Here is an 82,263-nt window from a genome sequence, read left to right as displayed (position 1 = left end):
TGGGCACACAGAGACCTCCGCTGCAGGTCCAGAGGGCCCCAAAACGAGACGTAATCGATTAAAACTGGAGTCTTGCGGTTAGCTCAGCCCGTTCGGCAACGTATAAGCCGGGTTTTTCGAGGTGCCCTGATGGTTTAACTGAAACACCTTATTGGACCTCTACCGAAGCGCTGTTTGCTCAGGAATTGCCGCAGCACCTGGTCGTGATTGGTTCGTCGGTTGTAGCGCTGGAAATTGCCCAGGCTTATCGCCGTTTAGGCAGTGAAGTCACCATATTAGCAAGACATACATTGCTTTATCGGGAAGATCCCTTGCTCGGTGAAAAACTCACCGGATGTTTTGAAAAAGAAGGCATTCGAGTATTAAACAGTACGCAAGCTACCAAGGTGACCCACGATGGAAGCCAATTTACATTGGAAACTAACGCGGGCGATCTACGCTGCGATCGTTTGCTGGTAAGCACCGGGCGACACGCCAATACTTGCCAACTCAATCTGGGCGCGGTGGGTGTTACGACCAACAAAAAGGGCGAAATCGTTGTTAACGAACGCATGGAAACGAATGTTCCCGGTATTTACGCCGCCGGAGACTGCTGCAACATGCCGCAATTCGTCTATGTCGCCGCGGCCGCCGGTAGCCGTTCCGGCATCAACATGACGGGCGGATACGCCAAACTGGATCTATCCACCATGCCAGCAGTGATTTTTACCGATCCCCAGGTGGCAACTGTTGGGCTCACGGAAGAGCAAGCCAACGCACAAGACATTGAAACCGACAGTCGTGTATTGGAGATGGAGAACGTGCCGCGCGCACTGGCGAATTTCGAGACCGATGGTTTTATCAAATTGGTGACGGAAAAAGCCACTGGCCGCCTGATCGGGGCGCAGATTCTGGCGCATGAAGGTGGAGAACTGATCCAGAGTGCGGCGCTGGCGATCCGCAACCGTATGACGGTGACGGAATTAGCCGACCAGCTTTTCCCTTACCTGACTATGGTGGAGGGTTTGAAGCTCTGCGCCCAAACCTTTAACAAGGATGTCAAAGAACTGTCCTGTTGTGCTGGGTAACGAACTTGAGTTGATCCGTATTCATTGATGGAAATGGCATTTTTCATTCGTAGTACGAAAGTGCCAATCAATTTTTTGAGTATAAGTAAAAAAGCAGTCAATTTACTATGACCTTGTTTTTTTAGGGAGGATAGATGAGCGACCATCTGCAAATTCGTTTACCCAGTACCAATATTTTTTTTCGCTCAGGCTTAGTTCTCGACCGGTATCTTTCAGTTGTCTTTGAAATAAATGGATTAGTCCGCTTAAGCCTAAGAAGGCTAAACCGACACATAAAATTGTCCAACTCGCTTGCCAATATGCGATTGCTACAAGCATAGTGATGATGGCTATAAGTCCGATGGGATTACAGGTCGCTTTGAATCCCAAGTAGCTGAAAAAAACGACGGTGCAAATCAGAAATGGCAAAGCCGCTAACTTGGCAGATGCCGTTAATATTTCTGAGGGAAAAAAATGAGCCGCAGCCAAAGTCGCCAGAAAAAGCCCCAGTGATATAAACCAGCAGCGTGCTGGTAAAGATTTAAGTAATTTTATCATCTTAGTACTCTCAAAGTGCACGGGCGGTGCACAATCAAATCATGCATCAGCATGTTAGTTCTCAAAAAGTGCTCTAGTGGTTTGCTCGGCCATAATCTCACACACAGGACATTTAAGCTGAATGCGCTGTTGAGATACCGTCAAATACAGACTGCCGCATCGACACCGGTGTAAGGATGCAAGCTGTGATCTTAAATCACGAGCTAGAACCCAACCTTCATTGATGGTCAGTTTTTTCCAGGGGATCTCAGCTGGAAGATCTGCCTCTTCTCTTGCAACCAAGTACGCATCGTAAGCCTTCATCAAAGCATCGATATTTAATTTCTTGTAGACATTATCACCACCAATATTGACATAAAGCGCCATCAGCAGGGAGCCTTCAACTAGGGCTCTTCTGCTTTTAACGATGGCATCAGATTCTGGCAATTGACCAGGACAAGGTGACTTGCCAGTCACTTCTTTGTGCAGCCTTCTGATAATGTGGATTGGCAAACCTGTATCGAGCGCGATAATGGTCGTTCGAAATCCGTACTTAATAAGCAGCGAGGCTCGGGTAAACAGCTCACTTTTGGACAGGTTATCAATCATGCATCCCCCTTGTTGTTTAGGGTTGATAATAAATAAGCGATTCTTGGGATACCTGTACCTTTGCTCTTCACCATCTCAATCAGTTGGCTTTGGTTACCCCTTGGTTGAAACAGCATGAATGATGAGGTCGCCACTCGTTGCAGGTCGTCAACACCGGCATTAATAAGTGCATCCACCACGTCGCGTGTAAGTCCAAAGCGCAAGACCGCCTCTTGCGGATCAATGCGCGCCAATTCACGTGCTGCGTGTAGGTACGCCAAATTTAATTGATAGAAGTCTTGTTGATTGGTTGTCATTGACGGACCTCCAGTTCATGTAAAATATTGCGATAGATAGAAAGCACTCTTTGCCCATACCAGCGTGCACGCTCTTCGTTCCAACTGTGATAGCGGCCTATGCCAAGCTCTAAATCGTTTGGTGAAGACTTGATTGCTTCGGCCAAAATACTGGAGCCGACAGTAAGGTTGGTGATGGGGTCTAGCAGTTCAGCTGCTGAGCTCACTCGATGCCCATGCCAATGCAAATTGATTTGCATAAGGCCAATATCGAGCTGGTATTTTTCACTCTCTTGAAGTGCCTGGTTTAACAGTTGCTCCGCTTCTGTCTTAGATTTGGCGTAGGTTGCGTTTGAACCATTGCGAATTGCGTATGGCCATGGACTGGTCATGTTAAGACCTCGATGTGAGGCTGACTCAGCCAAGGCAACGGCGTAGAGCATGACTGGATCAATACCAACACTTTGTGCTGCTTTTTCCCACTGATAGCCCGGAAACGCATAGACTGAAGTGCTTGCGGACATGGCTATCACTAGGGCAACGGTTTTTGCTTTAATCGTTTTCATTTTTGTCCTCTAATTGATTTCCGAGAAGCGCCTGAATGGCTTTCGGGCTTATTCTTTTCAAAGGCACTGCGCTAAAATTGGCGATGCCTCTCGTATAAACTTGTGCCGCTTTTGACCAGTCGCCTACGGCAACAGGCGCTTGCATATCAAATCCTTTTTGCTGGTTCTGATGGTCTGCAATACCCTGTAATAGCCTTGGGTATTCACCCACTTCGTCCCGTAGCAAGTAAGCCTGGTAGCGTGTTAAAAACTCTTTTTGCTTAAAGGGGTATTCCCTGTCATCAACCTTGCAGAGTTCAACCCATCCACCCATGTCTGAAATCACGCGGTGGATAAGCGCATCGTCAAACATCACGGATGTCCAAGCGCCAACCTGACGAACAGCCTTGTCAACTTTGTTCCAAGCAACCATGGCTCTTGAACCTGAGTTGCCGTCGATATGCTTGATGACGTCAGCGGGCTTTGGAAAAAATTGCCCAGTATCCGGTGATTGAATATGCCGAGTCAGACCGATTCGCACTTCTTCAATGCTATAAGCACGAAGGGCTTCAAATGCGATGGATAGCAATTGTGGTGATACGCTTTTGCCATACATGGCCCAAGCTGCTCCCCAAACTTCAGCAAACTCGCGTTTATCAACCTCCTGCACTTGAACGAACCTCCCGAATACCTGGTCCGGCCCAGCTTTCAGCAATGCGGCGATTGCTTTCTTCAATATTCAATTGGTGATTGCTGCCCTTTAGGCTCGTCGATGATTGCTGTACTTCATCAATGCGAACGTACTCGTCTTCCCATTGCCGGTTTAAAAGCCAGTTATGTGGCATAGGGGTCTTAGTCCGATCTTGATACTGTAATCGGTTGTCTCGTTGCTCTTTCCAGCGTGTTAGCACTTCCAAGGCGAGTTCATGGTCTTCATTGAGGCCCATGCGTAGCCATTCTTCTTTGGCTTTCGCTTTTTTTTCTTTGCGTATTTGTACATCCCAGAAGTCTTCAAACTGTATGTGGTCAACAGTTTTAACTGTTGGTTTATTGCTTCTCTCAGAGTCATCCGACCGTTGAGAGTCCCTTACCGGGTTGCCATCAGGCATAAACAATGATGAAAATTCTTCTGGTAGCCGAGCTTGAAAAGCGGCAAGAGATTTCAAAAGCGATGCCATACCAATGAAGTCGGCAGGTACATCTTTAAGCAACCGAAAGGCTGCCTTACCTTGGTTTGGGTTTTCGATTGGGTTGTGCTTCAGAAAGCTTCGAATCAAAGTCCAACCAGATCCCTCGCAACGAATCAGGAACTGATCTTGTTCTAACTCACTTAACGTCTTGGCAACCTGTTGCTCATCCCAGTTCAAGTCAGAAGCAACGTAACCAATCGGCAGTCGAAAGCAGCCAAGCAAATTACAATGTGGGCATGTAAGCAAATACAGTCCTAGCAACTTCGCTGAGTCACTCCAGGACAAAACATTTTGCTTTAGCCAAAAGCGGGTATAGACCTTGCCATAATCACGCATGGAGGAACTCGCTTTTGTGTTTACGTAAAATGCTGACCATTATTTGCCCTTAATCCTACTGGTTACTGGCTTTCAGCTCGCTTGGGCATTCGGGATAGATGTCCGGTCTTAACTGAGATCGGGTTACCTGTCCTTGCGTAGCTTGTTCGATGGGTAAAACGAATTCAGCGGGAACACGCCCTGATTTATTCAACCAAAACCAGACGTTTTGCTGTTTTGAGTTGATGGCTCTTGCTAATGCTGATTGCCCGCCGACCAAGTCAATGGCACGGCGGAGATGTTTTTGTGTCGTTTTGAACACTTCCATACCGTCTCCTGTTACAATAATAACTGTTACAAGATTGAATGTTACAGTTTAAACTGTAGATAAGTCAACAGTTAAAATTGTTGAAAGACTACAGTTTTATTTGTAGAATGCGGGCTTATGAAAACTTTATCCGAACGACTAAACCATGCCTTGCAGCTTACTGGGGTAACTCAGTCTGAGTTGGCTCGTCGCATTGGTATCAAACAGCAGTCGATCAGCCAGATTTGCTCTGGTAAATCGGCTAGGTCTCGTTACACCATGCAGATCGCGGAGGCGCTTCGCGTGAATGCTCATTGGCTCGCCACAGGTGATGGCGAGATTGGCTTGGGGGTCGGTAATGTAGAAGTCGGGCCTGATATTAAGGGAAGAATTCCTCTCATTAACTGGGTTCAGGCCGGTGATTGGACTGGAATAGCGGAGGGATTTGCCCATGAAGATGCTGAGGAGTGGCGTGAAGTCACTGGGAAAGCACATGAGGGTTGTTTCGCACTTCGCGTAAAAGGCGACAGTATGGAAAATCCAAGCGGAAAAAAATCCATACCTGAGGGGGCAGTGATCGTTGTTGATCCTGAGTTACCTTACTCTTCAGGTTCATTGGTTGTTGCGCGTTTGGATGATTCGAAAGAAGCAACCTTTAAGCAGTTGGTTATTGATGGTGAACAGAAGTATCTAAAACCTTTGAACCCGCAATACCCTGCAATACCGATCAACGGCAACTGCACCATCATCGGTGTAGTACGACAAGCTATCATCGATTTCTGGTAGCGAAGGAATTTGTGGTTTAGCCACAGTTGTTCATTAGCTGAAGAAGCAACGATTGCAAACAGCTACAACTGAGCATTGGCGCACGCTGAGAGTAAATGGTAACCGATTAGATAACCATTGATTGTTTATAAAGTCAAGATCAGCGAAAATAGCGGCCAATTACGATTAACACGACGGATTTGACAAGCGAAGAACTGAAAAGAGAGTACTTCCAAAAGTGTGTACAAATCCGTGTACAAACTAAAAGAATTTATACATGGCAAACCAAGATTTTCTCAATGAAATCAATAAGCGAAGGACCTTTGCTATCATCTCCCACCCTGATGCGGGTAAAACCACTATGACCGAAAAGCTATTGCTATTAGGTCAGTTGATTCAGGTTGCTGGTACCGTAAAAGGCCGAGGCAGTGATCGTCACGCGACCTCTGACTGGATGTCGATGGAGCAGGAGCGTGGCATCTCGATCACCTCGTCTGTGATGCAATTCCCATTCCGTGACCGTATCGTTAACCTACTGGATACACCGGGGCACGAGGACTTCTCGGAAGATACCTATCGCACATTGACCGCGGTGGATTCTGCTTTGATGGTGGTTGACGGCGCAAAGGGTGTCGAGGACCGTACCATTAAACTGATGGATGTCTGTCGTCTTCGCGATACTCCTATTTTCTCATTTGTGAATAAGTTAGACCGTGAGATACGTGACCCTATTGAGCTCTTGGATGAGATTGAATCGGTACTAAAAATTGAAGCCGCACCGATTAACTGGCCTATCGGTGCCGGTCAGCGTTTTAAAGGGGTCTACAATCTTTACACGGATCAAATTCACCTGTTCACCAAGGGGCAGGGGCATCTGCTTGCTGAACAGAATATCATTCAAGGCTTGGATAGCGACGAAGCTCGTGAGCTGTTGGGTGCCGATTATGAAGAGTTCTGTGACGAGATCGAACTGGTACAAGGGGCTACCCACCAGTGGGACAAGGAGTCCTACCTAGCGGGTACCATGACTCCGGTATTCTTTGGTACGGCATTAGGTAACTTTGGTGTTCGAGAGATGATGCATGATTTTGTTGATTGGGCTCCTGCCCCTTCTCATCGTGCAACAGAGACACGTGAGGTTCAGGCGGATGAAGATAAATTCACAGGCTTTGTCTTTAAGATCCAAGCGAATATGGATCCAAAGCACCGTGACCGGATTGCCTTCATGCGTATCTGTTCTGGCAAATACACTAAAGGGCTCAAGATGAAACATACGCGCATCGGCAAAGATGTTCGTATCGCAGACGCGGTTACCTTTGTTGCGGGTGATCGCGAGGCGGTGGAAGAGGCTTGGTCTGGTGACATCATCGGATTGCACAACCACGGTACCATTCAAATCGGCGACACCTTTACAGAAGGTGAAGAGCTTAAATTTACCGGCATTCCACACTTTGCTCCTGAACTGTTTAAGCGTGTGCGTCCTACTGATCCACTGAAGATGAAGCAGCTTCAGAAAGGGTTGCAGCAGCTGTCCGAAGAGGGTGCGGTGCAGTTGTTTATGCCACTTCGCAACAACGATCTGATTCTCGGCGCGGTCGGTCAGCTTCAGTTTGACGTGGTCATGTATCGCCTTAAAGATGAGTATAAAGTGGACTGTGTCTATGAGGCGATCAGTGTTGCGACGGCTCGTTGGGTTGAGTGTGCTGACGATAAGATGCTCAATGACTTCCGCAAAAAAGGGTATGACAACCTGGCCGAAGATGGTGCAGGTCTAATGACCTACTTGGCACCGACACGAGTGAACTTAAACCTCACCGAAGAGCGTTGGCCGGATATTCAGTTCCGCGCTACTCGCGAGCACTAACATGCTTTTTGATTCCCATTGCCATCTCGACTTTCCCGAGTTTGCAGTGGGAATCAGCTCTCATCTCGATCAAGCACAGGCAAAGGGTGTAACGGATATTCTGGTACCCGGAGTCACGGCTAGCGATTGGCCTAGAGTGATCCATACCTGTCAGCTTAACCATCCCATTCGGCGTCATCTGGCGCTTGGCTTGCACCCCTGTTTTCTAAAACAGCACGATATTGATCAAGATCTTTTGACCCTAGAGACGCTCCTTAAGCAGAGAGATGACGTTGTTGCGATTGGTGAGTGTGGATTAGACCTTTTTATTGAAGATCCACAATTAGATAGGCAGCAGAAACTCTTTGATGCTCAGTTAGAGTTAGCGGCTGCATTTGAATTGCCGGTTGTGCTTCATGTTCGCCGCTCCGTCGATCTGATTACGCAGCGCTTAAAACGCCACCGTTTACGTAGAGGTGGCGTTGCCCATGCATTCTCGGGTAGCCAGCAGCAAGCGGATAATCTTGTTGCCTTGGGATTTTTGATTGGTGTTGGTGGGGCAGTGACCTATGATCGAGCTAATCGACTCAGAAGGGTCGTCTGTTCACTGCCAGTGACAAGCTTGGCGCTTGAGACGGATGCGCCCGATATGCCGTTAAGCGGTCATCAGGGTAAGCCAAATCACCCGTATCGGGTTGCAGAAGTGGCTGATGCCGTCGCCGAGTTACGTGGTGAGTCTACTGAATCTATTGCTCAGCAAACTCATCACAATGTGACTGCTCTTTTGGGGCTTTAGGTTAGATCTTCGTAGGCGTTTGAAACGTCGAAGCTGACTGGCAAAGAACGACCTGGAACCTTAATTCCAGAATGAGTGATCTCTAAATCTTCACCAGCAAGCACCGCATAGTCATAACGGTAGGTCGGTCGAGTCGTGCCTTTGAGTGCGGCTTGGTTATACTCTTGAGCCTGAGCGACTGTCGCTTCTGAGCGTTTCTGCCACTCAAGCATCTCTGCAGCGCCATAACGTTTTTGAAGCAGGTTAATCGTCTCGGTCGGCGAGATGAGTACCGCAGTCGCGTTGTTGCCACCAAAGCCTTTAGAGTTGATCAACGCGTTAGAAATGAATTGATTACCCACTTCTTTATGCTGAAGAGGTAGCTCAAGATGGCTCTGATGAACGTCGCTAGCTACTGCCTGAGTAGTAACTATGCCGGGGATGACTCCCTGTTCCCAAACACCCAGTGTTGAAACCAGTTGGTCACCACCCGCAGTGCCCTGAGAGTGTCCGAGGTAAGTCTTAACCGCAGTGACCGTCCAATCATTGATGTTGAACGCTTTGCCGACCTCGTTTAATACATGTGATTCAGTCACTCGGTTCTGTGGTGTGCTGGTGCCATGCGCTTGAATCATTGAGTGCTGCTGTAGCGCTTCAGAACCGAGTAGCTTCTCAACCAAAGAGGCCGCTTTGCCCAGGGTTAAGTAGTTACCGACACCGGGTGCTGAGATCGATTTTTTATAACCGTCGGCATGAACATAGACATCAGGCACCGAAGCATAGATCTGAGCGCCGGTCTCGATCGCTAGGCGATCACTCATCAGAACAATAAATTGACTCGATTCACCAATGGTGAAACCGCAGTTGTCCCCAAATGGACGGCAGGCTGAACGGTGGTCTACATCAGCAAGTGAAGCGAGCTTATCCAGTGCCTGAAGCTGTTTGTCTTCAGCCAATGCGCCCATGGCGCGGAACCCTTCAATAACCTCTGGAGTGACCGGGGCGTCAGACCCGCCAACCAGAACAAACTCAGCCTTATTGGTGCGAATCGCTTCAACGGCATTACGCAGGTTGTACAGGAAAGTCGCACAGGCACCGAGCGCGCCGCCGGTCGTGCCAAGGTTGCCAAGCATGTAGGCGTTAACGAAATCAGCCGGCATTTGCGCATAACCCAACGGCATCTGCTTAGAGGTTGTGCGCTTACCAATCGCAGGGTATTTATTGAGACCGCCAAAGCCTAAGTCGTCGAGTTGGCCAATTGAGTTAGAGGCAAATACCGCAATTTGATCAGGAGCCAGAGTATCGAGCAGTTTATCGATATCCAGACCTGTGGAGGCCAGTGCATCAGAGGCTGCATAGATCGCCATTTGCAGTGCGCGCGGATGGTTGCGTGATTGGTATAGAGAACCCGGTTCAAACCCTTCAGGCAACATACCGGCGCTCTGAACAGGCAGTACGCGTGTATCGTTGAAGATTAGGTCGAGCGCACCGGTTAGGGTGACTTCGACCTGGCCTGCCTCTGTATCTGCCAATGTCCAGTTGTCGGGGATGTTGGTCGGAAGATCACGTTTGCGCAGAGTGAATTTAATGGATTCACCTGCCGGATGGATCTTTGATGCCTTGTTCATCAGGACACGATTTGCGTCAAAGAATGAAGTTGGAATTTTACGGATCAGGGTGGCATCAAGCAGTGCCTGTCGCTCATCTGCATGACTGTTGGTGAGAACGGCGAGATCCTGTAACACATCCTGCTGATCTTTATCAGACAAGGTGTCAAAGATGAGGCGTTTGTAGCCTTGGTTGAATGAGGAGCGACCGGCGGGGCTGATGCCACCAAAACCAACGATGACCGGTAAATGAGACACTGCCTTGCTCCCCATAAATGACACAAAAAATATCAGGAAATTGTAACTTGCAGGTCAGGTTCTGGCTAGACGCTGAGGCGGCAAATGTAAAAAAATGTTAACCCACATGCTCGGTTCGACTTTTGAGGCTACACTGAGCCTAGAAAAGGATGAATTTAAGAGATGTAGGAGGAATTTGATGAAAGGTTCAATACTCTCTATAGCGGTATGTTGTGCTCTGGTTGGGTGTCAAACCATCGATCCCTATACACAGCAAACTAAAACAGCCAATGCGACCAGCGGTGCAGGTATTGGCGCAGCAGCGGGTGCTGTGCTGGGTGCCATTGTATCTAAAGGTAATCGTGCCGAGGGTGCACTGATTGGTGCAGCCCTAGGTGGTGCTGTCGGTTCGGGTGTCGGTTACTACATGGATCAGCAAGAGATGCTGCTTCGTCAAGAGCTTGAAGGAACGGGTGTCCGCGTCGAACGAGTGGGTGATGAAATTCGCCTGGTCATGCCGAGTAATATCACCTTTGCTGTGAACAGTGAGCGTTTTGATAACGCCTTTTATCCGGTTTTGGATTCAGTCGCTAAAGTGTTGGCGAAGTTTGAAAAGACCAGCATTAATGTGGATGGTTACACCGACTCGACTGGGTCATTTGAATACAACCAGATGCTCTCTGAAAGACGTGCAGCTGCTGTGTCGAACTATTTAAGACAGGTGGGTGTGGATGCTCTTCGTATCGCGACTCGCGGTTTTGGTGAGCGCTATCCGCTGGCTTCTAATGAGACAGAAGAGGGGCGTGCACAGAATCGCCGAGTAGAGATCTGGATTCGTGGTACGGAAATGTAAAAAAGAAGGTGGTGCTCGGTAGAGCACCTGGATATAAAAAGATTACTTAGCGCCGGTGACTTCGTTGAACTTGTTCAACTGATCTGCGCTAGCCTCTTTTTGGTACTTCACTTTCCAATCAGCATAGGGTTCGCCGTAGACAAGCTCTCGCGCTTGCTCATAATCAACGCTCTCGCCGCGCTCTTCAGCCGCTGCAACATACCACTTCGAGAGACAGTTTCGGCAGAAAGAGGCTAGGTTCATCAGGTCGATGTTCTGAACCTCTTTGTGGCTGTCTAAATGCTCCACTAGACGGCGAAATACCGCCGCTTCGATTTCTGTTTTAGTCTGTTGTTCCATCTCGGTTCCTTACTGCATATGCTGATCAAGCTCTTTACAGATCTCACTGGTGAGTTGCTCACAGATTTCTGGATCAGTAATCGGCTGATTGTTGGCATTGGTTAAATAGAAAAAATCCTCAACGCGCTCGGCGATGTTGGCGATCTTGGCGTTGTGAACATTGATCTCAAACTGCGCAAAGATACGTCCGATTCGAGAGAGTAGACCAGGGCGGTCCGCTGTGAATACCTCAAGTACGGTCTGTTTCAGATTGGGATCGGTGTGTACTGAAGCACTGGTTTTGATCGGAAACAGTTTAAGCTGCCTCGGTACTCTTCGATGAATGATGTCAGGGAAGTCTGCGGGATCATCCAGTTCATCGACCAACTGCTGTTGAATCTCTTTTTGGTAGTCTGGATTGTCATTCAATGGCTGATTGTTCTCATCCAGCACCATGTAGATGCTGAGCGTGTAGCCGTTATTGGTTGCCATGATGCGGGCATCTTGAACACTGAGATTTTGCTGGTCTAATGAGGCAACCGTTGCGGCGAAGAGGTTGGTCGTATCTTCAGTAAAGATGAAAATCTCCGTCGCACCCTCATGAGAGCGATAGCTGTGTTGGTGCAGCGTCACAACCGGCAATGGCTGGTTGCCATGTTCAAGTATGGCCTGTGTGTGCCGGGCAACGGCTTGACTGTCGATGCGTAAAAAGTAGTCATCCCCAAAGTGTTGCCACAGATTTTTAACGCGCTCCTCTTTGGCTCCCAATCGCTTAAGGGATTGCAGTGCTTCAAACTGAGTCTGTTCAATCAACTCCTCTTTACCCAGAGGGTTCTCTAGTCCGCGTCGAAGAGCACGCCTGGTTTCGGCATAGAGTTGACGAAGCAGGGTTGCCCGCCAGCTGTTCCAAAGTTCATTATTGGTCGCATTGATGTCAGCGACGGTCATCACATAGAGATAGTCCAGGTGTGTCACATCGCCCACGATGCTAGCAAATTCATGAATGACTTCAGGGTCTGAAAGGTCGCGTCGTTGTGCCGTCATCGACATGATCAGGTGTTTATCCACTAGCCAGGCGACCAGTGCGCTGTCCCATTTTCCTAGGTGGTGTCGTTTACAGAACTCCAGTGCATCGACTGCGCCGAGTTCTGAGTGATCACCTCCGCGACCTTTGGCGATGTCGTGGTAGAGGCCGGCCGCGTAAAGTAGCTCAATTTTCGGTAGATTGTTCACTACGCGATGAGCCACAGGGAAGGTTTCACGAAACTCTGTGTGCCGGAACTGACGCATCATCTGAATCACTTTGAGCGTGTGTGCATCAACCGTGTAGATATGGAAAAGATCGTGTTGCATCTGGCCAACAATATTACCGAACTCAGGTAGATAGAGGCCTAAAATGCCGTAACGATTCATTCGCTTCAACTCTGTTGAGACACGTTCAGGTGAGCGCAGTAGCTCCATAAAGAGGCTGGTATTTCGTAGGTCAGACCTGAAATCATCATCGATCAGGTGTTTGTGATCTCGAAGTAATCGAATCGTCGAGGCACGAACACCTTTAATTTCAGGATTCTGTGCCATCAGAACAAACAACTCCATGATGGCAAAAGGGTTCTGCTCAAATACCTTGTTGTGTGCGACGGCCAGAAAATTGTCGCGAACGATAAAGCGTGAGTTTAGCTTCTGTATCTGTTGCTCTACATCGGCTCTAAGAATAACTTCGTCAAAGTATTGCAGTAGCATGCCGTTGAATTCTGACATCGCTTTAACAACACGGTAGTAGCGGCTCATGAACTGTTCAACCGCTAACGAACCTTTGTCATCCGAGTATCCAAAGTACTCAGCCAGAGTGCGCTGGTGATCAAACAGCAGTCTATCTTCACGGCGCTTTGAGTGCATATGCAGGGCATAACGAACTGTCCAGAGGTAGAGTTCACCTTTGTTGAGTGTTTCAAGCTCTGACTCCGTTAAAAAGCCGTGATTGACTAAGTCTCTAATATAGGTGGCACCAAAGTGTCTCTTGGCAACCCAGCCGATGGTTTGAAGATCGCGCAGTCCACCTGGGGAGTTTTTGATGTTTGGTTCAAGATTGTATTCGGTGTTGTTGGTGCCTTGATGCCGTGCTGTCTGCTCCTTCATTTTCGCTTTGAAAAATTCAGAGTCTGTCCAGGCGTCATCCTGAGTGACGCGCTCAAACATTTTTAGTTGCAGGGATGGGTCCCCTGTCAGCGGGCGTGACTCGATCAAGTTGGTGGCGATGGTAATGTCATTACGGCACTCTTGATAGCACTCTTCAATGGTGCGCACACTAGAGCCAATATCCAGGTTGATATCCCAAAGAAGTGTCAAAAAGCCGCTAATGGTCTCCTCGAAACTTTCAGCCTCAACACCATCGATCAAAATCAGAATGTCGACATCGGAGTGGGGGTGTAGCTCCCCTCGGCCATAGCCCCCGACTGCGATCAGCGAGACTTTGGATTCGTCTGGCCAATCGAAATGTTGCCAGGCAACTCGTAAGATTTGGTCAATCACCCAGGCACGACCGTAGATCAACTTGCGAATATCCTCTTTCGCTTTGAAGCTCTCATGCATCGTTTCCGTAGCATGTCTAACTGCGCTTTTCAGGGCAGTGGTCAAGTTGCCATCATTGATCTCTTGTTCGAGCCGTTTGATATCTAAAAACTTCTCGATGCCATTGATGGGGACGGGTGTCAGCTTGATAGCTTGGCTCATCAAATTTAGCCTTTCTCTTCACTACGCAGGGTGAGAATTTCATGGCCATCAGCCGTCACTAAAATCGTGTGTTCATACTGAGCAGAGAGACGACGGTCTGCTGTCTCTACAGTCCAGCCGTCACGCTTGTTTAACTTAACCTGGCGTTTGCCGGCGTTAATCATCGGTTCGATGGTTAGGCACATACCCTCTTCAAGGGTTTCACCAGTTCCTGCTTTGCCGTAGTGGAGGACTTGAGGCTCTTCGTGGAACTCTGCACCGATGCCGTGGCCGCAATACTCGCGAACCACCGAGTAGTGGTTTGCTTCGGCATGTTTCTGAATCACAGCGCCGATATCACCGAGTTTCACACCCGGTTTGACCAGCTCAATACCCATGTTCATACACTCTTGAGTGATCTCGCAGAGGCGTTTTGCATGTGGTGCAACATCACCTACAAAGAACATTTTGCTGGTGTCGCCATGGTACCCATCTTTGATCACGGTAATGTCGATGTTGACAATGTCGCCGTTCTTTAAGGCTTTGTCATTGGGGATGCCGTGACAAACGATTGAATTGACTGATGTACAGATGGATTTAGGAAAACCGTGGTAGTTCAAAGGTGCTGGAATCGCTTGCTGCACATCAATAATGTAGTTGTGACAAATTTGGTCAATCTCATTGGTTGTGATGCCAGGCTTTACATGCTCTTCGATCATCTCAAGAACCTCGGCGGCTAAGCGTCCAGCCACTCGCATCTTTTCGATTTCGTCAGCGGTTTTGATCTTGATGGTCATCGGTGAATCCTTTTTAAATCGGTGATTTGCGCTTCGGAAAATTGAAGGCGTTTTTGATACTGCTTATTGTACAGGAGGTAGTGTTTTGGTCTACCGGAGTTTGCTATGTAATTTTGAAAGCGGATGTCAGGCTGAAAGCCAGACGCCCTAGATCTTTAAGTGGTTTTTAATTGGGTGTCTGGCCTTCAGCCTGACATCCGCTTTAAAAGGTAGGTAGGGAGTAAAATTACTTCTCAAACGTTAGTCTTTATGGTATAAACTGCGCTCCCAAAAATCGTGCTTCGGCACTAAAACTAAAACACACACACTTCGTCACGTTTGTCTGGGTGCCCTAAGGGGTTGATAAATGGGGGGTGTGGAGGTTTAAACCCATAGAGGAAATACCAAATGGCACAAGTAAATATGCGCGATCTGCTTAAAGCAGGTGTTCACTTCGGTCACCAGACTCGTTACTGGAACCCAAAAATGTCGAAGTTCATCTTCGGTGCGCGTAACAAAATTCATATCATCAACCTTGAGCACACTCTGCCAGCTATGAACAACGCACTAGACGTTGTTAAAAACATGGCTTCTAACAAAAACAAAATTCTTTTTGTTGGTACTAAACGTGCAGCAGCTAAGGTTGTTAAAGAAGAAGCATCACGTGCGGGCATGCCTTACGTAAACCACCGTTGGTTGGGTGGCATGCTAACTAACTACAAGACAATCCGTCAGTCGATCCGTCGTCTACGTGATCTTGAAGCTCAAGCACAAGATGGTACTTTCGAGAAATTGACTAAGAAAGAAGCGCTAATGCGTAGCCGTGAAATGGCTAAGCTTGAGCTATCTATCGGCGGTATCAAGGATATGGGCGGTCTTCCAGATGCTCTATTCGTTATCGACGTAGATCACGAGCGCATCGCAATCAACGAAGCTAACAAGCTTGGTATCCCTGTCATCGGTGTTGTTGATACTAACAGCAACCCAGACGGTGTTGACTACGTTATCCCAGGTAACGATGACGCACTACGTGCCATTCAGATCTACGCTCAGTCTGTTGCAGACGCGTGCCTAGAAGGTTCTGATGCAACGGGTGGCGCTGCAAGCGAATTCGTTGAAGTTGAAGAGCAAGCGGCTGAGTAATTCAGTCTTAGGTTTGTAACCTTTAACTTACATACTTTCAAAAGGGGGAGCCAGGCTCCCCTTTTTTAGATTTACCTAACTAATTTCTTAAATGAGGATTGCAAAATGGCAAATATCTCTGCGGCAATGGTAAAAGAGCTGCGTGATCGTACTGGCCTAGGCATGATGGAGTGTAAAAAAGCACTTGCTGAGTCTGGTGGTGATGTTGATAAGGCGATTGAAGATCTACGTAAGTCTTCAGGTCTAAAAGCTGCTAAAAAAGCTGGCCGTACTGCTGCTGACGGTGTTGTTGTGGTTCGTGTTGCTGACGACAACAGCTACGGTGTAATCGTTGAAGTTAACTCTGAAACAGACTTTGTTGCTCGTGACGAAGGTTTCCTTGGTTTTGTTAGCCAGGTAGCTGACAAAGCGTTTGCTGATAAGCAGACAGATGTTGCAGCTCTAATGGCTGGTGACCTTGAGTCGGCTCGTGAAGCGCTAGTTCAAAAGATTGGCGAGAACATTACTGTTCGTCGTATCGCTCTTGTTGAAGGTGCAGTCGTTGCTGGATACGTACACAGCAACAACCGTATCGCTTGTCTTGTCTCTCTTGCAGGTGGTGACACTGAAGTGGCTCGTGACGTTGCTATGCACGTTTCTGCAGCTAACCCTCGTGTGTGTAAGCCTGAAGATATGCCACAGGAAGAGCTTGATCGCGAGAAAGAGATCATCATGGCTCAGCCTGACATGGAAGGTAAGCCACAAGAGATCAAAGAGAAAATGGCAATCGGCCGTGTTAAGAAGTTCCTTTCTGAAAACAGCCTTGTTGAACAGGCGTTCGTTAAGAACCCAGAGACAACTGTCGGCAAACTTATCAAAGATGCTGGTACTGACATCAACGGTTTCACCCGCCTAGAAGTTGGTGAAGGCATTGAAGTTGAGAAGAAAGACTTCGCTCAAGAGGTAGCAGAGCAGCTGCAAGGCTAATTCTGTACTAAACTAGCCCTGCCGACTTGCGGGGCTAGTTGTTTTCGATATACCTTTATCACACTTCTTTTAATCGCCTGCCGGGGGTGCCCATGCCTGTAAACAAGCCTAACTCCAAATATAAGCGAATTCTTCTGAAATTAAGCGGTGAAGCTTTAATGGGAGAAGAGAACTTTGGTATCGATCCAAAAGTTCTTCATCGAATGGCTCTGGAGATCGGTCAGTTAGTGGGTATCGGCGTTCAGGTCGGTCTAGTGATTGGTGGTGGTAACCTGTTTCGCGGCGCTGCGCTAAGTGAAGCAGGATTGGATCGAGTGACTGGCGACCATATGGGTATGCTAGCCACTGTGATGAACGCACTTGCAATGCGTGATGCACTCGAACGCTGTAATATTGCGACGCGAGTGATGTCGGCAATTCCGATGAGCGGCGTTGTGGATCACTATGATCGTCGAAATGCGATGCGTTACCTGTCACAAGGTGATGTGGTGATCTTCTCTGCTGGTACCGGTAACCCTTTCTTTACAACCGACTCTGCTGCCTGTCTGCGCGGCATTGAGATCGAAGCCGATGTGGTACTTAAGGCAACTAAGGTTGACGGCGTCTACACTGCGGATCCTATGAAAGATCCAACGGCTGAGCGCTACGACCGTCTAAGTTTTGATGAGGTGCTTGAGCGTCAGCTGGGTGTGATGGATATGACAGCAATCTGTCTGACCCGTGACCACGATATGCCCGTGCGCGTTTTCAATATGAACAAGCATGGTGCTCTTGTTAACCTAGTTGTAGGTGGCGACGAGGGTACATTGATCGATAGCGGCAGCGCTAACGGAGATAAATAATGATTACTGAGATTGTTCAAGACGCTGATCAGCGTATGTCAAAAAGCGTTGATTCTCTTGTAGAGCAGTTTAAAAAAATTCGAACAGGTCGTGCGACCCCTGCCATTCTTGATTCTGTGATGGTCCACTACTACGGTTCTGATATGCCGATTCAGCAGGTTGCTAACGTGACGGTTGAAGATGCGCGTACACTGTCGATCATCCCATGGGAAAAGAACATGGTTCCTGAGATCGAAAAAGCGATCATGAAATCAGATCTTGGTCTTAACCCAGCGACAGCCGGTGATGTTATTCGCGTGCCAATGCCAGCGCTGACCGAGGAGACTCGTAAGGGCTATATTCGTCAGGCACGTGGCGAAGCTGAGAATGCTCGAGTGGCTGTGCGCAATGTGCGTCGTGATGCTAACGGTGATATTAAAGATCTTTTGAAAGAGAAAGAGATAACAGAGGACGATGCGCGTCGTGGCGAAGATCAGGTTCAAAAAGAGACTGATAAGCACGTTGCTGAGATCGACAAGCTGTTGGCTCAAAAAGAGAAGGATTTGATGGAGATTTAATCCATCAAATTCGCGCACAGCGCATTAGGATACGACCTTTAATGGCCGATAATAACGATAACACCGTCAATACACGTCCTGCTCCACGCCATATTGCCGTCATTATGGATGGCAATAACCGTTGGGCCAAAGAGCGTCGCTTGCCGTCTCTCGCCGGTCATAAAGCGGGCGTCGATAGTGTCCGTGATGTCATTCAAGGCTGTATGGAGTCAGGGGTTGAATCTCTGACTCTTTTTGCCTTCAGTTCTGAGAACTGGCGCCGTCCTGAAAAAGAGGTCCGTGGTCTGATGGATCTCTTCAAGTTTGCCCTCGATCGTGAGGTTAAAAAACTCGTCAAAAATAATATTCGTCTTCGTGTCATTGGTGATAAGTCTGGTTTTTCCGAATCACTACAGCAGCGCATCGAAAAAGGCGAACAAGCGACTGCCCACTGTACTGCGCTTAATCTGAATATTGCAGCTAACTACGGTGGTCAGTGGGATATTGCTCATGCGGTTCAGCAGATTGCTGAGCAGGTCAAGCAGGGCGAGTTAGAACCTACCGATATCAATGCAGATCTTATTTCAAAGCATGTCTCACTGGCCGATCAGCCTCTGCCAGATCTCTGCATCAGAACGGCCGGTGAACAGCGAATCTCTAACTTTTTAATCTGGCAATTCGCTTACACAGAGTTCTACTACAGCGATCTCTACTGGCCAGACTTTAACCGCGAAGAGCTTCTCAAAGCGGTTGATAACTTCCAAACGCGTGAGCGTCGATTTGGCCGAACCAGTGAGCAACTGGAGGCCGAAAGTCATGTTTAAACAGCGCGTCATTACCGCTTCAATTTTGGCGCCATTGGCGCTAGGTTCGGTTTTCCTTCTACCTTTGTCTGGGTTTGCTATCGTTATGGCGCTTGTGATGATGATTGGGGCCTGGGAGTGGGGTAATTTCGCGCTCTATTCACGTCGCATGCGAGCGCTCTTTGTGGCGTTAGTGGGAGTGGTAATCGCAGCGATCTACCCATTTGTTACTGCTTTGACGCTCCCTATATTAGTTGTCGCAGCGCTATTTTGGGTGTTTGCGATTACTCGGGTGGTTCGCTACCCAAAGACCCTAGGTATCGATGGGGCTGTGACTAAGTTGATTACCGGTCTGTTGGTGCTAGTCCCTGCTTGGGTGGCGATGGTGGGTCTGAAAACCCATGAGAGCGCGCATCTATTACTACTGCTGCTGTTTTTGTTGGTTTGGGGTGCTGATATAGGCGCCTACTTTGCCGGTAAGCGCTTTGGTCGAGTTAAGCTTTTACCTAAAGTTAGTCCTGGCAAAACGCGTGAAGGGGTTTATGGTGGTTTGTTAGCAGCCATGATGATCGCTCTTGGATTCTCGATTGTCTTAGGTCTCTCTTCTACTTCTATTATTCTGCTGATGGCGCTCTCTGCTTTGGTGGTGGTTGTCTCTGTATTTGGCGATCTGTTTGAGAGCATGTTTAAGCGTGAACGTGGTATCAAAGACAGTGGTGTGATCCTGCCAGGTCATGGTGGCGTACTGGATCGTGTCGACAGTCTTACGGCTGCTGCACCGCTGTTTTTGTTAGGAATTCAACTGCTTCCGATTCTTTAAGGGTAAGTGATGGATTTTATCCAAACGGTTCTCTCTCTTCTTGTAACACTTGGCATACTGGTCACCATTCACGAGTGGGGTCACTACTGGGTAGCTCGTCGTTGTGGCGTTAAGGTACTGCGCTTCTCTGTCGGCTTTGGTAAACCTATCTGGATGCGTAAGGGCAAAGATGGCACTGAGTATGCTGTCGCCTCCATCCCTTTAGGTGGCTATGTTCGAATGCTCGATGAGCGTGAAGGACCGGTTCCAGATGATCTAAAGTCCCAAGCGTTCAACAACAAAAGCGTCTATCAGCGAATCGCGATCGTTGCAGCAGGCCCGTTTGTTAATTTGATCTTTGCCCTCTTTGCGTATTGGTTCCTATTCATATGGGGGGTGACGGTTGTAAAACCTGTCGTTGGCGCCGTTGCACCTGACTCGCTTGCAGAGCAAGCTGGTCTTCAGCCCAATTATGAGATCGCTGAGATTGACGGGCGAGAAGTGCTCTCATGGGAGGAGATCAATTTAGCGTTGGCAGCACGAGTGGGTGAGACAGGTGTATTAACTCTTCGTGCAGGTGAACCTAATTCTGGTTGGTTAAGAAACTACTCGGCTGATCTGCAAACTTGGGATGTTGATCTAGAGACCACTTCGCCACTTCGAGCCTTTGGCTTGTCACCCTGGCAGCCAGAAGTGCCTGCCGTTATAGGTCAAATCTCTCCTGATGGCCCAGCTTATAAAGCAGGTCTGCAAGAGGGCGATAGGGTCGTCAGCATTGACGATACGCCTATCGATAACTGGATGGCTTTGGTTGGCAAAGTGCAAGCTTCTTACGATACCGATCTTCGATTTGAAATTGTTCGTGATGAACAGTCCGAAGAGGTGATTGTAAGACCCGGCCTAAGACCCGGCAGTGATGCCTTAGTTGGCTATATCGGTGCCGGCGTTGTCGTCCCCCAGTGGCCAGACGATATGTTAAGGGATCTCTCTCAGGGGCCGGTGGATGCTCTCGTGAGTGCCTACGAAAAGACCGTTCAGATGATTGGACTGACGCTGGACTCGATCAAAAAGATGATCGTTGGTGTCATTTCAGTGAAAAACCTGAGTGGCCCAATTACGATCGCTAAGGTGGCCGGCGATTCGGCATCATCAGGGTTGGAATCCTTTATCAGTTTTTTGGCCTATCTCAGCATCAGCTTGGGTGTGCTAAATCTTTTACCAATTCCGATGCTAGATGGCGGTCATTTAGTGTACTATTTTGTAGAACTGATTCGAGGTCGTCCTGTCAGCGAGCGAACCCAAGCTTTCGGAATGAGGTTGGGTATGGCGCTGTTGTTTAGTTTGATGGCCATTGCATTTTTTAACGATTTAGCGCGTCTTTAAGCGTACTAGAGGAATCACTGGATGAAACGCTTCACACTCTTATCACTGTTAGGACTTATCTTCTCGGTCCATGCTATTGCCAGTGATTTTGCCGTCGATGACATTCGTATCGAAGGTTTGCAGCAGGTTGATCCAGCCATTGTATTCCGAAATTTTCCGATTAATCGTGGTGATCTTGTCGATCAACGAGCTCTCAATGATGCGACAAAAGAACTGTTCGAATCCGGTTATTTTGATGATGTAGAGCTACTCAAAGATCAAGGTGTGTTGATTGTTCGAGTTAAAGAGCGCCCGTCCGTTGCGCTGATTCGTCTTGAAGGTAACGACATGCTTAAAGATGAGCAGCTTATGGGTGCTCTAGAACAAGCTGGCGTTCAAGAGGGAGATATTTTTCGACGGGCTGCATTGGATAAAATCCGCTTAGAACTTCTTCGTGTCTACAATGAGGCCGGTCGCTACACCGCTGAGGTGACTACCGAGGTTGAACAGTTAGAGTCCAATCGTGTGGCGATTAATGTTGAGATTACAGAGGGTCAAACGGCCGTTATTCAGAAGATCAACATTATAGGAAATACCGTATTCAGCGATGAAGAGTTGCTTGACCTGTTTGATTCAGGCTTAACCAACTACCTCTCTTGGTGGACCGATAACGATAAATACGCAAAAGAGCGCTTAAGTGCTGATATTGAGCGTATGACCAGTTTTTATCTGGATCGTGGCTATTTGAAATTCAATGTTGACTCTACCGATGTCTCAATTAGCCCAGATCAGAAACAGATTTTTATCACGATAGCGATCAACGAGGGTGAGTTATTCACTCTTAGTGACGTAAAAGTGGCCGGTGATATCGCAGAATATGCTGAAGAGTTAAATGCAGCACTGCTTGTCTCTACAGGTGATACCTTCTCTAGAAAATTGGTGACTGAGACTCAGTCAGAACTCAATGAGATCATCTCAGGTTACGGTTTCCTTAATGCACGCGTATCCGTTGTTCCTGAAGAGAAGGGTGAGGGTAAGGTTGACTTAACATTCTTCGTTGCTCCAGGAAAGTTAACCTACGTTCGTCGCATAGAGATTCGTGGTAACTCGACCACTGCAGATGAAGTGATCCGTCGTACCCTGCCGCAAATGGAGGGAACGGTTGCGGTCGGCAAAGATATTAAACGCTCCAAAGAGTTGTTGGATAAAACAGGCTACTTTACGAAGGTTTCGATCAATACCAAGCCCGTTGTTGGGGTTGAGGACCAAGTCGATGTGGTCATCCATGTTGAAGAGGGGCTGCTAGGTCAAATCAGTGCCGGTGTTGGTTACTCGAGCTCAGAGGGATTGGGTTATCAAGCTGCGTTCCAGCAGGATAATTTCTTAGGATCAGGTACCAGTTTTAACGCCTCCTTCAATATGTCGGACGTCGTTACATCGGTAGCCTTCTCTTACGATGACCCATATTACACACTCGATGGTGTTGGCCGAGGTTTTGGCTTCTATGTAAGCCAAAAAGATTATGCAGAAGCTGATATTTCAGACTATGACGTCAACTCTATTGGCGGTGATGTGAACTTCTCCTACCCAATCGACGAGTACCAGCGCCTTCGTTTTGGTCTAGGTATCGATAACACAGATATTGTTCTGGGTGCCGCGCCACCTTCATTTATTACTGACTTTACCAATGTTGAAGGTAAGGATTACCTGACCTATAAATTGACAGGGTCATGGACCAGTAACCGACTCAATAGTGCTATGTTCGCGACTCGCGGTACTTACCAATCTTTAAGTACTGAAATAGCGGTGCCTGGCGGTGATTTGAGTTTCGCCAAGGCAACCTACACCGGTAAGTACTACTACCCATTTGACCGACAAGAGACCTTTGTTGGTGCTTTGCGCACTCGCGTTGGCTACGCTGACTCCATTGATGGTGGTAACTACCCCTTCTTCGAAAACTATTTTGTCGGTGGCTTGACCAGTGTACGTGGTTATGCAGCTAATACGATTGGGCCTAAAGAGGGGACTAGTGTGATTGGCGGTAATGGACTATTTTCAGGTTCTGCTGAGTTCATCTTCCCAATGCCCTTTGTCGAAGATAAAGACTCTTGGCGCACTCTATTCTTTGTAGATGGTGGCTCTGTCTATCAGGACGATCCTAGTTTTGATGATATGAGATACTCAGCGGGTATAGGCATATCATGGATCACGCCGATCGGTCCTCTCTCTATTTCAAGTGCTAAAGCCCTGAATGCATCGTCAGATGATACCGAAGAGCAGGTTCAGTTTGCGATTGGGCGTATGTTCTGATGTTGAAAAATCTCCTAGTTTCTCTGGCAATCTTTATTACCTCTGCAGCGCATGCGGGTCAGGCTGTTGTATTGGATGTCCAAGCGGCGCTTCAGTCGAGTAATGCTGCAGAAGCCTTTCGCGCTGATTTAGTCAAAAGCACTTCCCAGCAAGAGTCTCAGGTTCGTGATCTAGAGACACAGGCTAAGAAGATGCAGTCTGATTTTGAGTTGAACAAGGGGCTGCTGACTCAAGAACAGATTCAGCAAAAAGATCTCCAATTCAAGAAAGTCTATGGCGAGTATCAGCGACAGCTGCAAGCGCTTCAGCAGCAGCGAGCGGCTATGGAGAAAGAGTTTTTAGAGAGTATGCGTCCTAAGTTGGATCAGGTCATCAAAGCGCTTATTGATGAAGGCGATATTTCGCTGATTATCAATCGTCAGTCGGCTATCTATGTTGATCCTAGAATCGATATTACAGGTGAGATTATTAAACGCCTGAATGCCCAAGAGTGACTGGGGTTTGACTGATTTTTCCGAAAAAGCGTCCGATTTAGCTCTTCGCGTTGGTGGAGAGCTGGTTGGTAGTGATTGTCTAATCTCTGGGATGTCTACCCTTGATAAGGCCGGTGCTGGTCAGCTCTCTTTTTTATCCAACGCCAAATACCAAAAACAGCTTCCTGACACTCAGGCTGAAGCCGTTTTAGTCAGTGAGGAGTTCGTTGACCTAGTCCCCAATAGCGCCATTGTAGTTGCCAATCCCTATCTAGCCTTTGCAAAATTATCCCAGCTGTTTGATTGGCGTGGTCCATTAGTCTCTGGAATTGCGCCGACTGCTAAGGTTGACCCTTCAGCAGAGATCGACCCCTCTGCTCAGATTGCGGAGGGTGCCATTATTGGTGCTCAAGTTAAGGTGGCTGCCCATGCTTATGTAGGTCCCAACGTGGTCATAGGTGAAGGTGTCTTGGTCGGTGAGTCAACACGGCTTGAAGCGAATGTAACCCTCTACCCAGGAGTATCCATCGGTAAGCGATGCATCATTCATTCTGGTGCTGTGATTGGAGCCGATGGGTTCGGTTTTGCTCATGACGGTCAGGGCTGGGTAAAAATCGCCCAAGCCGGTGGTGTGATTTTAGGTGATGATGTTGAGGTCGGTGCAAACACAACGATCGATCGCGGTGCTCTGTCGGATACTTTGATTGCTAATGGTGTGAAATTGGATAATCAAATTCAGATTGCACACAATGTTGAGATCGGAGAGTCAACGGCCATAGCAGGTTGTACTGCAATTGCGGGTAGCACTCGCATCGGCTCTCATTGTACTATTGCAGGTATGAGCGGTGTCACGGGGCATTTAGAGATTGCCGACCGAACCCACATCACGGCGATGACTTTGGTCAGTAAATCAATCAAAGAGTCGGGTGCTTATTCATCGGGTACTGGGGTTGAACCTCACGCTCAATGGAAGCGAAATGTGGTACGGTTTAAGCAACTTGATGAGTTGTCCCAGCGCGTTAAAAATCTAGAAAAGCTTGTAAAAAAGCTTGCTGAATAAGGCTAAAAACTGAATATGATGGATGTAAACGAGATCCGTAAATACCTTCCGCACCGCTACCCTTTTCTATTGGTTGATCGCGTTGTAGAACTAACACCAGGTGAATCCATTGTCGCTTATAAGAATGTGACCGTTAATGAGCCTTTCTTTAACGGCCACTTCCCAGATCATCCCGTCATGCCCGGTGTTTTGGTTGTTGAGGCGATGGCTCAAGCGGCCGGTATTCTTGGTTTTAAAACCATGGATAAAACACCTCAGGATGGTTCGATCTACTACTTCGTTGGTGCTGATAATCTCCGTTTTAAGCGCCCAGTTGTGCCTGGCGATCGTCTTCAACTTGAAGCGTCGATATTGTCTGAAAAACGCGGTATTTGGAAGTTCCAGGTTAAAGCGACGGTTGAAGGTGAAACAGTTAGCTCGGCAACCATTCTGTGTGCTGATAGGAAGGTCTGATTTTGATTCACCCGCAAGCGATTATCGATCCCTCTGCTAAGTTGGCAGAGGGTGTTGAGGTTGGACCTTGGAGTTACATTGGACCTGATGTTGAGATCGGTGCTAATACTCGCATTGAATCTCACGTTGTTGTCAAAGGCCCGACCAAAATCGGTAGCGGAAATCATATATTTCAGTTCGCATCAGTGGGCGAAGATTGCCAAGATAAAAAGTATGCTGGTGAACCCACAGAGTTGATTATCGGTGATAACAACGTTATTCGAGAAGGCGTAACGATTCACCGCGGAACGGTTCAGGATAAAAGCCTGACGCAGATTGGCAGTCATAACCTTCTGATGGCTTATGTCCATGTGGCGCATGATTGTGTAGTCGGTGATCATACGATTTTGGCCAATAATGCAGCGTTAGCTGGGCATGTTCATGTGGGTGATCATGCGATTTTGGGCGGTTTTACAGCCGTTCATCAGTTCTGTCACATTGGTGCACATGTCATGTGCGGTGCTGGTACTGTTGTGCTTCAGGATATCCCCTCTTACACCCTTGCAACCGGTAATCCAGCGTCACCACACGGCATCAATGCAGAAGGTCTAAAACGTCGAGGCTTCTCATCTGAGTCGATCCGTGCGCTTAAGAATGCCTATAAAACGATCTACCGTAAAAACCTCACTCTTGCGGATGCGATCGCTCAACTAGAGTCCCTTGAAGCTGGCGAGTCAGCTCTGACCCCATTGATTGAGTCGCTACGTCACTCCTCTCGTGGAATCATCCGTTAATTCAACTAGACCCATTAAGGTTGCTATTGTTGCTGGAGAAGAGTCCGGTGACATTCTTGGCGCTGGGTTGATCAGTTCGTTAAAGAAACGCTATCCCAATGCCACATTTGAGGGGGTAGGGGGCCGTCGAATGATTGCCAAGGACCTTGATTCAGAGTTTCCTATGGAGCGTCTGTCGGTTATGGGTCTGGTGGAGGTCTTAAAACGGCTTCGCGAACTTTTAAAACGGCGCAAGAAGTTAATAGAAAAGTGGTTGCAAACACCCCCCGATCTTTTTATTGGCATTGATGCTCCCGACTTTAATTTAGGTCTTGAGAGAGTCCTAAAAGAGCGTGCCATCCCAACGGTTCACTATGTCAGCCCCTCGGTTTGGGCCTGGCGAGAGAAACGTCTAAAAAAGATTGAACAGTCGGTTGATTTGATGCTCTGCTTTCTCCCTTTTGAAGCGAAGTATTACAAAGATACTCAGGTTAAGGCTCAGTTTATTGGCCATCCATTAGCCACTCAGCTGCCACTCTCTATTAGTCAAAGCCAAGCCAAAACGGCTCTTGGTCTGAGTGATGCGAGTCCCGTATTGGCTCTGATGCCAGGAAGTCGCAGTTCTGAAGTGGGTAAGTTGGCACCCCCGTTCATTGAAACGGCACTCGCGCTTTGCAGTAAGATTCCCAATCTTCAGGTCATCCTTCCAGCCGCTAACGAAGCCCGTTATCAGCAGATAGCCCTGTTAATTCGAGAGGCTCAGGCAGAGAGTAAGATTAAACTTGTTCAAGGCTCCTCGCAGGAGTGTTTGATGGCGGCAGACTCAGTTTTGATTTCGTCCGGTACGGCAACACTGGAAGCGATGCTCTGTTCAACGCCTATGGTGGTGGCCTACAAAATGGCCCCGCTGAGTTATGCGATTATTTCTCGAATGCTAAAAACTCCCTATGTATCCCTGCCTAACCTATTGGCAGGCAGAGCATTGGTTCCCGAGATTTTTCAGTCTGATGTGAGGGTCGAGGTATTAGAGCCTCTGGTTTTACAAAGTCTGACGGATAGCCATTACATTCAATCGCTGCAGCAGGAATTTTCTGATCTGTCTGGGCTAATTCGCCAAGATGCCGATGAGCAAGCGGCAGAAGCTGTATCCACACTATTGGAGTTTAGAAGCTGATGCAGCCTCAAGAATTTAACTTTGCTGAGCACTCTCTCTTTGCCGGTGTGGACGAAGTAGGGCGAGGACCGCTTGTTGGCGATGTGGTTGCAGCAGCAGTGATTCTCGATCCTAACAATCCTATTGAGGGGTTGATGGATTCGAAAAAGCTGTCTGAAAAGCGTCGTGAAGCTTTGTCCATTGAAATTAAAGAGCGAGCGTTGTGCTGGTCAATAGCGGTTGCAACGCCGCAAGAGATTGATGAACTGAATATTTTGCACGCGACAATGCTGGCGATGAAGCGAGCGGTGTTGGGATTATCCCAAGTGCCTGATCATGTCTATGTGGACGGTAATCGCTGCCCTGAGATTCCTTACTCTGTTGAAGCGGTGGTTAAAGGTGACTCAAAAGTTGCAGAGATCAGTGCGGCCTCAATCATTGCTAAGGTACATCGTGATCATCAAATGCTAGAATTGGATGCACAATTTCCGCAATATCAATTTGCTAAACATAAAGGCTACCCGACGCCGGCTCATCTTCAACTGATACAAGAGCATGGGGTATTACCGGAATATCGTCGTTCATTTGCACCAGTAAGGCGCCTAATAGAGGAGAATCAGTAGAATGACTGACGCATCGTTCGTCCATCTTCGTGCGCACTCTGAGTTCTCTCTCTATGATGGTCTGGTTCGTGTTAAAGAGTTGGTAAAGCATGCTGCACAGGCGCAGATGCCCGCTGTTGCGTTAACCGATCAGACCAATTTTTATGCTTTAGTTAAGTTCTTCAAAGCGGCAACTGCGGCGGGTGTTAAGCCTATCTGTGGGGTCGATTTTTGGGTGGTAGATGATGCCGATCCAGAGTCGCCACCGACCCAGTTGACGCTGCTTGTTAAAAACGGCTTGGGTTATCGTAATCTCACCGAACTGGTCTCTAGAGCCTATGCCGAAGGTCAGTCACTCGACCCTGAACGGGCGATTATTTATAAAAGCTGGATTGCTGAAAAGTCTGAGGGTGTGATTGCTCTCTCGGGCGGTCGCCGTGGGGAGATAGGTCAGGCGATCCTATCTGGTCAGGGGGATTTAGAGGCTCGTCTGCAATTTTGGATGGACCTTTTCCCAGATGCGTTCTATCTGGAATTGGTTAGAACAGGGCGTTCTGATGAAGAGACGGTCATCCATAAAAGTATCGAGCTTGCCCAGTCGCTGGGTTGTCCTGTCGTTGCAACCAATGAAGTGATGTTTGTCCGCGAGGATGACTTTGATGCTCATGAAGCGCGAGTCTGCATTAACCAGGGGCGCACGCTGGATGATCCTACGCGCCCAAGAGATTACTCTGATCAGCAATATTTCAAATCCTCTGAGGAGATGATTGAGCTCTTCTCTGATATTCCCTCAGCTATTGAAAACAGTGTTGAAATCGCAAAACGATGCAACATCGAGATTGAACTCGGAACTTACTACCTGCCAAGATTCCCAATACCTGAAGGGGTATTGATGGATGACTACTTCAGGAGAGTGTCTGAAGTCGGTTTAGAAGAGCGCCTCGATTTTCTTTTTGATCGAAACTCCGAAGAGTTTGCTGAGATTCGTAAGGCCTATGATGAGCGGTTGAAGTTTGAGCTGGATATCATCATCCAGATGGGTTTCCCAGGTTACTTCCTGATCGTCATGGACTTCATTAAATGGGCTAAAGAGAATGGTATTCCTGTAGGGCCGGGACGTGGTTCGGGTGCCGGCTCGTTGGTCGCCTATGTCCTTAAAATTACCGACCTTGACCCACTTGAGTACGATCTTCTTTTCGAACGTTTCCTTAACCCAGAGCGTGTTTCGATGCCGGACTTCGATATCGATTTCTGTATGGATAATCGAGATCAGGTCATTGACTACGTCGCTCAAACCTACGGGCGAGATGCCGTTTCACAAATCATTACCTTCGGTACCATGGCGGCTAAAGCGGTGGTTCGAGATGTGGCGCGTGTTCAAGGTAAACCCTTCGGTCTGGCTGACCGCCTCTCTAAATTGATCCCATTTGAAGTGGGAATGACACTCAATAAAGCTTGGGAGCAGGAAGATGCGCTTCGCGAGTTCGTTGAGGGCAGTGAAGAGGCTCAAGAGATTATGGAGATGGCCTACAAACTCGAGGGGGTTACTCGAAATGTAGGTAAGCACGCCGGTGGTGTGGTGATCTCTCCAACCAAACTGACCGATTTCTCGGCTACCTATTGTGATGCTGAAGGTCAGGGCTTGGTGACCCAGTTTGATAAGAATGATGTTGAAGAAGCGGGTCTCGTTAAGTTCGACTTCTTGGGCCTTAGAACCCTGACTATCATTGATTGGGCGCTTGAGACCATCAATAAACAGAAAGAGATTGAAGGCGAAGAGCCGCTGCGAATTGAAGCGATCGATCTAGAGGATCCTGAAGTCTACGCTCTACTCAAGCGTGCCGAGACGACGGCGGTTTTCCAGCTCGAATCCAGTGGCATGAAGGATTTGATTCGCCGCCTCTTGCCGTCACGCTTCGAAGATATCGTCGCACTGGTGGCCTTGTTCCGCCCCGGTCCTTTGCAATCAGGCATGGTTGATGACTTTATTAACCGTAAGCATGGCCGCGCTGAGATGGCTTGGCCTCACCCTGATTACCAGCTGGATTCTCTTCAACCGGTATTGGAGCCGACTTACGGCATCATTCTCTACCAAGAACAGGTCATGCAGATCGCTCAGGTGATGGCGGGTTATACGCTGGGCGGAGCGGATATGCTGCGTCGAGCAATGGGTAAGAAAAAACCAGAGGAGATGGCGAAACAGCGACATCTTTTCATTGAAGGCTCAAACGCTCAGGGCATTGATGAAAAACTGGCCGGTAATATCTTTGACCTGGTTGAAAAGTTCGCGGGTTACGGATTTAACAAATCCCACTCGGCTGCCTATGCATTGGTCTCTTACCAAACAGCTTGGCTAAAAACCTACTATCCAGCGCCATTCATGGCTGCTGTTATGTCCTCTGATATGCAGAACACCGACAAGGTGGTGATCTTCATTGAAGAGTGTCGTCAGATGAAGCTTAAAGTACTGCTTCCCGACGTTAATTTGAGTGAGTTCAAATTTACGGTGGGTCCAAATCAGGAGGTTGTCTACGGGCTTGGAGCGGTTAAAGGCGTAGGTGAGGGTCCTGTTGAAGCGATCATGGAGGCTCGGAAATCGGGAGCGTTTAAAGATCTGTTCGATTTCTGTAAGCGAGTAGGGTCTAAAAAACTCAACAAGCGAGTGCTTGAATCGTTAGTACGCTCTGGTGCAGTTGATGCCTTAGGTCCCAATCGAGCGGTGTTGTGGGCCGCTATACCTGCAGCTTTGCAGGCGGCCGATCAAGATGCGCGCAATCAAGATGCGGGTATGTTTGATCTGTTTGGTGAGTCCGAAGAGGTTGTCGATGCCGATCCTTTCGAGCAGTTCATGAATGCTCGCGAGTGGAGTGACAAAGAGCGCCTGAATGGCGAGAAGGATACCCTCGGTCTTTACGTGACGGGCCATCCTATTGATGAGTATGAGACCGAATTAAAACACTTTGTTTCTCGTAAACTACAAGAGCTTCAACCGGCTAGAGGGCGAGCTCAAAAAATGGCCGGCTTGGTTGTCGACCTGCGTGTCAAAAAGACCAAGCGAGGCGAGAATCTCTGCTTTGTAACCTTGGATGATCGATCCGCTCGTATCGATGTGAGTCTGTTTGGTGAAACCTATGATGAAGCGCGTCGTCTGATTCAAAAAGATCAGGTGATTGTGGTGGAAGGTGAGGTGGCTCAAGACGACTATAACGGTGGCCTCAAGGTGCGTGGGCAGCAGGTATTAAGTGTCGCGGATGCCCGTATTCGTTATGCGAAGTCGTTGACGATTAAAGCCGATGCAAAGGGGTTAACTCAACAAAGCTTGAGAATGTTGCAGGACTCTTTGAAAAAAGCACGCGCTTATCAGCAGGGTATGCCTGTTGTAATTGACTATAGCTGTGCTGAGGCGAGGGGTCGGGTTGAACTTGGCTCAGAGTGGATTGTCTCTCCTGATGACGACCTGATGCAATCACTTCGCGAGCAGTTTGGTAATCATAGCGTCTCGCTGATCTACTAGTTTTCCTGACAGTATTTAGCCACCTAGGGTGGCTACTTTTTTGCGTGCGCGGTAGAATTCCACAATCAGTTTTATCTTTTAGAAGCGAATTGTATGAACCCCAACTACCTTGATTTTGAACAGCCAATTGCTGATCTGGAAGCAAAGATCAACGAACTTAAACACGTTGGCGAAGATAATGAGAGTATCAACCTCTCTGACGAGGTATCACGCCTTCGTGAAAAAAGTCACTCTCTGACTCGTTCAATCTTCTCTGACCTGAGTGCTTGGCAGGTTTCGCAATTAGCTCGCCATCCGCAACGCCCATACACTCTGGACTACATCAAATACATCATCGATGAGTTTGAAGAGATTCATGGGGATCGTCATTTTGCTGATGATCAGGCAATTGTGTGTGGTATTGGTCGTTTAGATGGTCAGCCTGTTGCCGTGATTGGTCATCAAAAAGGTCGTGAAGTCAAAGAGAAGGTTCGTCGCAACTTTGGTATGCCTCGTCCAGAAGGTTACCGTAAAGCACTCCGTGTGATGGAGATGGCAGAGCGATTCAATATGCCAATTCTGACCTTTATCGATACTCCAGGGGCTTACCCAGGCATCGATGCTGAAGAGCGTGGTCAATCCGAAGCGATTGCATTTAACCTTGCGAAAATGTCTAAGTTGAAGACGCCTATTATCGCGACAGTGATTGGTGAAGGGGGTTCTGGTGGTGCATTGGCTATCGGTATCTGTGATGAGCTACTAATGCTTCAGTACTCAACTTACTCAGTCATCTCTCCAGAGGGGTGTGCTTCAATTCTATGGAAGAGCGCAGAGCGTGCTTCAGATGCCGCTAAAGCGATGGGTATCACGTCTGAGCGTCTTCACGAACTGGGTCTGGTTGATCAGATTGTTGCTGAGCCGCTAGGTGGTGCGCACCGTGATCCCGCGTTGATGGCCGCTAGTCTTAAGCAGCAGTTGCAAGCCTCACTGCAAAAACTGACTGGCCTAGCTGATCAAGAGTTGCTGGATCAACGTTATCAGCGAATTCTCTCTTACGGCGCAATTGGTCGTTAATGAGCAATAAAACAGCCGCAGATATTCGAGAGAGTCTGCGGCTTTTTTTTCTACAACATCCCCATATTGAGCATTGGGTCGTTGCCTACAGCGGCGGTCTAGACTCAAGCCTGCTTCTTAAGCTCTGCTCTGACATACTCCCTCCTGATCGCTTGTCAGCAATGCATGTTAATCATCAGCTGCAAAGCGGCTCTGATAGCTGGGAGCGATTTTGTGCTGAATCATCATCCGAATGGGGTGTCACTTTTGAATCAGTAAAAGTGACCTGTGACTCCTCGTCTGAAGAGAGCGCAAGGCAGGCGCGTTACTCTGCATTTAACAAGCATTTAAAGCCCAAAGAGGCTTTGCTGCTAGCCCACCACCAAGATGACCAAGCCGAAACGGTCCTCTTTAACCTCTTTAGAGGCTCAGGTGTTAATGGGCTTTCGGGAATTGCTTCAAATAGGACAGTTGGGGGAGGAGAACTTTTCAGACCGCTTCTGAATACGACAAGAGCTGATATCGAGTCAGCGGCTAAAGAGTTGCACATTGCTTGGGTGGATGATCCCAGCAATCTCGATACAAGCTTTACCAGAAACTGGATTCGTAGAGAGTTGTCGGGTGTTTTGAGCGCTCAATGGCCTGACTGGAAATCTAAGCTGGCTAAAACAGCGTCACGCTTGAGCGAAGCGAGTGAATTGCATGAAGCGCTGGCGCAGATGGATCTTGAACGTTGTCAGCTAGAGGAGGGGGTTCTCTCCTTAGCACTCCTGTTGCAGCTCTCACTGGCACGTAAGAAAAATCTTCTCTATCACTGGTTAAGTTCTGCTGGTCAGAAGGTAGGCTCGGAGAAACAGCTGGAATCGATTGCAAAGCTGGATGTTAAGGCAAAGGGTGAGTGGCAATTTTCCACAGTGATTTTGCGCGCCTATGATGAGAAGTTATTTTTATCACCTGATATTGAACGTCAACCCTGTGAGTCCATTGAGTGGGTGGTCTCTGATGAGACAGTGACATTTGGTCCTGGTCAGTTGAGCGCCATTAGATCTGAGGCTGGTCTGCCGGTAGATATGAAACTAACTCTTCGAGCTCGAGAGCCAGGTGAGTCTGTTTACATTGAGTCTCGCGGGGGGCATGTCAGTATTAAAAAGCTGATGAATGAGCATCGAATCCCACCTTGGTTAAGAGAGTGTTGGCCAATTGTCTGTTCGTCGGGTCAGGTGGTGGCGATTCCTGAAATATGGCTGGATGAAAAAGTCTGCGTTAAAGACGGATTTTTACTAAATTGGGTCGTTTGATGTTTGTTACCAAAGCGCTCTTTTGGTAGACTGATTTCCCATCTTGAGTTCGCTAGAACTCCCTACAAACTCTATCTGACAGGTTCTGCATGACGCGCTATATTTTCGTCACCGGTGGTGTTGTTTCCTCATTGGGCAAAGGCATTGCTTCGGCCTCTCTCGCGGCAATTTTGGAAGCGCGTGGTCTTAAAGTCACCATGCTTAAGCTCGATCCATACATTAACGTGGATCCTGGTACTATGAGTCCGTTTCAGCATGGTGAGGTATTTGTCACCGAAGATGGTGCTGAAACCGATTTGGACCTTGGCCACTACGAGCGTTTTATTCGTACGACCATGGGCAAGCGAAACAACTTTACGACAGGCCGTATTTATCAACACGTTCTTCGTAAAGAGCGCCGTGGTGATTACCTAGGCGGAACTGTTCAGGTTATTCCTCACATCACTGATGAGATTAAGCGCCGCGTTATCGAAGGTGCAGGTGATGCTGATATCGCTCTCTGTGAGATTGGCGGTACCGTTGGTGATATTGAGTCCTTGCCGTTCTTGGAGGCTGTTCGTCAGCTGAAAGTGGAGCTGGGCTCAAACCGCGCTATGTTCATGCACCTTACACTTGTGCCTTACATTGCTACGGCCGGTGAGATTAAAACTAAGCCGTCACAGCACTCTGTGAAAGAGCTGCGCTCTATCGGTATTCAGCCTGATATTTTGGTATGCCGCTCTGATTTTGCGCTGCCTGAATCACAAGCTAAAAAACTCTCTATGTTTACCAACGTAGAAGAGCGCGCTGTTATTTCATTGCCTGATGCAAATACCATCTACAAAATCCCTGCGATGTTAGAAGCACAAGGTTTGGATCAGATCGTTGTTGAACGATTTAACCTGGATTGCCCTAAGGCTGATCTAGGTGAGTGGAATGCGGTAGCTGATGCGTTTTTGAATCCAGAGGGTGAAGTGACCATCGCGATGGTCGGTAAATACATGGAACTTCTGGATGCCTACAAGTCTCTTATCGAGGCGATATCACACGCAGGCATCTCACATCGTAAGAAAGTAAAAATCGAATACATCGATTCTGAACGTGTTGAGCGGGAAGGGGTTGAGATCCTTAAGGACTTCAGTGCGATCCTAGTACCTGGTGGATTTGGTGAGCGTGGTGTTGAGGGTAAGATCGAGGCGGTACGTTACGCTCGTGAAAATAAAGTCCCTTACCTTGGTATCTGCCTTGGCATGCAGGTTGCTGTAATTGAGTACGCACGTAATGTTGCTGGCTTGGCGGGTGCGACCTCGTCGGAGTTCAATACAGAAGCTGAGCACCCTGTTATCGGTTTGATTACTGAGTGGACGGATCACACCGGTGAAGTTGAACAGCGTACTGATGATTCAGATCTAGGTGGCACTATGCGCCTAGGTGCTCAGTTATGTCATCTTAAAGCGGGCACGCATGTTGCTGAAGCCTATGGTTCAACTGAAGTTGTTGAACGTCACCGCCATCGTTATGAAGTGAACAATAATTACGTTGCACAGCTAGAAGCTGCCGGACTTGTTATCTCAGGTCGTTCAACGGATGGTGAATTAGTCGAGGTTGTGGAAGCACCAGATCATCCGTGGTTTGTGGCTTGTCAATTCCACCCAGAGTTCACCTCTACACCACGTGATGGACACGGTCTATTTAAAGGATTTATTGGCGCTGCGCTTGAGTACCAAGCGAACAGCTAATTAGGAGTTAGGGAAATGACTACAATTGCAAACATCAAAGCACGTGAAGTATTGGATTCACGTGGTAACCCAACGGTTGAAGCGGACGTTGTTCTTGAGAACGGCATCATGGGGTCTGCTTGTGCGCCATCGGGAGCATCAACCGGTTCACGTGAAGCATTAGAGCTACGTGATGGTGATAAATCTCGCTACCTAGGTAAAGGCGTGCTTAAAGCTGTCGCTGCCGTGAACGGCGAAATCAAAGATGCCCTAGTTGGCATGGATGTGACTGATCAGCGCGCTCTGGATAACAAGATGCTTGAGCTTGACGGTACTGAGAATAAGAGCAAATTTGGTGCTAATGCCATTCTTGCTGTTTCACTTGCTGCTGCTAAAGCGGCTGCTCAAGCTAAAAACATTCCACTTTACCAACACATCGCAGAGATCAATGGTACTCCAGGTCGCTACTCTATGCCTGTGCCAATGATGAATATCTTGAACGGTGGTGAGCACGCGGATAACAACGTTGATATCCAAGAGTTCATGGTGCAGCCAGTTGGCTTATCAAGTTTTGCCGAAGCGCTTCGTTGCGGTGCTGAAATTTTCCACGCGTTAAAAGCGGTGCTTAAAGCTAAAGGCCTTAATACAGCGGTTGGTGACGAAGGTGGTTTTGCGCCAAACCTTGCGTCTAACGAAGAGGCACTGGTTGTCATTAAAGAGGCGATCGCTAACGCAGGTTACGAGTTAGGTAAAGATGTCACTCTGGCACTAGACTGTGCATCCTCTGAGTTCTACAAAGAGGGTATGTACGATCTAGCGGGTGAAGGTAAGAAGTTTGATTCAGAAGGATTCGGTGACTACCTTAAAGCATTGACTGAAAACTACCCAATCGTCTCTATTGAAGATGGCATGGATGAGTCTGATTGGGATGGTTGGGCGAGCCTAACAAGCAAGATCGGTGATAAGGTTCAGCTAGTTGGTGACGATCTATTCGTAACCAACACTAAGATCCTATCTCGTGGTATCGAGCAGAGCATCGGTAACTCGATCTTGATTAAGTTCAACCAGATCGGTTCACTGTCTGAAACCTTGGATGCGATTAAAATGGCTCAGGATGCTGGCTTCACGGCAGTCATCTCACACCGTTCTGGCGAAACTGAAGATACAACCATTGCTGACCTTGCAGTGGGCACAGCAGCTGGACAAATTAAGACCGGTTCACTTTGTCGCTCGGACCGTGTTGCTAAGTACAACCGCCTCATTCGTATCGAAGAGGAGTTGGGTGCTGAAGCAGCATACCGAGGCCTAGTTGAGATTAAAGGCCAGGGTTAATAGAAACATGATATAAAAGGGCCTTAGGCCCTTTTTTTGTGGAGAAAAATAGCTTGCGTTGGTTTTGGTTAATTCTGCTCCTAATGGCAGTGGCGCTTCAGTATCGACTCTGGTTCGGAGAACCAAGCTTGCCTCAGATTTGGCAGGTACAGAGCGATATTGAAGAGCAGCGCCAGATTAATCAGAGGCTTTTGGAGCGAAACTCAGAGCTGGAAGCTGAAGTGCAAGATCTAAAACGCGGCTTGTCAGCACTCGAAGAGAGAGCTCGATCTGAAATGGGAATGATCGGTAAAGAGGAAACTTTTTATCAGGTGGTTAAGCCTTTGACACCATCGGAGATGGATAGTGACTGAATTTGTTGTAGAGCCCTTTAGCTATTTGAACGGCCAACCCGATGTGAATGCACAGCTCCGTTCTGCACCAGAAGATTTTCGTGTTGTTGAAGATTTGGGGTATGAACCAGAGGGTGAAGGCGAACATCACTACCTATACATTCAGAAACGCGGTGAAAACACCGATTGGGTGGCGCGTCAGTTAGCTAACTTCTGCCAGGTCAGCCCCAGAGATGTGGCCTACGCAGGTAAAAAAGATCGCCATGCCGTAACTGAGCAGTGGTTCAGTGTCCATCTGCCCGGATCTCGACGTGTGCTTAACTGGGCGTTATTCGGCGGTGATACAATCAATGTTCTCAAGTCGAGTAAACATCGTCGCAAGATTAAACTCGGTCATCTTAAGGGTAACCGATTTGAGATTACCCTCAGAGAGGTCTCTGATGTAAATCGACTTCTGCATAAAGCGACTTCTCTTGAATCAGGGGTTCCTAACTACTTTGGTGAGCAGCGATTTGGTCAGTCGTTCGGTAATCTTCACTCAGGATTGGCTATCCTGTCGGGTGAGTTGGTTGAACGTCAGCGCAACAAACGCAGCATGTACATTTCGGCACTGCGTTCCTATCTATTCAATCGAGTGATCTCCACTCGTATAGATCAAGGCACCTGGGATAGCCCTCTCGATGGGGATGTCTTGATCGAAGACTTCACGCAAAAAGTTCATCGTTACGACGCTAATGATCCTGATCAAAAAGCCCGTTTCGATCAGTGCGATCTGCATTTGACTGCGCCGATGTGGGGTAAAGGCGAATTATACTCCCTGGATAAGGCTCAGATGATAGAAAAGTCGGTCGTCGCGGGGTATCCTCAAATATCTGAGGGGTTGGAAACGCTTGGGCTTAGACAAGAGCGTCGCAGTATGCGATTGGTCCCAAGAGATTTGCATGTGGAAGTGCTAGAAGAGCAGGTCGTAAAACTCAGTTTCTCTCTTCCATCAGGCTCGTTTGCCACGAGTGTTTTGCGTGAGCTGTGTGTCTGGTAACCCTTTCCACTTAGGATTGAGCCAATAATAGATAAGAGATAACTAGATGCATATTTTGGTTTCCAATGATGATGGTGTTTACGCACCGGGGTTGCGGGTTCTTGCTGAACGTCTAAAAGAGGCAGGTCACCGCTGTACGGTTGTAGCACCTGATCGTAATAGAAGCGGTGCTAGTAACTCGTTAACCTTGGATCGTCCTCTTGATGCAATTGTGCATAGTAGTGGTTATTTTGGAGTCGATGGAACGCCAACCGATTGTGTGCATTTAGGGGTTTCTGGGATTTTCTCAGATGGTGATATCCCTGATATCGTCGTTTCCGGTATCAATGCGGGTGCAAACTTGGGTGACGATATTGTCTATTCAGGTACCGTGGCTGCGGCAACCGAAGGTCGTCATTTGACACTACCACCTATAGCAGTATCGACCTGCAATTTTCACCCTAAACACTATGAAACGGCCGCACAGGTAGTGGCTGATCTGGTCGCGAATATTGAATCCTTGAAGGTTGCACCGAGAACCGTCATTAATGTGAATGTTCCTGATCTCCCTATGGATCAATTAAAGGGTGTGCAAATTACCCGTTTGGGCCACCGCAGTGCTGGCGAACCGCCACTACCTACTCAAGACCCACGAGGTCGAACTCGCTATTGGATTGCCGCCGTCGGTGAAGCCAAAGATCGTGTTGAAGGTACCGATTTCTATGCGGTTGAAAATGGCTATGTTGCGGTCACCCCTCTGCAGCTGGATATGACTCGCTACTCTGATCTTGATCAGGTGGCTGATTGGTTGGAGCAGTAATAGTGTCCCAACAGCTTTTACGTGAAGGGATCGGAATGACTTCACGCCGAACAAGAGAGAGGCTTCTCAATCGCTTGCAGGATCAAGGGATCACCGATAAAGCGGTATTAGAGACGATCGTTGAAACGCCCCGTCATCTCTTCATTGATGAAGCGCTATCGCATAAAGCCTATGAAGACACCGCGCTGCCAATTGGATATAACCAAACCATCTCTCAACCCTACACTGTCGCTAGAATGAGCGAGTTGCTGTTGGAGTTTGGTGCTAAAGATAAGGTGTTAGAAGTTGGCACGGGATCTGGCTATCAGACAGCAGTTCTTGCTCAGCTCTGTCAGCAGGTTTTCAGTGTAGAAAGAATTCTTCCGTTACAAGAGCGAGCTGCATCTGTACTGGGCTACTTGGGATTGAGTAATGTCTCTCTTTTTCACACTGATGGTGGAATGGGGCTCGAGCATGAGGCACCGTTTGATGCCATTATGGTAACGGCAGCCCCCTCAGTTATTCCCGAATCTTTGAAGAAGCAATTGAAGGTGGGTGGCGTTTTAGTGGCCCCTGTTGGAGATGAAGAGCAAAAACTGGTTCGCATTTTGCGACGCAGTGATTCGCATTTTGAGACCAAAGTGATAGAGCCGGTTAAGTTTGTTCCTCTACTCAATGGGTTGGTAAGTTAATAGACAATGGATCATTTAAATAAGCAGCGCACAGCGTTTCAATATTTTAAGTTGTTATTGAAAGGGATGTTGATGGGTGCGGCTGATGCTGTTCCTGGTGTTTCAGGTGGAACTATTGCCTTCATTACCGGTATCTATGAAGAGCTCATTCACTCGATTCGTCGCTTCGATTTGAAAGCACTGAATGTTCTTTTTAAGAAAGGCTTAGTGGCTGCCTGGAAACAGGTTAACGGAACCTTCTTGTTGGTCCTTGTAGCCGGTATCGCGCTCAGTATCATCTTATTGGCGAAGACGGTTCTGTTTCTCCTAGACGAGTACCCGGTTCTGTTGTGGTCGTTCTTCTTTGGTTTGATTCTTGCGTCAACATGGAGTGTGGCTCGTCATGTTGCAGGTTGGTGCGCCAATCGGATGTCCGTCTTTGTTCTTGGCGCGGTGTTGGCCTATTTGTTGACCTCCATGTCGCCCAGTAGTGTGCCTGATTCGGCGCTGATGGTCTTTTTTGCAGGGATGATTGCCATCTGTGCCATGATTCTTCCAGGTATCTCAGGTAGCTTTATTCTGCTTCTATTAGGGATGTATACGACCATTCTGACAGCGATTAAAGAGTTTGATTTTGCTGTTATCGCACTGTTTGCCGCTGGTGCGGCCTCTGGTTTATTGGCGTTTTCTCGAGTATTGAGTTGGGCTTTCAATCATTATCGCTCAATGACTTTAGCGCTGTTGTCAGGTTTTTTGCTGGGTTCACTCAATAAGGTGTGGCCATGGAAGTACACACTCTCTTACACCATCAACTCTAAAGGGCATCAGGTGCCGCTCGTGGAGCAGAATGTTACCCCAACAGCCTTTACAGATCTTACGGGTGAACCATCTCAATTAGTGTTGGCCATTCTATTGATGCTGTTTGGCTTAGCGGTTGTTCTGTTAATCGATAGACTGCCATCGAGAGGCTAACTGTTTGCGGCTCACTGCTTTACTTGCATTTGCGCTACTTCTCTCTGCTTGCAGCACAGGGTATGCCCCAGTTTCAGATCAGTCACTAGGTCTTCAGCGACCCACCATCGGTGCGGGTGAGTATCGTGTTCGATCGGGTGATACTTTGATTGGTATCGCCTTTAAATTAGGGATCGATCACAGAAGATTGGCCGCAATCAATGGCATTAAAGATAAAGATCTAATATACGCCGGCCAGGTTTTAAAAACTCAAGGCAGCCCTGTTGCTACTCCTTCAAAGCCCCCCTCTAGAGCGGTTGCTAAGCAATCAGTCAACAAAACCCCATCACCTAAAAAGAGAGTTGCGCCAGTCGTGACAAATTTTTCTTGGGGTTGGCCACATTCTGGCAAGATTCTTGCTAGGTATTCAGCTAAAGAGGGTGGCAATAAAGGTTTGGATATCTCTGGCAAACTGGGTGATGCAGTTAAAGCAGCAGCACCTGGGCAGGTGGTATATGCCGGCAGCGGTTTGCTAGGATACGGAAATCTTGTCATTATCAGTCATAGCCAAGAGTTTTTGAGTGCCTATGCGCACAACAGTAAAATTCTGGTTAAAGAGAATCAGCAGGTAAAAGCGGGGCAAGTGATTGCTGAGCTTGGAAGCAGCGGAGCAACGGTTCCCATGCTTCACTTTGAGATTCGAAAAGACGGTAAGCCGGTTGATCCGTTGCGCTATCTACCCAAACGATAGCCCGAACGTTTCAACAAGCCCTCACCCAATAGCTTGATGAAGTGAGTGCAGTATGAATTCAGACAGCAAGATTGAGTTCAATGATGAGTTGTCAGATGATTTAGATCTTTTAGATGGCGAACAGAATAATAATCAAAATGAGCATGAGACAGTCGTCGACTCTCGTCGTGGTAAAGACGGTGTCGCTCATGAAGATTTAATCTCAGCAGTTCAGCTGGACTCGACCCAACTCTACCTCAATGAAATTGGTGCTGCCTCGCTGTTGACGCCCGATGAAGAGAAATCTTTGGGTAGAGCGATCCAACAAGAGGGGTGCATGAAATCCCGTGCGCGAATGATCGAGGCTAATCTGAGGTTGGTGGTTAACATTGCGCGTCGTTACCAAAATCGCGGCTTATCACTGATGGATCTCGTTGAAGAGGGTAATCTTGGACTTATTCGTGCAGTAGAAAAGTTTGACCCTGAAAAAGGCTTTCGTTTTTCCACCTATGCCACTTGGTGGATTCGCCAAGCGGTTGAACGTGGGGTCATGAACCAGACGCGAACCATACGTCTACCCATCCATATTCTTAAAGAGTTGAACAACTATCTTCGCGTTGCACGTGAGCTCTCTCTTACACTGGATCGTGAGCCGACCCCAGAAGATGTGGCTCGTCATCTAGATGAGCCTCTGGAGAATGTTGAAAAGATTATGCGGTTGAATCAACGCGTTGGGTCTTTGGATATTGTGGCAACAGAGGATGGTCGATCGCTAACGGAAGTCATTTCGGATGAAAATGTTAAGTCCCCCGATGACCATAACGCCGATGAAGACCTTCACAAGAATCTAGAATATTGGATAGGCACGCTTCCAGAAAAACATTGCGAGGTTATCTCTCGACGCTTCGGCTTGCGTGGTTTTGATGCTCAGACCCTGGAAATGGTGGGTAATGAAATCGGCCTGACTCGCGAAAGGGTACGACAGATTCAGGTGGAAGGACTCAAAAAGCTTAGAGCGATCTGTTTAGAGAATGGTCTTAACGTCGATTCGCTGTTTAGGCTGTAGCTAACGCTCTAGTAACGCTAGCTTGTCGGTTTTTCCATTCCACTCTTCAGCATCAGAGAGTGGTGCCTTCCGGTAACGGATGTTTGGCCACTGCTCACTCAGTTCGGCATTGAGTTTGTAGTAGATATCCTCCTGTGGGAGAAGGTCATCCTCATGTTTAATAGCTTGAGCAGGGCATTCAGGTTCGCACAGTGCGCAATCGATACACTCATCAGGATGTATCACTAAGAAATTGGGGCCTTCGTAAAAACAATCCACGGGGCACACATCGACACAATCCGTATACTTACACTTGATACAGTTTTCGGTCACGATAAACGTCATGTGTTACCTCCCATCAGCTTTCTATTGAGTATAGATTAAGCGGATCAGTATTTCTCAACTAACTGTTTGAGCTCATAGATTAGGTCCAATGCCTCTCTAGGTGTGAGTGAGTCAGGATCCAATGCTTTTAACTTTAAGTCGCTCTCAGATGGAATAGGAGCGATAAAGAGATCGTTTTGTTGTGGTGATGCCGCTCCAGCTGTTTTGAGGCTGGTTGAAGTAAGAGGTTGAGATTGGCTCCCCTCTTCGAGCTGAATCAGTTTTGATCGGGCACTTTGAATCACTGAGCGAGGTACACCTGCCAATTGAGCAACTTGCAGACCGTAACTCTGGCTTGCAGGCCCCTCTTGGACCTCATGCATAAAGACAATATGGTCGTTATGTTCAACAGCCGTTAAGTGCACATTGACGACGCCGTCAATAAGCTCTGATAGTTGTGTTAGTTCAAAATAGTGGGTTGCGAATAGCGTCAGAGCCTTACACTCTTTAGCTAAATACTCTGCTGCGGACCATGCAAGTGATAGGCCATCAAATGTACTTGTGCCTCTTCCTACCTCATCCATTAGAACTAAAGAGCGCTCTGTTGCGTTATGCAGTATGTTAGCCGTTTCGGTCATCTCAACCATGAAGGTAGAGCGTCCGCCCGCCAGGTCATCGGAGCTACCCATTCGAGTGAAGATTTGATCGACGATGCCAATTTCCGCGCTGCTGGCCGGAACAAAGGAGCCAATCTGAGCCATTAAGGTAATGATGGCTATTTGTCGCATATAGGTGGATTTACCACCCATATTTGGACCGGTCACCATCAGCATCTGTCGTTCTGAATTGAGTTCGGCATTGTTGGCGACAAAGGGCGTGTCTAACACCTGTTCAACAACAGGGTGGCGACCTTCAGTAATCCTTAAACTAGCCGAATTAATCAAAGCTGGGCAGCTGTATTCCAAAGTAGAGGCGCGTTCAGCGAGGTTGCGTAGCAAATCTAACTCTGCCAGTGCCTCGGCTGATGAACGAAGAGGAGTAAGCTGTTCGGCAAGTAGATCGAGCAGCTCATCATAGAGGGCTTTTTCGCGGGCCAATGCACGGCTTTTCGCGCTAAGTGCTTTATCCTCAAACTCTTTAAGTTCCGGTGTTATAAAACGCTCTGCGTTCTTAAGAGTCTGACGGCGTTGATACTCTACTGGAGGTTCAAACTGTTGGGCTTTACCGACCTCAATAAAGTAGCCGTGCACGCGATTGTAGCCAACCTTAAGTGTGGCGATGCCTGTGCGAACTCGTTCACGTTCCTCGAGGTCAATTAGATAGCTACCTGCGTTTTCACTCAGGCCCTGAAGCTCATCAAGCTCAGCATCGTAGCCACTGGAAATGACACCGCCTTCACGAATGACAACGGGAGGATTCACTTTAATAGCTCGGCTCAAAAGCGAGGCTAGATCCGGAAAGGAAGAGACAGCCTGTTTGAGGTGGATGAGTCGATTGCCTTCGCAATCTGTCAGTAATTCTTGGATGTCTGGTAGCGCATTCAGTGCCAATTTGAGACGCTCTAGATCCCTTGGTCGAGCTGAGCGCAGAGCAACACGTGACAGAATTCGCTCTATATCGCCAATTGAGCGCATGACATCGTCAAAGGCTTCAAAACGGAACTGATCCAGCATCCATTGGATGGCTTGCTGTCGTTCTTGTAGAGCAGTGATATTACGAAGGGGTCTGTGCAGCCATCGGCGCAGCATTCTGGCAGCCATAGGTGTCTTAGTTCTATCTAAAACAGAGACCAGGGTTTGCTCGCTACCACCATTGAGGTTGACATCGATCTCAAGATTTTTACGTGTAGCGGCGTCGATATGAACCGCCTCGTTACCCTTATCTACGATTAAACTGTTGATGTGGGGTAGAGCGCTTCGCTGAGTATCTTTAGCGTATTGCATTAAACAGCCAGCCGCCGCAACAGCAAGTGACATGCCTTCACAGCCAAACCCCACTAGGTCTCGAGTTTTGAATTGCTCGTTTAGGATTCGATGTGCGGTCTCAATCTCAAACGCCCAAGGTGGCTGGCGCCTCAGGCCAAGACCACGAAGCGACTGGATCCACTCTTGCTCAGCAAGCTCATCTGAGACAAGCAGCTCTGCAGGCTTTAGTCGCTCGATTTCGGAGTGTGCGAATGCTGAAGTGTCGAGTTCAGAGACATGAAAGCGACCTGCGCTAATGTCCAGTACTGCTAGGCCATATCGATTTTTATGTTCATAAATGGCGGCTAAAAGATTATCACGACGCTCCTCTAGAAACGCCTCGTCTGTCAATGTGCCAGGTGTGATGATTCGAGCAACTTGACGCTCAACCGGCCCCTTGCTGGTGGCTGGATCACCTACTTGCTCGCAGATGACAACGGACTCACCCAGTCTAACCAGCCTGGCGACGTAGCCCTCGGCTGAATGAAAAGGGACTCCGGCCATTGGAATGGGCTCACCGCCCGATTTGCCACGTGCAGTTAGCGAAATGTCCAACAGCTCGGCAGCTCGTTTAGCATCGTCGTAAAAAAGCTCATAAAAATCCCCCATGCGATAGAACAGAAATTCATGTGGGTGATCGGCTTTGATGCGTAAATACTGTTGCATCATTGGCGTGTGCTGGGAAAGATCTTGTGGACTATTGGACATAAAATTTACAATTATTAAAGCGAGCTAAAGATCAGATTCTACTTGAATCTGTTTGATTATCGAGTGACGAGAACAATAAATTTTAATGAAAGCTTTGACTGTGAAGAGTGATGAATAAGCAAATTGATCTGTTGGCTAAAAAGCTGATTGATGCACGATTAATGATGGCGACGGCAGAGTCTTGCACCGGCGGTGGTATTGCTCAGGCGCTCACTGATATATCGGGCTCATCACAGTGGTTTGATAGTGGTCTAGTTACCTACTCCAATGAAGCTAAGCAGCGTTTATTGGGTGTTCCAAACGAATTGATTGATCAGTGGGGTGCAGTAAGTGAGCCCGTTGCTAAGTCGATGGCTGAAGGGGCGGCAAATCAAGAGGGCGTGGATTTGGCGGTCGCTGTGACTGGTATAGCTGGTCCCACTGGTGGTAGTAAAGATAAGCCTGTCGGTACTGTATGGATTGCCTGGAAGATACCTAATAAACAGTCAGAAGCGCGCTGTTTTAAGTTCGATGGAGATCGTTCCGTAATTCGGCAGGCGACCATAAATGCAGCTATTACGGGGCTCTTAGAGCGTTTGTGAAATTATTTTCGTATTCCTGTTTGACATATTTTTTACCTGTGCTTTAATACTGGTTATTAATACAGTAGTTAGCCAGTAGACAGCTCAAGGAATTTCTCATGGATCAGAATCGTAAGAAAGCATTAGACGCAGCACTCTCACAAATAGAACGACAGTTCGGTAAAGGCGCAGTCATGCGCATGGGTGAGCAGCCTCGTGAGGCTATCCCTGCAGTTTCAACTGGCTCACTAGGATTGGATATTGCCCTAGGTATAGGCGGTCTTCCTTACGGACGTGTTGTAGAGATCTACGGTCCAGAGTCCTCTGGTAAAACAACACTAACCCTGCAAGTGATAGCTGAAGCTCAAAAGCAGGGTAAAACTTGTGCATTCGTGGATGCTGAACACGCTTTAGATCCGATTTATGCTGAGAAACTTGGTGTTGATGTCGACTCGCTTCTTGTTTCTCAGCCGGACACAGGTGAACAAGCACTTGAAATTACCGACATGCTAACTCGCTCGGGCGCTGTTGATGTGATCATTGTCGATTCGGTTGCTGCATTGACGCCTAAAGCTGAAATCGAAGGTGATATGGGTGATTCGCACGTCGGTTTGCAAGCACGCTTGATGTCTCAAGCACTTCGTAAACTGACGGGTACCGTTAAACAGTCAGGTTGTTTGCTAGTCTTCATCAACCAGATTCGAATGAAAATCGGTGTCATGTTTGGTAACCCTGAAACGACTACGGGTGGTAATGCGCTTAAGTTTTACTCTTCAGTTCGTTTGGATATTCGCCGAACTGGTGCGGTGAAGCAGGGTGATGAGATTATCGGTAACGAGACTCGTGTAAAAGTTGTTAAAAACAAAGTTGCTCCGCCATTCCGCCAAGCAGAATTCCAGATTATGTACGGCAAAGGTATCTATCACATGGGCGAAGTAATCGACCTAGGTGTGCAGCAAAAGCTGATTGATAAGAGTGGTGCTTGGTACGCATACAATGGCGATAAGATCGGGCAGGGTAAAGCGAATGCAGCCAAGTTCCTGGAAGAAAATCCAGAGATCGCTAACGAAATTGAGTCACAAATTCGTAAAGAGTTGCTATCTGTACCAGCCAAGCCTGAAAAAGGTGATGAAGGTTCTGAAACTAATGCAGAGTTAGAATTTTAATCACAGAATAGAGGGGCTTCGGCCCCTTTTTTATTTCTATGCAAAAACGACAAAAGAGACCTATAGAAACAGAATCCGAGCTAAGGTCCTTTGCCTTCAGTTATTTGGCTAGGCAAGAGTATTCGCAGAGTCAATTACGTGAGCGTCTTGCAAAAAGATGTGAAAAACCTGAACTCATAGAGAGGGTGTTAACTTACCTTGTTGAAGAGGGGTATCAATCTGATAGCCGCTTTGCAGAGAGCTACATTCGAGTGAAATCCGATCATGGGCAAGGTGGTAAGAAAATAGCTTTCGATCTGAGTCGTAAAGGAATTTCTAAGCAATTAATCGAAGAGTTATTAGATAGTCGCAAAGACGATCCCAAGCAGGTCGCGCTTGAGTATCTAAAACGCAAATTTGGTGAAGAGCCTCCTGAAGATATGAAAGTGAAAGCAAAATGGTTTAGACATATGGCTGGACGTGGTTTCAACTATGGTGAAATCGAATACGCATTTCGTTATCAAAATAGTGATCCCGATTACGACTAATCACCGTTAATTTGGTCAATTCCCCCGCACTACCCCCTACGAGTTTCACTCTAGTTTGTATATACTTATCCGCTATTTTGCCAAGGTTGTACCTGTATCAATTTAGGTACGGCTATTTTGGTGTCAATTTAAGATGATAGAGACTCGGCTGATTCTATGAAAAAGATGACCAGTGCTGAAATTCGAAACGCATTTCTGGACTATTTTGCTAGTCAGGGACATGAGGTGGTTTCTTCAAGCCCACTGATCCCTGGCAACGATGCCACACTGCTTTTCACCAACGCAGGTATGGTTCAGTTTAAAGACGTATTCCTGGGTAGCGATAAACGCAACTACTCTCGAGCAACAACCTCGCAACGTTGTGTTCGTGCCGGTGGTAAACACAATGACCTAGAGAACGTAGGCTACACTGCTCGTCACCACACTTTCTTTGAAATGTTGGGTAACTTCAGCTTTGGCGATTACTTTAAAGAAGATGCCATTCGATTTGCTTGGACCTTCTTAACGGAAACCTTGGGTCTTCCAAAAGAGCGTCTATGGGTAACCGTTCACCACAGTGATGATGAGGCAGAACGTATCTGGAAAGAGACCATGGGTATCGACCCAGAGCGTTTCTCTAAGCTTGATGAAGATAACTTCTGGGCGATGGGTGATACAGGTCCTTGTGGTCCATGTACAGAGATTTTCTTCGATCATGGTCCTGATGTTTGGGGTGGCCCACCAGGAAGCCCAGAGGAAGATGGGGATCGATACATCGAGATCTGGAACGTTGTCTTTATGCAGTACAACCGTTCTGCTGATGGTGAAATGACACCGCTAGAGCGCCCTTCAATTGATACCGGTATGGGTCTTGAACGTATTGCTGCCGTTATGCAGGGCGTTCATTCGAACTACGAAATTGATCTGTTCCAAAACCTACTTGCAGCGACAGCTGAAGTAATTGGTACCAAGGATCGCGATAACAAATCACTTCGCGTAATCGCTGACCATATCCGTTCATGTTCATTCTTAATCACTGATGGCGTGACGCCTTCAAACGAAGGGCGTGGCTATGTTCTTCGTCGTATTATGCGCCGCGCCATTCGTCACGGTAATAAACTCGGTGCTCAAGGAACCTTCTTCTACAAATTGGTTGCGCCCCTAGTTAAAGAGATGGGCGAAGCCTATCCTGAGCTTGCAAAAATGCAGGAACAGGTTGAGCGAGTGCTTCTTAAAGAGGAGGAGCAGTTTGCTCGTACCCTAGACAAAGGACTGGCACTTCTTGAAGAGGAGATTGCAAATCTTCAGGGTACGGTCGTTCCTGGCTCAGCAGTATTCAAACTCTATGACACTTATGGTTTCCCGGTTGACTTGACCGCCGACGTTGCGCGCGAGCGTGAACTGACCATTGACATGGAAGGCTTTGAAGCAGCAATGGCTGATCAGCGTGAGCGCGCTCGTGCATCAGGATCTTTCAATGTGGATTACAACGATAAGCTAGAGATCGATGGCGTTACCGAGTTCTCTGGTTATGAGCTTCTGGAAGATCGTGTTGAGATTGAAGCGATCTTCAAAGAGGGCGAATCAGTCACAGAGCTATCTGCTGGAGAGTCCGGTCTTGTGGTTATGACTCGTACACCTTTCTACGCTGAATCGGGTGGTCAGGTCGGTGATACTGGTCAGCTGGTTTGGGATAGCGGTACGTTTGATGTGGCAAACTGTACAAAAGAGGGTAAGAGCCATGTCCATCACGGCTCTGTGACTGAGGGCGTTTTAAAGGTCGGAGACCAAGTTAACGCACTGGTTGACAAAGCTCGTCGTCAAGCTGCGGCTCTTAACCACTCAGCTACGCACCTTTTACATGAAGCGCTTCGTCGCGTGCTCGGAGAGCATGTGCAGCAGAAAGGCTCGCTGTGTAATGATGAACGTCTCCGTTTTGACTTCTCACACTTTGAAGCGGTTACTGACGAAGAGCTCAAAACCGTTGAGCAGATGGTCAATGAACAGATTCGTGCAAATACGTCAGTAGAAACCGAAATCATGGCGATTGATGCTGCGAAGGAGCGCGGAGCTCAAGCCCTATTTGGTGAAAAGTACGATGATGAAGTACGTGTTCTATCCATGGGTGGCGACTTCTCAGTAGAGCTTTGTGGTGGTACTCATGCTTCTCGTACGGGTGATATCGGTATGATGAAGATTGTCTCTGAGTCGGGTATTGCATCAGGCGTGCGTCGTATCGAGGCGATTACCGGTCTTGCTGCTCTCAACTGGTTTGAAGAGAGTGAGTCACTACTGGGTGAACTCGGCGTAATGGTTAAAGGTTCTCGAGATTCACTGCTAGAGAAATTCCAAGCATTGAACGAACGTAGCCGTTCCCTTGAGAAAGAGATTGAACGATTGAATGCAAAACTGGCGGCTGCCCAGAGTGGTGAGTTGCTCTCGTCGGCGCTTGAGATCAACGGTATCAAGGTTTTGGCAACAGAAGTTCAAGGTGTTGACCCTAAATCGCTTCGCGACATGCTGGATCAGCTTAAGAATAAGTTGGGCAGGGGTGTGGTTGTGCTTGCAGCGCACGATGGAGAAAAGGTTAGCCTTGTCGCGGGTGTGACGAAAGACCTTACTGGTCAAGTAAAAGCGGGTGATCTGATTCGTGAGCTTGCCACTCAACTTGGCGGTAAAGGCGGTGGTCGACCTGATATGGCTCAGGGCGGTGGCACCGATATAGCGGCTCTTCCTCAGGCGATTGCTGCGGTACCCGAATTAGTTAGAGCTGCACTTTAATCGTGCAGCGTTAATTGGAAATAGAGATAGATGGCTTTATTTGTACAAAAGTATGGCGGTACCTCAGTAGGTTCAGTAGAGCGTATTGAAGCAGTCGCTGACAAAGTAAAACGATTTAAGGATCAGGGGCACGACATTGTCGTGGTTGTCTCTGCTATGAGCGGTGAGACCAATCGTCTTATCGGTCTTGCTAAAGATATCACTGATAATCCAGATCCACGTGAATACGATGTTTTGGTATCAACGGGTGAGCAGGTGACGATTTCACTGCTCTCTATGGCTCTGAAAAAGCGTGGTCTAGGTGCGAAGTCTTACACTGGCGGTCAGGTCCGTATCCATACTGATAGCTCACACACCAAAGCGCGTATCCAAAGCATCGATACCAGCAAAATGCGTTCAGATCTTGATGAAGGTAACGTCATAGTTGTAGCTGGCTTCCAGGGCATGGATGATGACGGCAATATCACGACCCTAGGTCGCGGTGGCTCTGATACAACGGGTGTTGCTCTGGCGGCTGCTTTAAAAGCTGATGAGTGTCAGATCTACACGGATGTCGACGGCGTCTACACGACAGACCCGCGCGTGGTAGAAGGTGCCCGTCGTCTCGATAAAATCACCTTTGAAGAGATGCTAGAGATGGCCAGTCTCGGTTCAAAGGTTTTGCAGATTCGCTCGGTTGAATTTGCAGGTAAATACAATGTTCCATTACGTGTATTGTCTAGCTTCCAAGATGGTGGCGGTACACTTATTACTACAGAGGAAACTGATAGCGTGGAAAATCCAATTATTTCAGGCATCGCGTTTAACCGTGACGAAGCAAAACTGACGGTGTTGGGTGTGCCTGACCTTCCAGGTATTGCATCACGTATCCTAGGTCCTGTCTCGTCTGCCAATATCGAAGTAGATATGATCGTTCAAAACGTAGCAGCCGATCAGACTACCGACTTTACATTCACAGTACACCGTAATGATTACGATAAAGCCTTGGTTATCCTTGAAGAGACGGCTAACGAGCTAGGTGCGCGTGAAGTGAAAGGCGACAATAAGATTGCTAAAGTCTCTATCGTGGGTGTGGGTATGCGTTCTCACGCAGGCGTTGCAAGCAATATGTTCACAACCCTGGCTAAAGAGAATATCAATATTCAGATGATCTCAACTTCCGAGATCAAGGTCTCTGTAGTAATCTCAGAGAAGTATATGGAGCTAGCGGTTCGTGCACTGCACAGTGCGTTTGAACTCGATCAAGCAGACAGCGTCGCTGAATAATCGCTATCTAGCATAATTGGATTCGCACATGGCGATCACTTGGTCGCCTATCTTAAATGGATTTAGGAGAAGCTGATGCTAATACTGACAAGGCGAGTTGGTGAAACTCTAATGATTGGTGACAATATCAGTGTCACTGTTCTTGGTGTCAAAGGTAATCAGGTGCGAATCGGTGTGAATGCACCAAAAGATGTTTCCATTCATCGTGAAGAGATCTACCAAAGGATCTTGGATGAAAAAGAGCAGGAAAATAGCGGAAAGTCGTAAGTTTTTCCCTTTTAGGGTTTAACTTTAGTCACCTCTCTTGTACTATACGCGCCGTTGATCAGGAGCGGTGGCCGAGTGGCTGAAGGCGCACCCCTGCTAAGGGTGTATACGTTTACGCGTATCGAGGGTTCGAATCCCTCTCGCTCCGCCATCAAGATTAAGCGCCCGTAGCTCAGCTGGATAGAGTACCTGGCTACGAACCAGGCGGTCGCACGTTCGAATCGTGCCGGGCGCGCCAATCTTGAGTTTTCACTTCTTTAGTGTTTTCATCGACCAACATCTGAAATAAGCGCCCGTAGCTCAGCTGGATAGAGTACCTGGCTACGAACCAGGCGGTCGCACGTTCGAATCGTGCCGGGCGCGCCATTTCAGAATCACGCAATACTTCAGCGCCCGTAGCTCAGCTGGATAGAGTACCTGGCTACGAACCAGGCGGTCGCACGTTCGAATCGTGCCGGGCGCGCCATATTCAAAAGAAATGCCACCTTTAGGGTGGCATTTTTTTTGAACTTGACGTGTCCAGCCGAGTCAACGTGCTCGTTCGACTAAAACGCAGGCCACCATCTCCACTACCCACCTTAAAACAAATTGAGACTTTCTCATTCTTTAGTCGCAATGAAAGTTATTCCGAAACTAACACTTATACGCCGTTACAGAGTGCGTAAACACTGCAGCTTCATTCGTAAGTTGACTGGTAAGTTAAAAAAACGACCTTTTTTGTAAATTCACTACATACAAAGTGGGCTTGATATGGCTGCGGGGCTATGGGATAACTGTTCCCTATGCTGTTGGGTAGGGGTTACTTTGCGCATAGATCCAAGGATTATGCCAAGCCCTTTGAATTATTTTTATTGGAGTAGAGTAGATGAATAGTCTGATATCAGAAGGCCTCAACCTTATGGTCTATGGTATGGGGTTCGTTTTCGTATTCCTTACGCTGCTGGTCATTGTCACTACATTGATGTCTAAGCTGGTAAACAAGTTTTTGCCAGAACCGATTGTAGAGCCAAAAGCCAAAGCGTCTGCGCCTCAAGCTGCAGGCAACAATGATGAGTTGTTGGCTGTATTGTCGGCAGCGGTTCATAAATACCGTAAGTAATTTTAGGCACTGCCTTTTAACAAGAGAGAACTTAAGTTTATGTCTGATGCAAATAAGCCTCTTGGTATCACGGATGTAGTTTTACGTGATGCGCACCAATCATTGTTTGCGACTCGTCTTCGCCTCGATGACATGCTTCCTATTGCTGAGAAGCTAGATAAGATTGGCTACTGGTCGCTAGAGAGTTGGGGTGGTGCCACTTTTGACTCATGTATTCGTTATCTAGGTGAAGATCCTTGGGATCGTATTCGCCAACTTAAAGCAGCAATGCCAAACACTCGCCAGCAGATGCTACTGCGCGGTCAAAACCTATTAGGTTACCGCCACTACGGTGATGATGTGGTCGAGCGTTTTGTTGAGCGTTCAGCAGAGAGCGGTATCGACGTATTCCGTATCTTCGATGCGATGAATGACCCTCGTAACCTTGAGAAAGCGATTGCGGCCGTTAAAGCGACTGGCAAACACGCTCAGGGTACGATCTCTTACACTACTAGCCCAGTTCACACCATCGACATGTGGGTGGATTACGCTAAGACCCTTGAAGACATGGGTGCTGATTCAATCAACATCAAAGATATGTCAGGCATTTTGACCCCTTACGGTGCGTTTGACCTTGTATCTCGTCTGAAAGCTCAGACGGGTCTTGAAGTTCAGCTTCATGCTCACGCAACGGCAGGTCTGTCTGATATGACCATCCTAAAAGCAGTTGAAGCGGGCATTGATCGTGTTGATACAGCGATTTCCTCAATGTCGATGACCTACGGTCATACAGCAACAGAGTCTGTAGTAGCGGCTCTAGCAGGTACAGACCGTGATACCGGCCTAAACCTAGAAGCACTTGAAGAGATTGCAGCCTACTTCCGTGAAGTTCGTAAGAAGTACGCTAAATTTGAAGGCTCACTGCGTGGTACTGACAGCCGCATTCTAGTGGCTCAGGTTCCTGGTGGTATGTTGACCAACATGGAGAGTCAACTTAAAGAGCAGGGCGCAGCGGATAAGTTTGATGAAGTGTTGGCTGAGATCCCACGAGTACGTGAAGATCTTGGTTACATTCCACTGGTGACACCAACATCACAGATCGTTGGTACTCAAGCGGTTATCAATGTACTCGTTGGCGAGCGTTACAAAACTATTTCCAAAGAAGTTCAGGGTATCCTTAAAGGTGAGTACGGAGCAGCTCCTGCGCCATACAATGCTGAGCTTCAGGCTAAAGTTCTTGATGGAGCAGAGGCTATCACTTGCCGTCCAGCTGATCTTCTCGAGCCAGAGATGGATAAGCTTGTTGCAGAGCTTAAAGAGATCGCAGTTGAAAAGGGTATTGAGCTAGAAACGGGTGAGCGTGAAATTGATGACGTGCTTACTTACGCTCTGTTCCCTCAGATCGGCCTTAAATTCCTTGAAAATCGCGGTAATCCAGACGCGTTTGAACCAGTACCCACTTTAGAGGATGCGCTAGCTATGTCAGCACCTAAGAAATCAGGACCAGAAGTTTACACAATCACAGTCAATGGCCAGAACTACGTTGTTCAAGTAGCTGAAGGTGGTGATATTACAGCCGTTGCTCCTGCTGCGGCAGCACCTGCCGCTCCAGCCGCTGCGCCTGCAGGTTCAGGTGAGGCTGTACCAGCTCCACTGGCCGGTAACATCTGGAAAGTTCAGGTCTCTGCTGGTCAAGCGGTTCAAGAGGGCGATGTGCTTGTTATCTTGGAAGCGATGAAGATGGAAACAGAAGTTCGTGCAGCGCGTGCTGGTACAGTGACTTCAGTTGACGTTAAAGAGGGCGATGCCGTTCAGGTTGGCGACTCTCTGGTATCTCTTGCCTAATTTGAGGTGACGGTTTAATGGAAAAGATCCTTCAATTGTGGGAAGCCTCAGGCATCTACAACATCTCAGGCGGTCAGATTACTATGATCGTTGTGGGGTTGTTGTTGCTCTTTTTGGCAATCCGCAAAAACTTTGAGCCACTGCTGCTTGTGCCAATCGGTTTTGGTGGCATCATGGCGAATATTCCCGAGGCTGGGCTCGCGTTCTCTGCAGTAGAAAATGCGGTTCACTTTGCAAAACCTGAAGTGCTTCAGGGGTTGGCTGCTTCTTTGAATATCACCAGTGTGGATCCTCACGACATACTGCATGCCTACCACGGTTCTAATCCGTCTACGCACCATGCAGCCACTATGGTTGCTGCTGACTCGGGTTACAGCAACGGTATGCTCTATAACTTCTACTCTGTAGCTATTGCTTCGGGTGTTGCTCCGCTACTGATCTTTATGGGCGTTGGTGCCATGACTGATTTTGGTCCGCTCCTTGCTAATCCTAAAACTCTATTCTTGGGTGCCGCAGCTCAGTTCGGCATCTTTGCAACGGTATTGGGTGCTGTGGGCCTTTCAGCTATGGGTATCATGGACTTCACAGTTCAAGATGCAGCTGCAATCGGCATCATCGGTGGTGCCGACGGTCCTACAGCTATTTACGTTGCCAGCATGCTTGCCCCTCAATTACTGGGTGCGATCGCTGTAGCGGCCTACTCATACATGGCACTAGTGCCAATGATTCAACCGCCAATCATGCGTGCATTGACGACTGAATCAGAGCGTAAGATCGCAATGCACCAGCTTCGTCATGTCTCTAAGACTGAGAAGATCATGTTCCCGATAGCGCTGTTGATTCTTGTTGCACTGTTGCTTCCGGATGCAGCCCCACTATTGGGTATGTTCTGTTTCGGTAACCTGATGCGTGAATGTGGCGTTGTGGACCGTCTGAGTGATACAGCACAGAACGCTCTAATCAACATCGTGACGATCTTCCTAGGTCTATCGGTTGGCTCTAAGTTGAGCGCTGATAAATTCCTGGACATGAACACACTGGGCATTTTGCTTCTTGGTATCGTTGCTTTTGGTATCGGTACAGCTGCAGGTGTCTTGATGGCTAAGCTGATGAATAAGCTTGAGGGTGGTAATGCAATCAACCCACTTATTGGTTCAGCGGGTGTCTCTGCTGTTCCTATGGCTGCTCGTGTCTCCAATAAGATCGGTTTAGAGGCTAACCCTCAAAACTTCTTGCTGATGCATGCCATGGGCCCTAACGTAGCCGGTGTGATTGGCTCTGCGGTTGCTGCAGGTGTCATGATTAAGTTTGTTGGTTAACCTTTATTAACCATTATAAAAAGCGCCCTCGGGCGCTTTTTTGTTACCTGACAATTGTGAATTTTGAATATTCTCTAACTTTTTTTACAAAAGTGACTTCGTTTTATTTTTTATCGTCTATGCTTTGTATAGAGAAAGAAAATAGACCCGCAGTATAAAGGCAGTATCTGCGCTTTAGGAATTGAAGAATGAAGACGCTCAGTACAGGTGAAATCGCTAAGCTTTGTGACGTTAATTTACGAACCGTCATTCGTTGGATCGAGCGAGGGGCTTTAAAAGGTTTTAAACTTCCAGGCCGAGGGAATAACAGAGTTCGCGTAGAGGACTTCTTAGCCTTTCTGGTTGAGCATGAGATCCCGATTCCTGCTGAACTGCAGGAAGATAGTCGCAAGGTTCTTGTTGTGGATGATGAGCCTGCCATCGCGCGTGCATTACAGCGCGTGTTACGTAAGCATGGTTTAGTCGCAGAGGTGGCCGCTGATGGTTTTCAAGCGGGTACCAAGCTGATGAAAGATCGCCCAATTCTGGTGACCTTGGATCTCAGTATGCCGGGCCTAAGTGGTTACGATGTACTGAGTTTTGTTCGCGAAACTCCAGAAATAGCTTCAACCAAAATATTGGTCATCTCGGCATTGGGCAGTGAAGCCCTCCAAAAGGCGATCGATTTGGGAGCCGATGCGATTTTGAATAAGCCGTTTGATAATCATGAGTTGGTCGAAGTGATCAATAAGTTGGTTGGAACAGCGGCGAAAGCTGAAGATATTTAACAGCTATTCAGACAGCAAGCCATAAAAAAAGCCCGCTAATGTTTGTTAGCGGGCTTTTTTGTTACTAGGCGTTTAGTCAGCGATTTCTGAGCGATTCTTTCCCTCGGATTTTGCGAATTTCAGCGCTTTTTTCGCTGCTTTATAGAGCTCTTCAGGGTCATCACCGATATCGATTGCCTTGGCTGCTAGAGTGATTTGTATGTCGACTTTCTGGTTTCGCACTAGATAGCTACGTGAGGCCAGTTTCATTCTGACCCGTTCCATAATGCCGTTAATACAGTCCTCGGGAGCATACTGATTCAACATGATGCCAAACTCATCGTCCTCGGTACGAGAAATGATATCGCCTGAGCGAAGATTAAAGCTTAATAGTCTGCCGACCAATTTTAAAACGTCCTCACTGGTTTGAGGCCCGACAGACTCAACAATAGAGCTAAAATTATCTACATCTAAGAGAATTAGGTAGGAGGGTGCAACGCCTGGCAAGGCCGTGCCAACAATCGCTTGAGCCTCTACTTGCTCCATCAGAGCCGTTCTATTGAGTAGACCGGTCAGTGGATCAGTCGCAGTTAGGCTTTTCACTAGCTCATCGTAATTACGTTTCTCATCATCACGTTGTTTTTGAACGAGCTCTTCGTTAATGATCGCAAGCAGTTCACTATTGTCCCAGGGCTTGGACATGTAGCGGTGAATTCTACCTTCATTAATGGCACTCACGGTCATATCAAAATCTGAATAACCAGTCAGTAGAATACGAACCGTATTGGGTGTGATCGACATGGTTTTTGCCAGGAATTCATCACCTCTCATCTCAGGCATTCGCATGTCAGAAACAATCAGATCAACTTCATTGGACTCAAGGTACTTCAGGGCTTCCGGTGCCGATGTGAAACCGATAACTTCGTAGTGGCTTGAACGTAACACCCTGCGAAGCGAGTTAACGACAAACTCCTCATCATCCACGCATAAAATCTTAGCGGCTTCGGTCCGATCAAGGTATCGGCTATTGTCTAAAGAGCTCATCAGTACAACTGTCCTTCGGGTCATTTATGTCATATGACTTAAGGTATAGTTTAGGGTCTGGGATCTGTCAAATTGATCAGTAAAAATAATCTGTTTTTCATTGTGAAAAGAGAGATAGGAGACTGGCACCCCAGAGACGATTCGAACGTCCGACCTACCCCTTAGGAGGGGGTTGCTCTATCCAGCTGAGCTACTGGGGCACTGGCAGTGAATTCTAAAGCCTCATTTCGACTATGCAATAGGATTCTGTTGAATTACTTAGACTAAAGAGTCCTTTTGAACAGACCAATGTCTAATTCTGACTTAGGGTAGCTCAGGTTATAAATATCGCACTTTAATAAATAGAGTGTGGCAATGATTGCCGTACCCAATCAATCTAAGGGAAAGAACTAATGAGCGATAAGATCTACCCAGTATCTGCAGAGTTTGCTGCTAACGCCCATGCTGATGAAGCTAAATACAACGAGATGTACCAGCAGTCAGTTGAGAACCCAGATGCGTTCTGGTCTGAGCAAGCTAAGCGTATCGACTGGATCAAGCCTTTCACTAAGGTTAAGCACACATCGTTTGATACTCATAATGTTGATATCCGTTGGTTCGAAGATGGTACGTTGAACGTTGCAGCAAACTGTTTGGATCGCCACTTAGAGACTCGTGGCGATCAGGTTGCGATTATCTGGGAAGGTGATAACCCAGAAGAAGATGAAAAGATCACTTACCGCGATCTTCACGAGCGTGTATGTAAGTTTGCCAACGTGCTTAAAGCGCAGGGTATTAGTAAAGGTGACGTAGTCACTCTTTACCTTCCAATGATCCCTGAAGCCGCTGTCGCTATGCTGGCTTGTGCTCGTGTTGGTGCCGTTCACTCGATTGTATTTGGTGGTTTCTCTCCAGAAGCGCTTGCAGCTCGTATAGAAGGCGCTAACTCTAAACTGGTTGTGACTTCTAACTTCTCACTTCGTGGTGGTAAAGCGGTTCCACTTAAAGCGAACGTTGATGAAGCTCTGACTCACCCTGGTGCAGCTAAGTTCTGTGAAAAAGTGGTTGTTGTAAACCGCGTTGATCAAGATGTTGCTTGGCATGAGAGCCGTGATGTTTGGTATGAAGAGGAGATGGCAAAAGCCTCTGCTGATTGCCCACCTGAAGAGATGAACGCTGAAGATCCACTGTTCATTCTTTACACTTCAGGCTCTACTGGCGCGCCTAAAGGTCTTAAGCACACCACAGGTGGTTACCTAGTCTACGCATCAATGACCCATCAGTACGTCTTTGATTACCAAGAGGGTGATATCTACTGGTGTACAGCCGATGTGGGTTGGGTAACAGGTCACAGCTACATTGTGTACGGTCCACTAGCAAACGGTGCTACGACACTGATGTTTGAAGGTGTTCCAAGCTACCCAGACATGAGCCGTTTTGGTCGCGTTATCGAAAAACACAAAGTTAACCAGTTCTACACCGCGCCTACGGCCATCCGTGCCTTGATGCAGAAAGGTGAAGATGTTCTAGGCGACTCTGATCTATCCTCTCTTAAACTGCTAGGTTCGGTTGGTGAGCCAATCAACCCTGAAGCTTGGGAGTGGTACAACCGTGTTATGGGTGCTGGTAAGTGCCCAATCGTTGATACTTGGTGGCAGACTGAGACAGGCGGCATCATGATCGTACCTCTACCTGGTGCGACAGCGACTAAGCCGGGTTCAGCAACTCGTCCATTCTTCGGTGTTCAGCCAGCGCTACTGGATAACGATGGCAAAGAGATTGAAGGTGCAGGTGAAGGTAACCTTGTCATTAAGGACTCTTGGCCTGGTCAATCTCGCTCAATCTGGGGCGACCACGAACGTTTCGGTCAGACTTACTTCTCTAGTTTCTCTGGCTACTACACAACGGGCGATGGCGCACGTCGTGATGAGGACGGCTACTACTGGATCACTGGTCGTGTAGACGATGTAATCAACGTATCTGGTCACCGTATGGGTACCGCAGAGGTTGAGTCTGCGTTGGTCGCTCACGAAGCGGTTGCTGAAGCTGCGGTGGTAGGTTACCCACACGATCTTAAAGGTCAGGGTATCTACTGTTACGTAACGCTGCAGGAAGGCATGGAAGCTTCTGATGAGCTTAAAGTGACACTGCGTAACTGGGTACGTACAGAGATTGGTCCAATTGCATCACCGGATTTGATTCAGTTCGCACCCGGTCTACCTAAGACGCGTTCTGGTAAGATCATGCGTCGTATCCTTCGCAAGATTGCGGAAGACGATTTCGGTGCTCTTGGTGATACCTCTACCTTGGCAGATCCAAGTGTGGTGGATGACCTGATCGAAAACCGCATGAATCGTAAGAGCTAAACACTCTTATTAAAAAACCCACGACTCGTCGTGGGTTTTTTTATTTCCATTTGAACTGGAAACTAATCCATTATTCGATTAACTTATACCCTACAAAAAAGCGCTATACTGCCTTTCTAGGCTTGTCGGAGAATACTATGCAACTGGCTCAAAAAATTATCATTGCGGATGATCACCCACTGTTTCGTGCAGCGCTGAAACAGGCGGTTTCCCAAGCGGTTTCCGGAGTGGAGATTATCGAAGCGGATACTCTTGAGTCTGTTCAGAATGCCGTTGAAGAGCATGGTGATGCTGACTTGGTGCTTTTGGATATCCATATGCCAGGTGCTCAGGGTTTCTCTGGTCTGGTATTCCTTCGTGGTCAACACCCTGGTGTTCCAGTGATTGTCGTCTCAGGCAGTGAAGAGACTCATGTTATGAAGCGTGCGATCGATTACGGCGCGTCAGGCTTTATTCCTAAGTCTTCTCCGCTAGAGACCATTTCAGAAGCGATTGTTGCTGTTCTTCAAGGTGATGAGTGGTTGCCAGAGGAGTTAGAAGAGTCAATGGATGACCTTGTTACAGACGAGGATCAGAAGTTTGCTGAAGCGATTGCCTCTTTGACGCCACAACAGTTCCGTGTACTGACGATGCTGACGGAAGGACTATTGAATAAACAGATCGCTTACGATTTAAACGTTTCTGAAGCCACCATCAAAGCTCACGTGACGGCGATTCTTCGTAAGTTGGGTGTCCACAGTCGGACCCAAGCTGTCATCGCTGCACAGCGTCTTGGAGTAGAACCTCCCAAGACAGAGGGTTAACACCTGCTCATAAGAAAGCCGCTCATACTTGAAGCGGCTTTTTTGTATCTAAAGCTTGTGTTGGCATCTAGGGTCTAACGTAGATATAACCCTGTTGCTGCAGTCGGACGATTTCAGGGAGTCCGGCTTTGACAACGTCCTCTTCACTGACATCGTAAAGTGCGTCGTAGCCTATTTTGTATCCGGTCAGTGAGTTTCCGCAAATGACAAACTCTGTCCCCATAAACTTCAGCGTATCTATGGCGCCCTGTTTAGCGGTATCGTCAACTGCCGACATAAAGTATTCGATCGCTTCACCATGGATAACCGCTTTGATCTCGACACTGTCCTCACCCAATTCATTAATATGATTTGAGATGTTGCTGAAGGTGTGACCAATGCGTGATTCATCCCCATAGTTGATGTGATACACCACCTTTTGCGGCTCATAGTCGTTGGCCATGACTAGGGGGCTGGATAAAAGAGCAAACAGAGCGAAAGTCTTAAACATCTTCAGATACCTTAAATACAAAAAAGCCGGCTACGCGCCGGCTCTTGAAGCGTGTGTAACTCTTAGATTACATCTGCTTCTCAGTTTTTTCACCTGCTACTTCGATGTCGACACGGCGGTCTGGACGAAGACAGGCGATTAGTTGAGCGCCTTTGCCAGTACAGTTCGCTACCGGAGCTGTTTCACCTTTAGCATCCACTCGTAGTTTCCAATCTGTAACGCCAGCGCCTTTAAGCTCTGATGCAACAGCGGTAGCACGATCTAGTGATAGCTTCTGGTTGTAAGCGTCTGAACCGATGCGGTCTGCGTAGCCTACTAGCTTAACGCTCTCAACGTATGAAAGTGATTTAATAAAATCAATTACGCTGCTAAGTGAGCCCACTTTGGTACTGTTGAAGTCAAAGTAGACAGCAAATTTACGTTTGGCATCGACTTCGACCATTTTTGGTTCTGCTGGTTTTGCCATCTCCTCTTCAACAGCAGGAGCTGCAGTCATACATTCTGTAGCCGGCTCCATAAGTGTTGAGTTTGGAGTCATGATGCAGTTTCCATTACCGTCACGTACAAACGAGCCATCGGTTGCAGAGACTAGGTAGCCAGCATTTTCGCCATGGGCCATTGCTGAACCGCTAGCAATAGCTAGTAACATACTTGTAGCGAGTGCGATCTTTTTCATTATCTAATTCCTATCTTGTTCGACCTGTTGTTAAGTCTTAATGCCTATATTAACTGGGCGAGTCTTAACCCTAATTTAACTGTAGACCAAGATTTGAAAAAATGTGATTTAAGGTAAAACTTTTTTGTACGGCTTTACTTTAACCTCTGCGTAGACATCAGCGGCGACGTAGGGATCCGCATCTGCCCAAGATTTTGCATCTTCCAGAGAGGCAAATTCAGCGATCACTAGGCTGCCTGTGAACCCTGCTTCACCCGGATCTTCAGAATCGATCGCAGGGTGGGGGCCTGCAACCAGAAGTCGACCTTCAGCACTTAATGCTTTAAGTCTCTCTAAGTGCTCAGGGCGAGCAGCCAATCGGCGATCCAGTGAATTAGGTTTATCTTCAGAGATAATAGCGTAGTACATAAACACCTCTATTTTTCGGTGGGTGCTTCAGGCTCTTTTGCATGTTTTGCAATATAGAGGCCCTGAAGAATGATGAAAAGGATGGTTAAACCGAGCATACCGAAGAGTTTGAAATCGACCCAGATCTCTTCACTAAAGTTGTAGGCAACGTAGAGATTGACGATGCCGACTGCAACAAAGAAAACGACCCAAGCAAGATTCAAACGTGACCATACCGCTTTGGGTAACTCCATGCTTGAGCCCATCAGACGCTCAACGACGGTCTTATCGCCAATGAACTGTGTGGCCAAAAAGCCTACCGCAAATAGCCAGTTAACGATGGTCGGCTTCCACTGGATGAACGCCTTGTCTTGAAAGGCGAGCGTTGCACCACCCAGTAGAACCACTAAGACCAGTGTCACAAGCTGCATTTTCTCGATCTTGCCTTGAACTTTCCAAGAGTAGAGCATCTGCAAAAGGGTTGCCGGTATTAGAACAGCGGTCGCCAACAAAATGTCATTGGTGAACTTATAGACCGCAAAAAAGACGATAACTGGAAGAAAATCGAGTAGTATCTTCATAAAGAACCTCTGAAAAAATTTGCCACAGTATAAAAGCTCAAACGCAAAGTTAAAAATGATGATTCCAGCAATCGGTCAATTTGACCTTCATATGCACAGTAATGTTTCCGATGGCACCTTAAGTCCAACGGAGTTAGTGCAGCGCATCTCCAAAACCGATGTGAAGGTCATGGCATTGACGGATCACGATACCTTAGGTGGATTGGCTGAAGCGAAAGCGGAAGCAGATCGCCACGGCATCCAGTTTATAAACGGTGTTGAGTTGACCTGTGACTGGCGTGGTCGCGTTATTCATCTGGTGGGACTTGGCTTCGATCCCAGTTCTGACAAGTTTGACGGTTATATGGATCACTTAATCCAGCTCAGGTACCAACGTGCAGAGAAGATTGCAGAGCGATTAGAGAAGCGCGGTGTTGCTCGAGGTCTGTTTGACCTCGCTAAACAGTATGCAGGAGAGGGTCAAATTGGTCGCCCCCACTTTGCACAGGCGCTATTAGAGCTGGGTAAAGTCGAGTCGATGCAAGAGGCCTTTGATAAATACTTAGGTCAAGGTTGTGCGGGCGATGTTAAAGCGGAATGGCCTGCCATCGAGCAGAGTATTGCTCTGATTAAAGAGGCCGGCGGTGTGGCGATTCTGGCTCACCCCACCAAGTACAAGATGACCTTCACTAAGCTTCGTGAACTGATGGCAGACATGCTTTCAGCGGGGGCTGATGGGTTAGAGGTGAGCTATCCTGGCGTAACGCCTGGTCATCAGCATGAACTGATTAAGTTGGCTGATCGAGCAAATTGTTGGGTCTCAGCAGGTAGTGACTTCCACTCCCCCGATCAACGTTGGACTGCACTTGGTCGTTATCCCCATTTTGATGCGCAACGAGTCATCGTTGAGCAGTTATGTGCCTAACGGCACGGAGTTATTATGAGCCAGTTCTTTTCGATTCACCCCGACAACCCGCAAGCGCGATTGGTGTCACAGGCTGTTGAAATTCTGAATAAGGGTGGAGTGATTATCTACCCGACGGATTCAGGCTACGCACTAGGCTGTCACCTTGGTGATAAGAACGCCATGGAGCGTATCCAGCGTATTCGCAGGCTCGATGATAAGCATAACTTCACGCTGGTCTGTCGTGACCTCTCAGAGATTGGAACCTACGCAAAGTTAGGTAACAGTATGTTCCGCTTTATTAAGTCACATACTCCTGGTGCTTATACCTTCATTCTCAACGCGACGACGGAAGTGCCTAGACGCTTAATGCACCCTAAGCGCCGTACCATAGGGATTCGCATACCGGATAATAAAATTGCCATGGCCATCGCAGAAACCTTGGGCGAGCCGATCATGAGTACGACTCTGATCATGCCTGATGAAGAGATGCCTCTTACTGATCCTTATGAAATTCGCGAGTTGCTAGAGCATGCTGTTGATCTTGTTATCGATGGTGGATACTGCGGTATGGATCCAACGACAGTGCTAAACCTGACAGATGACGAAGTCGTTATTGTTCGTGAAGGTGCAGGACCTACCGATACATTCTAAATGAGCTCGATACTCTTCTGTTCCTGTGAGGATAGAAATCCCGCTTCAATAATGGCGATTTGATCGACAACAGATTCCAAAGGGACGGGGTTCTCTGCAACACCCTCTATAAAGCCTTTAACCTGCTCAAAAAACTGGGCGTAATTGCCTGGCTCTGTTGTGACCCTCTCATCGCTTTGTTCGTTATGCAATCTGCCAAAATTAGCAAACTCCTCTGCGGTCCAACTTGGCGTAGAGAATGCTTTGCCGTTAATCAGCTGCGCCTCTTGAGGATCCAGTGCATATTTCACAAATCGACCTTGGGTTCCCTGAACATCGAATCTTAGAGGGCGGCCAAAGCAGAAGGGTGAGCTGTGCAGTTTAACGACTGTGTTTGAGTAGTGAAGCAGTACATCAAAATAGTCATCAACAGAAGCTCCCTCCCTTAACGTCCTGATATCCGCGGTGACGGCTGAGGGTTTACCAAAGAGTTGCAAGGCTTGGTCAACAAGGTGAGGCCCAAGATCAAACCAGATGCCCGCTCCCTCACCGGGAAGTTCGCGCCAGCGAGTTTTAGGGATTGGCCTGGCACGATCAAAGTGCGACTCAAAACGTCTGATTTCACCCAATCGACCTGACCTAAGTAGCTTTTTAAGGGTGAGAAAGTCACCATCCCAGCGTCTGTTTTGAAAGATGCTGACCGAGCCCGATGATTCCTTCTCTAAACGAATTAACTCGTTCAACTGTGAACTCGATGTGCAGGCGGGCTTGTCGAGGATAACCCGCTTTCCGGCTTTAAGCAGAGCCTGAGTGATCTCAAAATGGGAATCGTTTGGAGTGGTGACAATGTAGAGTTCCGCACTGCTCGATTCGAGCATCTCTTGATAGTGGCGATAGGCGATCATCTCAGGCCAGTACTGTTTGGCCTCGGTTGCATTAGATCCGCTAGCTGCAATCAGTTCATAGCCATCAAGTGTTCTTAAAAAAGGCTCGTGAAAGGTTTTAGCTGCAAATCCATAGCCAATGATGGCGGTTTTTATCGTCATTAAATGCTCTATTTCTTAACTCGGGGCTTGGGTCCACTTATTGAAACAGGTTAATCTGTGTCCTTAATTTGAACAAGCTGTTTGATCGGTTTTAGGAGTGGGTTTTGGAGTTGTTAGTCGCGTTAGGTTTCAGTGTTGTTGTCATAGTTGTGGGTTATCTATGGCACCGCTCATCCCTTGCCCATAGACTTTCAGAGGTGGCTCAACAGCAAGTGCAGCTTGAATCTAAGTTGGCGGTGGTCGAGTCTCAACTGACCTATAAAGAGTCCCTGATTGCAGAAAAGGAGTCCCGTCTATCTGAGTTAAAAGGCGAGTTGGAGGTTGAGAGGCAGCAGTCGGCTCAGTTACGAAACCAGCTAATGCAGTTGGGTGAAGAGAAAGCGCGTCGTGACACTGAACTTGAGCAGAAAGAGGTGCATTTCGCTCAGCAGATCAAACAGCTGGAAGAGAGTCGTACCCTTTTAAAAAGGGAGTTCGAAGCGCTGGCGCAAGAGATTCTTGAAGCGAAAGGGAAAAGCTTTCAGGAGCAGAGCCAGCAGCGTTTGGACGCTCTGTTAAAACCGATGACGTCTGAGATGAAAGGGTTCAAAGAGCGCATCGAGAAGATACACCAGTTTGATAACGAGCAGCGCTCCAAGCTGACGACGGAACTGCAGCAGCTAAAAGATCTCAATGCGAAAATTACTACGGAAGCTGAGCGACTCAGTTCCGCGCTTCAGGGTCAGAAGAAGATGCAGGGTAACTGGGGTGAGCTGATGCTCGAAAATGTCCTCGATTCCAGTGGATTGCGCCGAGGTAAAGACTACAAGCGTGAAGTGAGCATCAATACTGAAGAGGGGAGACAGCGCCCTGATGTTGTGGTCTATCTTCCACAGAACAAGCATTTGATTATTGATGCCAAAACCTCACTATCTGCTTACACACGCTACGTAAATGCGGAAGATCCCCATGAGCGGGCTCAGGCGCTCAAAGAGCATGCTGAAGCGATGCAAGCTCGCATTAAAGAGCTATCCGACAAAAGCTATTTCAAGCTCAATGGGCTCAACTCACCAGAGGTGGTTGTGATGTTTGTGCCGATTGAATCGGCCTATGTTGAAGCGCTCAAATACAATGAGACGCTATTCCAAGAGGCCATTGAAAAGCAGGTACTGGTGGCAACACCAACGACGCTATTAACGGCTTTGAATATTGTGCGTCAGCTGTGGCGCTTTGAAGATCAATCAAAACACAGTGCTCAGCTGGCCGACCGTGCAGAAAAAGTCTATAGCAAACTCAGCTCTTTCCTTATGAGTATGCAAGATGTTGGACGTAAGCTCGACAGTGCGCGCACCAGTTACGATAAAGCCTTGGGTCAGCTCTACTCAGGTAAGGGGAACCTCATCAAACAGGCGGCTGAGTTTAAAGAGCTGGGTGTTTCTGTTCAGAAAGAGCTACCGGCGGAGTTGGTTGAAAAAGCCTCGCTTGAATTAGAATCTCCCTATACAGCAGGCGCATCAGACACATCTGACCCAGTAAGAATTGAGCCTCAACAAAACTCTGATTGAACCTCGGTGATCAGGTGCGCTAACGCTTTTACTCCTGGAGTGGATGTTTCTCCATGCGTCAGTATTAGGTAAAGCTCTGCAAAGCGCTCGTTGCCTTCTGCTAAATTGAGGGGTTTTAACGCTCCGCTGGCGAGGTGATTTGCAATCAGCGCTTCGGCGTACCAGGCGAACCCCATGCCCTTAATAGCAGCCTCAATAGAGAGATCGGGCGAATCGAGCGTCCAACGCTGATTGGCCCCGAGCCACCCCGCATCAATATTACGAACGCCTGTGTCTCTCACGACGAGTTGTCGGTGCTCTTGAAGCATTTCGAGGGTAATGGGTGTCTCAATTTGATGCAGTGGGTGAGAGGGGGCAGCGGCCGCTACAAATCTAAATCGTCCTAAACTCTGACCGACAAACCCTGGTGGCACGCGACCACCGATGACTATATCGGCATTCCGCTCTAGCAGAGCCTGCTCAGAACCGCTAAGAACAGAGCGTTGATAGTCAATCTTGGTCTGCGGTTGCTGTTTTGAAAAACGTTCTAGCGCCTCGAGAATGATGCTGTTCGGGTAAATTGCCTCAATACGAAGTTTGATACGAGCCTCTGCGCCCAATGCAAACTGACTGGCGAGAGTCTCAATGCGGGTTGCTCGTGCGATCAGCTCGCGGGCATGAACCACTAGCTGTTCACCCTCTGTGGTCAAGACCGCACGCCGACCTTGAGTGGTGAAAAGTATTACGCCGGTACTCTGCTCAATCTGTTTGATGGCATAACTTAGTGTTGATTGGCTTTTATTGATTGATTCGGCTGCTTTCGCAAAGGTTTCGCTATCCGCTACAGCAATCAGAGCTTGCCACTGTTCTAAAGATATCATCTCATTTCATCTAATATATCGATCATATAAATCTAAATTTTGCTATTTATCATCGAAATTATAGATGAGATTATCACCTCATCAAACAGATAATTTTTTAAAAGGATATTGAAATGGCGACTCTACTTCATATTAAAACCTCTCTATTTGGTGACAATGGTCAGTCAGCGCAACTGGCGAAAAGCTTTGTTGATAAATGGCTGGATGAAAACAGTGATGGCGTGGTCATCGAGCGTGATCTAGCTAGTGATCCTGTACCTCATTTGGATGCTTACCGAGTAACAGCATTGAATAGTCCGGCTGAAGAGCGTGACGCTGAACAGAGTGCTATCGTTGAGTTTGCTGACGCACTGCTTGCTGAAGTTAAATCGGCTGATACGATTGTTATCGGTTTGCCAATGTACAATTTCAATATTCCAAGTCAGCTTAAATCCTGGTTTGATCACCTGGCTCGTGCTGGGGTGACGTTCCATTACACAGAACAAGGCCCAGTAGGTCTAATCGAAGATAAACCCGTATACCTAGTTGCAACTCGTGGTGGTCTTTACGCAGAGCAGGGTCAGGATTTCCAGGTTGATTTTGTAAAACAGTTCCTAGGCTTTATTGGGCTTAAAGATACTCGTCTTGTTTTGGCTGAAGGGCTCGCGATGGATACGCATCGAGATCAGTCACTAGAACAGGCTCGAGCAGCGTTTGTGTAAACGGCTGAAACGACAATAAAAAGGAGAATCGTTATGAACCGAGTGATTAAGCGTCGAGTGCCCGGCGTCGACAGTATGGATGGTGCTGGGGTTCGGATTCGTCGCAGTGTAGGCAAAAGCCAATTCGCACGCATCGATCCATTTCTGATGTTGGATTGCTTCTCGTCAGACGATCCTGATGACTACATTGCCGGTTTTCCTGCCCATCCGCACCGTGGTTTTGAGACAGTCACCTACATGCTCGATGGCTTAATGAAACATCGTGACCATATGGGTAATGAGGGGATCCTGCGTCCAGGGAGTGTGCAGTGGATGACAGCGGGGCGCGGTGTGATTCATGAAGAGATGCCTCAGCAAGAGAACGGCTTAATGCGCGGATTCCAGTTATGGGTCAATCTACCTGCAAGCGAGAAGATGAAGCCGGCGGCTTATCAAAATATTGAACCCGAGGAGATCACCGAGATTCAACTACCTAATGCCTTCATTCGATTGGTGGCGGGTTCGTTTGAGTTTGATGGTCAGCACTACACTGGGCCAGTGTCAGGGATCAGTCGTCAGCCCATTTTTATGGAGGTTCGTTTATCACCGAATGCCGAGCTTGAACTGCCTGTCGCTGAGAACCTGTCAGGTTTTGTCTATCTATTCGAAGGGACGGGTTATCTTGCTGATGATAAGCTAGAGATCCATGAGGCAGCCGAGTTGTCCGACGGTGATGCGATTCAACTGACAGCGGGTGCAGAGGGGGCGAGACTGATGTTGATTGCGGGTGAAGCGATCGGTGAGCCAATTGCACAGTATGGTCCGTTTGTCATGAATACAACGGATGAGATAGAGCAGGCGATTGCCGATTATCGTGCCAACCGTTTGACAGGTTAGAGGTTTTAACGGGGAGGGTGCCTAGAATTTAATCAGTTGACTCAAATATTCGAGGAAAATTGTAATTTTTTCGAAATGAGGGGTTGACGGCTAATAGGGTGCTCCGTATTATTTGCGCCTCCTCACAGAGGAACGCAATACATTAAGTGTTGTCCCATTCGTCTAGTGGCCTAGGACACCGCCCTTTCACGGCGGTAACAGGGGTTCGAACCCCCTATGGGACGCCATCCGCGGGAATAGCTCAGTTGGTAGAGCGCAACCTTGCCAAGGTTGAGGTCGCGAGTTCGAGCCTCGTTTCCCGCTCCAATGTATTGTCTACGACGTCCCATTCGTCTAGTGGCCTAGGACACCGCCCTTTCACGGCGGTAACAGGGGTTCGAACCCCCTATGGGACGCCATTTTTGCGGGAATAGCTCAGTTGGTAGAGCGCAACCTTGCCAAGGTTGAGGTCGCGAGTTCGAGCCTCGTTTCCCGCTCCAATCTCCTCTTCTTAATGTCTCTTATCGTCTAACGGCGTAATCATCATATTTCGTAGCTGAAGATAGTCGATTGTTGCATCTTGTGACTCTTGCTCGAATCGTGCTTCGTCGAGTGCTTGGTACTGTGCAATCTCCTCATCGCCCAGATAGTGAATACAATCACCGCCAAATAGCCAGAGTAAATCGCGAGATAGCAGGGGTAGGTGTTGTGGGAATGCTCCCACGATTCGCGTCATTAGGGTCTGGCCCAGTTCAAACGCGTCCGCTGAGTGCTCTTCGTAGGCAGCGATTGTCTGTTCAAACAGCGCAAGCAGCTCATCGGACTCCGTTGTTAAGGTTTCGTCACTGTTGAAAGGTGGCTGCTTTATAAGGTTGTTATAGCCAAGCTTCAGTAGATTTAGATGAAATTGATGAAAATCGGTCAACGGATAGTCCCTGTTTGTCTGTATAATTTGCGTTTAACTATGAATACGTTACTGAGTTAATTTTCTCAAAGGTTAGCACTGAATGGAACTTGCTCTTCAAATTCGTGGGTTGGAAAAAACCTACGGGAATGGCTTTAAAGCGCTTAAAGGGATCGATCTGGATGTAAAGCAGGGCGATTTTTTCGCTCTGCTAGGTCCCAATGGGGCGGGTAAATCGACCACCTTGGGTATCGTCACATCCTTGGTCAATAAAACGGATGGTAGTGTGTCAGTCTTTGGCCACAATATTGATTCTGACCTGACCCAAGCAAAGCTCTGCATGGGCATTGTCCCTCAGGAGTTTAACTTCAACTTCTTTGAGAAAGTTGAAGACATCGTTGTGACTCAAGCGGGTTACTACGGGATCCCCTCTTCTATCGCCAAAGAGCGTGCAGAGCACTACCTAAAAGCCTTGGGTTTATGGGATAAACGTGACAATCGAGCACGCCAACTCTCAGGTGGTATGAAACGTCGTCTGATGATTGCTCGTGCGTTGGTTCATAACCCTAAATTGCTGATTCTGGATGAGCCGACTGCAGGCGTGGATATTGAGCTACGTCGATCGATGTGGGAGTTTCTTACCAAGATCAACGAAGAGGGCACGACGATCATCCTGACGACTCACTACCTTGAAGAGGCTGAGTCACTCTGTCGCAATATCGCGATCATCGATCAGGGTGAAATTATTCAAAATAGTTCAATGAAATCGTTGTTGGCTAAACTGAATAACGAGACCTTTATTCTAGATCTTGATCGAGATCTTAAGAGTCTCCCCGATCTCGATGGCTTGGAGGCGCGTTTAGTCGATGAGCATACCCTGGAAGTCGATCTGCCTAAGGGGCATGGTCTCAACAGCGTATTCGCGCAGTTAACAGCGCAAAACATCGCCGTGCTTAGTATGCGTAATAAAGCCAACCGTCTTGAAGAGTTGTTTGTCGAACTGGTTGAACACAAGGGGGCTAAATAATGAACGGAAATCTTCTTTGGGTTGCCTTCTCAACAATCGTAGTGAAAGAGGTTCGACGCTTTACTCGAATTTGGGTTCAGACACTGATTCCGCCTGCGATCACCATGACGCTCTACTTTATTATCTTCGGGAATCTGGTTGGCTCTCGGATCGGTGAGATGGATGGATTCGACTACATGCAGTTCATCGTGCCGGGTCTGATTATGATGTCGGTGATTACCAACTCTTACGGAAACGTCGTCTCGTCATTTTTCGGTACTAAATTTCAACGTCACATTGAAGAGCTGCTCGTCGCACCGGTGCCTAACTGGGTGATTTTGGCCGGTTACGTCATCGGTGGTGTTGCTCGTGGTTTAGCCGTTGGATTCATCGTCACTCTATTGTCGCTGTTCTTCACTGATCTGACGTTAGCGCACCCCTTTGTAACGCTCAGCATTCTGTTTTTGACTGCTGTCGTCTTCTCATTGGGTGGCTTCATCAATGCGATCTACGCGAATTCGTTCGATGATATTGCGGTGGTGCCAACCTTTATTCTGACGCCTCTAACCTATTTAGGTGGCGTGTTTTACTCAATCTCACTGTTGCCTGAGTTTTGGCAGGGGGTCTCTCAGCTCAACCCCATTCTCTACATGGTGAATACATTCCGTTATGGAATCTTGGGCGTTAGTGATATTGACGTCACCTTTGCGTTTGGCATGATCATTCTGTTTATTGCAGTGTTAGGTGGCTTTGCGCTGCACCTTCTAAACACAGGTAAGGGGATTCGAAGCTAATGAACGAACCAGAAAAGGTCCTCCACTCACCCCTAGGTAAAGAGACGGTCTACGCCAATCAGTACGATCCCTCACTGCTTTACCCCATAGAGCGAGATATCAATTGGCAAGCGCGCGGCGTTGATCGCTCCACCTTGCCCTTTTTTGGGGAAGATATCTGGAACAGTTATGAGATCAGTTGGTTGAACGCTAAGGGCAAACCGATTGTTGCACTGGCTCAGTTTCATATCCCAGCAACGTCGACGCATATCGTCGAGTCTAAGTCATTTAAGCTCTACCTAAACTCCTACAATCTGAGTCGCTTTGACTCTGCTGATGAGGTGGCTGCTCAGATGGCTAAAGATCTATCAGACGCGGCGGGCGGTCAGGTTCGGGTGACGTTGACCTCTCCTCAAGATGCGGTGCAGATTGAATCCTTTGACGGTCGTTGCATTGATGATCTTGATATCACGGTGGCTCACTACGAACCAGCTCCTGAGCTACTATCAAGTCAAGGTGAAAACGTCACCGAGACACTGATTTCTCACCTGCTTAAATCCAACTGTCCAGTGACAGGTCAGCCCGATTGGGCGAGCGTTCAAATCAGTTATAGTGGACCGAAAATAGATGAGGAGGGTCTGCTAGGCTATCTGATCTCCTACCGTGAACACGGCGATTTCCATGAGCAGTGTGTAGAGACGATCTTTATGGATATTTTAGAGCGTTGTCAGCCCGAAGAGTTGACGGTTTATGCGCGTTACGTGCGCCGAGGCGGTCTGGATATCAACCCTTACCGTAGTACGCTCGATACTTTGCCAAAAAATCCACGATTAAGCCGACAATAAGGAGCCCTGTGATGGATGCGATTGAACTGTTAACCCAGCGTACCTCTTGTGGCATGTTGGAAGCGCCTGCGCCTACAGCAAAGCAGCTGGAGCTGATGTTTCAGGCCGCATCGCGAGCGCCCGATCACGGTCTGCTTCGACCTTACCGCTTCCTAACCATTCAAGGATCTGCGCTTGATCGTTTAGGCCAGCTCTACCTTGATGCATCCTTAGTTAAGAATCCTGATATTGAAGAGGCGCAACGAAATCGCCTACTGAATATGCCTCTTCGAGCACCGATGATCGTGGTCGCGATTGCGGTGATACAACAGCACCCTAAAGTGCCTGAGATTGAGCAGGTAATGACAGCCGCCTGTGCCGCGCAAGCTGTGGTTCAGGCAGCTTACGCACAAGGTGTCGGAGCTATGTGGCGTTCGGGTGATCTGATGTTTGATGCGAATGTGCAGAAGGGATTGGGTCTTAATGACAATGAAGAGATCGTCGGCTTCATCTATTTAGGTCAACCAATGCGAGATCGCCAAGCTCCAGAAATGGATCAGTCCCTATATGTTGCGGAGTGGACGGGTGAGTGATCAGGCGTTTCTTAGTTGGCTGCATCAGGCCATTCCATTAACGGCTGCTATGCAGATTGATGAGATCGATTACACTGGCAATCAACTTCAACTTAGTGCACCGCTAGAACCGAATCTGAACGATAAGGGAACGGGCTTTGCGGGTTCCATAGCCTCCATCGCGACACTGAGCGGTTGGTGTCTGCTGACCTTATGGCTCAGAGAGCGTGGCATTGATGCCGATGTTATGATTGCCAAAAGCGAACAGCGCTATTTAGCCCCTGTCACCGATCGCCTGAAAGCGGTTGCGACACTGCCAGATGACGCTGTCGTTGAGCAGTTCTGGCAGCGTTTTCAAGAGAAACAGCGTGCGCGGCTACCAATCAGCGTCGCCGTGGGTAATGAGCAGACAGTGTTTGAACTGCAGGGTGATTACGCCGCTGTACAGCGATAGGAGTGTGTCATGACGATCCATCAATATGCTTTGTCAAAAGTCAGTTGTGCCGGCTGTGTTCGATCAATCGAAAAGGCCTTGAATGCTTCTGATGATATCTCTGATTTTGCGATCAACTTCGCCGATCGAACAGCTACTGTTGAGTCGAATCTTCCAACCACTGAGGTTGAACAACTGATCATCAATGCTGGCTACGGTGCCGCTTTTATAGAGAATGAAGAGGATCTTGCGGCTCGTGATCAACAGAATCAACAAGAGCTAAAACAGACCTTCACTCATGCCTGGGTTGCGATTGGCCTGGGTGCATTTTTGATGGTTCAGATGTTGGCAGGCCTCATGCCGCCGGTGGAGAGTTCAGAGGGTCTGGTGAATGGCCTAATCACGGCTACACTCTCCGCGATGGTGATGTTCCACTCAGGTGGCCATATTTTCCGAGGGGCGCTTCAGAGTTTTAAACGTCTCGATTTTAATATGGATACACTGATTGCCTTGGGCACCGGGGTAGCCTGGCTCTATTCAGCACTTCTGCTGATGTTCATTCAATGGATTCCAGAGTCGATCCCCACGCAAGCCAGACACCTCTACTTTGAAGCCTCAGTTATGATTATTGGCTTCATCCTGCTGGGTCAAGCCTTAGAGGCTAAGGGGCGAAATCAGACCGCAGAAGCCTTGCGTCACCTAATGAATTTACAACCGAAAACAGCGCTAAAAGTGATTGAAGGTGAAGCCAAAGAGGTCTCTATTCAACTCCTGCTGCCTGGTGATCTGGTCCGAGTCCTACCAGGACAGACGATACCGGTTGATGCCCTAGTGGTTGAAGGCAGTAGCTATGTTGACGAATCGATGCTGACCGGTGAGTCTGTTCCAGTTCAACGTCAGTTAGATGACCAAGTGACCGGAGGCACGCTCAATGGTGAGGGCGTTTTACTGGTTCGTGTGACCGAAGTAGGGCAGAAGACTCGCCTCGCTCAAATCCTATCGTCTGTCAGAGAGGCACAAAACAGCAAACCTGCACTGGGTAAGTTGGCGGATAAAATAGCCTCTATCTTTGTACCCGTCGTCATTCTTATTGCACTGCTTGTGTTTGCACTCTGGTGGTTTGTTGGTCCAGAACCGACTTGGTCTTATGCCACTCTAGCCAGCATGACCGTATTAATTGTGGCCTGCCCTTGTGCGTTGGGTCTGGCGACCCCAATGGCAGTGATGGTGGGTGTGGGTCGTGCTGCTAAAATGGGTGTGCTTATTCGAGAGGGCGATGCCCTGCAGCGATCACAAGACCTGACCTGTGTCGTCATGGATAAGACCGGCACATTGACTCAAGGCAAACCCTCACTGACTCATCAGCATGCTGCACCTGAGTATGCAGCAATCGCCAAAACGCTTGCTTCACACTCTGAGCATCCACTCTCTAAAGCCTTAAGTCATTCACTCGAGGGAGGCGCTTGCGAGGTTGATCAATTCAGATCGATCTCTGGTTCTGGTGTGGAAACGGTCATTGACGATGAAACCTATCGTTTGGGTAGCGGGCAATGGATGGAAACCTTTGATATCGATTCATCCGATTTTGTCTGTGATGCAGAAGCGTGGAGTGAAGAGGGCGCCTCATTGGTCTGGTTGTTTAATAGCAGCCGAGTCTTAGCCCTGTTTGCTTTGAATGATGCCCTTCGTGATGATAGTCAATCTGCCGTCGAGCGTTTCAAAGTGATGGGTCTTCGATTAGTACTACTGTCGGGCGATCACTCAGTGGCGGCTGAAGCGATCGCCAAACAAGCAGGCATTAGTGAAGTCATTGCCGGTGTTCAGCCTGAGCAAAAACTGCAGACAATCGCCCAACTTCAGGCCGAGGGTGAGGTGGTTGCTATGGTTGGGGATGGTATTAATGACGCCCCAGCGCTGGCGCAAGCGGATGTTGGTTATGCAATGGGTGGTGGTACTGATGTGGCGTTAGCTTCTGCTGATGTAGCACTGATGCAGAACTCTTTGCATGCGGTAGCGGATGCGATTCAGTTGTCGCGATTAACGGTCAACAATATCAAACAGAATTTGTTCGGCGCATTTTTCTACAATGTCGCGGCGATTCCTGTTGCTGCGGGTATTCTATATCCCGTGTTTGGTCTTTTACTCAATCCGATGATCGCCGGCGCAGCGATGGCACTGTCGTCAGTGACGGTCGTTGCCAATGCGCGCAGGCTGAACCAAGTGAACCTATCGCGCTAATCGATACGTTCTAGGCTCAAAATTGTGATCGGCTCTCTTGGTACATTCCGGTAGTAACTGACATTGCCGGTTTGTACCGCGGAAATCTTATCGACGACCTCCATCCCTTCTATGACTTTGCCGAACACCGCATATCCAGGGCGATTGGTTCGTCCATCAAGACCTAAGTTATCAACTGTGTTGATATAGAACTGCGCTGTGGCGCTATCAGGTGCTTGGGTTCGGGCCATGGCAATGGAACCTCGAACATTGCTCAGCCCATTCATCGACTCATTCTTAATCGGGCTGCCCGTGTTTCTCTCACGCATCTCGGCATCCATACCACCGCCTTGAATCATGAAGCCTGGAATGACTCGGTGAAAAACCAAACCCTCATAATGATCTTTGTCGACATAGTTCAGAAAGTTTTCGGTAGAGATGGGGGCTTTCTCATCGTTGAGTTCAAATTTGATCTCTCCCATGCTGGTCTGCATCACTACCTTAGGACCAGCAAAAGCCAGCGGAGCGGTTAGAACAAGTGAAGCGATGAACAGATTGTTCTTGAAACGCATCGATTATCTCCAAGTCGTTTTATACTAATTCTTTAGTCTAAGACTACCCAATTTCTTGCCGGCTGAGAACCACTTTTCTCTCGGTGTCGTAATCCAGACTATGATGTTAATAATTAGACAGTCTGTTTTTGTGATGGGGCTTTTTTTAGCGCCTATCCTGAATGCCTCTCAATTGGTTGGTCAGGCCAAGCTCTACCCAGAAGTCATCACTTACGATGTCTATCGCAAAGGTGAGCCGGTCGGTCATTACACACTTCGTTTCAGTGATGTCACCCACGATCGTGTCGCCGCTGAGATCGAGATGGAGTTAACGGCGAAAGTCTTTGGCTTTTTCAACTATGAGTACCGATATCAGGCTAATGAGGTTTGGCAAAATGATCGACTCATGCAGCTCAACGTGAAAACGGTTAGCAACAAAAAAGAGTCATCGGTCACGGCCGTCCAAAAATCCGATGTTTTAGAGACAGTGGATAAAAAAGGGCGAGTGCATGCCTACCCAGCGGAGTTAATGACGACCCATCACTGGTATCGGCAGATTCTTGATCAGCGGCAGGTATTAAATAGTATCACCGGTAATATGGATGAGATTTCACCAGAGTCTGTGGGCTCTGCGCTCTTAGATGCCCGAGGTGAAACCGTACAATTGGATGGCTATCGCCTTGGCGGTGATCTGGATAGAACGGTCAGTTGGTACGATAGCGATGGGCGATGGCGAGCCCTTGAGTTTAGAGCCAAGGATGGGTCTGATATTCAGGTTATATGGAGTGGAGGTCAGCTGATTAAAGAGACCTCTCTAGCTCAGAATAGGGAGTAGCGTGGCTAGTCGAATTTGGATAATTGGAGGCAGTACTGGAATTGGCGCTGCGCTGGCTAAGGCTTACCTAGATGAGGGCTATCAAGTTCTAATCAGCGCTCGAAATGAAGAGCGTTTAGTCACCTTAGCCGAGTCTATTGGCTGCCAATCCATGCCATTGGATGTGACAGATCGCGATTCCTGTATTAAGGCTTGGGCCGATATTTGCCAAGAGTGCATGCCCGATAAAGTCATCATCAGCTCGGGTACGCACCAAGAGATGCCCGCCACTGAATTTAATGCAGAGAACTGTGAATCGCTAATGCAGGTCAATTATTTCGGGGTGGTCTACTTGCTGGAGGCGATACTGCCTACCTATCTTAAATCAGGTGGGCAAATTGGTGTCATCTCCTCTCTAGCAGGCTACCGAGGACTCCCTTATGCCTCATCCTACGGTGCTTCTAAAGCTGCGCTGATCAATTTGTGCGAGTCCCTGAGAGTTGAGCTAGAGGATTCAAAGGTCGATATACGGTTGATCAATCCGGGCTTTGTTAAGACACCTCTCACAGACAAGAATCAATTTCAAATGCCCGCGTTGATATCGCCTGAGCAAGCCGCTGCGGAGATTGTGAAAGGGCTGAAAGGGCGTAGTTTTGAGATCCGCTTTCCTAAACTATTTGCTGCTACACTTGCCTTGTTGCGGCACTTGCCCTACAAACTCTATTTCCCTCTGGTAAAACGAGTCACTAAACGATGAATCAAACATCGGTAAAACAATACGTTGAGCTTTTTGAGAACTTAACACCGGACAGTGTCACTCAGTTTGAATCACTGGTGACTCCAGATGTTCGATTCGCCGATCCGTTTAATGACGTTCGTGGCTTTTCGAAGATGTGTGAAATTCTGACCGATATGTTTGAACGCTCAGAGGATCCATCATTTACCGTCTTTGAATGGTGTGAACAGCCAGAGGCGGCTTATGTTCGGTGGGAGTTCCGTGCAAAGTTGCCTGTATTGGGGGTGTTTACAACAGAGGGGGTCAGTCGTCTCTCTATTAATGAGAGCGGATTGATTACTGAACATTTAGACTATTGGGATAGTGCACCCTTGTACATGAAACTACCCCTTCTAGGACGAATTCTGCGCTCGATCAAAGCGAAAATGGCGCTTCCTTCATAGCATCACCGCGCATAAAGCTTAGGGTGACGGTACCAATCGTGAACCCCCACTTTTTGACATAGGCTCTGTTGATCAGTACTCCGCCTTGTTGCAGCAACATCCAATCATCGAAGGTGACACGCCAGCTGCCATCGCCCACTTTTAAATCGATGTCATACTGCCAGTTCAATGCATTGCCCTGGCTGGTTCCGGTTGCTGAACCAATAACGTCATCTGCGCGGCCTTCATAACGACCTGGGTTGGATGATGTGATCTCCCAAATGCGCTGGTCGCGCTCGCCATCATCATAGAGAAACTGTTCATCTAAGGTGAGCGTTTGGCCATCCCAGTTACCATCAATCTCAACTTGAAATTGACGTCTGATGGTGCCAAAACGATCTTCGAAGATACCCCAAGCATAGACCTTGCCATTGAAGTACTCCTCAATCTTCAATGCTGGCTGCGATTGACTGATTTGATCGATCTGCATCTGTGAACACCCACTCAACATAACCATCAGTAAAACTGCTATCGCTTTTTTCAACGGATGGTCTCCTGAGCTAAACGCTGTTTGATTTTTTTGTGTGTGCTGGCGCTTAACCTAAAATCTCTTACGACCAACACGGCTATGATTTTAAGTACGCTGGGGATAAGTGCGTAGATCAATGCCAAAACTAAGGGTGTTTGGCCAAACAGTTCAAGCAGACCAAAGGCGAGGGTGGCTGAAAGTGCCAGTGCCAGTTTTGTGATCATGTTCCACAATGCAAAGAGCAAATTCGTTTGGGATTGTCCAAATCGCCACTGATGGTAATCAGCGACGTCAGCCTGAATCGCATGGGGTATCGCCAGATCAGCGCCCAACATCGCACCGGTTAATAGACAGATAGGAATGAATAACCAAGCAGTGTCACTACCCAGCATACTGGCGGGTACAAATACGACGGCACTAATCAACATACCCGTTCGCCAAAGATCGATTCGGTCTAGGGTTCGCGTCAGCTTAATCCATACTGGGATTGAGAGGATGCAAGAGAGAAAGTAGATCGCAATGTAGAGTGTTCGGTCACTCTCTGGTAATAAAAGAACCATTGTGATGTAGAGCGGAAACAGCGTCGCAGGAACGCCATTCGCTAAACCATTAAAAAACCAAGAGATTGCCAGTCTCTTTGCTAAGCGATTTCGTTGAATCGGTCGCCATGTGGAGGCTGAATCTGTTTGAGAGTCCTCTTTTCTATTTAAAGGTTTTAAACGAACCTTAGCCATCAATAGTGTCAGTGTGATGGACCCCAGTAGCAGTGCAATCCAAACAATGGCTCTGAGTGCTTCGGTGCTTGAGTAACCAAGATAGACCATCAGTGCAGGTATGAGCGCGGAGAGCAGAAGGCCTATCAACCCCAAAAACTCCCTAAACGAAGCGATCGTTATGCGCTCTTGTGCATCGCTGCTTAGACGTACTAGCCAGCTTAGGTAGGGGATTTGAATCAGCGTCCAGCCAAAAAAGAGACCGATTAATCCCAGACTCAGCGAGATGGCAGTATAGGATTCAGCTGGGTAAATCAGCAGCAGTGCAGACGGGATACAGATCAACCCACCTGCGATGATGACCGATCTTTGAGTTGTGTCTGATAGTCGGTCGTTCAACCTCCCTATAAAGGGATCTACGAGGAGGTCTGACACTCTTGCAAAAAACAGAATCAGTGCAATCAGACCAAGCGATAAGCCCCACTGTTCGTGGTACCAAGTGGGTAGGTTGATATAGAGCGCTAGAGTTGGAAGTGAGAGCGGAAGAGCCGGAAGGGCATAAAATCCTATCTGGCTCTTCGATAGCTTAGTGCTGTACTTTGTAGAGTCCGACATCAATCGAACCCTCTCTAAACCCACCCTCACAGTAAGCTAGATAGTAAACCCACATGCGTCTAAAGCGCTCATCGAACGCTTCGGTCGCCTTGATGCTTGGCCAAGCGTTTAAGAAGTTTCGGCGCCAAATCTCTAGGGTCTTGGCATAATCCAAACCAAACAACTTCTGTTCACAGAGTTTTAGATCCGCTAACAAGATTTCTCCCTCTAGCGCGGTAGGGCTTGGCAGCATGCCGCCAGGGAAAATGTAGCGCTGAATGAAGTCGGCAGAGCTGCGGTACTGTTCAAAACGATCATCGGCAATGCTAATAATCTGCAGGACCGCGCTTCCCCCTTTTTTAAGACGCTTTTTGAGTGTCTCGAAGTAGGTTGGCCAGTGCTCTTCGCCGACCGCTTCAAACATCTCTATTGAGACAATGTGATCGTATTCACCTTGGATGTCACGGTAATCGATAAGCTGTAGGTCCGCCTGATTGTTTAAACCTAAGCGACTCATTCGATCTTTGGCAAATGCGAGCTGCTCTTTTGATAGAGTGATTCCTGTTACCTTGGCGCCAAACTCTTTGGTCGCTACCTCAGCAAAACCACCCCAGCCACATCCGATCTCAAGCACATGCTCACCGGCCTTAAGATCTAACATCTGGCAAATGGTTCGGTACTTGTTGAGTTGTGCCTCTTCCAGTGTCTCATCACTCTCAAACAGAGCTGAGGAGTAGGTGAAGCTTGGGTCTAACCACTGAGCATAGAAGTCGTTGCCTAGGTCGTAGTGGTAAGCAATATTTTTGCGGCTGCCCTTTTTCGTATTCGCACGGCCTAAGTGGCTTAAACGATTGAATAAACGCAGAAGGGGGTGGCCCTTTAGGATGTCATTCACTAAGTTTTCGTTGGCTAGAGCCCAGCGAATAACGCTGACCTCATCGGGTGTTTGCCACTCGCCATCCATAAAGCTCTCTGCAAAGCCGATAGATCCACCTCGGACAAGACGACGCAAGGATTTAAAGCTATTAATCTTAATGATGGCGTGATGTTCATTATCTGTCTGCTGGCCAAAGTCATGAATCATGCCGTTGGGTAGCTCAAGAGTCAGTCGCCCTTTAATCTGTCCATCGAGTGTTTTGTGCAACAGATTCAATGCGCGACGGTTGAACCAACCGAGAGACGACAGCTGCTGGTTGGAAAGGGTCGTAGTGTATTCAGAAGGACGCATCAGAAACCCTCGTTTTATTATCGATTAAAACCACTTGATGAGTCGTACCTTTGACTCGTTTTTGAAGTGGTACGCGTTTAAGCCAGAGTTGGAGCGCTTCCCAATGAATGCCAGCAATCACTTTGAAGGTCATCAAAGGGTATTTAAACAGGACTTTTAGCAGTGTTCTGTTCGTCAGCTCAGTTCGTT

At 47.9% G+C, this 82,263-nt stretch carries 82 protein-coding genes, 9 tRNA genes and 1 pseudogene (1 of these 92 running past the window's edge); 65 read left to right on the top strand and 27 right to left on the bottom strand.

Features of this window, described 5'->3' with window-relative positions; translation table 11 throughout:
* Positions 1-131: 131 nt before the first annotated feature.
* Positions 132-1,067, top strand: a pseudogene (locus XMM312_RS04205) (FAD-dependent oxidoreductase); the annotation flags it as partial.
* Positions 1,068-1,172: 105 nt separating this feature from the next.
* On the opposite strand, the gene eexR reads toward XMM312_RS04205, so the two are convergent.
* The 7 genes from eexR to XMM312_RS04170 are packed head-to-tail and all read right to left on the bottom strand — an operon-like array spanning position 1,173 to position 4,845.
* Positions 1,173-1,604: an entry exclusion protein EexR gene (gene eexR / locus XMM312_RS04200; RefSeq protein WP_040132805.1), complete on the bottom strand. Its 432-nt coding sequence runs from the start codon at positions 1,602-1,604 to the stop codon at positions 1,173-1,175.
* 54 nt (positions 1,605-1,658) lie between these two features.
* Entirely contained in the window at positions 1,659-2,192 is a 534-nt protein-coding gene (locus XMM312_RS04195) for a FlhC family transcriptional regulator (protein ID WP_000566752.1), read from the bottom strand.
* A complete protein-coding gene (locus tag XMM312_RS04190; protein ID WP_000210563.1) occupies positions 2,189-2,488 on the bottom strand; it encodes a flagellar transcriptional regulator FlhD in 300 nt (99 codons plus the stop codon). The genes XMM312_RS04195 and XMM312_RS04190 overlap by 4 nt, the downstream gene beginning before the upstream one ends.
* Positions 2,485-3,033, bottom strand: a complete 549-nt coding sequence (locus XMM312_RS04185) for a lytic transglycosylase domain-containing protein (protein WP_000848909.1) — start codon at positions 3,031-3,033, stop codon at positions 2,485-2,487. The genes XMM312_RS04190 and XMM312_RS04185 overlap by 4 nt, the downstream gene beginning before the upstream one ends.
* Positions 3,020-3,682 carry a DUF6475 domain-containing protein gene (locus XMM312_RS04180; protein WP_001158521.1) on the bottom strand — a complete coding sequence of 221 codons (663 nt, stop codon included), beginning with the start codon at positions 3,680-3,682 and terminating at the stop codon, positions 3,020-3,022. The genes XMM312_RS04185 and XMM312_RS04180 overlap by 14 nt, the downstream gene beginning before the upstream one ends.
* Positions 3,669-4,538 (bottom strand): hypothetical protein, encoded by an 870-nt coding sequence (locus XMM312_RS04175; RefSeq protein ID WP_040132807.1) that lies wholly within the window; start codon positions 4,536-4,538, stop codon positions 3,669-3,671. Before XMM312_RS04175 ends, XMM312_RS04180 begins: the two co-directional genes overlap by 14 nt.
* A gap of 55 nt (positions 4,539-4,593) precedes the next feature.
* Entirely contained in the window at positions 4,594-4,845 is a 252-nt protein-coding gene (locus XMM312_RS04170) for a helix-turn-helix domain-containing protein (RefSeq protein ID WP_024015942.1), read from the bottom strand.
* 117 nt (positions 4,846-4,962) lie between these two features.
* Here XMM312_RS04170 and XMM312_RS04165 point away from each other — a divergent pair, with 117 nt between their 5' ends.
* The 3 genes from XMM312_RS04165 to XMM312_RS04155 all read left to right on the top strand — a co-directional run bounded on the left by XMM312_RS04165 (position 4,963) and on the right by XMM312_RS04155 (position 8,228).
* Complete coding sequence (locus XMM312_RS04165; RefSeq protein ID WP_173484526.1) at positions 4,963-5,610, top strand: LexA family transcriptional regulator; 648 nt, start codon at positions 4,963-4,965, stop codon at positions 5,608-5,610.
* Positions 5,611-5,866: 256 nt separating this feature from the next.
* On the top strand, positions 5,867-7,453 hold the full coding sequence (locus tag XMM312_RS04160) for a peptide chain release factor 3 (RefSeq protein ID WP_173481463.1): 1,587 nt from the start codon (positions 5,867-5,869) through the stop codon (positions 7,451-7,453).
* Position 7,454: 1 nt separating this feature from the next.
* Positions 7,455-8,228 (top strand): TatD family hydrolase, encoded by a 774-nt coding sequence (locus XMM312_RS04155; protein ID WP_173484527.1) that lies wholly within the window; start codon positions 7,455-7,457, stop codon positions 8,226-8,228.
* Here the strand turns inward: XMM312_RS04155 and XMM312_RS04150 are convergent.
* Positions 8,225-10,072 (bottom strand): beta-ketoacyl synthase, encoded by a 1,848-nt coding sequence (locus tag XMM312_RS04150; RefSeq protein WP_173483426.1) that lies wholly within the window; start codon positions 10,070-10,072, stop codon positions 8,225-8,227. The two genes, XMM312_RS04155 and XMM312_RS04150, sit on opposite strands and share 4 nt — an antisense overlap.
* Before the next feature lie 178 nt (positions 10,073-10,250).
* On the opposite strand from XMM312_RS04150, the gene XMM312_RS04145 reads away from it, so the two are divergent.
* A complete protein-coding gene (locus XMM312_RS04145; RefSeq protein WP_173488752.1) occupies positions 10,251-10,904 on the top strand; it encodes an OmpA family protein in 654 nt (217 codons plus the stop codon).
* Positions 10,905-10,946: 42 nt separating this feature from the next.
* Here XMM312_RS04145 and XMM312_RS04140 read toward each other — a convergent pair whose 3' ends face one another.
* The 3 genes from XMM312_RS04140 to map are packed head-to-tail and all read right to left on the bottom strand — an operon-like array spanning position 10,947 to position 14,728.
* The gene (locus tag XMM312_RS04140; protein WP_173488751.1) at positions 10,947-11,243 is read right to left on the bottom strand and encodes a DUF1244 domain-containing protein; all 297 of its coding nucleotides are present in this window, start codon (positions 11,241-11,243) and stop codon (positions 10,947-10,949) included.
* Between the two features lie 9 nt (positions 11,244-11,252).
* Positions 11,253-13,952 carry a [protein-PII] uridylyltransferase gene (locus XMM312_RS04135; protein WP_173481458.1) on the bottom strand — a complete coding sequence of 900 codons (2,700 nt, stop codon included), beginning with the start codon at positions 13,950-13,952 and terminating at the stop codon, positions 11,253-11,255.
* 5 nt (positions 13,953-13,957) lie between these two features.
* Positions 13,958-14,728 carry a type I methionyl aminopeptidase gene (gene map, locus XMM312_RS04130; RefSeq protein WP_173481457.1) on the bottom strand — a complete coding sequence of 257 codons (771 nt, stop codon included), beginning with the start codon at positions 14,726-14,728 and terminating at the stop codon, positions 13,958-13,960.
* 387 nt (positions 14,729-15,115) lie between these two features.
* On the opposite strand from map, the gene rpsB reads away from it, so the two are divergent.
* From rpsB to rpoS, 26 genes are all read left to right on the top strand, one after another.
* Positions 15,116-15,850 (top strand): 30S ribosomal protein S2, encoded by a 735-nt coding sequence (gene rpsB, locus XMM312_RS04125; RefSeq protein WP_173481456.1) that lies wholly within the window; start codon positions 15,116-15,118, stop codon positions 15,848-15,850.
* Between the two features lie 105 nt (positions 15,851-15,955).
* A complete protein-coding gene (gene tsf / locus XMM312_RS04120) occupies positions 15,956-16,816 on the top strand; it encodes a translation elongation factor Ts (RefSeq protein ID WP_173481455.1) in 861 nt (286 codons plus the stop codon).
* Between the two features lie 92 nt (positions 16,817-16,908).
* A complete protein-coding gene (gene pyrH / locus XMM312_RS04115) occupies positions 16,909-17,658 on the top strand; it encodes a UMP kinase (protein ID WP_173481454.1) in 750 nt (249 codons plus the stop codon).
* Positions 17,658-18,215: a ribosome recycling factor gene (frr, locus tag XMM312_RS04110; protein ID WP_173481453.1), complete on the top strand. Its 558-nt coding sequence runs from the start codon at positions 17,658-17,660 to the stop codon at positions 18,213-18,215. Before pyrH ends, frr begins: the two co-directional genes overlap by 1 nt.
* 41 nt (positions 18,216-18,256) lie before the next feature.
* Positions 18,257-19,018 carry an isoprenyl transferase gene (locus XMM312_RS04105; RefSeq protein ID WP_173481452.1) on the top strand — a complete coding sequence of 254 codons (762 nt, stop codon included), beginning with the start codon at positions 18,257-18,259 and terminating at the stop codon, positions 19,016-19,018.
* The gene (locus tag XMM312_RS04100) at positions 19,011-19,817 is read left to right on the top strand and encodes a phosphatidate cytidylyltransferase (protein ID WP_173488750.1); all 807 of its coding nucleotides are present in this window, start codon (positions 19,011-19,013) and stop codon (positions 19,815-19,817) included. The genes XMM312_RS04105 and XMM312_RS04100 overlap by 8 nt, the downstream gene beginning before the upstream one ends.
* Before the next feature lie 9 nt (positions 19,818-19,826).
* Complete coding sequence (gene rseP, locus XMM312_RS04095) at positions 19,827-21,179, top strand: RIP metalloprotease RseP (protein ID WP_173488749.1); 1,353 nt, start codon at positions 19,827-19,829, stop codon at positions 21,177-21,179.
* 21 nt (positions 21,180-21,200) lie between these two features.
* Complete coding sequence (gene bamA, locus XMM312_RS04090) at positions 21,201-23,468, top strand: outer membrane protein assembly factor BamA (RefSeq protein WP_173488748.1); 2,268 nt, start codon at positions 21,201-21,203, stop codon at positions 23,466-23,468.
* Positions 23,468-23,962, top strand: a complete 495-nt coding sequence (locus XMM312_RS04085) for an OmpH family outer membrane protein (protein ID WP_173488747.1) — start codon at positions 23,468-23,470, stop codon at positions 23,960-23,962. Before bamA ends, XMM312_RS04085 begins: the two co-directional genes overlap by 1 nt.
* A gap of 7 nt (positions 23,963-23,969) precedes the next feature.
* Positions 23,970-25,001: a UDP-3-O-(3-hydroxymyristoyl)glucosamine N-acyltransferase gene (lpxD, locus tag XMM312_RS04080; RefSeq protein WP_371743467.1), complete on the top strand. Its 1,032-nt coding sequence runs from the start codon at positions 23,970-23,972 to the stop codon at positions 24,999-25,001.
* Positions 25,002-25,016: 15 nt separating this feature from the next.
* The gene (fabZ, locus tag XMM312_RS04075; RefSeq protein WP_173483417.1) at positions 25,017-25,454 is read left to right on the top strand and encodes a 3-hydroxyacyl-ACP dehydratase FabZ; all 438 of its coding nucleotides are present in this window, start codon (positions 25,017-25,019) and stop codon (positions 25,452-25,454) included.
* Between the two features lie 2 nt (positions 25,455-25,456).
* Complete coding sequence (lpxA, locus tag XMM312_RS04070; RefSeq protein ID WP_173483416.1) at positions 25,457-26,227, top strand: acyl-ACP--UDP-N-acetylglucosamine O-acyltransferase; 771 nt, start codon at positions 25,457-25,459, stop codon at positions 26,225-26,227.
* The gene (gene lpxB / locus XMM312_RS04065; protein WP_217363873.1) at positions 26,187-27,380 is read left to right on the top strand and encodes a lipid-A-disaccharide synthase; all 1,194 of its coding nucleotides are present in this window, start codon (positions 26,187-26,189) and stop codon (positions 27,378-27,380) included. The genes lpxA and lpxB overlap by 41 nt, the downstream gene beginning before the upstream one ends.
* A complete protein-coding gene (gene rnhB, locus XMM312_RS04060; RefSeq protein ID WP_173488745.1) occupies positions 27,380-27,982 on the top strand; it encodes a ribonuclease HII in 603 nt (200 codons plus the stop codon). Before lpxB ends, rnhB begins: the two co-directional genes overlap by 1 nt.
* A 1-nt stretch (position 27,983) precedes the next feature.
* Positions 27,984-31,475 carry a DNA polymerase III subunit alpha gene (gene dnaE / locus XMM312_RS04055; protein WP_173488744.1) on the top strand — a complete coding sequence of 1,164 codons (3,492 nt, stop codon included), beginning with the start codon at positions 27,984-27,986 and terminating at the stop codon, positions 31,473-31,475.
* Positions 31,476-31,568: 93 nt separating this feature from the next.
* Positions 31,569-32,528 carry an acetyl-CoA carboxylase carboxyl transferase subunit alpha gene (accA, locus tag XMM312_RS04050; RefSeq protein ID WP_173488743.1) on the top strand — a complete coding sequence of 320 codons (960 nt, stop codon included), beginning with the start codon at positions 31,569-31,571 and terminating at the stop codon, positions 32,526-32,528.
* Positions 32,528-33,805 (top strand): tRNA lysidine(34) synthetase TilS, encoded by a 1,278-nt coding sequence (tilS, locus tag XMM312_RS04045; protein WP_173488742.1) that lies wholly within the window; start codon positions 32,528-32,530, stop codon positions 33,803-33,805. The genes accA and tilS overlap by 1 nt, the downstream gene beginning before the upstream one ends.
* A gap of 89 nt (positions 33,806-33,894) precedes the next feature.
* The gene (locus XMM312_RS04040) at positions 33,895-35,523 is read left to right on the top strand and encodes a CTP synthase (protein WP_173484534.1); all 1,629 of its coding nucleotides are present in this window, start codon (positions 33,895-33,897) and stop codon (positions 35,521-35,523) included.
* Positions 35,524-35,538: 15 nt separating this feature from the next.
* Positions 35,539-36,834: a phosphopyruvate hydratase gene (eno, locus tag XMM312_RS04035; RefSeq protein ID WP_173488741.1), complete on the top strand. Its 1,296-nt coding sequence runs from the start codon at positions 35,539-35,541 to the stop codon at positions 36,832-36,834.
* Between the two features lie 38 nt (positions 36,835-36,872).
* Positions 36,873-37,187 carry a cell division protein FtsB gene (ftsB, locus tag XMM312_RS04030; RefSeq protein WP_371743466.1) on the top strand — a complete coding sequence of 105 codons (315 nt, stop codon included), beginning with the start codon at positions 36,873-36,875 and terminating at the stop codon, positions 37,185-37,187.
* Positions 37,180-38,205 (top strand): tRNA pseudouridine(13) synthase TruD, encoded by a 1,026-nt coding sequence (truD, locus tag XMM312_RS04025; protein WP_173488739.1) that lies wholly within the window; start codon positions 37,180-37,182, stop codon positions 38,203-38,205. Before ftsB ends, truD begins: the two co-directional genes overlap by 8 nt.
* A 46-nt stretch (positions 38,206-38,251) precedes the next feature.
* The gene (gene surE / locus XMM312_RS04020; protein ID WP_173481436.1) at positions 38,252-39,004 is read left to right on the top strand and encodes a 5'/3'-nucleotidase SurE; all 753 of its coding nucleotides are present in this window, start codon (positions 38,252-38,254) and stop codon (positions 39,002-39,004) included.
* A 35-nt stretch (positions 39,005-39,039) separates the two neighbouring features.
* On the top strand, positions 39,040-39,675 hold the full coding sequence (locus XMM312_RS04015; RefSeq protein WP_173481480.1) for a protein-L-isoaspartate(D-aspartate) O-methyltransferase: 636 nt from the start codon (positions 39,040-39,042) through the stop codon (positions 39,673-39,675).
* 6 nt (positions 39,676-39,681) lie between these two features.
* A complete protein-coding gene (locus tag XMM312_RS04010; RefSeq protein ID WP_217362077.1) occupies positions 39,682-40,626 on the top strand; it encodes a DUF368 domain-containing protein in 945 nt (314 codons plus the stop codon).
* Positions 40,627-40,630: 4 nt separating this feature from the next.
* Positions 40,631-41,356, top strand: coding sequence for a peptidoglycan DD-metalloendopeptidase family protein (locus tag XMM312_RS04005; protein WP_217362076.1), 726 nt, complete (start codon positions 40,631-40,633; stop codon positions 41,354-41,356).
* 52 nt (positions 41,357-41,408) lie between these two features.
* Positions 41,409-42,401, top strand: a complete 993-nt coding sequence (rpoS, locus tag XMM312_RS04000) for an RNA polymerase sigma factor RpoS (protein WP_173481435.1) — start codon at positions 41,409-41,411, stop codon at positions 42,399-42,401.
* On the opposite strand, the gene fdxA is transcribed toward rpoS, so the two are convergent.
* A complete protein-coding gene (gene fdxA, locus XMM312_RS03995) occupies positions 42,402-42,725 on the bottom strand; it encodes a ferredoxin FdxA (RefSeq protein WP_173481434.1) in 324 nt (107 codons plus the stop codon).
* A 44-nt stretch (positions 42,726-42,769) separates the two neighbouring features.
* A complete protein-coding gene (mutS, locus tag XMM312_RS03990; RefSeq protein ID WP_254442832.1) occupies positions 42,770-45,337 on the bottom strand; it encodes a DNA mismatch repair protein MutS in 2,568 nt (855 codons plus the stop codon).
* Positions 45,338-45,486: 149 nt separating this feature from the next.
* On the opposite strand from mutS, the gene XMM312_RS03985 reads away from it, so the two are divergent.
* From XMM312_RS03985 to XMM312_RS03920, 14 genes are all read left to right on the top strand, one after another.
* Positions 45,487-45,957, top strand: a complete 471-nt coding sequence (locus tag XMM312_RS03985) for a CinA family protein (protein ID WP_173481432.1) — start codon at positions 45,487-45,489, stop codon at positions 45,955-45,957.
* A gap of 98 nt (positions 45,958-46,055) precedes the next feature.
* Positions 46,056-47,102 (top strand): recombinase RecA, encoded by a 1,047-nt coding sequence (recA, locus tag XMM312_RS03980; RefSeq protein WP_173483400.1) that lies wholly within the window; start codon positions 46,056-46,058, stop codon positions 47,100-47,102.
* Positions 47,103-47,140: 38 nt separating this feature from the next.
* On the top strand, positions 47,141-47,629 hold the full coding sequence (locus XMM312_RS03975; RefSeq protein ID WP_173488738.1) for a regulatory protein RecX: 489 nt from the start codon (positions 47,141-47,143) through the stop codon (positions 47,627-47,629).
* Between the two features lie 165 nt (positions 47,630-47,794).
* Positions 47,795-50,389: an alanine--tRNA ligase gene (alaS, locus tag XMM312_RS03970; RefSeq protein ID WP_173481477.1), complete on the top strand. Its 2,595-nt coding sequence runs from the start codon at positions 47,795-47,797 to the stop codon at positions 50,387-50,389.
* A 30-nt stretch (positions 50,390-50,419) separates the two neighbouring features.
* Positions 50,420-51,655 carry an aspartate kinase gene (locus tag XMM312_RS03965; protein ID WP_173481413.1) on the top strand — a complete coding sequence of 412 codons (1,236 nt, stop codon included), beginning with the start codon at positions 50,420-50,422 and terminating at the stop codon, positions 51,653-51,655.
* A 75-nt stretch (positions 51,656-51,730) separates the two neighbouring features.
* Positions 51,731-51,922: a carbon storage regulator CsrA gene (gene csrA, locus XMM312_RS03960; RefSeq protein WP_173481412.1), complete on the top strand. Its 192-nt coding sequence runs from the start codon at positions 51,731-51,733 to the stop codon at positions 51,920-51,922.
* 61 nt (positions 51,923-51,983) lie between these two features.
* Positions 51,984-52,073, top strand: a tRNA-Ser gene (locus XMM312_RS03955).
* Between the two features lie 10 nt (positions 52,074-52,083).
* Positions 52,084-52,160 (top strand) — tRNA-Arg (locus XMM312_RS03950).
* 51 nt (positions 52,161-52,211) lie between these two features.
* Positions 52,212-52,288: transfer RNA gene (locus tag XMM312_RS03945), tRNA-Arg, on the top strand.
* A gap of 23 nt (positions 52,289-52,311) precedes the next feature.
* Positions 52,312-52,388, top strand: a tRNA-Arg gene (locus XMM312_RS03940).
* A 399-nt stretch (positions 52,389-52,787) separates the two neighbouring features.
* Positions 52,788-53,021: an OadG family protein gene (locus XMM312_RS03935; protein WP_173481411.1), complete on the top strand. Its 234-nt coding sequence runs from the start codon at positions 52,788-52,790 to the stop codon at positions 53,019-53,021.
* Positions 53,022-53,060: 39 nt separating this feature from the next.
* On the top strand, positions 53,061-54,845 hold the full coding sequence (gene oadA / locus XMM312_RS03930) for a sodium-extruding oxaloacetate decarboxylase subunit alpha (RefSeq protein WP_173481410.1): 1,785 nt from the start codon (positions 53,061-53,063) through the stop codon (positions 54,843-54,845).
* A gap of 17 nt (positions 54,846-54,862) precedes the next feature.
* Positions 54,863-56,164 carry a sodium ion-translocating decarboxylase subunit beta gene (locus XMM312_RS03925; RefSeq protein ID WP_173481409.1) on the top strand — a complete coding sequence of 434 codons (1,302 nt, stop codon included), beginning with the start codon at positions 54,863-54,865 and terminating at the stop codon, positions 56,162-56,164.
* 188 nt (positions 56,165-56,352) lie between these two features.
* A complete protein-coding gene (locus tag XMM312_RS03920) occupies positions 56,353-56,931 on the top strand; it encodes a response regulator (protein ID WP_173484598.1) in 579 nt (192 codons plus the stop codon).
* 72 nt (positions 56,932-57,003) lie between these two features.
* On the opposite strand, the gene XMM312_RS03915 is transcribed toward XMM312_RS03920, so the two are convergent.
* Positions 57,004-57,954 (bottom strand): diguanylate cyclase domain-containing protein, encoded by a 951-nt coding sequence (locus XMM312_RS03915; RefSeq protein WP_173488737.1) that lies wholly within the window; start codon positions 57,952-57,954, stop codon positions 57,004-57,006.
* Positions 57,955-58,077: 123 nt separating this feature from the next.
* A tRNA-Arg gene (locus XMM312_RS03910) sits at positions 58,078-58,154 on the bottom strand.
* 192 nt (positions 58,155-58,346) lie between these two features.
* On the opposite strand from XMM312_RS03910, the gene acs reads away from it, so the two are divergent.
* Together acs and XMM312_RS03900 are read left to right on the top strand one after the other, a co-directional pair.
* Positions 58,347-60,299: an acetate--CoA ligase gene (gene acs / locus XMM312_RS03905; protein ID WP_173484600.1), complete on the top strand. Its 1,953-nt coding sequence runs from the start codon at positions 58,347-58,349 to the stop codon at positions 60,297-60,299.
* A 137-nt stretch (positions 60,300-60,436) separates the two neighbouring features.
* Positions 60,437-61,102, top strand: coding sequence for a response regulator transcription factor (locus XMM312_RS03900; RefSeq protein WP_173481405.1), 666 nt, complete (start codon positions 60,437-60,439; stop codon positions 61,100-61,102).
* A 67-nt stretch (positions 61,103-61,169) separates the two neighbouring features.
* Here XMM312_RS03900 and XMM312_RS03895 read toward each other — a convergent pair whose 3' ends face one another.
* The 4 genes from XMM312_RS03895 to XMM312_RS03880 form a co-directional block, all read right to left on the bottom strand.
* Entirely contained in the window at positions 61,170-61,592 is a 423-nt protein-coding gene (locus XMM312_RS03895) for a DsrE family protein (protein WP_173481404.1), read from the bottom strand.
* A 67-nt stretch (positions 61,593-61,659) separates the two neighbouring features.
* Entirely contained in the window at positions 61,660-62,268 is a 609-nt protein-coding gene (locus tag XMM312_RS03890) for an OmpA family protein (RefSeq protein ID WP_173481403.1), read from the bottom strand.
* Between the two features lie 108 nt (positions 62,269-62,376).
* Positions 62,377-62,676: a YciI family protein gene (locus tag XMM312_RS03885; protein ID WP_173481402.1), complete on the bottom strand. Its 300-nt coding sequence runs from the start codon at positions 62,674-62,676 to the stop codon at positions 62,377-62,379.
* Positions 62,677-62,684: 8 nt separating this feature from the next.
* On the bottom strand, positions 62,685-63,236 hold the full coding sequence (locus XMM312_RS03880) for a septation protein A (RefSeq protein WP_173481401.1): 552 nt from the start codon (positions 63,234-63,236) through the stop codon (positions 62,685-62,687).
* A 55-nt stretch (positions 63,237-63,291) separates the two neighbouring features.
* On the opposite strand from XMM312_RS03880, the gene XMM312_RS03875 reads away from it, so the two are divergent.
* Both XMM312_RS03875 and XMM312_RS03870 read left to right on the top strand, forming a co-directional pair.
* On the top strand, positions 63,292-64,140 hold the full coding sequence (locus tag XMM312_RS03875) for a PHP domain-containing protein (RefSeq protein WP_173481400.1): 849 nt from the start codon (positions 63,292-63,294) through the stop codon (positions 64,138-64,140).
* A 15-nt stretch (positions 64,141-64,155) separates the two neighbouring features.
* The gene (locus tag XMM312_RS03870; protein WP_173481399.1) at positions 64,156-64,773 is read left to right on the top strand and encodes an L-threonylcarbamoyladenylate synthase; all 618 of its coding nucleotides are present in this window, start codon (positions 64,156-64,158) and stop codon (positions 64,771-64,773) included.
* Here XMM312_RS03870 and XMM312_RS03865 read toward each other — a convergent pair.
* A complete protein-coding gene (locus tag XMM312_RS03865) occupies positions 64,770-65,798 on the bottom strand; it encodes an oxidoreductase (protein WP_173481398.1) in 1,029 nt (342 codons plus the stop codon). The two genes, XMM312_RS03870 and XMM312_RS03865, sit on opposite strands and share 4 nt — an antisense overlap.
* Positions 65,799-65,902: 104 nt before the next feature.
* Between XMM312_RS03865 and rmuC the strand changes: the two genes are divergently transcribed.
* Positions 65,903-67,342 (top strand): DNA recombination protein RmuC, encoded by a 1,440-nt coding sequence (rmuC, locus tag XMM312_RS03860; protein ID WP_173481397.1) that lies wholly within the window; start codon positions 65,903-65,905, stop codon positions 67,340-67,342.
* Here the strand turns inward: rmuC and XMM312_RS03855 are convergent.
* Positions 67,324-68,202 carry a LysR family transcriptional regulator gene (locus tag XMM312_RS03855; protein WP_173481396.1) on the bottom strand — a complete coding sequence of 293 codons (879 nt, stop codon included), beginning with the start codon at positions 68,200-68,202 and terminating at the stop codon, positions 67,324-67,326. The two genes, rmuC and XMM312_RS03855, sit on opposite strands and share 19 nt — an antisense overlap.
* 113 nt (positions 68,203-68,315) lie before the next feature.
* On the opposite strand from XMM312_RS03855, the gene XMM312_RS03850 reads away from it, so the two are divergent.
* The 6 genes from XMM312_RS03850 (at position 68,316) to XMM312_RS03825 (ending at position 70,258) form a co-directional block, all read left to right on the top strand.
* Positions 68,316-68,903: an FMN-dependent NADH-azoreductase gene (locus XMM312_RS03850; RefSeq protein WP_173481395.1), complete on the top strand. Its 588-nt coding sequence runs from the start codon at positions 68,316-68,318 to the stop codon at positions 68,901-68,903.
* Between the two features lie 33 nt (positions 68,904-68,936).
* Complete coding sequence (locus tag XMM312_RS03845) at positions 68,937-69,779, top strand: pirin family protein (RefSeq protein ID WP_173481394.1); 843 nt, start codon at positions 68,937-68,939, stop codon at positions 69,777-69,779.
* Between the two features lie 151 nt (positions 69,780-69,930).
* Positions 69,931-70,006 (top strand) — tRNA-Glu (locus XMM312_RS03840).
* Between the two features lie 3 nt (positions 70,007-70,009).
* Positions 70,010-70,085, top strand: a tRNA-Gly gene (locus XMM312_RS03835).
* A 16-nt stretch (positions 70,086-70,101) separates the two neighbouring features.
* A tRNA-Glu gene (locus tag XMM312_RS03830) sits at positions 70,102-70,177 on the top strand.
* Positions 70,178-70,182: 5 nt separating this feature from the next.
* Positions 70,183-70,258, top strand: a tRNA-Gly gene (locus XMM312_RS03825).
* 11 nt (positions 70,259-70,269) lie between these two features.
* Here the strand turns inward: XMM312_RS03825 and XMM312_RS03820 are convergent.
* The gene (locus XMM312_RS03820) at positions 70,270-70,683 is read right to left on the bottom strand and encodes a PA2817 family protein (RefSeq protein ID WP_173481393.1); all 414 of its coding nucleotides are present in this window, start codon (positions 70,681-70,683) and stop codon (positions 70,270-70,272) included.
* A gap of 82 nt (positions 70,684-70,765) precedes the next feature.
* Between XMM312_RS03820 and XMM312_RS03815 the strand changes: the two genes are divergently transcribed.
* The 6 genes from XMM312_RS03815 to XMM312_RS03790 are packed head-to-tail and all read left to right on the top strand — an operon-like array spanning position 70,766 to position 76,508.
* On the top strand, positions 70,766-71,689 hold the full coding sequence (locus XMM312_RS03815; protein ID WP_173481392.1) for an ABC transporter ATP-binding protein: 924 nt from the start codon (positions 70,766-70,768) through the stop codon (positions 71,687-71,689).
* Positions 71,689-72,462: an ABC transporter permease gene (locus XMM312_RS03810; RefSeq protein ID WP_173483389.1), complete on the top strand. Its 774-nt coding sequence runs from the start codon at positions 71,689-71,691 to the stop codon at positions 72,460-72,462. The genes XMM312_RS03815 and XMM312_RS03810 overlap by 1 nt, the downstream gene beginning before the upstream one ends.
* The gene (gene queF / locus XMM312_RS03805) at positions 72,462-73,286 is read left to right on the top strand and encodes an NADPH-dependent 7-cyano-7-deazaguanine reductase QueF (protein WP_173481390.1); all 825 of its coding nucleotides are present in this window, start codon (positions 72,462-72,464) and stop codon (positions 73,284-73,286) included. The genes XMM312_RS03810 and queF overlap by 1 nt, the downstream gene beginning before the upstream one ends.
* Before the next feature lie 11 nt (positions 73,287-73,297).
* A complete protein-coding gene (locus XMM312_RS03800) occupies positions 73,298-73,858 on the top strand; it encodes a nitroreductase family protein (RefSeq protein WP_173481389.1) in 561 nt (186 codons plus the stop codon).
* The gene (locus XMM312_RS03795) at positions 73,851-74,291 is read left to right on the top strand and encodes a YiiD C-terminal domain-containing protein (RefSeq protein ID WP_173488736.1); all 441 of its coding nucleotides are present in this window, start codon (positions 73,851-73,853) and stop codon (positions 74,289-74,291) included. Before XMM312_RS03800 ends, XMM312_RS03795 begins: the two co-directional genes overlap by 8 nt.
* A 9-nt stretch (positions 74,292-74,300) precedes the next feature.
* The gene (locus XMM312_RS03790) at positions 74,301-76,508 is read left to right on the top strand and encodes a heavy metal translocating P-type ATPase (protein WP_173488735.1); all 2,208 of its coding nucleotides are present in this window, start codon (positions 74,301-74,303) and stop codon (positions 76,506-76,508) included.
* On the opposite strand, the gene XMM312_RS03785 is transcribed toward XMM312_RS03790, so the two are convergent.
* Positions 76,505-77,059, bottom strand: a complete 555-nt coding sequence (locus XMM312_RS03785; protein WP_173481386.1) for a peptidylprolyl isomerase — start codon at positions 77,057-77,059, stop codon at positions 76,505-76,507. The genes XMM312_RS03790 and XMM312_RS03785 overlap by 4 nt on opposite strands.
* A 100-nt stretch (positions 77,060-77,159) precedes the next feature.
* Here XMM312_RS03785 and XMM312_RS03780 point away from each other — a divergent pair, with 100 nt between their 5' ends.
* Genes XMM312_RS03780 through XMM312_RS03770 form a run of 3 tightly spaced genes read left to right on the top strand, consistent with a single transcriptional unit; the run spans position 77,160 to position 79,031 of the window.
* Positions 77,160-77,873, top strand: a complete 714-nt coding sequence (locus tag XMM312_RS03780; RefSeq protein ID WP_173488734.1) for a DUF6134 family protein — start codon at positions 77,160-77,162, stop codon at positions 77,871-77,873.
* 1 nt (position 77,874) lies between these two features.
* On the top strand, positions 77,875-78,609 hold the full coding sequence (locus XMM312_RS03775; RefSeq protein WP_371743465.1) for an SDR family NAD(P)-dependent oxidoreductase: 735 nt from the start codon (positions 77,875-77,877) through the stop codon (positions 78,607-78,609).
* Positions 78,606-79,031, top strand: coding sequence for a nuclear transport factor 2 family protein (locus XMM312_RS03770; RefSeq protein ID WP_173481383.1), 426 nt, complete (start codon positions 78,606-78,608; stop codon positions 79,029-79,031). The genes XMM312_RS03775 and XMM312_RS03770 overlap by 4 nt, the downstream gene beginning before the upstream one ends.
* Here XMM312_RS03770 and XMM312_RS03765 read toward each other — a convergent pair.
* The 4 genes in view from XMM312_RS03765 to XMM312_RS03750 are tightly spaced (at most 29 nt apart) and all read right to left on the bottom strand, a layout consistent with a single transcriptional unit that may run on beyond the window.
* Positions 79,003-79,521 (bottom strand): DUF3833 domain-containing protein, encoded by a 519-nt coding sequence (locus XMM312_RS03765; RefSeq protein ID WP_173481476.1) that lies wholly within the window; start codon positions 79,519-79,521, stop codon positions 79,003-79,005. The genes XMM312_RS03770 and XMM312_RS03765 overlap by 29 nt on opposite strands.
* A gap of 29 nt (positions 79,522-79,550) precedes the next feature.
* Entirely contained in the window at positions 79,551-80,867 is a 1,317-nt protein-coding gene (locus tag XMM312_RS03760; protein WP_173488733.1) for an MFS transporter, read from the bottom strand.
* Entirely contained in the window at positions 80,839-82,074 is a 1,236-nt protein-coding gene (locus XMM312_RS03755) for a cyclopropane-fatty-acyl-phospholipid synthase family protein (RefSeq protein WP_173481381.1), read from the bottom strand. Before XMM312_RS03755 ends, XMM312_RS03760 begins: the two co-directional genes overlap by 29 nt.
* On the bottom strand, positions 82,061-82,263 hold the 3' portion of the coding sequence (locus tag XMM312_RS03750; RefSeq protein ID WP_173481380.1) for a DUF1365 domain-containing protein. Its footprint extends 592 nt past the window's final position; only the last 203 of its 795 coding nucleotides appear in the window; its start codon lies off the right edge, out of view; the stop codon is at positions 82,061-82,063. Before XMM312_RS03750 ends, XMM312_RS03755 begins: the two co-directional genes overlap by 14 nt.

The sequence above is a fragment of the Marinobacterium sp. xm-m-312 genome (assembly GCF_013283295.1).
Classification (GTDB): domain Bacteria; phylum Pseudomonadota; class Gammaproteobacteria; order Pseudomonadales; family Balneatricaceae; genus Marinobacterium_E.
The sequence above is the reverse complement of the archived record's forward strand: the minus strand, read 5'-3'. Positions and strand labels throughout refer to the sequence as shown.

Coding starts and splice junctions, on each gene's coding strand:
- eexR (WP_040132805.1), bottom strand. CDS start 1,604: ATGATAAAATTACTTAAATCTTTACCAGCACGCTGCTGGTTTATATCA.
- XMM312_RS04195 (WP_000566752.1), bottom strand. CDS start 2,192: ATGATTGATAACCTGTCCAAAAGTGAGCTGTTTACCCGAGCCTCGCTG.
- XMM312_RS04190 (WP_000210563.1), bottom strand. CDS start 2,488: ATGACAACCAATCAACAAGACTTCTATCAATTAAATTTGGCGTACCTA.
- XMM312_RS04185 (WP_000848909.1), bottom strand. CDS start 3,033: ATGAAAACGATTAAAGCAAAAACCGTTGCCCTAGTGATAGCCATGTCC.
- XMM312_RS04175 (WP_040132807.1), bottom strand. CDS start 4,538: ATGCGTGATTATGGCAAGGTCTATACCCGCTTTTGGCTAAAGCAAAAT.
- XMM312_RS04170 (WP_024015942.1), bottom strand. CDS start 4,845: ATGGAAGTGTTCAAAACGACACAAAAACATCTCCGCCGTGCCATTGAC.
- XMM312_RS04165 (WP_173484526.1), top strand. CDS start 4,963: ATGAAAACTTTATCCGAACGACTAAACCATGCCTTGCAGCTTACTGGG.
- XMM312_RS04160 (WP_173481463.1), top strand. CDS start 5,867: ATGGCAAACCAAGATTTTCTCAATGAAATCAATAAGCGAAGGACCTTT.
- XMM312_RS04155 (WP_173484527.1), top strand. CDS start 7,455: ATGCTTTTTGATTCCCATTGCCATCTCGACTTTCCCGAGTTTGCAGTG.
- XMM312_RS04145 (WP_173488752.1), top strand. CDS start 10,251: ATGAAAGGTTCAATACTCTCTATAGCGGTATGTTGTGCTCTGGTTGGG.
- XMM312_RS04140 (WP_173488751.1), bottom strand. CDS start 11,243: ATGGAACAACAGACTAAAACAGAAATCGAAGCGGCGGTATTTCGCCGT.
- XMM312_RS04135 (WP_173481458.1), bottom strand. CDS start 13,952: ATGAGCCAAGCTATCAAGCTGACACCCGTCCCCATCAATGGCATCGAG.
- map (WP_173481457.1), bottom strand. CDS start 14,728: ATGACCATCAAGATCAAAACCGCTGACGAAATCGAAAAGATGCGAGTG.
- rpsB (WP_173481456.1), top strand. CDS start 15,116: ATGGCACAAGTAAATATGCGCGATCTGCTTAAAGCAGGTGTTCACTTC.
- tsf (WP_173481455.1), top strand. CDS start 15,956: ATGGCAAATATCTCTGCGGCAATGGTAAAAGAGCTGCGTGATCGTACT.
- pyrH (WP_173481454.1), top strand. CDS start 16,909: ATGCCTGTAAACAAGCCTAACTCCAAATATAAGCGAATTCTTCTGAAA.
- frr (WP_173481453.1), top strand. CDS start 17,658: ATGATTACTGAGATTGTTCAAGACGCTGATCAGCGTATGTCAAAAAGC.
- XMM312_RS04105 (WP_173481452.1), top strand. CDS start 18,257: ATGGCCGATAATAACGATAACACCGTCAATACACGTCCTGCTCCACGC.
- XMM312_RS04100 (WP_173488750.1), top strand. CDS start 19,011: ATGTTTAAACAGCGCGTCATTACCGCTTCAATTTTGGCGCCATTGGCG.
- rseP (WP_173488749.1), top strand. CDS start 19,827: ATGGATTTTATCCAAACGGTTCTCTCTCTTCTTGTAACACTTGGCATA.
- bamA (WP_173488748.1), top strand. CDS start 21,201: ATGAAACGCTTCACACTCTTATCACTGTTAGGACTTATCTTCTCGGTC.
- XMM312_RS04085 (WP_173488747.1), top strand. CDS start 23,468: ATGTTGAAAAATCTCCTAGTTTCTCTGGCAATCTTTATTACCTCTGCA.
- fabZ (WP_173483417.1), top strand. CDS start 25,017: ATGATGGATGTAAACGAGATCCGTAAATACCTTCCGCACCGCTACCCT.
- rnhB (WP_173488745.1), top strand. CDS start 27,380: ATGCAGCCTCAAGAATTTAACTTTGCTGAGCACTCTCTCTTTGCCGGT.
- dnaE (WP_173488744.1), top strand. CDS start 27,984: ATGACTGACGCATCGTTCGTCCATCTTCGTGCGCACTCTGAGTTCTCT.
- accA (WP_173488743.1), top strand. CDS start 31,569: ATGAACCCCAACTACCTTGATTTTGAACAGCCAATTGCTGATCTGGAA.
- tilS (WP_173488742.1), top strand. CDS start 32,528: ATGAGCAATAAAACAGCCGCAGATATTCGAGAGAGTCTGCGGCTTTTT.
- XMM312_RS04040 (WP_173484534.1), top strand. CDS start 33,895: ATGACGCGCTATATTTTCGTCACCGGTGGTGTTGTTTCCTCATTGGGC.
- eno (WP_173488741.1), top strand. CDS start 35,539: ATGACTACAATTGCAAACATCAAAGCACGTGAAGTATTGGATTCACGT.
- surE (WP_173481436.1), top strand. CDS start 38,252: ATGCATATTTTGGTTTCCAATGATGATGGTGTTTACGCACCGGGGTTG.
- XMM312_RS04015 (WP_173481480.1), top strand. CDS start 39,040: ATGACTTCACGCCGAACAAGAGAGAGGCTTCTCAATCGCTTGCAGGAT.
- XMM312_RS04010 (WP_217362077.1), top strand. CDS start 39,682: ATGGATCATTTAAATAAGCAGCGCACAGCGTTTCAATATTTTAAGTTG.
- rpoS (WP_173481435.1), top strand. CDS start 41,409: ATGAATTCAGACAGCAAGATTGAGTTCAATGATGAGTTGTCAGATGAT.
- fdxA (WP_173481434.1), bottom strand. CDS start 42,725: ATGACGTTTATCGTGACCGAAAACTGTATCAAGTGTAAGTATACGGAT.
- mutS (WP_254442832.1), bottom strand. CDS start 45,337: ATGATGCAACAGTATTTACGCATCAAAGCCGATCACCCACATGAATTT.
- XMM312_RS03985 (WP_173481432.1), top strand. CDS start 45,487: ATGAATAAGCAAATTGATCTGTTGGCTAAAAAGCTGATTGATGCACGA.
- recA (WP_173483400.1), top strand. CDS start 46,056: ATGGATCAGAATCGTAAGAAAGCATTAGACGCAGCACTCTCACAAATA.
- XMM312_RS03975 (WP_173488738.1), top strand. CDS start 47,141: ATGCAAAAACGACAAAAGAGACCTATAGAAACAGAATCCGAGCTAAGG.
- alaS (WP_173481477.1), top strand. CDS start 47,795: ATGACCAGTGCTGAAATTCGAAACGCATTTCTGGACTATTTTGCTAGT.
- XMM312_RS03965 (WP_173481413.1), top strand. CDS start 50,420: ATGGCTTTATTTGTACAAAAGTATGGCGGTACCTCAGTAGGTTCAGTA.
- csrA (WP_173481412.1), top strand. CDS start 51,731: ATGCTAATACTGACAAGGCGAGTTGGTGAAACTCTAATGATTGGTGAC.
- XMM312_RS03935 (WP_173481411.1), top strand. CDS start 52,788: ATGAATAGTCTGATATCAGAAGGCCTCAACCTTATGGTCTATGGTATG.
- oadA (WP_173481410.1), top strand. CDS start 53,061: ATGTCTGATGCAAATAAGCCTCTTGGTATCACGGATGTAGTTTTACGT.
- XMM312_RS03925 (WP_173481409.1), top strand. CDS start 54,863: ATGGAAAAGATCCTTCAATTGTGGGAAGCCTCAGGCATCTACAACATC.
- XMM312_RS03920 (WP_173484598.1), top strand. CDS start 56,353: ATGAAGACGCTCAGTACAGGTGAAATCGCTAAGCTTTGTGACGTTAAT.
- XMM312_RS03915 (WP_173488737.1), bottom strand. CDS start 57,954: ATGAGCTCTTTAGACAATAGCCGATACCTTGATCGGACCGAAGCCGCT.
- acs (WP_173484600.1), top strand. CDS start 58,347: ATGAGCGATAAGATCTACCCAGTATCTGCAGAGTTTGCTGCTAACGCC.
- XMM312_RS03900 (WP_173481405.1), top strand. CDS start 60,437: ATGCAACTGGCTCAAAAAATTATCATTGCGGATGATCACCCACTGTTT.
- XMM312_RS03895 (WP_173481404.1), bottom strand. CDS start 61,592: ATGTTTAAGACTTTCGCTCTGTTTGCTCTTTTATCCAGCCCCCTAGTC.
- XMM312_RS03890 (WP_173481403.1), bottom strand. CDS start 62,268: ATGAAAAAGATCGCACTCGCTACAAGTATGTTACTAGCTATTGCTAGC.
- XMM312_RS03885 (WP_173481402.1), bottom strand. CDS start 62,676: ATGTACTACGCTATTATCTCTGAAGATAAACCTAATTCACTGGATCGC.
- XMM312_RS03880 (WP_173481401.1), bottom strand. CDS start 63,236: ATGAAGATACTACTCGATTTTCTTCCAGTTATCGTCTTTTTTGCGGTC.
- XMM312_RS03875 (WP_173481400.1), top strand. CDS start 63,292: ATGATGATTCCAGCAATCGGTCAATTTGACCTTCATATGCACAGTAAT.
- XMM312_RS03870 (WP_173481399.1), top strand. CDS start 64,156: ATGAGCCAGTTCTTTTCGATTCACCCCGACAACCCGCAAGCGCGATTG.
- XMM312_RS03865 (WP_173481398.1), bottom strand. CDS start 65,798: ATGACGATAAAAACCGCCATCATTGGCTATGGATTTGCAGCTAAAACC.
- XMM312_RS03855 (WP_173481396.1), bottom strand. CDS start 68,202: ATGATATCTTTAGAACAGTGGCAAGCTCTGATTGCTGTAGCGGATAGC.
- XMM312_RS03850 (WP_173481395.1), top strand. CDS start 68,316: ATGGCGACTCTACTTCATATTAAAACCTCTCTATTTGGTGACAATGGT.
- XMM312_RS03845 (WP_173481394.1), top strand. CDS start 68,937: ATGAACCGAGTGATTAAGCGTCGAGTGCCCGGCGTCGACAGTATGGAT.
- XMM312_RS03815 (WP_173481392.1), top strand. CDS start 70,766: ATGGAACTTGCTCTTCAAATTCGTGGGTTGGAAAAAACCTACGGGAAT.
- XMM312_RS03810 (WP_173483389.1), top strand. CDS start 71,689: ATGAACGGAAATCTTCTTTGGGTTGCCTTCTCAACAATCGTAGTGAAA.
- queF (WP_173481390.1), top strand. CDS start 72,462: ATGAACGAACCAGAAAAGGTCCTCCACTCACCCCTAGGTAAAGAGACG.
- XMM312_RS03800 (WP_173481389.1), top strand. CDS start 73,298: ATGGATGCGATTGAACTGTTAACCCAGCGTACCTCTTGTGGCATGTTG.
- XMM312_RS03790 (WP_173488735.1), top strand. CDS start 74,301: ATGACGATCCATCAATATGCTTTGTCAAAAGTCAGTTGTGCCGGCTGT.
- XMM312_RS03785 (WP_173481386.1), bottom strand. CDS start 77,059: ATGCGTTTCAAGAACAATCTGTTCATCGCTTCACTTGTTCTAACCGCT.
- XMM312_RS03780 (WP_173488734.1), top strand. CDS start 77,160: ATGATGTTAATAATTAGACAGTCTGTTTTTGTGATGGGGCTTTTTTTA.
- XMM312_RS03770 (WP_173481383.1), top strand. CDS start 78,606: ATGAATCAAACATCGGTAAAACAATACGTTGAGCTTTTTGAGAACTTA.
- XMM312_RS03765 (WP_173481476.1), bottom strand. CDS start 79,521: ATGTTGAGTGGGTGTTCACAGATGCAGATCGATCAAATCAGTCAATCG.
- XMM312_RS03760 (WP_173488733.1), bottom strand. CDS start 80,867: ATGTCGGACTCTACAAAGTACAGCACTAAGCTATCGAAGAGCCAGATA.
- XMM312_RS03755 (WP_173481381.1), bottom strand. CDS start 82,074: ATGCGTCCTTCTGAATACACTACGACCCTTTCCAACCAGCAGCTGTCG.